At 68.2% G+C, this 90,689-nt stretch carries 103 protein-coding genes and 1 pseudogene; 22 read left to right on the forward strand and 82 right to left on the reverse strand.

Annotated elements, in window-relative coordinates; genetic code table 11:
* From ABN273_RS45795 to ABN273_RS45805, 3 genes and pseudogenes are all read right to left on the reverse strand, one after another.
* Nucleotides 1-185: pseudogene (locus tag ABN273_RS45795) on the reverse strand (urease accessory protein UreF); the annotation flags it as partial.
* 83 nt (nt 186-268) lie between these two features.
* Complete coding sequence (locus tag ABN273_RS45800) at nt 269-2,215, reverse strand: urease subunit alpha (protein ID WP_349455869.1); 1,947 nt, start codon at nt 2,213-2,215, stop codon at nt 269-271.
* Complete coding sequence (locus ABN273_RS45805) at nt 2,208-2,894, reverse strand: urease subunit gamma (RefSeq protein ID WP_349455870.1); 687 nt, start codon at nt 2,892-2,894, stop codon at nt 2,208-2,210. The genes ABN273_RS45800 and ABN273_RS45805 overlap by 8 nt, the downstream gene beginning before the upstream one ends.
* Before the next feature lie 313 nt (nt 2,895-3,207).
* Between ABN273_RS45805 and ABN273_RS45810 the strand changes: the two genes are divergently transcribed.
* Nucleotides 3,208-4,176, forward strand: coding sequence for a tyrosine-type recombinase/integrase (locus ABN273_RS45810; protein ID WP_349455969.1), 969 nt, complete (start codon nt 3,208-3,210; stop codon nt 4,174-4,176).
* A gap of 62 nt (nt 4,177-4,238) precedes the next feature.
* Here ABN273_RS45810 and ABN273_RS45815 read toward each other — a convergent pair whose 3' ends face one another.
* Nucleotides 4,239-4,445: a hypothetical protein gene (locus ABN273_RS45815; RefSeq protein ID WP_349455871.1), complete on the reverse strand. Its 207-nt coding sequence runs from the start codon at nt 4,443-4,445 to the stop codon at nt 4,239-4,241.
* Between the two features lie 277 nt (nt 4,446-4,722).
* On the opposite strand from ABN273_RS45815, the gene ABN273_RS45820 reads away from it, so the two are divergent.
* Nucleotides 4,723-4,860, forward strand: coding sequence for a hypothetical protein (locus ABN273_RS45820; protein WP_349455872.1), 138 nt, complete (start codon nt 4,723-4,725; stop codon nt 4,858-4,860).
* An 87-nt stretch (nt 4,861-4,947) separates the two neighbouring features.
* Here the strand turns inward: ABN273_RS45820 and ABN273_RS45825 are convergent, their stop codons facing one another.
* The 11 genes from ABN273_RS45825 to ABN273_RS45875 all read right to left on the reverse strand — a co-directional run bounded on the left by ABN273_RS45825 (nt 4,948) and on the right by ABN273_RS45875 (nt 14,749).
* Nucleotides 4,948-5,742, reverse strand: coding sequence for an ArsR/SmtB family transcription factor (locus ABN273_RS45825; RefSeq protein WP_349455873.1), 795 nt, complete (start codon nt 5,740-5,742; stop codon nt 4,948-4,950).
* Between the two features lie 379 nt (nt 5,743-6,121).
* On the reverse strand, nt 6,122-6,373 hold the full coding sequence (locus ABN273_RS45830; RefSeq protein ID WP_349455874.1) for a helix-turn-helix domain-containing protein: 252 nt from the start codon (nt 6,371-6,373) through the stop codon (nt 6,122-6,124).
* A gap of 77 nt (nt 6,374-6,450) precedes the next feature.
* Entirely contained in the window at nt 6,451-7,476 is a 1,026-nt protein-coding gene (locus ABN273_RS45835) for a tyrosine-type recombinase/integrase (RefSeq protein WP_349455875.1), read from the reverse strand.
* 81 nt (nt 7,477-7,557) lie between these two features.
* Nucleotides 7,558-9,087, reverse strand: coding sequence for a helix-turn-helix domain-containing protein (locus tag ABN273_RS45840; protein WP_349455876.1), 1,530 nt, complete (start codon nt 9,085-9,087; stop codon nt 7,558-7,560).
* A gap of 16 nt (nt 9,088-9,103) precedes the next feature.
* Nucleotides 9,104-10,819: an enoyl-CoA hydratase-related protein gene (locus tag ABN273_RS45845; RefSeq protein ID WP_349455877.1), complete on the reverse strand. Its 1,716-nt coding sequence runs from the start codon at nt 10,817-10,819 to the stop codon at nt 9,104-9,106.
* Between the two features lie 523 nt (nt 10,820-11,342).
* A complete protein-coding gene (locus ABN273_RS45850; protein WP_349455878.1) occupies nt 11,343-11,597 on the reverse strand; it encodes a hypothetical protein in 255 nt (84 codons plus the stop codon).
* 680 nt (nt 11,598-12,277) lie between these two features.
* Complete coding sequence (locus ABN273_RS45855; RefSeq protein ID WP_349455879.1) at nt 12,278-12,652, reverse strand: nuclear transport factor 2 family protein; 375 nt, start codon at nt 12,650-12,652, stop codon at nt 12,278-12,280.
* Nucleotides 12,653-12,955: 303 nt separating this feature from the next.
* Nucleotides 12,956-13,258, reverse strand: a complete 303-nt coding sequence (locus tag ABN273_RS45860) for a DUF952 domain-containing protein (protein WP_349455880.1) — start codon at nt 13,256-13,258, stop codon at nt 12,956-12,958.
* Entirely contained in the window at nt 13,246-13,800 is a 555-nt protein-coding gene (locus ABN273_RS45865; protein ID WP_349455881.1) for a GNAT family N-acetyltransferase, read from the reverse strand. Before ABN273_RS45865 ends, ABN273_RS45860 begins: the two co-directional genes overlap by 13 nt.
* Before the next feature lie 20 nt (nt 13,801-13,820).
* On the reverse strand, nt 13,821-14,429 hold the full coding sequence (locus tag ABN273_RS45870; RefSeq protein WP_349455882.1) for a TetR/AcrR family transcriptional regulator: 609 nt from the start codon (nt 14,427-14,429) through the stop codon (nt 13,821-13,823).
* Nucleotides 14,426-14,749, reverse strand: a complete 324-nt coding sequence (locus tag ABN273_RS45875; protein ID WP_349455883.1) for a DMT family transporter — start codon at nt 14,747-14,749, stop codon at nt 14,426-14,428. The genes ABN273_RS45870 and ABN273_RS45875 overlap by 4 nt, the downstream gene beginning before the upstream one ends.
* Nucleotides 14,750-14,855: 106 nt before the next feature.
* On the opposite strand from ABN273_RS45875, the gene ABN273_RS45880 reads away from it, so the two are divergent.
* From ABN273_RS45880 to ABN273_RS45890, 3 genes are all read left to right on the forward strand, one after another.
* Complete coding sequence (locus ABN273_RS45880) at nt 14,856-15,833, forward strand: radical SAM protein (RefSeq protein WP_349455884.1); 978 nt, start codon at nt 14,856-14,858, stop codon at nt 15,831-15,833.
* Between the two features lie 106 nt (nt 15,834-15,939).
* Nucleotides 15,940-16,896: an NAD(P)H-binding protein gene (locus ABN273_RS45885; RefSeq protein ID WP_349455885.1), complete on the forward strand. Its 957-nt coding sequence runs from the start codon at nt 15,940-15,942 to the stop codon at nt 16,894-16,896.
* 237 nt (nt 16,897-17,133) lie between these two features.
* Complete coding sequence (locus tag ABN273_RS45890; protein ID WP_349455886.1) at nt 17,134-17,634, forward strand: hypothetical protein; 501 nt, start codon at nt 17,134-17,136, stop codon at nt 17,632-17,634.
* A gap of 196 nt (nt 17,635-17,830) precedes the next feature.
* On the opposite strand, the gene ABN273_RS45895 is transcribed toward ABN273_RS45890, so the two are convergent.
* The gene (locus ABN273_RS45895; RefSeq protein WP_349455887.1) at nt 17,831-18,118 is read right to left on the reverse strand and encodes a response regulator transcription factor; all 288 of its coding nucleotides are present in this window, start codon (nt 18,116-18,118) and stop codon (nt 17,831-17,833) included.
* A 250-nt stretch (nt 18,119-18,368) separates the two neighbouring features.
* On the opposite strand from ABN273_RS45895, the gene ABN273_RS45900 reads away from it, so the two are divergent.
* The gene (locus tag ABN273_RS45900) at nt 18,369-18,917 is read left to right on the forward strand and encodes an FAD/NAD(P)-binding protein (RefSeq protein ID WP_349455888.1); all 549 of its coding nucleotides are present in this window, start codon (nt 18,369-18,371) and stop codon (nt 18,915-18,917) included.
* A 78-nt stretch (nt 18,918-18,995) separates the two neighbouring features.
* On the opposite strand, the gene ABN273_RS45905 is transcribed toward ABN273_RS45900, so the two are convergent.
* Nucleotides 18,996-19,622 carry a PadR family transcriptional regulator gene (locus ABN273_RS45905; RefSeq protein WP_349455889.1) on the reverse strand — a complete coding sequence of 209 codons (627 nt, stop codon included), beginning with the start codon at nt 19,620-19,622 and terminating at the stop codon, nt 18,996-18,998.
* A 313-nt stretch (nt 19,623-19,935) separates the two neighbouring features.
* Nucleotides 19,936-22,200, reverse strand: a complete 2,265-nt coding sequence (locus ABN273_RS45910) for a S9 family peptidase (protein ID WP_349455890.1) — start codon at nt 22,198-22,200, stop codon at nt 19,936-19,938.
* Nucleotides 22,201-22,310: 110 nt separating this feature from the next.
* Between ABN273_RS45910 and ABN273_RS45915 the strand changes: the two genes are divergently transcribed.
* Nucleotides 22,311-22,904: a TetR/AcrR family transcriptional regulator gene (locus ABN273_RS45915; protein WP_349455891.1), complete on the forward strand. Its 594-nt coding sequence runs from the start codon at nt 22,311-22,313 to the stop codon at nt 22,902-22,904.
* 93 nt (nt 22,905-22,997) lie between these two features.
* Nucleotides 22,998-23,231 carry a hypothetical protein gene (locus tag ABN273_RS45920; RefSeq protein ID WP_349455892.1) on the forward strand — a complete coding sequence of 78 codons (234 nt, stop codon included), beginning with the start codon at nt 22,998-23,000 and terminating at the stop codon, nt 23,229-23,231.
* Nucleotides 23,232-23,387: 156 nt separating this feature from the next.
* Here the strand turns inward: ABN273_RS45920 and ABN273_RS45925 are convergent, their stop codons facing one another.
* The 3 genes from ABN273_RS45925 to recD2 form a co-directional block, all read right to left on the reverse strand.
* Nucleotides 23,388-23,888, reverse strand: coding sequence for a GNAT family N-acetyltransferase (locus tag ABN273_RS45925; protein WP_349455893.1), 501 nt, complete (start codon nt 23,886-23,888; stop codon nt 23,388-23,390).
* On the reverse strand, nt 23,885-25,096 hold the full coding sequence (locus ABN273_RS45930; protein WP_502911235.1) for a L,D-transpeptidase: 1,212 nt from the start codon (nt 25,094-25,096) through the stop codon (nt 23,885-23,887). The genes ABN273_RS45925 and ABN273_RS45930 overlap by 4 nt, the downstream gene beginning before the upstream one ends.
* A 123-nt stretch (nt 25,097-25,219) precedes the next feature.
* A complete protein-coding gene (gene recD2, locus ABN273_RS45935; RefSeq protein ID WP_349455895.1) occupies nt 25,220-27,388 on the reverse strand; it encodes an SF1B family DNA helicase RecD2 in 2,169 nt (722 codons plus the stop codon).
* A gap of 131 nt (nt 27,389-27,519) precedes the next feature.
* Between recD2 and ABN273_RS45940 the strand changes: the two genes are divergently transcribed.
* Complete coding sequence (locus ABN273_RS45940) at nt 27,520-27,753, forward strand: hypothetical protein (RefSeq protein WP_349455896.1); 234 nt, start codon at nt 27,520-27,522, stop codon at nt 27,751-27,753.
* 368 nt (nt 27,754-28,121) lie between these two features.
* Here the strand turns inward: ABN273_RS45940 and ABN273_RS45945 are convergent, their stop codons facing one another.
* The 11 genes from ABN273_RS45945 to ABN273_RS45995 form a co-directional block, all read right to left on the reverse strand.
* Nucleotides 28,122-28,550: a peptidase inhibitor family I36 protein gene (locus tag ABN273_RS45945; RefSeq protein ID WP_349455897.1), complete on the reverse strand. Its 429-nt coding sequence runs from the start codon at nt 28,548-28,550 to the stop codon at nt 28,122-28,124.
* A 241-nt stretch (nt 28,551-28,791) separates the two neighbouring features.
* Complete coding sequence (locus ABN273_RS45950) at nt 28,792-29,055, reverse strand: hypothetical protein (RefSeq protein ID WP_349455898.1); 264 nt, start codon at nt 29,053-29,055, stop codon at nt 28,792-28,794.
* A gap of 182 nt (nt 29,056-29,237) precedes the next feature.
* Entirely contained in the window at nt 29,238-29,576 is a 339-nt protein-coding gene (locus ABN273_RS45955) for a hypothetical protein (protein WP_349455899.1), read from the reverse strand.
* The gene (locus ABN273_RS45960; protein ID WP_349455900.1) at nt 29,576-31,486 is read right to left on the reverse strand and encodes a hypothetical protein; all 1,911 of its coding nucleotides are present in this window, start codon (nt 31,484-31,486) and stop codon (nt 29,576-29,578) included. The genes ABN273_RS45955 and ABN273_RS45960 overlap by 1 nt, the downstream gene beginning before the upstream one ends.
* Before the next feature lie 92 nt (nt 31,487-31,578).
* Nucleotides 31,579-32,493: a hypothetical protein gene (locus tag ABN273_RS45965; RefSeq protein WP_349455901.1), complete on the reverse strand. Its 915-nt coding sequence runs from the start codon at nt 32,491-32,493 to the stop codon at nt 31,579-31,581.
* Nucleotides 32,490-32,924, reverse strand: a complete 435-nt coding sequence (locus tag ABN273_RS45970) for a hypothetical protein (RefSeq protein WP_349455902.1) — start codon at nt 32,922-32,924, stop codon at nt 32,490-32,492. The genes ABN273_RS45965 and ABN273_RS45970 overlap by 4 nt, the downstream gene beginning before the upstream one ends.
* A 14-nt stretch (nt 32,925-32,938) precedes the next feature.
* Nucleotides 32,939-33,394, reverse strand: a complete 456-nt coding sequence (locus ABN273_RS45975) for a hypothetical protein (protein WP_349455903.1) — start codon at nt 33,392-33,394, stop codon at nt 32,939-32,941.
* Nucleotides 33,384-33,650, reverse strand: coding sequence for a hypothetical protein (locus ABN273_RS45980; RefSeq protein WP_349455904.1), 267 nt, complete (start codon nt 33,648-33,650; stop codon nt 33,384-33,386). The genes ABN273_RS45975 and ABN273_RS45980 overlap by 11 nt, the downstream gene beginning before the upstream one ends.
* A 158-nt stretch (nt 33,651-33,808) precedes the next feature.
* A complete protein-coding gene (locus tag ABN273_RS45985; protein WP_349455905.1) occupies nt 33,809-34,237 on the reverse strand; it encodes an SsgA family sporulation/cell division regulator in 429 nt (142 codons plus the stop codon).
* 199 nt (nt 34,238-34,436) lie between these two features.
* Nucleotides 34,437-35,876 carry a hypothetical protein gene (locus ABN273_RS45990; protein WP_349455906.1) on the reverse strand — a complete coding sequence of 480 codons (1,440 nt, stop codon included), beginning with the start codon at nt 35,874-35,876 and terminating at the stop codon, nt 34,437-34,439.
* Nucleotides 35,873-36,241, reverse strand: a complete 369-nt coding sequence (locus ABN273_RS45995) for a hypothetical protein (protein ID WP_349455907.1) — start codon at nt 36,239-36,241, stop codon at nt 35,873-35,875. The genes ABN273_RS45990 and ABN273_RS45995 overlap by 4 nt, the downstream gene beginning before the upstream one ends.
* 247 nt (nt 36,242-36,488) lie before the next feature.
* Between ABN273_RS45995 and ABN273_RS46000 the strand changes: the two genes are divergently transcribed.
* A complete protein-coding gene (locus ABN273_RS46000) occupies nt 36,489-37,244 on the forward strand; it encodes a GntR family transcriptional regulator (RefSeq protein WP_349455908.1) in 756 nt (251 codons plus the stop codon).
* 49 nt (nt 37,245-37,293) lie between these two features.
* Here the strand turns inward: ABN273_RS46000 and ABN273_RS46005 are convergent, their stop codons facing one another.
* Entirely contained in the window at nt 37,294-37,770 is a 477-nt protein-coding gene (locus ABN273_RS46005) for a hypothetical protein (RefSeq protein ID WP_349455909.1), read from the reverse strand.
* 17 nt (nt 37,771-37,787) lie between these two features.
* Entirely contained in the window at nt 37,788-39,038 is a 1,251-nt protein-coding gene (locus ABN273_RS46010; RefSeq protein WP_349455910.1) for a helix-turn-helix domain-containing protein, read from the reverse strand.
* A gap of 477 nt (nt 39,039-39,515) precedes the next feature.
* Here ABN273_RS46010 and ABN273_RS46015 point away from each other — a divergent pair, with 477 nt between their 5' ends.
* The 9 genes from ABN273_RS46015 to ligA all read left to right on the forward strand — a co-directional run bounded on the left by ABN273_RS46015 (nt 39,516) and on the right by ligA (nt 47,826).
* Nucleotides 39,516-39,890, forward strand: a complete 375-nt coding sequence (locus ABN273_RS46015) for a hypothetical protein (RefSeq protein WP_349455911.1) — start codon at nt 39,516-39,518, stop codon at nt 39,888-39,890.
* Nucleotides 39,887-40,201 (forward strand): hypothetical protein, encoded by a 315-nt coding sequence (locus tag ABN273_RS46020; protein WP_349455912.1) that lies wholly within the window; start codon nt 39,887-39,889, stop codon nt 40,199-40,201. Before ABN273_RS46015 ends, ABN273_RS46020 begins: the two co-directional genes overlap by 4 nt.
* A gap of 181 nt (nt 40,202-40,382) precedes the next feature.
* Entirely contained in the window at nt 40,383-41,282 is a 900-nt protein-coding gene (locus ABN273_RS46025) for an aminoglycoside phosphotransferase family protein (protein WP_349455913.1), read from the forward strand.
* 222 nt (nt 41,283-41,504) lie between these two features.
* Nucleotides 41,505-41,873: a lantibiotic dehydratase gene (locus ABN273_RS46030; protein ID WP_349455914.1), complete on the forward strand. Its 369-nt coding sequence runs from the start codon at nt 41,505-41,507 to the stop codon at nt 41,871-41,873.
* A complete protein-coding gene (locus ABN273_RS46035; RefSeq protein ID WP_349455915.1) occupies nt 41,864-42,379 on the forward strand; it encodes an HIT family protein in 516 nt (171 codons plus the stop codon). The genes ABN273_RS46030 and ABN273_RS46035 overlap by 10 nt, the downstream gene beginning before the upstream one ends.
* The gene (locus tag ABN273_RS46040; RefSeq protein WP_349455916.1) at nt 42,376-43,203 is read left to right on the forward strand and encodes a phytanoyl-CoA dioxygenase family protein; all 828 of its coding nucleotides are present in this window, start codon (nt 42,376-42,378) and stop codon (nt 43,201-43,203) included. Before ABN273_RS46035 ends, ABN273_RS46040 begins: the two co-directional genes overlap by 4 nt.
* Entirely contained in the window at nt 43,200-44,147 is a 948-nt protein-coding gene (locus tag ABN273_RS46045) for a Rossmann-fold NAD(P)-binding domain-containing protein (protein WP_349455917.1), read from the forward strand. Before ABN273_RS46040 ends, ABN273_RS46045 begins: the two co-directional genes overlap by 4 nt.
* A gap of 148 nt (nt 44,148-44,295) precedes the next feature.
* The gene (locus ABN273_RS46050) at nt 44,296-45,510 is read left to right on the forward strand and encodes a D-arabinono-1,4-lactone oxidase (RefSeq protein WP_349455918.1); all 1,215 of its coding nucleotides are present in this window, start codon (nt 44,296-44,298) and stop codon (nt 45,508-45,510) included.
* 219 nt (nt 45,511-45,729) lie between these two features.
* On the forward strand, nt 45,730-47,826 hold the full coding sequence (ligA, locus tag ABN273_RS46055; RefSeq protein WP_349455919.1) for an NAD-dependent DNA ligase LigA: 2,097 nt from the start codon (nt 45,730-45,732) through the stop codon (nt 47,824-47,826).
* A gap of 120 nt (nt 47,827-47,946) precedes the next feature.
* On the opposite strand, the gene ABN273_RS46060 is transcribed toward ligA, so the two are convergent.
* The 8 genes from ABN273_RS46060 to ABN273_RS46095 all read right to left on the reverse strand — a co-directional run bounded on the left by ABN273_RS46060 (nt 47,947) and on the right by ABN273_RS46095 (nt 56,417).
* Complete coding sequence (locus ABN273_RS46060) at nt 47,947-48,204, reverse strand: hypothetical protein (protein ID WP_349455920.1); 258 nt, start codon at nt 48,202-48,204, stop codon at nt 47,947-47,949.
* Between the two features lie 71 nt (nt 48,205-48,275).
* Nucleotides 48,276-48,506: a hypothetical protein gene (locus ABN273_RS46065; protein WP_349455921.1), complete on the reverse strand. Its 231-nt coding sequence runs from the start codon at nt 48,504-48,506 to the stop codon at nt 48,276-48,278.
* Nucleotides 48,507-48,545: 39 nt separating this feature from the next.
* On the reverse strand, nt 48,546-49,358 hold the full coding sequence (locus ABN273_RS46070; RefSeq protein ID WP_349455922.1) for a peptidoglycan recognition protein family protein: 813 nt from the start codon (nt 49,356-49,358) through the stop codon (nt 48,546-48,548).
* Between the two features lie 33 nt (nt 49,359-49,391).
* Nucleotides 49,392-49,697 carry a hypothetical protein gene (locus ABN273_RS46075; RefSeq protein ID WP_349455923.1) on the reverse strand — a complete coding sequence of 102 codons (306 nt, stop codon included), beginning with the start codon at nt 49,695-49,697 and terminating at the stop codon, nt 49,392-49,394.
* A complete protein-coding gene (locus ABN273_RS46080; RefSeq protein ID WP_349455924.1) occupies nt 49,697-50,341 on the reverse strand; it encodes a hypothetical protein in 645 nt (214 codons plus the stop codon). The genes ABN273_RS46075 and ABN273_RS46080 overlap by 1 nt, the downstream gene beginning before the upstream one ends.
* On the reverse strand, nt 50,338-53,178 hold the full coding sequence (locus ABN273_RS46085; RefSeq protein ID WP_349455925.1) for a fibronectin type III domain-containing protein: 2,841 nt from the start codon (nt 53,176-53,178) through the stop codon (nt 50,338-50,340). The genes ABN273_RS46080 and ABN273_RS46085 overlap by 4 nt, the downstream gene beginning before the upstream one ends.
* Entirely contained in the window at nt 53,175-53,678 is a 504-nt protein-coding gene (locus tag ABN273_RS46090; protein WP_349455926.1) for a hypothetical protein, read from the reverse strand. The genes ABN273_RS46085 and ABN273_RS46090 overlap by 4 nt, the downstream gene beginning before the upstream one ends.
* A 9-nt stretch (nt 53,679-53,687) precedes the next feature.
* Nucleotides 53,688-56,417 (reverse strand): fibronectin type III domain-containing protein, encoded by a 2,730-nt coding sequence (locus ABN273_RS46095; protein WP_349455927.1) that lies wholly within the window; start codon nt 56,415-56,417, stop codon nt 53,688-53,690.
* A 279-nt stretch (nt 56,418-56,696) separates the two neighbouring features.
* On the opposite strand from ABN273_RS46095, the gene ABN273_RS46100 reads away from it, so the two are divergent.
* The gene (locus ABN273_RS46100; protein WP_349455928.1) at nt 56,697-57,014 is read left to right on the forward strand and encodes a DUF6355 family natural product biosynthesis protein; all 318 of its coding nucleotides are present in this window, start codon (nt 56,697-56,699) and stop codon (nt 57,012-57,014) included.
* A gap of 166 nt (nt 57,015-57,180) precedes the next feature.
* On the opposite strand, the gene ABN273_RS46105 is transcribed toward ABN273_RS46100, so the two are convergent.
* From ABN273_RS46105 to ABN273_RS46260, 32 genes are all read right to left on the reverse strand, one after another.
* Entirely contained in the window at nt 57,181-57,957 is a 777-nt protein-coding gene (locus tag ABN273_RS46105) for a hypothetical protein (RefSeq protein ID WP_349455929.1), read from the reverse strand.
* Between the two features lie 95 nt (nt 57,958-58,052).
* Complete coding sequence (locus tag ABN273_RS46110) at nt 58,053-60,251, reverse strand: phage tail protein (protein ID WP_349455930.1); 2,199 nt, start codon at nt 60,249-60,251, stop codon at nt 58,053-58,055.
* A 39-nt stretch (nt 60,252-60,290) separates the two neighbouring features.
* Nucleotides 60,291-62,231, reverse strand: a complete 1,941-nt coding sequence (locus tag ABN273_RS46115) for a phage tail protein (RefSeq protein ID WP_349455931.1) — start codon at nt 62,229-62,231, stop codon at nt 60,291-60,293.
* 314 nt (nt 62,232-62,545) lie between these two features.
* Nucleotides 62,546-63,025 carry a DUF7426 family protein gene (locus ABN273_RS46120; RefSeq protein ID WP_349455932.1) on the reverse strand — a complete coding sequence of 160 codons (480 nt, stop codon included), beginning with the start codon at nt 63,023-63,025 and terminating at the stop codon, nt 62,546-62,548.
* A gap of 1 nt (nt 63,026) precedes the next feature.
* Complete coding sequence (locus tag ABN273_RS46125) at nt 63,027-63,497, reverse strand: phage tail tube protein (protein ID WP_349455933.1); 471 nt, start codon at nt 63,495-63,497, stop codon at nt 63,027-63,029.
* 69 nt (nt 63,498-63,566) lie between these two features.
* The gene (locus ABN273_RS46130; protein ID WP_349455970.1) at nt 63,567-64,019 is read right to left on the reverse strand and encodes a minor capsid protein; all 453 of its coding nucleotides are present in this window, start codon (nt 64,017-64,019) and stop codon (nt 63,567-63,569) included.
* Nucleotides 64,019-64,381 (reverse strand): hypothetical protein, encoded by a 363-nt coding sequence (locus tag ABN273_RS46135; protein WP_349455934.1) that lies wholly within the window; start codon nt 64,379-64,381, stop codon nt 64,019-64,021. Before ABN273_RS46135 ends, ABN273_RS46130 begins: the two co-directional genes overlap by 1 nt.
* A complete protein-coding gene (locus tag ABN273_RS46140; RefSeq protein ID WP_349455935.1) occupies nt 64,378-64,671 on the reverse strand; it encodes a hypothetical protein in 294 nt (97 codons plus the stop codon). The genes ABN273_RS46135 and ABN273_RS46140 overlap by 4 nt, the downstream gene beginning before the upstream one ends.
* Before the next feature lie 17 nt (nt 64,672-64,688).
* Nucleotides 64,689-65,069 carry a hypothetical protein gene (locus ABN273_RS46145; protein ID WP_349455936.1) on the reverse strand — a complete coding sequence of 127 codons (381 nt, stop codon included), beginning with the start codon at nt 65,067-65,069 and terminating at the stop codon, nt 64,689-64,691.
* A gap of 2 nt (nt 65,070-65,071) precedes the next feature.
* Nucleotides 65,072-65,422, reverse strand: a complete 351-nt coding sequence (locus ABN273_RS46150) for a hypothetical protein (RefSeq protein ID WP_349455937.1) — start codon at nt 65,420-65,422, stop codon at nt 65,072-65,074.
* On the reverse strand, nt 65,415-65,708 hold the full coding sequence (locus ABN273_RS46155) for a hypothetical protein (RefSeq protein ID WP_349455938.1): 294 nt from the start codon (nt 65,706-65,708) through the stop codon (nt 65,415-65,417). Before ABN273_RS46155 ends, ABN273_RS46150 begins: the two co-directional genes overlap by 8 nt.
* A gap of 10 nt (nt 65,709-65,718) precedes the next feature.
* The gene (locus ABN273_RS46160) at nt 65,719-66,096 is read right to left on the reverse strand and encodes a hypothetical protein (RefSeq protein WP_349455939.1); all 378 of its coding nucleotides are present in this window, start codon (nt 66,094-66,096) and stop codon (nt 65,719-65,721) included.
* Between the two features lie 86 nt (nt 66,097-66,182).
* Nucleotides 66,183-67,121, reverse strand: coding sequence for a major capsid protein (locus ABN273_RS46165; protein WP_349455940.1), 939 nt, complete (start codon nt 67,119-67,121; stop codon nt 66,183-66,185).
* 6 nt (nt 67,122-67,127) lie between these two features.
* A complete protein-coding gene (locus ABN273_RS46170; protein WP_349455941.1) occupies nt 67,128-67,883 on the reverse strand; it encodes a hypothetical protein in 756 nt (251 codons plus the stop codon).
* Nucleotides 67,884-68,310: 427 nt separating this feature from the next.
* Nucleotides 68,311-70,509 (reverse strand): phage minor capsid protein, encoded by a 2,199-nt coding sequence (locus tag ABN273_RS46175; RefSeq protein WP_349455942.1) that lies wholly within the window; start codon nt 70,507-70,509, stop codon nt 68,311-68,313.
* Complete coding sequence (locus tag ABN273_RS46180; RefSeq protein ID WP_349455943.1) at nt 70,490-72,061, reverse strand: phage portal protein; 1,572 nt, start codon at nt 72,059-72,061, stop codon at nt 70,490-70,492. Before ABN273_RS46180 ends, ABN273_RS46175 begins: the two co-directional genes overlap by 20 nt.
* Nucleotides 72,062-72,089: 28 nt before the next feature.
* Nucleotides 72,090-72,380 carry a hypothetical protein gene (locus tag ABN273_RS46185; protein ID WP_349455944.1) on the reverse strand — a complete coding sequence of 97 codons (291 nt, stop codon included), beginning with the start codon at nt 72,378-72,380 and terminating at the stop codon, nt 72,090-72,092.
* A 12-nt stretch (nt 72,381-72,392) separates the two neighbouring features.
* Nucleotides 72,393-73,100, reverse strand: coding sequence for a hypothetical protein (locus ABN273_RS46190; protein WP_349455945.1), 708 nt, complete (start codon nt 73,098-73,100; stop codon nt 72,393-72,395).
* A 12-nt stretch (nt 73,101-73,112) separates the two neighbouring features.
* On the reverse strand, nt 73,113-74,225 hold the full coding sequence (locus tag ABN273_RS46195; protein WP_349455946.1) for a hypothetical protein: 1,113 nt from the start codon (nt 74,223-74,225) through the stop codon (nt 73,113-73,115).
* A gap of 19 nt (nt 74,226-74,244) precedes the next feature.
* Nucleotides 74,245-74,727 (reverse strand): hypothetical protein, encoded by a 483-nt coding sequence (locus ABN273_RS46200; RefSeq protein WP_349455947.1) that lies wholly within the window; start codon nt 74,725-74,727, stop codon nt 74,245-74,247.
* Nucleotide 74,728: 1 nt separating this feature from the next.
* Complete coding sequence (locus tag ABN273_RS46205; protein ID WP_349455948.1) at nt 74,729-75,202, reverse strand: hypothetical protein; 474 nt, start codon at nt 75,200-75,202, stop codon at nt 74,729-74,731.
* 162 nt (nt 75,203-75,364) lie between these two features.
* On the reverse strand, nt 75,365-76,660 hold the full coding sequence (locus ABN273_RS46210) for a PBSX family phage terminase large subunit (RefSeq protein ID WP_349455949.1): 1,296 nt from the start codon (nt 76,658-76,660) through the stop codon (nt 75,365-75,367).
* A complete protein-coding gene (locus ABN273_RS46215; protein WP_349455950.1) occupies nt 76,657-77,133 on the reverse strand; it encodes a hypothetical protein in 477 nt (158 codons plus the stop codon). The genes ABN273_RS46210 and ABN273_RS46215 overlap by 4 nt, the downstream gene beginning before the upstream one ends.
* Before the next feature lie 45 nt (nt 77,134-77,178).
* Nucleotides 77,179-77,571: a hypothetical protein gene (locus tag ABN273_RS46220; RefSeq protein ID WP_349455951.1), complete on the reverse strand. Its 393-nt coding sequence runs from the start codon at nt 77,569-77,571 to the stop codon at nt 77,179-77,181.
* A gap of 14 nt (nt 77,572-77,585) precedes the next feature.
* A complete protein-coding gene (locus ABN273_RS46225) occupies nt 77,586-78,326 on the reverse strand; it encodes a class I SAM-dependent methyltransferase (protein WP_349455952.1) in 741 nt (246 codons plus the stop codon).
* Nucleotides 78,323-79,735 carry an asparagine synthetase B family protein gene (locus ABN273_RS46230; RefSeq protein WP_349455953.1) on the reverse strand — a complete coding sequence of 471 codons (1,413 nt, stop codon included), beginning with the start codon at nt 79,733-79,735 and terminating at the stop codon, nt 78,323-78,325. Before ABN273_RS46230 ends, ABN273_RS46225 begins: the two co-directional genes overlap by 4 nt.
* Entirely contained in the window at nt 79,735-80,826 is a 1,092-nt protein-coding gene (locus ABN273_RS46235) for a DNA cytosine methyltransferase (protein WP_349455954.1), read from the reverse strand. The genes ABN273_RS46230 and ABN273_RS46235 overlap by 1 nt, the downstream gene beginning before the upstream one ends.
* Nucleotides 80,823-81,458, reverse strand: a complete 636-nt coding sequence (locus tag ABN273_RS46240) for a ParB N-terminal domain-containing protein (protein WP_349455955.1) — start codon at nt 81,456-81,458, stop codon at nt 80,823-80,825. The genes ABN273_RS46235 and ABN273_RS46240 overlap by 4 nt, the downstream gene beginning before the upstream one ends.
* A gap of 414 nt (nt 81,459-81,872) precedes the next feature.
* Nucleotides 81,873-82,592 (reverse strand): pentapeptide repeat-containing protein, encoded by a 720-nt coding sequence (locus ABN273_RS46245; RefSeq protein ID WP_349455956.1) that lies wholly within the window; start codon nt 82,590-82,592, stop codon nt 81,873-81,875.
* Nucleotides 82,579-83,007: a hypothetical protein gene (locus tag ABN273_RS46250; protein ID WP_349455957.1), complete on the reverse strand. Its 429-nt coding sequence runs from the start codon at nt 83,005-83,007 to the stop codon at nt 82,579-82,581. The genes ABN273_RS46245 and ABN273_RS46250 overlap by 14 nt, the downstream gene beginning before the upstream one ends.
* A gap of 78 nt (nt 83,008-83,085) precedes the next feature.
* Entirely contained in the window at nt 83,086-84,120 is a 1,035-nt protein-coding gene (locus ABN273_RS46255) for a tyrosine-type recombinase/integrase (RefSeq protein WP_349455958.1), read from the reverse strand.
* A 220-nt stretch (nt 84,121-84,340) separates the two neighbouring features.
* The gene (locus tag ABN273_RS46260; protein WP_349455959.1) at nt 84,341-84,781 is read right to left on the reverse strand and encodes a hypothetical protein; all 441 of its coding nucleotides are present in this window, start codon (nt 84,779-84,781) and stop codon (nt 84,341-84,343) included.
* Nucleotides 84,782-84,961: 180 nt separating this feature from the next.
* Here ABN273_RS46260 and ABN273_RS46265 point away from each other — a divergent pair, with 180 nt between their 5' ends.
* Nucleotides 84,962-85,396 carry a hypothetical protein gene (locus ABN273_RS46265; RefSeq protein WP_349455960.1) on the forward strand — a complete coding sequence of 145 codons (435 nt, stop codon included), beginning with the start codon at nt 84,962-84,964 and terminating at the stop codon, nt 85,394-85,396.
* Nucleotides 85,397-85,801: 405 nt separating this feature from the next.
* Here ABN273_RS46265 and ABN273_RS46270 read toward each other — a convergent pair whose 3' ends face one another.
* From ABN273_RS46270 to ABN273_RS46280, 3 genes are all read right to left on the reverse strand, one after another.
* Entirely contained in the window at nt 85,802-86,209 is a 408-nt protein-coding gene (locus ABN273_RS46270) for a hypothetical protein (protein ID WP_349455961.1), read from the reverse strand.
* Nucleotides 86,210-86,286: 77 nt separating this feature from the next.
* Entirely contained in the window at nt 86,287-86,916 is a 630-nt protein-coding gene (locus tag ABN273_RS46275; RefSeq protein WP_349455962.1) for a hypothetical protein, read from the reverse strand.
* Nucleotides 86,917-86,919: 3 nt separating this feature from the next.
* The gene (locus ABN273_RS46280) at nt 86,920-87,045 is read right to left on the reverse strand and encodes a hypothetical protein (protein ID WP_349455963.1); all 126 of its coding nucleotides are present in this window, start codon (nt 87,043-87,045) and stop codon (nt 86,920-86,922) included.
* 190 nt (nt 87,046-87,235) lie between these two features.
* Between ABN273_RS46280 and ABN273_RS46285 the strand changes: the two genes are divergently transcribed.
* Entirely contained in the window at nt 87,236-87,604 is a 369-nt protein-coding gene (locus ABN273_RS46285; protein ID WP_349455964.1) for a hypothetical protein, read from the forward strand.
* A 484-nt stretch (nt 87,605-88,088) separates the two neighbouring features.
* Here the strand turns inward: ABN273_RS46285 and ABN273_RS46290 are convergent, their stop codons facing one another.
* From ABN273_RS46290 to ABN273_RS46310, 5 genes are all read right to left on the reverse strand, one after another.
* Entirely contained in the window at nt 88,089-88,403 is a 315-nt protein-coding gene (locus ABN273_RS46290; protein ID WP_349455965.1) for a hypothetical protein, read from the reverse strand.
* Nucleotides 88,404-88,665: 262 nt separating this feature from the next.
* Nucleotides 88,666-89,085 carry a hypothetical protein gene (locus tag ABN273_RS46295; protein ID WP_349455966.1) on the reverse strand — a complete coding sequence of 140 codons (420 nt, stop codon included), beginning with the start codon at nt 89,083-89,085 and terminating at the stop codon, nt 88,666-88,668.
* A gap of 139 nt (nt 89,086-89,224) precedes the next feature.
* The gene (locus ABN273_RS59890; protein ID WP_502911238.1) at nt 89,225-89,677 is read right to left on the reverse strand and encodes a DnaJ domain-containing protein; all 453 of its coding nucleotides are present in this window, start codon (nt 89,675-89,677) and stop codon (nt 89,225-89,227) included.
* A gap of 55 nt (nt 89,678-89,732) precedes the next feature.
* Nucleotides 89,733-89,999: a hypothetical protein gene (locus tag ABN273_RS46305; protein WP_349455967.1), complete on the reverse strand. Its 267-nt coding sequence runs from the start codon at nt 89,997-89,999 to the stop codon at nt 89,733-89,735.
* 58 nt (nt 90,000-90,057) lie between these two features.
* Complete coding sequence (locus ABN273_RS46310) at nt 90,058-90,543, reverse strand: hypothetical protein (RefSeq protein ID WP_349455968.1); 486 nt, start codon at nt 90,541-90,543, stop codon at nt 90,058-90,060.
* Nucleotides 90,544-90,689 lie beyond the last annotated feature (146 nt).

The raw sequence follows: 90,689 nt of genomic DNA on the forward strand, positions 1-90,689 counted from the left end.
GTCGCGGCGGCCAGGCCCGCCGCGACCAGGCCGGCCGTGTGCAGCCGGCCGCGGCAGAACTCCCGCAGGCTCGCCACATCGCGAACGCGTCGCGCGGTGACGGCCGCCTCGGCGCCGCCGGAGTGCGCGTGCCCGCCGGCGGGAAAGCGGCCGTCGGCCAGGACGAGGAGCGCGGCATGGTTCATCGGGCGTGGCTCACCTCTCGTGCGCGGGTCATGCGGGGCGGTCGTTCACGGGGCTCGATCAGTGGGCGATCACCAGGAGGTTGTCAAAAGAGGAAGTACAGTTGCGCCATCGGCAGGTCACTGGCTCCTTCGTCGCGGTCGGCGATCTCCTCGATCTCCCTGCCGAGCTGCTCGACCTCGGTGTCGATCTCGGTGATCTCCTCGGTCGTGGCGATCTCCGTCCTGTTCGCGTTCTCGTCCTCCAGACCGCCGATCACCACCTCAAAGGTGTTGGGATCGACGCGGAGGTCGGGGATGGCGTCGTTCTCGCGCATGTCGGCCTTGAAGACCTTGCGGGTGTCGCGGATGGGCGTGAACGTCTTGCGCACGGTGACCCGGCCGGGCAGGCCGGCCTTGATGGCGGCCGCGGTGACGAAGTTGACGGAGTTGCCGGCCGGGGCCTGGCCGGTTGCGCCCCACATCGGGCGGGGCAGGATCGGCTGCGGGGTGCTGATGGAGCCGTTGGCGTCGCCGACCTGCGCGTAGGCGATCTGGCCGCCCTTGATCACCCGGTGCGGTTTGACGCCGAAGAACTTCGGCTCCCACAGCACCAGGTCCGCGAGCCGGCCCACCTCGACCGAGCCGACCTCGTGATCGATGCCGTGCGCAAGGGCCGGGTTGATGGTGTATTTCGCCACATAGCGGCGGGCGCGATAGTTGTCGTGCCCGTCTTGGCCCGCCTTGTCGCCGTCCAGCGCGCCGCGTCGCTCCTTCATCACGTGCGCGGTCTGCCAGGTCCGGGTGATCATCTCGCCGATGCGGCCCATCGCCTGGGCATCCGATGACATGATCGAGATGGCGCCGATGTCGTGCAGGATGTCCTCGGCGGCCATCGTGGTGGGCCGGATCCGTGACTCGGCGAACGCCAGGTCCTCCGGCACCAGCGGGTTGAGGTGATGGGCGATCATCACCATGTCGATGTGCTCCTTGACCGTGTTGACGGTGAAGGGCCTGGTCGGGTTGGTGGAGGCGGGCAGCACGTTCGGCAGGCTGACCATTTTGAGCATGTCGGGGGCGTGCCCGCCGCCGGCGCCCTCGACATGGAAGACGTGGATCGGGTGGTCGCCGATGGCCGCGATGGTGTCCTCGACGTTGCCGGCCTCGTTCAAGGAGTCGGCGTGCAGGGCGAGTTGCACGCCGGTCGCCTGGCACACCTGCAGGCAGCGGCGCAGCACAGCCGGGGTGGCTCCCCAGTCCTCGTGGACCTTCAGGCCGAGCACGCCGGCCTCCACCTGGTTGTACAGGGACTCGGTGGACATGGTGTTGCCCTTGCCGAGCAGCCCGATGTTGACCGGGAAGCCGTCCAGCGCCTCGAACAGCCGACTGATGTGCCAGGAGCCGGGCGTGACGGTGGTGGCGGTGCTGCCCTCGGCCGGGCCGGTGCCGCCGCCGATCAGCGTGGTCACCCCGGAGGCCAGCGCCTCGGTGATCTGCTCGGGGCAGATGAAGTGCACGTGGGTGTCGACGCCGCCGGCGGTGAGGATCTTGCCGTTGCCGGAGATGACCTCCGTCTCGGGACCGATCACGAAGTCCGTCGCCGTGGCGTGCCCGTCGTGCAGCCGGTCCATGGTCTCGTCGTTGTAGGCCTTGCCGAGCGCGACGATGCGGCCGTCGCGGATGGCGACGTCGGCCTTGACGATTCCCCAGTGATCCAGGATGACCGCGCCAGTGATGACGGTGTCGGGCGGCTGGGGGGCGCCGAACCGCGCCGGGTCGCGCGGCGCGCACGACTGGCCCATCGACTCCCGCACGACCTTGCCGCCGCCGAAGATGACCTCGTTGCCGCTGCGGCCGGGACCGCCGCACCAGTCCTCGGTGATCTCGATCCGCAGGTTGGTGTCGGCCAGCCGGATGCGATCCCCGACGGTGGGCCCGAACCGGTCGGCGTAGTTGACCCGGCTCAGCGGTTGATGCCTGTCGTGGCTGCGCGGCTCGGGCAGCGGCGCCGGCGGCTCGGGTGCGGGCGGCTCAAGGGTCGGTGAGTCAGTCACGGAGCTTTCCTCCGACCTTGCCGTTGAGGCCCTCGACGATGCGTTTGCCTTCGATGGGCACCAGCTCCACCTCCAGCGGGTTGGGGGGTTCGAAACGCACCGAGCTGCCTGCGGGGATGTTCAGCCGCTTGCCGTAGGCGGCCTCGCGGCTGGGCTCGATGGCCAGGCGGGAGTTGACCTCGTAGAAGTGGAAGTGTGAGCCCACCTGGATGGGGCGGTCATCGGTATTGGTAACCGTCACGATCGTGACGTCGCGACCGGCGTTGAAGGCCACCGGGCCGGCGTCGCGCGGATGGTCGATCTTTCCGGGGTGAACCGGCGCCTCCTCCTTGCTCCCCTCCGGAATGGGGAGGATGCCCAGCTTTTGGATGGGGCTGCGAAGGGTGACCATCTTGGTGCCGTCGGGGAAGGTGGCCTCGATCTGGAGGTCGCTGATCATCTCCGCCACGCCGGGCATGACCTCGTTGTACGTGGGCAGCGGCAGGTCGTCCGGCTGATGCTTCAGTTCCATGAGGTCCTTGACGGATCTGCCGTCCCGTGCCCCTTCCAGCACATACGCGGTCAAGATCGCGACCGTCTCCGGGTAGTTGAGCTTTCGCCCTCGTCTTCTCCGCTTGTGGGCCACGTCCGCGGCCACATGGATCATCAGACGTTCCTGCTCATGCAGAGTCAGATGCATTCCGCCACCTCGCCTTCGCTCTGCCCCGGGGAGGTCACCCCTGGGAGACCGGCCATCGGCACGGGATGATCACCTCAGCGGCGCCGCTGGCCGGGCCCGAGCTATCGCGATCATCACCTCTTGCCTACTGAACGTAATTGGATGCACACTGACAGTGATATGGCGTGGTGGTGAGGCCTGCGTCACCCGTGACACAGAATTCGCATTACCTGTCACATACGGTGCAGCGGGCCGCCTCCGCGCAGCTCACCGCTCGCCCAGTCCGGGCCGACTCGGTAACGTTATCTGTCACATCAGCCTTGCGGAGGTGATCATGCCGGTCGTCGCCTTCCCGGGCACACCCGGTCCTGCCGGCGAACGGGCCGACAGGCGGGCCAGTGTCGCTGGCGCGGTCGAGGCGTTTCTCGACTCGCTCGGCGCCGCCACCACCCGCATCGGCTACGCCCGCACCCTGGCCCGGCTGACCGCAACCGCCGGCCCGCATCACCCGGTCGCCGGCCTCGACTGCGACCACTACGCCGCGGTGATGGCCGCCTGGGACAGCGCCGCCCCAGCCACCTGGAACCGGCACCTGTCCGCGCTGATCTCCTTCACCACCTGGGCCCAGCGCCAGGACCTGGTGGCGACCAACCCGGCCCGCCGCCTCCTGCGCCGCAAGGCCACTCACCGTGGCGACCGCGCCATCCCCGCCGCCCGGCTGGAGAAGCTCTTCACCGACGACCGCCACCCGCTGCGCGAACGGCTGCTGTGGCGGCTCCTGTACGAGACGGCCGCCCGGGCCGACGAGATCCTTTCCCTCAACGTCGAGGACCTCGACCCCGAGTTCCGCCGCGCCCGCGTCCGCTCCAAGGGCGGCGCCCTCGACTACGTGCACTGGGCCACCGCCACCGCCCGACTGCTGCCCCGCCTGCTGAACGGCCGCACCGCCGGGCCGGTGTTCCTGGCCGACCGACGCGCCCCCGCCTCCGGCCCCCGCGCCCCCGCGGCCGCCGACATCTGCCCCACCACCGGGCGGGGCCGCCTGTCCTACCCGCGCGCCGAGTACCTGTTCAAGTCCGCCTCGGCCGAGCTCGACCCGCACCGCCAAGGGTGGACACTGCACCAGCTGCGCCACTCAGCATTGACCCACCTGGCCGCGGCCGGCCGCACCGCCCCCGAACTGCAGGCCAAAAGCCGCCACCAGCATCTGTCCAGCCTCGGACGCTACGTGCGCCTGGGCGAGGAGACCTCCGCCCGCATCACCGCCGAGCACGACCCTGCCGCACGCCGCCTACTCCGCTGACCGTCCAACCAGTTCCTGCTCTGGTCCGGTTCTGACGCTCTGGCCAGCGCCTCAACACCCCACTATCCCTTTCTCCGGTACTTGGTCTGCCCCCCGGGGAGGATGGCCTCGCCGACGGCGAGGCGGGTGACGCGGTCGCGGTGGCCTGCGGCGAGGGCATAGCCGACGAGCATGACGTGGGCCGCCAGCTCGTGGACGACGGCGCCCCGCTGCAGCTCAACGACGTCGCCCGCCTCGCCAAGGTGGGAGTGGCCACCGTCTACCGGCACTTCCCGACACCGGAAGCCCTGATGGAGACCATCGCGGCCCCCGGCCTGGAAACACTGGTCGCCCACGCCGAACGGGCGCTGTCCGACGACGACCCCTGGAGGGCCCTGACGGTGTTCCTCGACGCCACCTTGGAGGCGCAGCTGGCCGACCCCTCGATCTCCATCGTGCGCGCCGCGCCGAGCCACGTCCTGCCCCGCACCACGGAGCTCGCCACCACCCTGGATTGCCTCGCCGGCCAGCTCCTCGACCGCACACGCGGCGGGAACCGTGCGCGGCGTGGTCACCTGGGAGGACCTGCGGCCGCTCATGTGCGGGGCCGCCTACGCCGCCACCGTCCACGCCGACGACCAGCAGACCCGCCTCGAGTCCGGCCGCCGGTACCTGGGCGTGCTGCTGCACGGGCTACGCATCTGAGCCGGCTACACCGAGACCCTCACCCGGCTGGCGGCCGTCACCGGCCCGGTGGCACCTCGCTACGTCGTCGAGCCCTGATCGGGGAGGTCACGCATCGTCCGGCAGCGGTTCGCCGGTCTCCAGCAGCGACTTCAGGCTCGCCACCACGTTCGGCCAGCCGTGGCTGACCATCTCGGCCATGCTCGATCCGGGCTCGAAACCGTCGTGCACGACGGTGAGCTTCACGACCTGCGCGGACGTCTCCTCCATCGTGAAGGTGACCTTCGAGCGGGCCTCGCCGGACAGCCGGGCGAGCAGTTCCTCGTCCCAGCCGAAGCGCTTGGCGAGCTCCGGGGTGATGGCGTGCCAGGTGTAGGAGAGCCGACTGTAGGGTTCGGCCTCCAGCACGACCTGCTCCGGGTCGCTGATCAGCACGCCGTGGTTGTCCCAGGTCATAGGCGAGCCGACGGACCAGTCCGTGGTGAACTCCGTGGCCCAGTAGCGGCGGGTGAAGGCGGGCTCGGTCAGCGCCTGCCAGAGCTTCTGCGGGGTGGTGCGGATGTAGGTGGTGTAGACGAAGGTCGGCGCGTCCATCGGGGTCTCCTCCAGGGCGAGTTTCAGGTCCGCCAGGGCTTGGACCCTGGCCCGGTCGTAGCGGCTGATCCACCGGTGGGCGATCTCGTGCACGGGCGCGGCGTTGAGGTAGTGCAGCTTCTCCCGGCCCCGCCGCACGGTGGCGACGAGCCCGGCCTCCTCCAGCACCGCGAGGTGCTTGCTGACGGACTGCCTGGCCATGTCGAGTCCGGCGCACAGCTCGCGCAGCGTCTGCCCGTTGCGGGCGTTGAGCGAGTCGAGCAGCGCGCGCCGGCTCGGATCGGCCAGCGCCTTGAACACCTCGTCCATGCCCGCCCTCGTTTCCAGGTTGCCGCCTGTCGATATGCAGCCTTTCGGCTGCCTTTAACTTAGGCAGCCGAAAGGCTGCCTGTCAAGACGCGCGGCTACGACGGGCGGATACGGGAGCTGATCACCCTCGGCACGGCCTCGCAGGCGCCTACGCGCACACCCAACGACCAATCGGCGCCGGGGGAGCCGGGAGAACAGCACCCCAGATGATCGGCAGGATGCCGGTCATCATGCCGACCGCGGGACGACCAGCTGGTTCTTGGGGATGCGCAGGACGGGTTCTCCAGGCTGCCCACCCGCACGCCGACGATCACGATGCTGTCGTCCAGGCGGACACGCCAGGGGACGGCACCGACACGTCCCCCCGGGGCGGCGCGGGTCAGGTGGGGGCGGGCGTGGAACGGGTGGCCAGGCGGTCGAGCGAGATGCCGAGCACGTCGGCCAGGGCCGCGATGGTGAAGAACGCCGGCGTCGCGATCCGGCCGGTCTCGATCTTGCGGAGGGTCTCGGCGGACATGCCCGCCGCCGCGGCGACCTCGACGATGCTGCGCTCGCCGCGGGCCTGACGCAGCATCAAGCCGAGCTGCTCGCCGCGCAGCCGCTCCTCAGGGGTCAGCGGAGGTCGCACCATGTAAACCACTCTATACCCGCGACACCGGTATAGTTATCGAACCCCTGTCCCGCACGGCCCAGCCACCGAACCGCACATCACCGGCCGCTCTTGCCGCGCAGCAGAGGATGCGTACGCATCGCCACCTCCAGCTCACCCGGCAACTCATCCCGATACCGGCCCAACGTCGACAGATCGCTGTGCCCCAGCACCCGCCGCACCGCATCCATGTCCACCGCGTCCGCCAGCAGATGCGTCGCCGTCGTATGCCGCAACCCATGCGGCGTCACCGAACGCCGCTGATCGGGATCCACCCACCGCTGCACCCGGTCGATCACCGCCTGCACATCCCCCCGCGCCAGCCGCCGCCCCCGCCACGACAACAGCAACGCCTTGTCCGCCACCGCCGGCCGGCCCCGCTCCAGATACTCCTGCAACACCGCCGCCACATCATCCGGCAACGGCACATCCCGCGTCCGCCCGCCCTTGCCGAAGATCCGCCAGTAACGCACCCCGTCGTTGGTGAAGAAATCCTCCACATTGGCCCGCACCAGCTCCGACACCCGCGGCCCCACCGTCGACAGCAGCAGCACGACCACCGCGTCCCGCAACTCCATACGCTGATCACGACGCTTACCCGCCGGGGCAGCCTCCGGCAACTCCCGCGCCGCCCCGATCAACCCCTGCGCCTGCTCCCGCGTCAACGCCCGCCGCTGCGGCCGCAACCCGCCCCGCTCCTTGGCCGTCACCGTCGAGACCGTCATCGGGTTGACCTGCACCCAGCCCGCCAATGCCGCATGCTTGAACAACGCCGAAATCGACCGGCGGAAACGCGCCTGCGACGACGGCGACTGCCCAGACTCACCCCGCTGCCCGCCCGCCGCGCGCCGCCGCCCGTCCGGCCGGCGGGCGAACGCCAGCAACAACGCATCCACATCGTCGCCCGTCAGATCGTCCAGCACCACCCCGGCACCGGCCAGCTCCACCAACGTCGCCACATCCCGCGCATACACCTCCGCGGTCGACGGCGACAACGCCCCCGTCACCGTCCGCGCCCGCACCAGCTCCACATAACGGTCAGCCGCCTCCGCCACCGTCAGCCGCTCGAGCTCCGCAGGCCGCACCGGCCGCCACCATCCCCTCGAAAGTCCCTCACACGAGAAAAGATCCAAGGACGACCGTAGCGGCCGGCACCGACAGGAACGCTAGATGTCGCGGAACGTCTCGATGCGCGCCCCCAACGCGTTCAACCGCTCGGCCAGATCCTCATAGCCGCGGTTGATCACGTACACGTTCCGCAACACCGACGTGCCCTCCGCCGCCATCATCGCCAGCAGCACCACCACCGCCGGCCGCAGCGCCGGCGGGCACATCATCTCCGCGCTGCGCCACCGCGTCGGACCCTCCACCAGCACCCGGTGCGGATCCAGCAGCTTCACCGACGCGCCCAACCGCGTCAGCTCCGTCAAATAGATCGCCCGGTTGTCGTACACCCAGTCGTGGATCAACGTCGAACCCTGCGCCGACGCCGCGATCGCCGCGAAGAACGGCACGTTGTCGATGTTCAGCCCCGGGAACGGCATCGGATGGATCTTGTCGATGGGGGAGACCAGCTTCGACGGCCGCACCGTCAGATCCACCAGCCGCGTACGCCCGTTGGCCGCCGGATACTCCCGGCCCCGATCACAGTCGAGACCCATCTCCTCCAGCACCGCCAGCTCGATCTCCAGGAACTCCACCGGCACCCGGCAGATCGTCAGCTCCGACGACGTCACCACCGCCGCCGCCAGCAAGCTCATCGCCTCCACCGGATCCTCAGAGGGGGAGTAGTCGACGTCCCGCTCGATGTCCGGCAGCCCGTGCACCGTCAGCGTCGTCGTCCCCACCCCCTCCACCCGCACGCCGAGCTGCTCCAGGAAGAAACACAGATCCTGCACCATGTAGTTGGAGGAGGCGTTACGGATCACCGTCACCCCGTCATGCCGGGCCGCCGCCAGCAGCGCGTTCTCCGTCACCGTGTCGCCCCGCTCGGTCAGCACGATCGGCCGCGACGGCGACACCCCCCGATCCACCCGCGCGTGATAGAAGCCGCCGGTCGCGGTGATGTCCAGACCGAAGTGCCGCAGCGCCGACATGTGCGGCTGCACCGTACGCGTACCCAGGTCGCAGCCGCCCGCGTACGGGATCTGGAACTGCTCGGTACGGTGCATCAACGGCCCCAGGAACATGATCACGCTCCTGGTGCGGCGGGCCGCCTCGGTGTCCATCGCCTCCAGCTCCAGCCTGGCCGGAGGCACGATCTCCAGATCGCTGCCCTCGTTGATCCACCGCGCCCGCACCCCGATCGAGGCCAGCACCTCCAGGATCCGGTAGACCTCCTCGATCCGCGCCACCTTCCGCAGGATCGTCCGGCCCGAATTCAGCAACGACGCGCACAGCAACGCCACGCACGCGTTCTTCGACGTCTTGACGTCGATGCTGCCCGACAACCGGCGGCCGCCCACCACCCGCAGATGCATCGGCCCCGCATACCCCAGCGAGACGATCTCACTGTCGAGCGCCTCACCGATCCGGGCGATCATCTCAAGACTGATGTTCTGGTTGCCGCGCTCGATCCGGTTGACCGCGCTCTGAGACGTCGCCAGAGCATCCGCCAGCTGCAGCTGCGTCCAACCACGATGCTGGCGCGCATCCCGGATCAGCCGGCCGATCCGCACAAGGTAATCATCTGCCACAACACGAGACCATATCTCACATATGAGATGCCGCAGCGCCCGTAGCGGCCGACGCGCCGGACAACTCACGATGAGCAGCCAAATGCTCCGGAGTCGCCGAAGCCTTCACCTTGTGCACGAACGCCCGCCGCGCCGCCCGGAACTCGTTACGGTCGTCGAACATGTCACGGCTCATCTCCGCCAGCTCCTCAGCACGGTAAGCATCCAACGGCTTACGCCGCTCATCAACCTCCCGCGCCTGCCGACGGCCCGCCAGCAGCCGATCATAACCCGGATCCACCGCCAGCCGCTCCGCGTACTCCAGCACCCTGCGCTCGAAGTCCAGCCGCGACCCGCCCAGCACCCGATCAGCCAGCCCCACCTCGACCGCATCCGCCGCACCGATCGGCAACGCCTGCTGCGTCAACCTCCGCGCCGTCTCCGCACCCACCCGCCGCGGCAGCACATACGTCCAGTACTCACTGCCGAACAACCCCATCGTCCGGTAATGCGGATTCAGCACCACCGAATCCCGGATGATCACCCGGTCGGCGCCCAACCCCATCATCGCCCCGCCCGCGCCCGCATTCCCGCCGATCGACGTCACCACCAGCTGGCTCGTACACCCCACGATCTCCCGGCACACCGCGTTGATCGCGTTGATGTTCATCCACGACTCCAGCTCCGGATGACGCGACGCCTCGATCACGTTCAGATGAATGCCGTTGGAGAACACCTCCCCACCCCGCACCACCAGCACCCGCGTGTCCTGCGCCACCGCATACCGCAACGCCGACGACAACCGACGGCACTGCTCCGTCGACATCGCCCCGTTGTAGAAGTCGAAACTCACCACCCCCACACCATCACTGCGGTCATAAGTGATCTCGCTGTAACCCGAACGCTCCGGCGCCGAAGCCACCCGATCACCCAGCGCCAGCGCCGACGGAAGCTTGATCGCCCCCTCCTGCTCCAGCCGCACATGCCCCACCCACACCGAACCGTCCCCGGTGTGCACCAGCACCGCACCCTCACGCCGCGCCGCCACCTCACCCGGCCGCCCCGCAAGCTCCGGACCCCGGTACACGTCGAACACCCGCACCGGCACATCACACAACACCGCCCGCCCACCAGGCGACCCGTCCGCGGCCCGCACCCGCCGCAGAATGTCCTCCGTCGGCTCCTCCCAGGCGAACTCCCGATCAGAATGCCGCATCGCCCGCCGCAACCTGCCCCGCACCTCCGGCGAACGGTAATCCAGCGGCACCGGCACGAACGACGCGTCCGCCGCCTTGACCGCCACCTCCGCCACCAGCTCCACCGCCGCATCCGCGACCGGCCCGTTGTACAGCGCCGACTTACGCGGCGCCCCCGCCGGGTCGGCAGGCGGCATCGCGAACGTCCGATACCCCCAGATCGGGCCCGCGTCCATCTCCTCGACCGCCTGCAGCGCCGTCACCCCCCACTCGGGCTCGGCCTCCAAAATCGCCCAATCCAGCGACGACGGCCCCCGGTCCCCGGGCGGCCCCGGATGCACGACCACCGTACGGTGAGCACGCCACAACTGCTCAGGCACCCGCTCCTTCAGGAACGGGCAGATCACCAGATCCGGCTTGGCCAGCTCGGCCGCCTCCACCATCGCCTGCTCCGAGACGGCCAGCTCGACACTCACCTCATGACCGGCGCGGCGCAACTCCAGCCAGCAACGCTGGGTCAGGCCGTTGAACGAGGAGCACAGCAGCAAGATACGCAACGCGGGACTTCTTTCCAGGCAGCAGGGGTTGAGGACAGGGGATCGGGCGGCAGGGGACGTGCTCAGCGGGGGCGGGAGAGGTGTTCCCTTTTGCCTCGCAAATTTACGGCAGTCCCATATGGCCCATACATGCCTTTGATGCTGACACGGATCGTCCACTGCCGGTGACACTTCACCGCAAAAACCCGCCCGGACCAGCCCTAATTGATCCGCTTTGCCCGAAAAATCCATCTGTGGCCGGCGCTGGCCGGGCACCCCGCCCGAACCGAAACCCCGCACCCGGGAACTCCAGCCCGGGGGAGGGGCGGGCCGCCGCCCTCGTCCCACCCGCGCCGCGCCGTGGCGACCTCCCCCGGATCAGCGCGGCGGGGACCGCGGGAGGTGCTTCGCGCGGCCTGGGTGCGGCCGCCCGGCACCCCCGAAAGGGCTCTTTATCCCTTCATGTACCGCTTTGTCGCAAACCAGACAGAATCCAGCTTCTGTCTGGTTTCGCATTTGATGTCGAGCTTGAGTGGGTGAGGGGTCAGAGGCGGTTGACGAAGCGGGCGGCGGCGCGCTGGCTCATGCCGGTCTCGCCGCGTACCAGGAAGACGGCTTCCTGGATCTGGCCGAGGGCTTTGAGCTCGCGGGCCTGATCCACGAGGTCGATGCTGACGCCGGGCCGGTTGCGCGGGCGCTGGGTGAGCCGGGCCGCCACGATGATCAGCCAGATGGCGAGCGTGGTGATGACGGCGGTGAGTGCGACGAGGCCGGGGGTTGAGATGTCGAGGGCGGGCATGCAGGGCGTCTTCCCTGGTGCGGCCGGATCATGCTGGTTGCTTGATAATGAACATTATGTCAAGTTGACTGCTTCGGAAGGGGCTGGGCCGCTCCCCTCGGCTGATGGGATCGGTGGGTCTGGTGTGATTTTCCTCTCCGCGGGGCGGCGGGGTGCAGTGGGGGGCGTCGCGCGCGGTCGGGGTCCGGATGGCGTGGTCAGCGGGGGTTTTCGGACCTGTGGGGTGGTTTGCGGGGGCTCCCCTCGGCGTTGACCGGGGGTTTGACGCTCTGTTGATTCGCTGTCCTTGGCGGGATGCGTTGTTTAGTGTGGGAAATCCTGCTATTCGCGCCGCGAGAGGAGCAGCACGTGGGGAGTCAATCGGTGATATGTCCGGTGTGTCAGGGGGTTCTGCCCGCTTCGGGTAAGGAGGCGTACACGGCGCTGCGAGGGCGTCTGATCGTGAGCAACGGGTATTGCGCGGGTGGGTGCGCCGAGCGGCGTGCTGAGGAGCTGGCGCAGCAGCAGACGCAGCAGATGGTGCATCCGCAGCCGGTTCCGGCGCCTGCGCCGGTGGCTTCGCGTGGTCCGGTGCGGTCGGGGGTGGCGCCGGTCCCGGTGGCGCGCTGATCCCTTTTGCGGGGTGTGTTGCTCGGGGTGTCGCGGCGTGTGGCCGGTTGTGGGGGCCGGTGGGCGTGGGGTTATTGGTGGCCGTCGGTGGTGTGCCAGTAGTCGCGGGTCTGTGTGGCGAGGCCGTCGGGGTCGAAGTGGGCGAAGACGCAGCCTGCGAGGGTGATGGGGCGGCCGTTGTCGTGGGCGTGGACGCGGAATTCGATGGCTGCCTGGTCGCCGTCGACGATGGGGGTGGCGAAGGTGACGTGGGGGTCGCTTTCGCCGGTGAATGACCATCGGATGTAGTCGGCGATGGCGTGTTTGCCCTGGTGTGGTGGGCGGAAGGGCATGCTGGTGTGGACGGCGTCGTCGCGGTAGAGGGCGATGATGGCGTCGGTGTCGTGGTGGGTCCAGCCGTGTTGCCAGGTGTCGGCGAAGCGTTGGGCGGCCGTTCGGGTGTCCATGGCGACCATTGTGCGGGTGGTGGGGCTGGGCCGGTGGGTGTTGTGGCGGGGCCGGTGTACGTGGCCGCCGGGGTTGAGGTGAGCGCAGGGTTGAGGTGAGCGCCGCTCCCCCGGCGGTCTTGCGGCTTTTTGCGGCGTGGTGCGGTGTGAAGGTGTGGCGTGCCGCCGTTGTGTCGCGTGGCCGCGTGTTGCGGGGCGTTCGTGGTGCTGCCCGCGCTCCCCTGGTGTTGCCTTGTCGGGTTTTCCTGCTTTGGGGTGCTCCTGTGGTGAGCGCCGCTCCCCTGCTGTGTGGGTGTGAGTCGTTCAGTGGGTGTAGGGGTGTACGGCGGTGACGGCTGTGAGGGGCAGGGGGCCGTACAGGTGGGGGAAGCCGTTTTCGAGGCGGATGTCGAGTCCGTTGGGGTCGATGTCGAGGATGAGCAGGGGGTCGGTGAGGTGGCTGTAGAAGGCGGTGTGGACGCCGTGTAGCTGGGTGAGGTCGCGGCTGCAGTGGATGAAGCCTTCTTGGTCGAGGGTGCGGCCGAGGGTGGAGATGCGGTACTCCCCCGCTTTCTGTGCGGCTTCCCAGTCGGTGCGGAGGGCGAGGTGGTGGATCATGTGGTCCATTCGGCGCGGAGGATGGCGTAGATGGTTTCGCTGGTCCATTCGCCTTTGACGTACTCGTTGTCGATGAGGGTGGCTTCGCGGCGCATGTGGAGTTTTTCCAGGACGCGGGCGGAGGCGGTGTTGCGGGTGTCGAGGCGGCCGGTGATGCGGTGCAGGCCGAGGCCGTCGAAGCCGAGGCGGAGCATTTCGCGGGCGGCTTCGGGGGCGTAGCCGTGGCCGTGGTGGTCGGGGTGCAGGACGTAGCCGATTTCGCCTTGCTGGTGGTGTTTGCTGGTCCAGATGAGCAGGGCTTGGCCGATGAGCTGGCCGGTGTGGCGCAGGGTGACGGCCAGGTCGATGGCGTCGCCTTCGTCGAGGAGCGCGGTGCGGGTGAGTTTTTTGTCGAGGAAGGTGTGGGTGGTGTCGCGGTCGCGGGGTTCCCAGTAGAGGTAGCGGGTGACGTCGGGGCGGGATTCGTAGGCGTGGAGGGCGTCGAGGTCGTCGGGGGTGAAGGGGCGTAGCAGGAGGCGGTCGGTGGTGATCGGGTAGTCGGGTTTCAGCACGGGGGCAGTGTAGGTAGGGGTCAGGGGGGCGGCAATGCGTTTTCTGCTGTTTTGACGGCGTGGGTGAGCAGGTCGCGGGCTTGGTGGAGGGGGCGTTGTTCGACGACGTGTTCCAGCCAGAGGGCGGTGAGGGTGGTGTAGATGAGGCGGACGCGGGTGTCGGTTTCGGGGAGGTGGAGGGTGTCGGCGACGATGCGGACGCAGCCGTCGGTCCAGCGGCGGGCGATGTGCTGGAGTACGGGGTCGCGGCCGGCGTGGACGTACAGCTCCCAGAGGCCGAGTTGGCGGGCGCGGTCGGCGGTGGCGACCTGGTCGGGCAGGGCGGTGAGGCCGTGGTCGGTGATCCAGGCGCGGGTTGTGGTGAGTTCGGCTTCGACGAGCTGGGCGAAGGCTTCGGCGAGGAGTTGGTCGCGGGAGGCGAAGTAGTAGGTGGTGGCGGAGAGGGGGAGGTTGGCGCGCTGGGCGACGGCGCGGTGGGTGACGGCGGCGAAGCCGCCTTCGGTGAGCAGGTCGACGGCTGCGGCGAGGAGTGTGGCGCGGCGGCGGCGCCCGCGGGCCTGTGCGGGGCTGGCGGCGGGGGTGTGTGCGGGGCGGGGCCGGTCTTTCGGTGTGTCCTGGTGCGGGTTCAATGGCCACCTGCGAGGTTGAGGACGACGACGCCGCCGATGATGAGCAGGATACCGCCGATCTTGAGCGGGGTGAGGGTCTCCCCCATGAAGGCGGCGCCGATGAGGGCGATGGCGGCGGTGCCGGCGCCGGACCAGACGGCGTAGGCGGTGCCCATGTCGAGGTGGAGTTTGAGTGCCTGGGAGAGCAGGGCGAAGGAGGTGATGTAGCCGGCGGCGACGAGGATGGTCCATCCGGTGTGGGTGAAGCCGTTGCTGAGTTTGAGTGCGGTGGTGGCGAGGACTTCTGAGGCGATGGCGAGGGCGAGCAGGAGCCAGGGCATGGGGGGTTCCTCGGTCCGGAAAATTGGTACGGGTGTGCCAATTTTATCGTGGGGGTCCTGGGGAGGCGGTGCTGGTGTGTGGGGAACTGCTTGAAAACGCTGTCGAATGCGTGTTCCATTGGTCGGTGTGGGTTGGGACGCGCTTGCGCTTGTCGAGGACGCCGCCGACGAGCGTCCGCTGATCGAGCGGCGTGCGGTGGTGCGCGGCGGTTTCTACGAGATGCAGGCCCGCACGGTGATCGAGCGGGTGCCGCAGTCCGCGGGCATCGCCCAGCAGTGGGCCCTGTCCCCCTATCGTGGCTGCGCCCATGCCTGCCGCGGTTGCGGCGCCCGGGCGGGGCATCGGCGGCTGGGGCTGGATGCGGGGCGTGATTTCGACACGCGGATCGTGGTCAAGCCGAACGTGGTGGCCCGGTTGCGGGCGGAGCTGGCGCGCTGGGACGGTCAGGAGCTGGCGGTGGGGCTCAGCGGTGACTGTTATCAGGCGGCCGAGGAGACCTATCGGCTGATGCCGGGGGTGATCGGGGCGCTGGCGGAGGCGGCGGTGCCGTTCACTGTTTACACCAAGAGCGCGCTGGTGCTGCGGGATGCGAAGTTGCTGGCGCGGGCGGGTGCGCGGGTGGCGGTGTCGATCGCGTTCGTGGACGAGCGGATCCGGCGGGCGGTGGAGCCGGGTGCGCCGGGTGCTCAGGCGCGGCTGGAGCTGGTGTCGGCGCTGGTGGAGGCGGGGGTGGACTGCCGGGTGCTGATGGCTCCGGTGCTGCCGCTGCTCAGTGACGCGGCCGATCAGCTGGCGGCGACGGTGCGGCGCATCGCGGCGGCGGGTGCGCTGGGGGTGGAGCCGGTGGTGCTGCGGCTGCCGCCGGGGACGCGTTCGTGGTATTCGGAGTGGCTGGCGCAGGCGCATCCGCAGCTGGTGGCGCGGTATGAGGAGCTGTATGACCGCTCGGGGTTGCCGTCGCCGGATTACGAGGGGCGCATCACGGGGCAGATCGCGCAGTTGTGTCAGGTGTACGGGATGCGGTGCGGTGCGCCTGCGGCTGAGCGGCGTGAGCCGCGTGCGGCGCAGCTCGCGCTTGTGTGAGGCACTGACGCGTGGGGCTGGTAGCGTTGACGATCTCAGATCCGCAACCTCCCCTCGGTCGCTGGGGCGGCGCAAGGTCTCCGCTCTCGCGTTGGAGGGTCTTGCCATGGGTGGAATCAAGCGGGTCACGAGTGCGTCGCTGCCCCCTGTGCACTTGCTGACCGCTGTCAGCGCCAGGAAGGACGCGGGCAGCAGCCCTACGGGGATCGTCGGGCGGAGTCTGGCGCGCCAGATGCTGGATGCCGGGGATCGGGTGCGTGTTCTCGCCGAACCCGGCCAAGCGGGCGGCTGGCCTGACGGGGTCGAGATCGTCGAGGGGTCCATCACCCGGCCGCTGGAGCACGCCGGGGTCTTCGCCGGCGTGAACGGCGTCTTTCTTGCCGGAGCCGTGCCGGCGACGGTGGGAGATGCGCTGGTGGCCGCCCAGGATGCCGGGGTGCGGCGAATCGTCGTGCTGTCCTCACACGGGCCGGAGTACGAGGAGGCATTCCCGCCGGAGACGTGGTTCTGGCTGGCCATCGAGCGGGCCGTCGAACGCTCGGGCATGGAGTGGACGCACATCCGCCCGTCAGCGGTGATGGGGGCGATGGTCGAAGGCACCTATCCGGCCACGGGGTCGGACTGGCCGGACACGATCCGGACTGAGCGCATCGTGCGTGAAGCCTTCATGGAGGGCGGCCACTATCCCTGCATCCACGAAGACGACCTGGCCGCCGTCGCGGTGGCGGCGCTGCGTACCGACGGCCATGTCGGCGCCATTGTCGAAGCGGTCGGACTGCCGATCAGCACGAGGTCACGGGTGGCGAGCATCGCCGAAGCCATCGGCCACGACATCACCGCCGTCGAGGTGGCGCCCGGCGACAGCCGTGCGAACTGGCGGCGTGGCGGGTGGCCCGACGGCGGCATCGACGTGACGCTGTACGCCCTGCAGGAGTACGGCGCACGGCTCGCCGAGCTCACTCAGTGGACGCTCGACCAGCGGCCGTCCGTGCGTGAGATCATCGGCCGTCCGCTGCGCGGGTTCGACGACTGGGCGGTCGAGAACGCCCACCTGTTCCGCTGAGCCTTCGCCCGGCCGCGTCGGTTGGAGCCGGTTCGGCCTGGTCGGTGTGGACGCCTGCCGCGCCGCCTGGAACGCCGGTCATTTCGCGCGGGCGGCCGTGAGCAGGTAGAAGGGGAATGGCCGCCGGCGCCTGAGCGATGATCTCCGCGCGGGACGCGCCATTGATTCCTGTCAGCGCCACATAGCGCGGAGGGTCCGTTGCCGAACTTCTCCCGGCCCGCCGCACTCCAACCAGACATGAGGAAATCGCTCGTCGCGGTGCTGGCCGGCACGGCGCTACTGATCACCGGCACGCCCGCGCTCGCCCAGACGACCACTGGCAGGCCCACGTTGGGGCCGTACGGTTACGGCACGATCAAGCTCGGTATGAGCGCGAAGAAGGCCAAGGCGACCGGGAAGATCGTGCTCAAGCGGGCCGCCGGGACGGGGTCGTGCTCCGGGTGGGACTTCACGGCGCACCCCACCGAGAAGAACAGCGTGGGTCTGTACATCTCCAAGAAGGTCGGCGTAGCCGTGATCTTCGCGCCCAAGGGCGTCAAGACGCCCTTGGGCATCGGCATCGGCTCCACGATGAAGCAGGTCAGGAAAGCCTACCCGCGGCTGAAGATGTCGCCGGGCGGCATCCCGTATGTCTCCGTTCCCGGCAATTCCGCGGCCTTCTACTCCTTCTTCCCGGAAACCGGCGGCAAGCTGAGCGGGTTGGCCATCAACATCGACTACCAGGACTGCGTCAGCTGACCGCAGCCGGCGCGGTGGCGAGCGTGCCGGCTTGCCGGGGTCGCAGGTCCAGTCGGCACAGCCCGTCTTGCTGGCCTTGTCACGGTTGAACGTGGGCACGCCGGCACGGGCCACATGCTCGGTTACGGCGGTGGGCCGCGCGCACAACGGCTTGGGTGAGATGAGGTGGGTGCCCGGCGGCCACTGATGGTGGCGTCTACGGCCGGTGGGGTTCGGCGAACAGCTGCGCGACGAGCTCACCGCGGCTGGAGATCCCCGCCTTGCCGAAGACGGCCTTGAGGTGATCGCGAACGGTGTGGGGAGAGATGAACAGGGCCGTGGCGATCTCGGCGGTGGACAGGCCCCGTGCCACGAGCTGAGCGACCTCGAACTCCCGGGGCGTCAGCCCGTATGCCTGAGCGACGATGACCGCCAGGTCGGCGGGGGCGCGGGCTCGATGACGAGCGCTGTCGGACCTGGCCGTCCGCCGGGACCGCTCAGGCATGAGGCGCGGCAGGTCAGCCACTGCTTGTCGAGGGTTAGGATGCGGATCCTGGCGCTGCCTCGATCGTGGCCTTGGGCGATGGCCCGTGCCTGCAGAGTCGTGCCGATCAGCCAGATGGGCAGCCTCAGCCCGAGCGCCGTGGGCATGGATGGCCCGTCCGGCAGCAGCGCGAGATAGCGCCGAGCCTCCTCGTTGATCGACCCTCACGGCCGAGTTGCTGGCGGCGGGGTCGGAGGAGCCCGTACGGCGGTTGCGGCGGCAACTGGCCGCCGTCGACGACCCGCGGATCGGGCGGCGGGTGCTGCAGGAGACGGCCCACACCGTCGGCCCGTACGTCTGGCGGCTGCTGCCCGAGCCCGACCGCGAACGGCTGCGCAGGCACTTCCGGCTGGCCACCAGCGTGGCTTCGCCCATGGTGCCGGTGAACGCCGCAGCCCTGCTGCGGCTGTTCGAGTCTGGGCAGCTCACCATGGTGGCAGGCGTACGCAAGATCGAGGCTGTGGAGGGAGTGTTCCGGGTTCGGGGCGAGGGTGGCGACCTGAACGCCGACGTCGTCGTCAACGCCGTGAACCCGCCGCCCCAGGCGGTGCCCCGCGCGGCCGAGCCGCTGGTCACGTCCCTGCTCGCCGATGGGCTGGCCGCGCTGCATCCGTCGGGAGGGCTGGTCGCCGCCGGCCCGCGCCTGCACGTGGTGGGCGACATGGCCGGCGGCGGTCCGTTCATCACCTCGGGCATCCCCGGAGTCGCCGCGGCGGGCGCCCGTACCGTCCGCGGACTGCTGGCCACACATACCGGCTGATCAGTCGCGGGCGGGGCCGGCCGGCGACGTCCAGCCGTACCTCGCCGTATGGCTGGACGTGCTGCCAGAACAGCGGAGTCAGCCCACGTCGGTCGGCGGGCTTGAGTCGAGGTGGTCGGGCATGGGCACGGCCAGGCGTTCGGGCCGGGGCTTGCGCGCTGGGGGTGCCTGTCCACCAGCGCCGCCCGCTTCGGCGCCGAGGACCTCGTGGAGCCAGGCGCGTTCGGCGCGGCTGGTGGCTCGGGCGATCCGCAGCATGCCGCGCCGGTAAGGGTCGGCGATCTCCTGGGCGCGCAGAGGGCGCTCTCCCTGGTAGAAGAAGCTCGCCGGCTCCTCCAGGAACTCCAGGCGCCGGCGCAGCACGGCGTGCTGGTCGGCGAGGTCGGGGAGCAGGGACAGGAAGGCCAGGATCGTGAAGAAGCGGCCGGCGTCGGTGATCTCGTGGTCCGCGGGCTTGCGCAGGCGCTGGAGCAGCTCGGCGCGTCCGGCGTCGGTCAGGCTCAGGACGTGGCGCTGGACGGCGGCGGATCCTGGTTCGACGCGGCGGTCGAGCAGGCCGCGTTTGAGCATGCGATTGATGGCCGGGTACAGGCTGCCGTCGCTGACCGGCCGGGTGTAGCCGGACAGCTGGGCAACACGGCGGCGCAGCTCGTAGCCGTGTAGCGGGCCATCGGCGAGGAAGCCGAGTATCGCAACTTCGAGCACACCACCACGCTGCCACATCGGATCGAGTTGTGTCGGGGGTCAGAGAGGTTTGGAACAGCATCCGGCGTTAGCGCGGTTCCGCTGGTCAGCGACCCCGTCTCGCTCGCTCGTCCGAACGTGGTCAGCGCCGGATTCCGCTCCATCGCACCGCGGGTGCGCAGAAAGCGCTGCTGGCGTTGGATATGCGGTGGCGGCGAGGATGGTGCAGAGGCCGCCCGGTACGCAGCCAGGCTGGATCGACGCGTGCCGCCCGCTGGCGGCGCGTAGCGAGCGAGGGACACGACCGCGGTGTGGCCGGAGTAGGTGAGCAGGTTCAGCTGAACAGGCTGACAATCAGGTCCATGCTGGGTGCGACCGGTGTGAGGCGGTGCCGCGGCGGTTCGATTCCCATGAGGTTGCGGAGGAGGAAGTCCCACTTACGCCGGTTGACGTGGTGTTCGTAACCGATGAAGAAGTGCTCGGCGCCGGGGACTATGACGAGTTCGACGTCCTTGTCGGCGGCGATGAGCCGTTCGGCCAGCCGCAGCGAGTGGTGGACGTGGACGATGTCGTCCACGCCGCCGTGGATCAGCAGGAGCTTGCCGTCGAGCCGGTCGGCCAGCTCCACGTTCGATGAACGGACCCAGGCGGCCGGGTCCAGGCCGTCGTAGGCCTCGGCGAACTGCAGGTGGAACAGGCGGGTGTCGTGGTTGCCCGACTCGGCGACGCCGACCTTGTACACGTCGGGGAAGGCCAGCATGGCCCGGACGGCGGCGAATCCGCCCCCGGAATGGCCGGTCACTCCTACCCGGTCGAGGTCCATCCAGGAACGGGTGGCGGCCAGTTGCCGGAGGGCGGCGACGTGATCGGCGATGCCGCCCGCGGCGGCCTGGTTGCCGTAGGAGGCGTCATGGAAGGCCTTGTCCCGGCCGGGGGTTCCCCGCCCGTCGACGGCGACCACGACGAAGCCGAGCGCGGCCAGCACCTCGGCCTCCTGGCCGAGGATTCCCGGGTGGAAGGCGGGCGACACGCGGCTGGTTTGCGGGCCGGGGTAGACGTGGTCGATGACCGGGTATCGGCGGCCAGGGTCGAAGTCGTGCGGCCGGTAGATGACCCCGTAGACGTCGGTGACGCCGTCAGCGGCGGTGGCCCGGAACCGTTCCGGAGGGGTCCAGCCGGTCGCGCGTAGCGGGGTGATGTCAGTCCGTTCCAGTTCGACCAGCACCCGGCCGTCCCATCCGCGCACGGTGGTCACCGGAGGCAGCTCGACCGTGGAGGCCGAGTCGATGAAGCAGTCCTTGCCAGGGGCGACGGTGACCAGGTGGTGGAGGCTGTCGTCGGTGATGCGGGCGAAGCCAGTGCCGTCAAGGTTGATCCGGCACACGGAATGGCGGTAGGGGTCATCGGCGACCAGGCCGGAGGCGGCGAAGTAGACCACGCCCGCCACCTCGTCGATGTGCAGGATGCGCTGCACCGCCCAGGCACCCGAGGTGACCTGCCGGATCGGTGTGCCGGTGCGCGCGTCGTACAGGTAGAGGTGGCCCCAGCCGTCGCGCTGGGAATACCACAGCACCTGTGATCCGCCGGACAGGACACCGATGATCGGCGCCGCCCCCGCCTGGTTCGGTTCGACGCGGGTCGGGCCGCTCTCGCTCAGCACCCCGCGCACCTGTCCGGTCGCGGGGTCGAGCCGGTTCAGGTGCAGGGAACGCTGATCGCGGGGCTGGCTCAGGTAGTACACGGCCGAGCCGTCTTCGGCCCACCAGGCCCACCCGGAGGCGATCGGCGACTGCAGCGGCATGGGTTCCGGGGCGGTGCGGGCCTTGACGACGCGGCCGGTCGCCGCCTCGATGACCACGAACTCCCCCTGCGACATGTGGGTATCGCCGGGGTAGGCGTAGCGCTGGGTGATCGGCCGCGGGACGCCGCCGTCGGCCGGTAGCGCCTCCATGATCTGGGTACGGCGGACCGCACGCTGGTCGGTGCGGTGCGTCAGCACGCGCGTCGAGTCGGGTGACCAGGCCAGGGCGGGCGGCAGGTGGCTGCGCAACCCTAGCTTGTTCGGCAGCACCGACGGGGCGAACGGCGTGGCGCCGTACTCGTCATCCTCCCGGCCGTCGCTCGTCAGGGGCCACTCACGGCCGTCGGCCACCGAGCGCGCCCACAGGTCGTGACCGCGAAGGAACGCCACCAGCTTGCCGTCCGGCGAGGGCACTTCGAGGAAACCGGGGCCGTGGGCGGTGGCCGGGGCCGCGGGCGTACAGGTGTAGGTGTCCAGGCGGCAGCTCCAGAAGGCGCCGAAGGCGGAGAATTCGACCGCGTCCTGGCTCAGCGCGATGGCGGAGAACGGCAGCGCGTCCGGGTTCACCTCCTGCCCGGTGGCGGTCGCCAGCGCGACTGCCAGGCGGTCATGGTCGAAGGCGGGCTCGCGGGATCCGGCGGCTGGATCGACGAGAATGAAGCGCTGGCCTTCGCGGGTGTCCACGGTGTACCAGAAGCGGGCGCCGTCCCACTGTGGGTTGATCTTGTCGCCGCGTACCAGTGCCGCTCGGTTGTGCCGGAGTAGGCGCTCGGCCGCTTGGTACCGGGTTGCGTCCATTGTGATCACTCCATGCCATGAGAACCGTCTTAAACGAATCGTTTCGTTTTGCAGGATGGCATCGGATGTTGAGACGTGTCAAAACGAATCGTTTCGTTTAGGGTATGGGCATGACGAGAGCCCCGAACCCAGACCGTCGCCGGGACGCAAGCCGCAAAGCGACCCTAGCCGCGGCCCTTGAGCTGTGCGTAGAGCGGGGATACGCCGGGGTGACCGTCGACGCCATCGCCACCCGCGCAGGCGTCAGCAAGGCCACCATCTACCGGTGGTGGCCCGCCAAAAGCGCGATTGTCCTGGAGGCGGTTGATGAGGCCGCTCCCATCCCAGAGACGTTCCCCGACACCGGCGACCTGGCCGCCGACCTGCACGCCTGGCTCAGCGGCATTCTCGGCGTCTTCCACGACCCACGTCTCGGCCCGGCCTTCACCGGCGTGCTCGCCGAAAGCCAGCTGGATGCGAACCTCGCCCACCAGCTACGCGAACGGCTGATCAACCACCGAGTCGCTCAGCTCGAGGAACGCATGACCAAGGCGCGAAAGAACAGCGAGCTCGCCCCCGACGCAGATCTCGAAGTGGCGCTGGACATCCTGCACTCACCCATCTACCGAAGGCAGGTGCTGCACTACCCGCTGCCCGATGACGCCTACCTGACCAGGCTCATCGCGCTCGTCATGCGGGCCATCGGGCCCACTCGCGCCGACTGACCCACACCAGGCCACAGCTCTGGACGGTCGCTGATCATTCCAAAGCTTCGATCCAGAGCACCAGCTTCTCGACGCTCAACATGCTTCGCAGAAATGAGGGAGAAGTCCCTCGAAGGCCAGGCCTCGGCGCGTGAGCGTGGCTGCCACGGCGGCCGGCCCAAGGTGCTCGACGATGACATGATCGCCTACGCGCGGAGCCTGCGCGCGCGAGGCGTGCCGGTGCCGGAGATCGCGGGCAAGCTGATCATTCCTATCGGCAAGAACAAGGGCCACCACCCCTCGATCGCCAGCGTCTACCGGATCCTGGGCGAGGACGGGTCCGGGTGACGGGACTCGACTGGGGAAGCCGTTGCGGGGCTCGCCGTCATTCTTCGTCGGATGAAGGGCGGGCACATCCGCGAGCGCGCCCTGAAGGTGCAGACGGGCGGTGGCGGCTGCTGCCGTCCCCGCCCTGTTCAGGGCAACCGTTTCAGAGGCTCGGTTTCAGAGGCGGCGGTCCAGGAGCATGCCGGGCCACTCCCCCACGGTGAAGGGCGCGCTGCGGGTGAAGCCGCAGCTTTCGTAGAAGGAGACCAGCCGGCCGTCGTCGCCCGCGTAGCAGTCGACCCGCAGCAGGGCGACGCCGCGCCGGCCGGCTTCGTCGAAGGCCCAGTCCAGCAGGGTGCGGCCGACGCCGTGGCCGGCGTAGCGGCGGTCGGTGACCAGTGCCTGGACGTACAGTTCGGGTTCGGCGGCGGGGGCGACGTAGTCGTGGGCGGCGCCGACGACGATGCAGCCGGCGGGATGGCCGCCGAGTTCGGCGATGCGCATGCCGCCGAGCTCGAGCCAGTCGGTGACCTGGCGGGTGCGCCGTTCGTTGCCGGTGAAGGGGCTGCTGCCCCACTGGCCGGTGCGTCCCTGGGCGGTGAGCCAGGCGACGGCGCTGTCGAACATGCCCAAGACGACGGGGACGTCGCCGTCGCGGCCCTGGCGGATGTGCGTCATGCCTTGCTGTTCTTCAGGGCGCTGCCCTTCTTCCACTGGGCGAACGACATCTGCCAGAAGCCCCAGCCGTTGTTCCACTCCAGCTCGCGGTTGGTGCCGGTGATGTCGACGACGTCGCCGCGCTGGAAGTTGTCGTGGAACCATCTGGCCTGGTCGGGGCGGGAGTTGATGCAGCCGTGGCTGACGTTGCGCACGCCTTGGGCCCAGACGTTGTCCTTGGCGTGGACGTATTCGCCGGAGTTGGAGATGCGGACGGCGTGGTTGATCATGACGTCGTAGTAGCCGGGGTCGCCCTTCTTGCGGCCGGGCGAGATCATGCGGACGGGGTTGCCGCGTTCCATGGTCAGGTGCACGCCGGACGTCGTGGTGTATTCGCGGGTGGTGGCCATTCCCGCACTAATGCGCATCGTTTGTACGCGTTTGCCGTCTTTGTAGACGTACATCATGTGCTTCTTGACGTCGACCTTGCTGATCTGTTTGGCGCCGATCTTGAGCGTGGCCGAGTAGTCCTTGACCCCGTACAGGCCCTTGCCGCCCTTGATGCCGGTGATGCGGGCGTTGAACTTCACCTTCTGGTGGGCGGGCCAGTACTTGGCGGTGCGGTAGATGGCGACGGTGTCGTTGATCCAGCGCCAGGCGCCCGCGACCGGCTTTTCGGCCTCGACCTCCAGGGCCCGCTCGATGGTGGCCTTGCTGGTGACGGGCTGGTTGAAGGTGACGATGATGGGGGCGCCGACGCCGACCGTCTCGCCCTTGGCGTTGGGGGTCACGTCGGCGATCCGCAGCGCGCGTTCGGGCTTGACGGTCGTGAACGTGCTGGTGGCGGTGGTGGCGCCGGCCTTGGCCGAGACGGTGTAGCCGGTGGAGGGCTTCAGCGCCGTCTTGGAGACCCACTTGGTCTTGTCGGTGTTGAAGGCGCCTTCGATCTCCTCGCCGTCGGCCTCGACGGTGACGCTCTCCAGGGCGCCGCCGTCGGAGGTGACGACGACCTTCTTCTCCGGGCTGACCTTGGAAGTGCCCTCCGCGGGGCTGATCTTGACGGTCGGCGCCTGGGGGGTGGCGCTCGTGGTGGCCTCGGGCGCACCGCCTGATCCCCCGTCGGCGGCGGTGCCGCCGCCGCCCGATGAGCACGAAGCCGTCAGCGTGGCCGCCGTGAGCAGCGCGACTGCGGTGGCGGGCTTCCTCCAAGCGGGCGTAACGTTCAACACTGTCCTTTCCCCCCACGGCACCAAACGCACCCCAAAAACCTTAATGCTCCTGCATGTAAGACGAGAAACCATTTGGGGAAGTTCGGTCACATTTCAATTACTTGTGACCGAATAAGGTTCTGGTCAGAGGCGGTGGGTCAGGCCGGTGTGCCGCCGCCCGGCCCCCTTGGTGCGTACGGCCTGCGCCAGAGCGCGGCGCGAGCCGACGATGACGACGAGCTTCTTGGCCCGCGTGATGGCGGTGTAGAGGAGGTTGCGCTGCAGCATCATCCAGGCGCTGGTGGCCAGCGGGACCACCACGGCGGGGTACTCGCTGCCCTGGGAGCGGTGAATGGAGACCGCGTAGGCGTGGGCGAGCTCGTCGAGCTCGTCGAAGGCGTAGTCGACGGCCTCGTCCTCGTCGGTGACGACGGTCAGCTTGTGCTCGTCTGGCCGGATGTCGGTGACGATGCCGACGGTGCCGTTGAACACCCCCGCGGCGCCCTTGTCGTAGTTGTTGCGCAGCTGGGTGACCTTGTCGCCGACGCGGAAGACGCGGCCCCCGTACCGGCGCTCCGGCATGCCCTCACGGGCCGGGGTGAGGGCCTCCTGCAGGGCGATGTTGAGGGCGCCGGCGCCGGCGGCGCCGCGGTGCATGGGCGCCAGGACCTGCACGTCGCGGCGCGGGTCGAGGCGGAAGCGGCGCGGGATGCGGCGGGCGACGACGTCGACGGTCATGGCGGCGATCTCCTCCGGCTCCTCGCACGGGAACAGGAAGAAATCCGTCATGCCCTGCAGGATCGGATGGTGGCCGGTGTTGACGCGGTGGGCGTTGACGACGACGCCGGACTCCTGGGCCTGGCGGAAGATCTGCGTCAGCCGCACGCGCGGGATGTCGTCGGCGGCCAGCAGGTCCTTGAGCACCTCCCCCGCCCCGACCGAGGGAAGCTGGTCGACGTCGCCGACGAACAGCAGGTGCGCGCCCGGGGCGACGGCCTTGACGAGCTTGTTGGCCAGCAGCAGGTCGAGCATGGAGGCCTCGTCGACGACGACGAGGTCGGCCTCCAGGGGGTTGTCGCGGTCGAAGGTGGCCTCGCCGCCGGGCCGCAGCTGCAGCAGCCGGTGGACGGTGGTCGCCTCGTGGCCGGTCAGCTCGGCCAGCCGCTTGGCGGCACGACCGGTGGGAGCGGCCAGGATGACCTTGGCGCGTTTGGCGCGGGCCAGCAGCACGATGGAGCGCACGGTGAAGCTCTTGCCGCAGCCCGGGCCGCCGGTCAGCACGGCGACCTTCTCCGTCAGCGCCAGGCGGACGGCCTGGCGCTGCTCGGCGGCCAGCTCGGCGCCGGTCTGGCCGTGCAGCCAGCTCTCGGCCCGCTCCCAGTCGACGTCGGCGAACGCCTTGAGCCGGTCGTGGCCGCAGCGCAGCAGCGACAGCAGGCCGGAGGCGAGCGAGACCTCGGCGCGGTGGAAGGGCGGCAGGTAGACGGCCGGCACGACGTTCTCACCCGCCGGGATGGGCTCGCGCACGACGCCTTCGCTCGCGACGAGCTCTTCCAGGCAGGCGGCGACCAGGTCGGCCGGCACATCGAGGATCTTGACGGCGTCGGCGACGAGGTTGGGGGCGGGCAGGTAGCAGTGGCCGTCGTCGGCGGCCTGCGACAGGGTGTAGCGCAGGCCCGCCTTGACGCGTTCGGGGCTGTCGTGGGGGATGCCGACCGCCTGGGCGATGGTGTCGGCGGTCTTGAACCCGATCCCCCACACGTCGTCGGCCAGCTGGTACGGCCGGCTCTTCACGACGGAGACCGACGATTCGCCGTACTGCTTGAAGATGCGCACCGCGATCGAGGTGGACACGCCGACACCCTGCAGGAAGATCATCACCTCTTTGATGATCTTCTGTTCCTCCCAGGCGGCGGCGATCATCTTCGTCCGCTTGGGGCCCAGGCCCGGCACCTCGGCCAGCCGCTGCGGCTCCTGCTCGATGACCTCGAGCGTGTCGGTGCCGAAGTGGTCGACGATCCGCTCGGCCATCTTGGGGCCGATGCCCTTGATCAGGCCGGAGCCCAGGTAACGGCGGATGCCCTGCACGGTGGCCGGCAGCACCGTGCTGTAGGACCACACCTCGAACTGCCGGCCGTAACGGGGGTGGGAGCTCCAGCGGCCGTGCAGCCGCAGCGACTCGCCGACCTGCGCGCCCAGCAGCGGGCCGACCACGGTGAGCAGGTCGGAGCCGGAACGCTCGGTGGCCACGCGGGCGATGGTGTAACCGGTCTCCTCGTTGGCGTAGGTGATGCGCTCAAGTACTGCGCTCAAATTAGTAGCGACATTTTCTGCACCCGCGTCCGGGCTCACCTCGGGCCTCCCCACGCCGATGAGACTAGGGCAGATCTACAACACCGCGACACCTTCCGTGAGCCGCTGAGCCAGCGATCTATCATGAACAAGTGACCACTTCTCCCCTGTCCGAACTCAACTCGCCTCATATAGCGCGAGCAAAAGCGCTAGCGTCAGCTGGTCAGCTCCTGGCCCGCGCTCGCGCCGAACGCGACGCTCTCTCCCCCGCCGAGGCGGCCAGGCTCGCCCACCGGCCGGGACGCATGTCCTTGACGGACCTGGAGGCTTCGATCCGCGCCCAGCGCGAGCGGGCACGGACGATCAGGTCTACCTCCGCCGCCTGAAGCGAGTCCTTTTGCTTGCAAGATTACTTATGGCCCGAATCCCTTGATCAGGATTCGGGCCCATCGTCTTTGCCGTACGGGCTACCAGCCGCCCAGGTGCCGCATGCCGCCGACGTTGCGGACACCGCCGCTCACGCTTGCCGCCCAGCCGCCCGTGTCGCCCGCGGCCCAGCCGCCTTGATCACCGTGTCTCGTCATGGCGGCAAGCCTGGCAGATCAGCGCAACCGCGAGCAATAACTGCCAGCGCGCTGCCCGTGGGCGCCTCAGTTAAGAGCCTGCTGGCGAACGGGTATGGTGAGCCTGCGTGTCACGCGGGAGAAAGGAGAGGGCCGCCCAAAAGGCCGGAGCAATCCCGTGGTCTCACGATTCAGGGGCAGCGAGCGACCATCTTGTGGGAGGAGATGTTGTCGTCCATTGTTTCACCATCACCGTCACCGTTGGGGGGAAAGCCCCAGCGAGACAGGTCATCATACGCCTTGCCGGGGGGCAGGCAGCGCCAGGCGCCCGTGTAGTTGAGGCCCCAATAGACGATGACGGCCTTGTTTGTGTTGTTGAATATCTGAGACGCCCTGTTGCGCATGCCGCCGATGGTCCCGATACCGTCGCTTCTGTTGCAGGTGCTCCAATCGGGGTCACTGGTGGACCATCGGCAGTACGGGCCTTTCCCATAGGCATCCCTGGCGGCGTAGAAATACCCGTCGGCGCTCAGGCCGTGCGATGCGGCCGAGATGCCAGCCTGGGCCGTCGAGGCCGTGAGGACGCCGACGAGGCCGGTGGCGGCCAAGACGATGAGCATGGTTCTGATCCTGGGCATGATGATCCCTTCGCGGGTTGCCGTGGGTCTCCTGGTGGACTTCTCTAGTTCACCTGTGCTCGGCTCCGCCTGTCATCGTGTTCAACTCGGGAGGAAAAGACCGAGGTCCTGGACGTTCTTCATGGGGTGTTGATTCATTTGCGATCTACATCTTGCAGGTACAACCTCGCAGGAGTGTCGCCACAGTGACGCGCCTCAGCGCCTATCCAGTGTGAGCAGGGCTTCACATCACCCCCGTGATGTCGCGCCACTCCTTGGCCTGACGGGGGTCGAGGCCCGCCATCGGTGCCGCGACGACCTGTAAGGCCAGCTGGGCAGCCTGGAGCTCCGCGGCCGCGATGTCCGCGCAAGCGGAAGCCTGCGCAGCGAACGCCGCTCTCCAATCCGGTTTGCTGTCCTTATCCGCGGCCTCTACGAGCTTCTTTGCTTCTGCGAGAAAATCCAGAGCAGCTCTGGCATGCTCCGGGCCGGTCATTTTCCTGGACATTCCGCCTCCTTGGGGGGTGTGAGATTACGCGCCAGCAATAGAGCTTGCAGAATTGGACTCATGATGGCAGTCGTGGCCGCACCGGTTGTACCTGCAGCCAGCGCAGCGTCCACGGCTGCACGGGTCGGACAGGCTGGTCAGCCACTCACGCGGCAGGTACGTCGGGTCCTCAGTTTTCGGCATCATCGGCCCCCCGGGCCTGGTTGGACGGCGTGAAGGGGAAACAACACCAGGGCGGTGATGGTCGACGCGACCAGGACCGCGCCGCCCACCTCGCCCCACACGGTCATGGCGAAAACCATCGCGCTGTACAGCGCGAGAGCGCCGCTGACCGGACGGCCGAACAGGATGACCACGGCGACCGTTACGGCGACGACCACTGGGGCCAGCACCTTCGTACCGTGCGTCGGCTGGCACAGCAACGCGGTCGCCAGCACTGCCGCAAGCCACGACAACATCACAGCCGTCACGCGCAGTGCGGAGTCGGACCACCCGGCAGACGGCGCGGGAACGACGCTCATCACTTGACCTCCTCAACGAGCTGGTACGAGTCGCCGGACTTCCGGACCCGGCCTGCCTTCTCCAACGCCCGCAACGCGGCGGGAACCTCGCCGAGCGGCATGTCGCCAAGCCGCCGCCGCGCCGCAACGCAGACCGCGCCCAGCTCCTTCGGGCCGCTGATCAGCGCGTGCTCGACCACGGCCTCCACGTCCCCTGACGACCACTGCGGCTTGGCCACCGGAGATGCCTTCGCCGGCGTCGCGGCGGCCGGGTCGACGCCACGGCGCACCATGTCGCGGTACTCCTCGTAGAAGCTGAGCGTCATCTCGTCGAGCTGTGCTGCCGCGGGGATGGACGCGATGCCGAACAGGTCACGCGAGATCGACGCCCGCCACTTGCCGCCGGGCCGGGCGTCGATGCCCTTGGTGTAGCCGAGGCCGCGGGTCTTCTGGGTCGTGCCCTCCCAGAACTCCGGCAGCTTCGACGGGTCGGCGGCGAGGCCGACCATGTTGTAGTCGACGCTGGAGCCGGTGCGGAACGCTGCGACGCTGCCGCCGGCGGCCAGGTTCGAGCGGAGCGAGTTGGAGATCGGCTTGCCGCCGAAGTTCTCCAGGCCGAGGTTCTGCAGGAACACGTCGATCGCGCCGCCAGGCTTGCGCCACGTCTTCGCGGCCAACGCCAGCAGCTCCGTCGCGTCCGCGCCGTACACGTCGTCCTTGAGCAGCAGGGACAGCTCTTCGACCACGATGTACATCAGCTTGAGGTCGTGCATGTCCGGGTCGCCCGGCACGAAGTACGGCTTGCCGTGCCGCTCCCGGTTCTGGTCATCGACCCACGGGACGTGCGCGACGAAGTCGGCGCGGCGGCCCATGACGTAGTCGAGCGCCAGCAGTTCCTCCCAACACGCCTGAACGCCCTCACGGCTGATCGCTGTGCGGCCGTTGAACTCCGGCTGCGAGCTGCCGTCCTGGTTGTCCAGCAGCACCGCCACAGCGAGCGGGCACTGATGCACCAGCGCAAGCTTCGTGCCGCCGAACGCCGACTTGCCCAGGCCGGTCGACCCGGCGTTGATGCCCATCTGCGCGCCCGCGTCCGGCGTCCAGAACGACCAGTGCGTGGGCTTGAGGTCGAAGAAGAAGCCGACCTGCGCCGTGCCGGTGTTCGGGTCGATCGCCGCGGCGTATTCCTCGATGTAACGGACCTGACGCAGGTTGTCGCCGCTCTCGACCACCGTGACCCGGGCGCCGGAGTAGTCGCCGCCCGGCGCCGGGCTCAGCTCGACCTGGTCTAGGGGGACGCGGCGTGCCGATGCGATGGTGCCCTTGGCCTTGTCCATCTTGTCGAACTCGGTCTTGCCGGGTACGCCGTTGACGACGGCAGTGAAGCCACCCGGGACGGGCTCCGGAGCGGTGAGACGGGTACCGGCGAACGCCTGGTGGTTCGGGACGACGGTCCCGTCCCACCAACCTTCGACGCCGGACACGCTGCTCTTCGGCAGGGCCTTCGGCCGTGCGGCCCGGCAGCCCGCCAAACGGTACAAGTCGTACCAGTAGGGCACCGACGTGGCCAGGCCAACGACCCACAGCACCAGCGCAATCAGGCCGAACGGGCCGACGAACGTGGCGATCAGCAGCCACAGATACCCCGCGCCCTTCCGCCTCATGCGGGGCTTCTCGCCGCGCCGCCTCGCCTTGACCAGGGTCGTCGATGCGGCCAGGACAACGGCCGGCCCGGTGAGCGTCAGGCCGAGGCCGGTCGCGTCGGCCAGGACGGCAGTGGCCTGGATGGTGGCCAGCCACACCACCGGCCGAGCGAACGCCATGCGTCCGCGCTGCCGGTGCTTGATGCGTCGGATGGCCCGGCGCACCTTCCGCGGTTCGGGCTGCTCTGTCTCGGGTTCGGTCTTCTTCTGGGCGGCGATGGTGGCCATGATGGGCGCTCCCTTCCGGGCGTCAGGGGTGATCGCTCTGCTCCGGGTACCCGCCACGACGACGCCGTGGCGGGAACCCGCAACCTCAGCGGTCACGCGGTGGCGACGGCCGCCGCGTCCTTCGCGATCTGCGCTGCGAGGTTCGCGGCCTGGTTCAACAGGTCCTGCAGGACGGCGGCGTTGCCGATCAGGTTCGAGTGCTGGGCGATGGTGTCGCCCATGGAGGCGACGAGGTTGTTGCTGGTGACGCTGAGCTGCATCAGCTGCTGTGCGATCTCCTCGTGCGCCTGCGAGTAGCTGGTGAGGCCGGTTGCTTCCTGGGCTGCCATGGGGGTTCCTTCCGGTTGAGGCGCCTGCTCAGCGCTCGGGTTGTCGGTTGATGCTTGCCTTTGTGCTTGCGTGTTTGTCTCGGTGGGGGCGGCCCGGGTGAAGTGCAGCTCCTGGCCGCACTCGCACTTGGCCACGGACTTGTCCTGGCCCGGCTGGAGCATGACGGAGTGCTTTGCGCCGCACTTCTCGCACTCGGTGGTCGCGATGATGATCGTGTTCGTGATCAGCTTGCCGCCGTTCGCCACGGGCGGCACCACGTACGTCGGATCGTCGTGCACAACGTCCTTGACGACTTCAGCTTCGACCTCGAGAGTCTTGTACGCGTCGCGGCCTCCCCTGGCGGCTTCGACGAGGATGCGCTGCGCCGCGCCGATGGTCTTGGCCGCGCCGTACACCGCGCCGCCCGCCGTCACCACTGTCACGCCCAGCAGCTCCAGCACGGCCGACACGGCGCGGGCGCGCTTGGTGCCGTGTCCCTGCAGCGCCTTCTGCGCCCGGTCGTACGCGTCGCGGGTCGCTTTGTAGCCGTTGCGGAACTCGGCCGCGGCCTGGGCCCGGCCCGACTTCCACGCGCCGGCGGTGACGGCCTTCGCGGCGGTGCGGGCTTTCGGCCGCCTCCACAGGATGACGCCGGAGATGAGTCCGGCGAGCACCAGGGCGAGGATGACCATCATCATTTCGACCCCTCCACCTGCGACTTGAGCGTGTTGGCGTTGGAGGTGAACTGCGCGGAGACGTAGGCCCACGTCGGCCCGCCCGTCATCACGACGACCGTGATTAGCGCGGGCAGGGCGAACAGGCCATACTGCGACGGCCTACCGATGTCCCAGTCGGAGACGCCGATGATCACCCCGACGCTAACCACGACCAGCGCGAGGAACCCGGGGACGCCGATCCACACCGTCAGACCCCAGTCGGCGCCGAGGCGGACCAGCCAAGCGACGACGCTGATGAGGCCCGCCCCGCCAAGGACCATGAAGATGGCGACGAGGAAGTGGATCTTCCTGAACAGCTTGCTGTGGAGCATGACCACGATGGCCGGGCCTGCGAACATGAGGCACACCACGAGGCCGCCGAGGACCAGGCCAACGGTGAGTTCGACTTTCATGAGGGGCCTGCCTTTCAGGCGAGAACGACTGTGACGAGGTACACGACCGCGCCGACGACAATCACGGCGGTCAGCAGCGTCGGATAGCGGATGATCAGGAGGAGGGTCTGCGCGGTGATGTTCGCCAGGACGACCGGCACCCCGTACAGGCCGTAGAGCACCCGCAGGGCGATCGCGTCGCGGACGAACTGCGGCGGGTCGAACCAGTACTGCCGGACCAGCGTCGCGATCGACGCAGGACGCTGCCCGAACAGGCCGTCGCCCACCACGAGCGCGTCGAGCAGCTGCTCTGCGCGGGGCAGCAGCTCGGCCGTGGCCGTCGACCAGAGCGACACCGCGTTCTCGGGCTCGTCCTGCTCGGCCGGGACGGGCGCGGCGGCGGCCGGTGCCGGGAACGGGCCGACGACCACGTTGTCCCGCTCCGGCTGCTCGTCGCCGTCGTCCTTGGGCAGGCTCAGCTCATACGACACGGCTGGTCCCCCCCTTCCGGGCTTCGAGGTACTTCAGGTGCTTGTCGTTCAGGTCGGCGGCGATGCCGCGCATCTGCTTGGCCAGGTGAAGGGCGTCCGCGTGAGCCTTGGCGGGGTCCCGCCTGGCGAGCTGCGTCAGTTCAGCCGCGACCCAGCACGCGGTCCACCAGAAGCGGCGGACGCCGTTCCGCTCGCGGTTGATCCGGTCGGTGTGGTACGCCTTCCGCTCCTCGGGGCCGGTGCGGTCCTTGGCCACTTGCTACTCCCCCTACTTACGCTCTGTGATCTTTGGTAGGCTGCGCCTCGCGCGCGTGCATGCGCGGGCGCGCGCGCTGCGCAACGCGGGCGCGTGTTGGGCCGTCCGCGAAGCTGCCGGTCAGCGCCGGGCGGTCGCGGATCGTCCCTGCCGCCCGGTCACGGAATGTCACCTTCTTGGGCTTCCTCGAACAGCAGCTCGGCTTCGGCGTCCCAGTCGATCCGGAACTCTTCGGCGCCGGACGGCACGAGCTTCTGCGTCTCGGCCAGGAATGAGCGCAGGTTCGCAGTCGGCACGCGGAACGTCAGCGGCTCGTCCGGGTTCCACGTCAAGGTCCACAGAGTCCACATCGGCTCACCGGACGGCTGGACCTTCAGGTCCTCGCAGACGGCCAGCTCGTCCAGGCCCTTGAGGAGGACGTCGCGGGGCACGTCCAGCGTGACAACGCCGCCGGAGACGTACACCTGCACGAACCACGGGTCAGCCGGGTGGAAGTGCAGCCACGCCATGAGGAAGTTGTCGGCGTTGTCTGCCTGCCACATCGGCAGGACGGTGCTGAGCTTGACGAGGTTCGCCGCGGGTTCCATGTCGCATCCTTCGGGTTGGTTGGGGTGTCGTGCGGGGGCTACTTGATCAGTGACACGGCGGCGGCGACAGCTGCGATAGCCGCTCCCTGCACCAGCAGGTAGATCACGATGAACCGGATGACGTTGGGTCCGGTGGGGCGTCGCGGGGGCGTTCGCATGATGTCCTCCATGGGTGAGGGGTGGCGTGTCATCTGCTGTGTCACGCCGCTGCGTCGGGCGTGTCACGGGTCGTGCCATCAGGCATGTCCCCGGTCGTGTCACGGGGTGTGTCACCGGGCTCCGTGTCACCGGGCATCAACCCGGCGTCCTTGATGTACCGGTACGCCGTGCGGGTGCTGACGCCGTACTCCTCGACTGCCTTGTCACGGAGGTCCGTGACCTCGATGCCGGGGTTGGTCTTGGCAACGTCATGCAGCCACTCGATGCGCCGCGCGAGCTCCTCTTTGCTGGGCTGTGCCGGTGTGCCATGACGCGTGCCGTTCTGCTTGCGTGTCACGGTCTTCGGAGACCGTGACACGGGCGGGCGGGGGCGTGTTACAGGGGCCGGTGCCGGGCCGCCGGGCGTGCCACCAGCCCTGTCGCGAGGTGTGCCACCGCCTGTGCCACCAGGCGTGTCACGAGGGGCAGCACCAGGCGTGTCACCGATGCGAGCAACACTGCTTGCGTGAACGGGAGGCAGCAAGGCGTGGCGGTCACTGAAGCCGCGCAGTTGCGCCATGGCGTCCGCCGCGACACGGTCCCGCTCCTCCTTCGCCGCCTGGTCGTCGGCGAGCTGCTGCCAGAACGGGCGCGGCTCGATCTCGGTCAGCTTCGTGGTGTTGTAGAGTGCCGCGATCTGCGCGAGCATCTGCTGCTGCCTGGCCGGATCCTGCACGAGGCCGGTGTACTCAACGGCGCGGTCCATCGCCTTGTCCAGCTTGGCCAGGGCGGCGCGCTGCTTGCGGTCGGAGGAGCTGGCCTCGCGCAGCGCCCGTGCCTTCTTCGCTGCGAGGGCGACCTTGGTGAGGCGGCGGTGCGTGTCGACCTCGGTCGCGGTGCGGTCGGATGTCTCGGCCAGGCCCGCCTTGACGAGCATCCGCTCAGGGGTGAGCCGCCAGTTGATCCGGGTCCGGCCGGTGAGCTTCTGTCGCTCGATCGTCATGCCGCGCTCCCACAGCCACGCGGCGACGAGCGGCGCTGCCAAGCGGAACACCGCCTCGGCGAAGCTGCGCGAGTCCATCGCCGACAGGACCGCGGACAGGCATGTCAGCGCCCACACGGCCAGGCCGTCGATGCCCGCCTTGTGGGTCACCCGCATGTTCCGGCGCGCCCGCACGGCGGACGTCACCATCGCGACCTCGATGAACGCGAACAGCAAGAGCTGCAGTGGGCCGTCGAAGCCGAGCACGTCGCCGGAGAACCGCCACATGCCTTGCGCGGACACGCCGGTCGCGATGGACGCGGCCACGATGGTCATGGCGTCCTCGGTCGGGCGCGTCGACCACCAGTTGCGGGCCGTCCGGAAGAGAGTGCGACCGCCCAGGAACGCCCCCACCAGGCCCGCCAGCGAGACGGCCGCGATGACTGCCGAGCTGCCCGGATTGATGGTGATGTAGCCGAAGACGTCGGCGGCGTAGTCGAACAGCGTGGAGGGGTTCACGCAGCTTCCTCTTCGTCGTCGATGTTGCTGGCAATATCGCTTGCAATAAGGCGTTCGAGGCGCACCCAGGGAGCGAGGCCAGCCCGAATGCCGTGCGGCTCGTGACCGCGCTCCATGAGGAGGCCGCCCTCCTCGACCTGGGCCGTCACCCAGCACTCGTACATGACCGGGCAGCCGCTGCAGCGCTCGGCGGCGGCCTGCTCGTAGAAGCGACGCTGATTCGCGGCGTTGCGGCCAGGCTCGACCTCGGGGAACCAGTGGTCGGGGTCGACGCCGGGCCTGGTGCACAGGCCCTTCTCGGTGATCCGGTCGGCCAGGGAGTGGCGTCGGGGAAGATCCGTCGTGGGCGACTTAGCGCGTGTCATACTTTTCTCACACAGCCTTTCAGTAGGTCGTGTTCTCCTAATCGGGTTGGTTGGGAGCTGAGCGGCCTCCGGTGCGGGATGGGTACCCGCTGCGTTCCGGGGGCCGCCTTTTTATGCGTCAGTACGCCATGTTATCTAGATAACATGGCGTACTGAGAGCATGATGAATCACGACACGATCACTTGTCAAACGAGCTTGTGGCAACATCTCGTGATCGAGGCACAACACCAGCAGGAGGGAGGGCACGTGACGACGAGGCGCGAAGAGATCGCGAACCACCTTCGCGAGCTCATCACCAACGGCACCTACGCGCCCGGCGACGTGCTCCCCAACCAGAACGCCATGAAAGCCACCTACGACACCACGAGCAACACCATCAGCGCCGCCGTGAAGATCCTCCGCGACGAGGGCCTAGTCTGGCGCGTCGCCAACCGCGGCCTCATCGTCCAAGACCTGCGGCCCCTCTACATCGACCTCAGCATGGCCACCCCGCCCAGCAACGGACTCGGCCCCTGGGAAACCGCCTGCCACAACGCCGGACGCACCGGCAGCATGCAGCTCATCTCCGTCGAGCGGGTCCCGACCGAACCCGACGTCGCCCGAGCCCTGCAACTCAGCGTCGGCGCGACCGTCGTCCGCCGCGACCGGCACGCGCTCCTCGACGGCCGGGCCGTCATGCTCGACACGGCGTACTACCCGCTCGCCCTGGTCGACGGCACCCCCGTGGCCGGCAGCGGCAAGGTCGATGGCGGCATCTTGGCCGCGCTCATCGCCGCGGGCGTGCTCGACCCCGCGACCGCCCGGGTCCGCGAACTCATCGGGGCACGTACCGCGACGAAAGACGAAGCCGACACACTGCGGCTCCGGCCCGGCGTGACGGTCCTGACCGCCGAGCGCGTGACCCGAGATGGGGAAGCCCAGCCGGTGGAGCTGCTGCACCGGGTGGCGAACACGCGACGGATCCGGTTCCAGACCGACGACCTGCCGCTGAGGAGCCGATGATCTCGCCCGACCACTTGGGTTGACCGCCGCAGCGCGAATGGACTCAGTGTCAGCGAGACGCTCCTTCAGGCCAGAACACCCGCACCGGTATGCCATGGTCACGGGCCGCCGCCACAACGTCCGCGGTTCCTCCGTACCCTCGCGCTGGCAGGCCGTCCCACACGGCCCACAGCACGTCGGCGTGGTCGAGCATCAGTTCGGAAGCGGTCTGGTGGGACTCGGAGGTGGACTCAACGAAGTCCAGTTCGTGAATGCGCGCGGCCCGCTGATACAGCTCGTCGTAGGCGGGCCAGTGCTCGGCGGGCAGCCCCTCTCGGTATTTCTCGGCGGGCACGAGGACCTCGAGTTGCCCGCCAGCGTCGAGTATCGCGCGGGCACCCATGGTGTCGGCGCCGTCCGCTATGCACGACAGTCCGATGACGGGCTCGTCGAGCTCGGCCAGGGCAAGGCGAAGCATGCCGTCCACCTGTTGCTCGACCGCGGGCGGTAGACCTCGATGGCCGGAGATTGCGATGCGCAGAGTCATGAGCGGGAATGTCACCTCTATCCGATCGTGGCCGCTAGGAGCCGCTGGTCAAACGCTTCCACGCTGGCCAGCATCGGGCCTTGGTAGGAGTTACGGAATCGGCGCGCTGCTTGGATGACGCGCTCGGACCCGTATAGGACGCCTGTGCTGAGCGCTCGGGACGCCAGGGTGAACGCCTCGTCGAACTCGGCCTGCATACGCCGGATGGACGCAATCTCCAGCAGGAGAGTGGCGCGCTGTTTCTCGGCAGGCTGGATGCTGTTTAGCGACGCGGAAAACGCGGCTATCGCCACATCTGGCTGAGCCAGCCGAACCGCGCACAAAGCCCGAAACCCTGCCAGCTTCGCGTCGGTGAACGGAAACACCCACGGCCACGGCGGCGACGATTGCCGGCCCGCTTGTACAGCTCGCTCGGCTGCGGACAAAGCCGCATGGCAGGCGCGCCCGTCGCGGGCTGTGGCGTACGCCAGCGCCTCCAGGCACGAGAGCCAAGCGTGAGGCGTGGCAGGTGGTCGCGGCCCGACGAAAGCCCGAGCGCGCCCGAGGAGGAGCAGCCCCAGCTTGGGGTCCTCATCCACCTCGAACTGCGCCAAGCTGCCCGTCATGTAAGCGGCGAGGAGCGGATGATCGGCTTTGCGTGCGGCGTCGATCGCGGCCCGGTAGAAGGTGCGGGCTGTGCCGGCGTCTGCCATGTCGGCGTGGAGCCAGGCAGCGAACCCGGCAGCTTCGGCGATGACGCCGAGCAGTTCGGCCCGATGGTTGGAAGCAGCCCCCCGGGCAAGGGCGGAGCGTGCCACGCGAAGGTGTGCTACTGCGCCCGGCGCCAGTTCTCGGGCTGGGGTGGTGGCTTCCAGACGCCGCTGCAGGCCGGTCACCGCGGTGAGGGTCGTGGCAGTGGTGTCTGTCGGCTCAGCGTGAGGAACGTGTGCTGATGGGATGACCGCGAGGGCTGCGGCGGCGGCCGCGGTCCTCCCGAACTGTCTGCGGTTCGTGGTGTCACCTTCTCCGGCACCGAGCCGGACTAGGTGGATGGGTACCCCGACTCGGTGGCATATCTCGCGGACTTGGTCCACGGTGAGCGCCCGGCCACGAATGACACGGGACACCCACGATTGGCTGTACTCCAGCACGTCCGCGAGCTGCTCCTGGCTCCATTGACGTTCGGCAAGGATCGCGCGAAGGATCGCCGCCATGTCGCAGGAGACCAGAGCAGCCACCACGGCTGGCTGATCCCAGAAGCTCGGGGGGAGGGGCTTCGGGCTCGCCATGAGGCTAGGTTACGCCGCAATATGCTTCGGCAGCCTCAGTCTTCATCGGCATAACCCCAGTTCTGAAAGGACTGGCGGCTTCACCCCAGGCGCATTGCGGATCACGCTCGGATACGTGACCTTCCCTGACGTCCACCTTGGCCCTCTGCCAGTGGTGGAGTTAGCCAGCACGGTGGCTCACCAACTCCGGGCGCATTTGCGCACGGAGTACCGCATTGAGGCCGACGTGAACCACGGAGACGGCATCGCCCTGGTCTCTGTGTGGATCGACCTCGTTTGTCACACCGATGGGCGCCTGTGCTGGTGGTGGACGGGCCGAATGTCACGGCGAGGCCGTCGTCTTTACACGTACGCCTGCGCTGGCGATGTGGCGGGCTGCGCACGCCGTATCGCCGCGCGGTACGCCGAGCTTCGCGCCAACAGCACCTCTGCCAACTCCTCCCTAATGCGCCTACTCCCGCAGCGATACGAGGCACCATGACGACCAGCAACCACGCCGAGGTAACAACGGCGACCATCCGCTCCGGCCGCATGCCGGGGATTCTGGACTATCCCGCTCCCATCATCGACGTCGGCAAAGGCCGCTCCTGGGCAGCAGGCGTGGAGAAGCACTGTTACGGCTGGTGGACGGTTCTTTGGGAGCCATGGGGCCAGCACCTCACAGCGTTTCTGAAAGGTCCCTGGGGCGAAGGCGGCACCTACCGCAAGGGCCGGACGCCGAGGGATCTGTGGCCGGCTGTGTTGGAGGCCCACGACCAGTGCCGGCGCCTTGCTACCGCTCAAGCTGCGCCCGTGGTGCCGCCCCTGCTGGTGGACAAGCTCCCGGACGATCTGTGGAAGGCGGACGCGTGAGCGAGGTAACGCCCGGCCTGGAGGTCCAACACGAACCAGCGTCTGACGGCTTCACGTGGGAGCCGTACACGTCTGGCAGAGGCGCTGTGCTGCGGGTCAGGGACACGTCATGCTGCGGCGTCTACGATCTGGCGTCCGAGGGCGGCCAGTACCTCATCCTCCGCAAAGACGGCAAAGAAGGCTACGAGGAGACGGCGCGCGGCGTACACGCCAACGCCGTCGCCGCCTACATAGCGCTGGTGCAAAAACACCTTCAAACCCACAAGGGTGCCTCGCTGAGCGACACAGCAGGGGACTCCTCGCCCCAATGACGCGGGAATCTCCGCCTGCCAGGCGCTATCCAGGCGTCTGGAACGGCACCCCGACTCTTCCGGGCCGACGTGGACATGCGCCAGCCACGCCATCAATCGTCTCTCACCCCAGGGACGAGCCACGTTCCTCTCCCTGGGGTGAGAGACATCCACCCAAGCCGCCACTCCCAATGGAGGCACAGTGAACGACCTTCTCGACCTGGAGAAGCTCCCCTCCACCGTCCGTAACGCCATCGTCCAAGGGCACACGGGCCCGATACGCCGGGCACTGCACGTCAGCAGTTCCCGGACCGGGGTGACCCTGAACCTGTATGGCACGCACCAGAACGTGTTCCTCAGAGCCACCCCGCTCCGCAGCCCGGACCTGCCGCTCTACAAGCGGGAACGGTGGGCGACCCTGAACCTGCCCCTGGATGCCCCCGCGCCCCGCCTGCTGTGGAACACCACCGCGGACCGGTGGCTGCTGCTCGCCTTCGAGCTCATCAACGACCACGCCGCCTCCGCGTTCCTCGCTCCCGACTCGGATGACGTGCCGTTCGTCCTGGACGCCGTCCAGCGGCTGGGCAAGACGCTCACCCCGTGCCCGGACGGCGCTCGGCAGGTCACCGAACTCGTCGCCGGCCTGTGGGCGATGGGGCAGCGCATGCTGGACAAGCCGCCCACCCGGTTGCGAGGCCGCGACCTTTTCGAGACAGCGCTCCAGGGGTTCGCTCCTGAGGCGTTGCAAGGGGACACCCTGCTGCACGGCAACCTCGCCCCCTGGCACCTGCGCATCAAGGACCATCTCGTCTACGCGGTGGACTGGTCGCAGGCATGCCAGGGCGCTCCGTGGGTGGACCTTGCTCTCCTGGCGCCCCACTTTGTCGAGGCCGGGCACAGCCCGGAGCAGGCCGACGCCCTGCTGTCGGGCGTGTTCCCATGGGCGGAGGCGCCTCCCGCGCAGGTAGCCGGGCTGGCCGCACTGTGGACGCTGGCGTGCCTGTACCAGGCCGAGTACGGGCACCCGATGCGCCGCCCCGAACAGACCCGCCTCGCTGACGCTGGTCGCAAGTGGCTGGTCTACCGGCTGACCAGGCTCTGATCGGAAGCTGATGATGCTGGCGCGGCAACCCACACCATGGCAGCGATTCTCGCTGCACATGCCGCGCCCATGTGCGGGCGGCACAGTGTCCCCGCCGTCCCGCACCTCTTGGCGCAGGCCGAAGTCCGCCCGCAGCCGCTTCGGCCTGCGCCACTCACCTTCCACATCTCTGCGCGGAAACCCCACGTCAGGGACCCCAACACAGGACAAGGAGAAGAGGACATGAGCACTGCCCACCAGGTTGAGGCAGTCCTGGACGGGCGGTCGTCGCACGCCCGCCGGGCGCGTTGTGCCGCGCTCACACCCGCCCGATACGCCATTAGGTACGAGCGCCGGTCCACGCCGTTCGGCTTCTTCGCTGGCGTCTGTCTGAGCGACTTCGGCGAGACGTCCGCCGTGTATGTCGGGGGGGATCACGAAATCGTCGCCCGAGCCGACCCCCGGGCACTGGACGAGGCGATCAGCGCCCGGGAGGCGGACGCCGCGTTGATGGCGGATGTCGAGGTGTGCGTCAACAACCTGGCGTACGTCCTTGGCCGTGTGCCTGAGCACGTCGTAGTGGAAGGGTGCCCCTTTACGCCATGGAACTGAGCCTCGACCCTCGCTGGCTGTCTCGATACTCGGCGCAAGGCCCGGTCCAGGAGGCTCAGTCTCCCTGTGTCTTCTGCGCCATCATCGAAAGGGAGGTCGAAAGCCACGTCATTGCGGAGACGGCGGACACCCTGTGCTTTTTGGACCACCTGCCGGCAACGTACGGACACACACTGGTCGTCCCTAAGCAGCATTGCCGGGACCTATTCGATATCTCGGACGAGTCCTTTCAGTCGGTCATGGCGACCGCGAAACAGGTGGCGAACGCCCTGCACGTGACCTGTTCGGCATCCGGCGTCAACCTTGTGCACGCCAGCGGTCTGGCCGCCCATCAGACGGTGTTCCACTTCCACATGCATGTCGTGCCGCGCTACGACGGCGATTCGATCGTTGTTTTTCCTCGGCTGGCTGATCCCGCCCGAAAACACGAGGTAGCACAGCGCCTACGCGCAGCGCTCCTTGACCCGTTACCGCCCACTAAACCAGCAGAAAGCAGCGCACCATGACAATTTCACCCGACTCCGCCCACACCCAGTTCACCGAGCAGGGCTTCGTGCTCATCAAGCAGGCCGTACCCGACGCTGTCGTCAAGATATTGGACGATGCCGCCCTGCAGCTCACTGACGACCGGGCCCCGGACCTGACGCACAGCTCGTTCAATACGAACCGCGCCCTGACGCACGTGCGCAACGCCGCGAACATCATCCCTGAGTACCAGCTGCTTTTCGGGTGCCGCGACCTGATGTCAGTCCCCTACCGGATTCTCAACGAGTCGATCCAGGTCCTGGGCAGCGAGATGCTGCGCCGAGCGGTCTACCAGCAGGCCCACGAGCCATGGCACCGCGACTCCGGAGCCTTCCTGGAGCGTCCGTACGATGAGGTGAACGGGCCGCTGCATCTCAAAGCCCAGGTGTTCTTCACCGATACACGGCCGAAGGACAGCGGCAATCTCGTGCTCATCCCCGGCTCCCACCGGTGGTCCGTGGACCACAAGGACGATGACTACTGGGAGTCGGCGAACGACGCTCTCGCTCAGGGCAGCGTCCCGGACGGCGCCCTGATTATTCAGGCGGAGCCCGGCGACGCGGTCATCTTCGGCAACACCATGTGGCATGCCGTCCTGCCCAATCTGACACAGGAGCGGCGCAGCGCGATCGTCCGATTCGGGCAGGCGTGGCTACGTCCGTACGACCACCACTGCGACCCGGCCACCGCAGCCGACCACCTCTCCCCTGAAAACCGGCTGCTGCTGGGCTACTCCTCCAACGAAGTCAACCCGGTGGACTTGTACAAGGAGGCCACCGCAACGCACAGCTGGGATGCGCAATGACCAGCTCAACGAGAATCGTCACGGTGCTCGGCGCGACGCGCAACTTCTTCAAGGTAGGCCACTACACCCTGCGGCGACTTGCCATTGACGCACCGCAGCTGACGTTGCGTCTGGCAATTCCAGAAGCTCACATCGCCGGACGCGCCGTACACGACATCGACGTGCAGCTTCGCGACTGGGAGCCGAGCGATCCCACAACGTTGGCGGAGGCCTTGTCCGGCACCGACACCATGCTAATGGTGCCCCCCATCGACCGCCGCGTCGAAATCGGAGACATGTATCTGCGGGCAGCTCAGAAGGCCGGCGTCAATCAGATCGTGTGCCTGGGCATCCAGTTTGCCCCGGGACAGTGCGCCATGGCCGACGAAGCGGCAACGCTCGAAGGCCTGCTGCAAAAATCCGGGATCGAGTACGACCTCGTCTCACTGCCCATGTTCCTGGAGAACATCCTCTATCAGTGCCAGTCCATCGCCAAGAACGGGTCGTTCTCCTTCCCCGTCGACGCCGACTGTCCGTTTTCGTACATCAGCTGTGACGACGCCGCCGCGCTGTTCTGCCGCAAGATCCTCTCCCCTGGGTCCATCGACCTGACCCGCGGGTTGATGAGCCATCATGCGCAGGCGACCTGCGCCGAGTGGGCTTTGGCCCTCCAAGCGGCGACCGGGCGTCCAATCACGTTCAAGCGCCAGGATGACGAGCACTTCCTGACGAGCCTTGGCAAGTACGGGATGCACCGGCCCGCCGCCGCGCAGGTGCTCGGCCTGTGGAAGCAGATCAGCGCTGAGGGGGACGCTACGCCGACCCGGGTTGCCGAGCAACTCATGGGCCGCCACACCACCAGTCTGGCGGCATGGACGCAGGCCCACGCGTGCTGCTTCGGCCCCGAGTTCAACTCTTGCCCCCACCCGCACCCGCCAATACAGCACATGTTCGGACCCGCGTGAACGCTCTGGGCAACCGAACCGACGCACTCGCCAGAAGCGCAGACCGCTCAGGAGGTGTCGCATGAATCTCACAAACTGGTGCGGCAACGTCACCATCGCCGACCAAGGCCACTGGACGAGAATCACGTCCCTGGAACAGCTGGAGACGATGCTGGCGCACGGGGAAGCCAAGGTGCGCGTCCTTGGGTCGAGATTCACCTATCCCACGCAGCTCCAATGCCCGGACCGCACCCGCGGCATCGTCTTGGACCTCCCTGGCCGCGGAGTGTGTGACCTGCGCGGAGAATACCTGCGCGTCACCGGGGACACCCTGCTCGAAGACGTGTGGCAGATGTTCGACAAGCACGGACTCGAACCCGACGCCTGCCCACCCGTAATCACAGCTCAGACACTAGCTGGCGCCCTCGCCACGGGCACCCACGCACAGGGCCTGTCTGGCGGCACTCTCTCCGACTGCGTGTCAGTCATCGAACTCATGGATGGCAACGGCGTCCTGCACCGACTCACCCCGGCCGACGACGCCTTCGAGTCCGCTATCCTCAACCTCGGGTGCCTCGGTGTGGTCGTCGGCCTAGAACTTCGCGGCCGCCCTGCGGCAAAGCTGTGCTGCAGCCGCGTCACCGTCACCGAAGACAGCCTGCCCGAGCACTACCCGGCCTGGAACCGCGAATCCGCGGCCGCCAAGTGCTGGTGGTTCACCGAACACAAGGTCGCGCACGCCTGGATCACACACGACGGCGCCGACCTGCCCCATGACCTGCACACCGCCCGACCCGCCGACTTGGATGATGTCGTGGCCCGCACCCGTCGTCATCTCATGGCCGACATCGGCGACGGTCAGGGCCATACACCTGCCACCCGAACCCTGGAAAAGTTCCTCGGCGCGGCCGACTCCAAGGGGACGCTCAACGAGATATTCAAGAATGGGATCCCGGCACCCCAGCTGAACATGGAGATCGCCGTCCCCCTGGACGCCTTCCCCGAAGCCTACGTCTGCCTCAAAGACCTCCTGCGCGCCTCGCCCTACAAGCTCCACTACCCCGTCATCCTGCGGACCACCGGGCGGGCGCGCGGCCACCTGAGCCCCACCCGCGCGGTCCCCAGCACCTACTTCGGCTTCGTGTCGTACATGAACGCGGAAGGCCGGATCACCGCCGCCCGCCCGCTGTTCGACGACATACAGCGCCTGTTGTACAGCCTGGGCGGCCGACCGCACTGGGGCAAATACTTCACTCCGGAACTGGTGCGCGACGCTGACACCAGCGGGTTCTCGCAGTTCCGCCGGGCCATAGGCAGATTCGACCCCCGCGGACGATTTAAGAACGACACCTTCTACCGCACGCTAGGACTTCCCACCGAATGACCCCGTACATGGGCGTGAGCCCCGCGTCTAAGGCTCCTATCCGAGCTTTGTATCGCGCGCACGCCGACTCCAAGAGGCGGGATGTGCTGACCGATCGTGGTGCACCAGCGTCCTGTGGTGAGAACATCCGGGCGTTGACATTCTTGGCCCGTTGTCGGGCCTGCCAGCGATCCTCAAAGCCGCACCGTTCTGTCAGTGCCAGTCGTCACAATGAGTAGCATGAACGAGTCCTCCACGGCGTCGGCCGCTGTCCTGGCTGATGAAGATGCCTATCTGCGGGCAGTCGCGCAGGCGCGCACTGCTGCCGAGGCGTACTACGGGTCCGGCGAGTCCACTATGGACGATGACACCTACGACCGGCTGCTGCACGCGATCACGGCCTGGGAGGATGAGCACCCCGACCTGGTCGCGGCGGACTCCCCAACCCAGCAGGTCGCGGCCGGGGTGACCACCGGCGAGATCGAGCACACAGTGCGGATGTTGAGCCTGGGCAATGTCTTCTCGGACCTGGAACTGAGGGCCTGGGCCGCGTCGCTGGAGCGGCGCCTGGGTGGGCGTGCAGTGACCGCCTGGGCGGTGGAGCCCAAGCTCGACGGCGTGGCCCTGGCCGCCCGCTACCGCAACGGCCGACTGGTACAGCTGGTCACCCGGGGTGACGGGACGACTGGTGAAGACGTGTCCCACGCGATCGGGGACATCATTGGCCTTCCCGCGACCCTGACCGAGCCGATCACGGTCGAGGTCCGGGGTGAGGTTCTGATGACGGAGGCCCAGTTCGCCGCAGCCAACGAGTTGCGAGCCGCACACGGGGGGGCGGTGTTCGCCAACCGCCGCAATGCCTCCTCCGGGTCGTTGCGAGCCAAGGACCGCGCTTACCACATTGGGCAGACGTTCCTGGCCTACGCCGCCCTGACCGACCCCGAGCACACCAGTGACCTCACCCTGGAGAATCTGTCCCACACCAAGCTCATCGCGCGCCTGGCCGACCTCGGGCTGGGCACCACGGTCGATACGCCGGTCGCCACCCGCTCCTACACCACGCTGGACCAGGTCCTGGCCCGGGTGCAGGAGATCGGCACCCTGCGCGCAGAGCTGGATTTCGAGCTCGACGGCGCCGTCATCAAGGCCGACGAGCCCGCCGACCAGGTCCAGGCCGGCGCGGGTTCACGCACCCCGCACTGGGCCATTGCGTTCAAGTTCCCCGCCGCCCAGAAGATAACCGTGCTGCGCGCGGTGGAATGGAGCGTGGGCCGCACCGGCATCATCGCCCCACGCGCAGTCCTCGACCCGGTCAACGTCGCAGGCACGACCATCACCTACGCCACTCTGCACAACCCCTCCGACATCACCCGCCGTGGCCTGCTGCTCGGCGACCACGTCATCGTCTACCGCGCCGGCGAAGTCATCCCCCGTGTCGAAGGCGCCGTCACCACCCTGCGCACCGGTGACGAACAGCCCATCTTCTTCCCCCAGGTCTGCCCGCGCTGCGGGGCCGATATCGACCGCACTCAGGAACGCTGGCGCTGCGTCCGGGGCCGCGCCTGCGGCCAGATCGAAGCCATCCGCTATGCGGTCGCCCGCGATGCCCTGGACATCGACGGCCTCGGCGAGAAGATCATCGTGCAGCTGGTCGGCAAGGGCCTGATCGAGGACTTCGCTGACCTGTTCACCCTTACCCGCGACCAACTGCTGACCTTGGACCGCATGGGTGCGAAAAGCGCCGACAACCTCCTGACCGCCATCGACACCGCCAAGAGCAAACCGCTCAACCGGGTCTTCTGCGCCCTCGGCATACTGGGCACCGGACGCTCCATGTCGCTGCGCATCGCCAAGCACTTCGGCTCGATGCAGGCGGTGCGGGACGCCGACGCCGCGGCGCTGGAGCAGGTCGACGGAATCGGCAGCGAGAAGGCTCCGGTCATCGTGGCGGAACTGGCCGAGATCGCCCCCGTGATCGATAAGCTCGTGGCCTCGGGGGTTAACATGACCCAACCCGGCGTCCCCGCTGCTGCCGCTGATGGCGCGCAGGATGGGGAAGAGGAATCCGGGGGAGCAGGAGAAGGGCTGCCGTTGGCCGGGATGACGGTGGTGGTGACCGGGGCGATGAGTGGGCCCCTGGCGGAGTACTCCCGCACCGAGATGAACGAACTGATCGCCCAGGCGGGGGGCCGTGCGTCCTCCAGCGTTTCCCCGCGCACCCACCTGGTCGTCGCAGGCGAGAACGCTGGCAGCAAGTTCGACAAGGCCCGCACTCTCGGCATCAAGACCATCACGCCTGAGGAACTCGCCGAGCGCCTCGCCACCTACCTCACCTGACTTTCCCGGAGCGGCGCGCCTCCTGCGCGCTCGCCTTCACCTGATGCGGGTTCCGCAACGCAAAAGCGCCCCGCTCCTCCGCATGGCGCATGGGAGGAGCGGGGCGCTCGTGTGCGGTTGCTACCGCTGGTCGTTCGGGAGGTCCGGCCGCGGGGTGTGCCGGGCCTTCCAGCCGACTACGGCCGCTAGCGCGGTCGGGAGCAGCGGCAGAGTGATCGCCTCTACCCAGTCGGGCAGGAACGCGATCATCGACGGATCGGCGGCGACCGCCTGTAGGACCGCCATACCAGCGACACCGGACAGGTAGGCGGCCAGGGTCATGGCCTTGACCTTGGTCTCGACCGGGCGGGAGTACGTGGGCTCCGGGTCAGCATGCATGTGCCCCTCCTCAGGGACAGGCCCGCCACCACGGCGGGACGAATCGGTAGACGCCAGCGGTAGAGCTAGCGTTAAGCCAGGGACTTACGAATTGGAAGCGCGGCCCGGACAAAGCAGTCCTTGGCCTCCAGGAGCTTGCGGAGCCCCACCGTCAGCTCCGTCCCGTCTGGCAGCGCGTCGATCATCGACTGGGCCGTATCTGCAGCCGGTTTGGCCACCGCCTGTAGATACGGCGGCAGGTGGTCGTACTCGAAGTAGCGGGCGATGGCAACTGTGGCGGGGTGGCGTCCTGCGACGTTCATGAAATCTCCTCAAGAGATATGACAGCCATATTGCTGTCGTCAGGTAAGCGCGGCCTCCCAGCAGGCGGCGTCCCAGACCAGCGGGTCCGAGCCGGTCGGGATCTTCTTCGCCGCCTTGAACTGCTTGACCTTCTCGATCAGGTCGGTGTCATGCGGGTCGTAGGTCATGTTGTGCAGGTTCGTCGGCTCGTAGCCGCGCGCGAACAGCAGGCCGCGCATGGTCTTCACGTGCCGGTGCTCGTCGCCGACTTTGAGGATGGGCAGGTTCTTCACCAGGGCCTCCGTGGTCTTCGGGGTGGGCTGGACATGCTCGACCGGCGTGGGATCGGCGGACGGCGGACGCGGAGCGCCCTTTTTCACCCAGGCGTACAGCGGGCCGCCAGGGCAGGAGGTGGCGTAGCCGTCCCGATGCCCCTTGATCTCGTTGCCCGCGTTGCCCTTATCGCGCAGGTACTCGATCGCGTCCCGGATGCCATGCAGCAGCAGGTCGTTCGGCTTCGTGAAGCCTGACGAACCGATCAGGGCGAGCACCGCGTAGTGCGCCGTGTTGAGGCCGGGCCCGTTGGCGGCCGGCAGGTGGTACGGGCCGCGGCCAACGAACACCCGCCGATGCGGACAACACACCAACGTGTAGCCCAGATCGATGTACGGCTGTTCGCGCGCCCCCGCCATGTGCTGGGCCTGGATCTCCTTGACCAGCTTGCCGCAAATCTCGTGATCAGCGACGATCTTCGGATCGACGTGCCCGCCCGTGTAATGGACCTTCACGCCCTCTGTGCCGGGGATTCTGGTGTAGGCCGCCGTGGGGGTCTTCGCCCCCCACGAGCGGCGGCTGATGAGCTTGATACTCACGTGTACCGCCCTTCTTGTCGGTCTCCTGGCTGGTCAGCTGCGGGTGAGCTGGATCAGCGCGATCACCGCGCCCGCGAGCGTCACCAGGACGCTGACGATGGCGATGATTTGCCGGGTCCGGTCGGAGAGCTGCGTGGTCGTCACGGCGGTCTTCTCGACCTCGGCCAGTCTGGTTTGGAGCTGTTCGACGTACTTGGCCAGCTCGGCGTGCCGGTCGTCGACCTGCTTGAGCCGCTGGAGGATGAGCGCGGTGGAGCTGTTGGTGCGCTCGAACCCGAGATCGACCGCGCCGCGCAGCTCGGCCAGTGCCAACGCGAGGTTCGGAGTTTCATCCACCATCAGCTCGCCCCGGTCGCGGTGGCGTACTCGCGGCGGGCGGCGGCAACCTCGGCACGCTTACGGGCGAGAGCATGCTTGTCGAACACGGCCGTTGAGCGGATCAGGTCCAGCGGATCCGTTGGTGCCTCTACGATGGCGGCAGCCTCGGCGCCCGCCAGGCCCGCTCGGTTGAGGGCCCTGGTCTTGGCTGCTGCCGAGGATTGCCCGAAGGGCAGAACCCGGACCTTCTGCTTCAGCTCCTCGATCCGTGCCAGCAGTGACCGGCGGGCGTCGTCGATGGTGGGCGCGTTCCACAACGTGACCGGCTCTGACTCGGCCTGTTCAGCGGCGGCTACGGCTGTGGGGGATGCCACGCCCAGTGCGCTGGAGACGGCCAGTTGCCGATCCCGACGTGGGACGGGCAGGAATGGCTGGTGAAGTGCGATGTCGAGCAGCTGGTCAACATCGTCAGGGGGGATGTCGTACTCGGCCGACAGCGACTCCAACAGCTCTGTGGGCATCACCTGGAGGATCTTCACCCCGTCGGGGCGGAGCAGGTCCAGCGCCCAGTAGGTGGTGCCCTCTTCGGCCTGGCACAGCCGCACCTCGGTGATGACCCACTCGGCAACCTGGTCCGCGACGGCAGCCTCGGGCAGAGCGGTCATGTCCGGAAGATCCAAAAGAACACCTCTTTGCCGTAGTTGGTTCGGTTGGTGGCGTCCGGATCGACCTGCCAGTCCACGTCGAAGGAGCTGAAGGTGTTGTTCGACAGGCACCAACGGAAATTCGGTACAGAATCGACGGCGTGCTTCACCCCGGCGACGGGGTTCGGCACGGTCATCAGCGTCGTCGGGTAGTTGATCCGCATGCCGCCGTAGCCGTCCCCGACGGTGAGGCGGCCAGTGAGAATCCCCCAGCGCGGGCCGGCGGAGAGATGGTTCCAGCGGCCAATATGGGTGGTGCGCGGCCCGTACCCGTAATCGGAGAACTCGAAGTAGTTCTCGTCCTCGATGCCCGAGCCGTACCAGCCGACCTTCGTCCCGGAGTCGCGCAGTTCCATGAACCCGCCGTTGGCCTGGGAGGAGCCGCTGTAGCGGTACTTCACCTCGAACAGGGACGCCGACTGCACCAGCGTGAAACGTCGCCCGAAAGAGTCGGCCGACCCGACGATTTCGATGCCCGTGCCGAACGACCCGCCTGCGGTGATGGAGGCTTGGCCGCCGCTGGAGGAGGTGAACCGGATCTCCGGCAGGCTCGCACCAGGCGGGGCGACCTCGATGCGCTGCCCTGAGGAGGCGGTCCGCAGGTAAGCGCCCGTGATGGTGCCACCAGTGATGGTCTTGCCATTGATGGCATCCGCGGCGATCTTCGCCGCCGTGATCGCGTTCGCAGAAATCTTGTCAGCCGTAATCGCGTTCGCAGCGACCTTGTCCGCCTCGATCGCGTTCGCGGCGACATGGCTCGCCTGGATCGCGCCTGCGGCAACCTTGTCCGCCGTGATCGCGTTCGCAGCGATCTTGTCTGCCTCGATCGCCAGCGCTCGGATCAGGCGACCTGTGATCGAGTCGGCGGTGATCTTCGCGTCGCCGGGGATTGTCCCGTCGATGATGTGCTCGGCACCGTCGATCACCTGGCCGATCAGGTCCGCGTCCACCAGCGGCGCAGTGGCGATCACCTTGGGCGAAGTGGCCGCTGACTCGTTCCCGCTGCGGTCGACCGCGGTCAACCACACCGCGCGTGGCTTGCCATACGGCTGATCCGGGATCACCACGACACCAGCCGCCGTCAGATACCCGACCTCGGCCGCGCCCGGCGCGAGCGGGTCCTGCATCCACACGCGGACCCGCTCGAAGTCGATGGGCATCACCACGCCGCCAGCACCCAGGCCGTCCCACGCAACGTGAATCACGCCGAGTCGGGTCGTCAGTGTCGGCGCGGACGGCACCGGAGGAGGCCACGGGTCGTTCGGCACGAGTACGGCGACCGGGGCGCTGAACACGCCCTTCGTGCCGTCGTTGCCGACGGCGCGCACCTTGAACGCATACTCCGAGTCCACGTTTAGCGGGGACACACTCGCCGACACGTCGCCGGACGCGGTCTGCGCCACCAGATACCACAGCCCGCTCCCGGCGTTGGGGCGGGCGTATACCTCGTAGCCGTCGACGTCGAGCGCGACCCCGTTGACGTCCGCCGTTACCGGACCCCATGTCACCACGGCGATGCCCTGCGCGTACCCGGTCGTGTCCAGATATGCGTCCGGTTCCACAATCAGGCCCGGCGGCGGAGCCGGGACACGGCCACTGGAGTCCGGGGCCGGCGTCGTGCCGGAGCCGCCCGACGACACGCCGCCCGCGAGGATGCCAGCGCTTTTGCGGGCAAGTTTGATGTCGTCTTCCAGGAACCGATCGTTGAGCACGAGGTTCCCGGACAGCTTGCCGTCGCCAGCCCGGGACAGCGTGACCTGCCTGATCCGCAGCGGCTCCATTCGCCCGCCGTCGCCCGGCGCGAGCACCTTGTCCCCCGGCGCGTAGTTGGCCCACGGCAGCCACCGCGCCTCGTCGAACACCACCGCTCGGGTGATCTGCACCCGCTCCCCCGACGCGCGGCTCAGAGCGGCCTGTCCAAGCGCGGCGGCCGTCCCCGCGTCGCTCACCCCGCCCTGCTGCTGGTAGGTCTCCCAGCGGCCCCACGGCGACGCGGAGGGATCGTTGGCGATCTCGTGCGTGAACCCGTTCTCGCCAGCGATAAGGATTGCAGTAGATAGATCCTCCAGGGTCGCGTCATCTGGGGCCTGGTCGACGTCGCGGCCGAGCCGCAGGTCGACCAGCGCCGGGCCGGCCGACCGGTCACACGCCATCACGGTGCCTTCGTTGAACACCTCCAGGGCGCGGCCGCGCATCCGCCAGTCGATCACTCCCTGATCACTCAAGTTGAGCAGCAGCGTCAGCAAGTCCACACCCGGATCCAGCGCGATGGTCAGCTTGGTTGCCCACGCCTGGTGGTTGCTGTCGGTGCTGGAGCTAAACTCGGCGGTCATGCCTTCCAGGGCGCCCCGAGCCTTCGCCTCATCGATGAGGGTCCGCAGCACCGCGCCCACCGGGACGGCGTTGAACTGCCGCTTCCCGTCGACCATCCCGGCGGTCGGGTACAGCACCGCCTTCTTGAAGGCCCACGCGTAGCCGGGGCAGGTGTAGCTCCGCTTCCCGGCCTGGTCGGTCACGTCGGAACCGCGCTTGATCCGCAGGAACCGGCCGCCCGGCGGCTCGACCCAGTCCCCACCCGCCAGATACTCCAGCGCGATCTCGCACGGCTGCGCGAGCAGGTCGGCGCCAGGCGCGTGCGACGAGTAGTCCAGCCGCAACGACGACACATCGTTCAGCGGGGCCGCGGCCTCGAACGACAGTGGAAACGGCAGCAGCCCCAGCTTCTTGTCCTCGTTGGGCACATACGCCACCAGCCGCAGCCCGTATCCGGGCAGATCAGCGGGCAGGATCACACTCACCGGCCGCCTCCATTCTCCGACTCGGCCTCGTGGGCGAGCCGGTATCGGTCCATCTCCATGCGGATCGTGGCGCTCCTGACGGGGTCGATCCGGGTCTGATCTCGGATGACCTGCAGCGGGTCCGCGGCGGCCTTGGCCGCGTCGCCAGCGGGGGCCGTCGCCGTGGTGACGACGCCGTACTTCGCCTTGCACGTGGCCAGCTGCTCCGTCACCTGCGCGCGGGCCGTCTCGACGTCGACCAGCGCCGGGGCTGGCATGTCCAGTTCCCCGGCCGCGTGCGCGGGCGCGAGCAGCGGCGCGTGCAGGATCACATCCAGGGCCTCATCGACGGTGGACAGGCCGTACTCGGCGGCCCGGACCTCGACGGCTTCCTTCGGCACGTAGCTGACGAACGCCGTGCTCGGGTCGCCGCCGACCGGCTCGTACGTGATCAGCCATGCGTCCTCGCCGGGATTACTCACCTCGCGGACCTCAGTGATCCGCCACTGCTCAACGGCCATCGCTCCCCCTCACATCCGCCAGGCCCACATGTTGAGCTGCACCGTGAATTGCGTTGGCGTGGCCAGGCTGCTTTCGCTGCTACGGAGCGAGAAGCTGGTGGTCGTCGGGTTCCGCATGTGGAAGGCCAGCCGGTCCGGGATGGGGTTGTCCGCCGTGAACACCACGCGCGGCACCGTCACCATCGTGAACGTCCAGTTCACCGCGTACGACGAGCCGCCCGACAGCGACACCGACCGCATGAGCAGCCCGGCTTCGCCGCCTGTGAACGACCACTTCCCGGCGAACTGGGTCGACGCGGCGGAGAACTTGAAGCGGTTCAGATTCGCGCTGGCGTCGTTGTAGCCGACCTCGAGCTCGTTCGGCTTGAGGAACATGTAACCACCGCCAGCGAGCCCGCTGGTCGGGTTGACGATGTGGACCCGGTAGTCGGTGGCCGCGTGGACCACCTGGCACTGCGCGGTGCCCGTCCCGTCGACGCCCGACGTGGTGACGATGGTCGCCTCACCGGCATACATCGACCCATCCACGTACAGCCGCGCGGGGTTTGTCCCAGTGCCCGGCAGGAACCGGATCTCCGGCTGCGTCGCCCCAGACGGGTTGATCACCAGCCGGTTGCCCGTCAGCCCCGTCGCGAGCTGTCCGACGATGCTGACGGTGCCCGTCGACGAGATCGAAACCGTCTGCGCGCCGCCTGCGTTGAACGCGGCCAGCCCTGCCGCATTGAGCTCCACCCTCGCCGCGTTCGGGTCCCCGGCGACAATCCGCGTGACAAGGGCCAGGACCGCTGCCAGTTTGTCGGCCGTGACCTGGTTGGCCCCGATGTGCCCAGCCTGTATCGCCCCCGCCGCGATCTTGTCGGCGGTGACCGCGTTGGCCGCGATGGCACCCGCCGTGATCGACTCGTTGGCGGCGTCCCCTTCCACGAGCGGCACCGCGGCGATGACCGCGCTCCCGGACGGGGCCGACTCGTTCCCAGCGTGATCCACGGCGGTCAGCCAGAACTCCCGCAGCTCGCCGTACGGCTGGCCGGTGATCACGATCGACCCGGCCGCCTGCAGGTAGCCGACTTCGGCTGCGCCGGGGTTGAGCGGGTCTTGCATCCACACCCGCGTCCGGTGGAAGTCGGCCGGCATCGGTGCCGAGCCGATGCCGAGCCCGTCCCATCCGACGTGGATCACGCCCAGCCGGGCGGACACGACAGGAGCGGTCGGCACCGGCGGCGGAGTGTCGTCGACCTCGATGAGCACGGCGTACTCGTCGGAGAATCGGCCTTTGACGCCCTGCGATGTGGCCCGGACCTTGAAGGCGTACTCCTTGCCCACGATCAGCGGGCTGTAGGTCGCCTTGGTGGTGCCCGGCTCCGTGGTTGCGACGAGGAACCACGGAGCGCCGACGATGTTGTCCCGCATGAACAGCTCATACGAGTCGATGTCGATTGCCTCGCCGTTCACGTCCGCAGTCACCGGCCCCCACGTGGCGGTGACTTGGCCCTGCGCGTGACCGGTCGCGTCCACGTAGGTGATCGGGTTCACGATCAGGCCCGCAGGTTTCGCGGCGGTGCGGCCACGTGGTGACGGTGGCGCGGGCTGCGCGCCGGACCCGCCGGACGCGGTGGAGCCGCCGACGATGCCGGCCGTGCGGCGGGCGAGCCTGATCGACTGCTCAAGGAAACGGTCATTGAGCACGACGTTTCCGCCCACCGTGCCGTTGGCGTCCTTGGTGAGGGTGATCTGCCGGACCCGCAGGGGGGCCAGGGTGCCGCCGCTCGCGGGCGCGATGATTTTGTCTCCGGGCTGGTAATCCCGCCAGGGCAGCCATCGCGCCCCGTGCGGCGTGATCTCCCGGGTGTGCTGCACCCGCTCGCGGGCGGCGCGCAGCAGTGACGACTCGGCGAGAAGGAATGCGGTCCCTTCGTCGCTCACTCCGCCCTGGCCGATGTAGTTCTCCCACCGGCCCCACGGCAGGGCCACGCCAGAGCTGTACGACTTGCGGAAACCGTCGTCGCCGACGACGAGCACGGCGGACGCGGCGTCTTCCAACGTGCCTGTGTCGGGGGCGTCGATCACGTCACGGCCTAGCCGTAGGTCCACGCGTGGCGAGGCCGTCCGGTCGCGGGCCAGCACGCTGTCGGCGTTGTAGACGTGGAGCGTGCGGCCTTCCATGCGGAAGTCGATGACGGACTGCTCAGCGAGGTTGATCAGCGTCGTGAGCGCGTCCAGTCCCGGCTGGTAGTAGATGGTCAGGATCTTCGCCCACGGCTGGTTGTTGCTGTCCTTCTCCGTGTCGAACGTCCAGTCGAGCTTCGGCAGCGCGCCGCGTGCCTGCGCCTCGGCGAGGAACGTCTGCAGGATTGTCCCCGGCGTCGCGCTGAGGAACGCCCTCTTGCCGTCGACCAGCGGCGCGGGCCCTGGGAAGAGCACGACCTTGCGGAGCTGCCAGCCATAGCCGGGCAGCTCGAACGTCTCGACTCCGGCCTTGTCGGTGGCGGCCGTTCCGCGCTTGATCCGCAGGAACCGCGAGTCCGGGGGTTCGGCCCAGATCTGCCCGTCTTCTGACCATTCGATGGCCACCTCGCAGGGCGAGGCGAGCAGATCAGCGCCGATGGCATGACGGCTGTACCGCAGCGTCATCGCGGGCATGTCGTTCAGCGGGTGCCCCGTCTGGAACGCGAGCGGGTGCGGCAGCAGGCCCAGCTTGTCGCCGTTGGGGGCATAGGCGATGAGACGTACGTCGAACACTGGTCCCCCCTCCGACGGTGCCATAGGCATGCGTCGCTCGATAAGACCAATGAGCCGTCTCTGGGACAGTACTTTTCCAAGGCGCAAATCCACCGGCCATGCTGGGCCTCGGTCAACAGGCTCCTCGCGGCCCCCTGGAGTTGTGGTCAGACAGAGAAGCTTTCCGCTCGGCGGAGCGTCTAATTACCGGCAAATGTCCGCCTACTGCCCTGTTTCTCGCGTCCACCATCTCGATACTTGTTAAGTACCTGTACAAGCTGGGCATCTCAGGAGGAAATCATGAGCTTCACAACGCCCGCCTTAGCGAAGTCGGCGATCGTAGCCTTAGCGGCCGCCACCGTCGCGTTAGCCGGGACTCCGGCCTCAGCCTCGACGACCGCCGATCCAGAAACAACCGCCCAGTTCCGCTGCGGCTACTACAGAGACGCGAACGGAAACTGGTACGGGCACTGCGATGCGCCCCCGCGGACCGACGTCATCATCAGAGTGGAGTCGTATACCGGCGATTACGACATGTGCGTCAAGCCGGGTCTGACGAAGCTCGACGCCTTCGCCCATTATGCCTATTACGTCGGCAGACTGTGCTCGGCCGGGTGACGCAAGCCCTCGCGGCTGCTGGGCGGCTCGCCCGGCAGCCGCGACACCGGGAAGGGAGAAGCCGGCTGCATCGGGGCGGATTTTGATTGCGGCGATACCCGGCCCGAGAGATCTGGGATAACGCTCGCAATCTCGCCTTTTGCGCAGACTCTTACGAGCAGAGGTCCTATAGGTAGGAGCGGCGAGCCCGAATCTTGAGAGCTGACTCGCCCGACGTGCCCGACGCCGTGGCGTCGACCAGGACGGCCCGCGAGTGCGGGTCACCCAGCGCCATGGCCGAGATCAGGTGGAGCCAGCGGAACGCCGAACCGGGGCCGGTCGCGTTGATGGTGCCGGTCACGTCCGTGCCGCCGGTCAGGGACCACGTGTCCGTCGTGACGATCGCCGCCCTCAGCCCTCCACAATCGACCAGCAGATGCTGGCCGGCCTGCACCGTGCCCGCGTATGACACTGTCCCGCCGGTCGCCACGTCGCGCAGGGACGGCTGGACGGCTGGGCCTGTGACCCGCAGCACGGAGTCGACGATCGGGCCAGTGCTGCCCGCCAGCGGAGTGACGATCTGGCCCGCGCCCGGCAGTGTCCCCGTCCACGTCGAGTCGACCTCGTCCCGCCAGTACACCCCGGGCACCTTCACCACGGCGGTCAGCCGTGCCATCGCCGCGCCCGCGAAGTACTCCGGTTCCGAGGTCGCCTCCACGGTCACTCCGGCCACGCGGATGATCGACCCTGTCGCCCACTTGAGCATCATGAGCCGGTGCCGCGTGCCGAGCAACGCGCCCAACGCTTCGAGGTTCGTTTCCATCTGCTCGGCCCCGCCGTCCGCGCCGGACGGCGCGTACGGGTAGACGGTGAACGCGAGCCCGAACGTCGTCGCCTCATGGTCCAGACCCAGAACCGGCAGGTCACCCGACCGGCCCGGGACGGACAGGTTGACAGTCCGCACCCCCGGCAACGGCCGCCTTTTAGTGCCCTTCTTCAGCCGCCAACACCCCGCTGGATGGTCAAGGGGAACACCGTCCAGGATGTACGTCGCGGACATCACACCACCCCCATAGCGCTGGCCATCTGCAGGCCGCGGTTGATCGTCTGCGATGACGGCTCAGCCTGCGGGTTGATCGAGGTCAAGTTGATGACCACTCCCCCGCTGCGGCCAGGCCCGCCAACCGCGGCCGCGCCCGGGTTGACCGACGCGGACAGGTCAGGGGCGAACGCCGCGGTGAGCTGTCCGGCGATGCTGCGGGCCGTGCGCAGCACCTCACCGGCCGACGCCTGCATGCCCTGCGCCATGCCGAGCATCGTGAACCCGCCGATCTGCGCGAACACCTTCGATGGGCTAGAGATGCCGAGCGCCTGCCGCACCCAGTCCGGCATGATGCTGGAGAAGAAGCCGTAGATGGCGTTCTTCAGCCAGTCGTACATGCTGACGATGCCGGACCACACGCCGGTCATGACGGCCTGGCCGATGCCGCTCATCACCGCGCCGATGTCTCCGACCGCGCGCACGATCTGGCCCGGCAGGTCAGCGAAGAAGCTGACCAGCGTGCCGCCGATCCACCGGCCGATCCCGGTCACCAGGTCCGGGATGATCGAGTGGCCGATCAGGACGTCGTACAGCCAGCCGAACAGCTGTACGACGCTCTGTACCATCGTTGCCACGACGGTCGAGATGAACTGGAACGCCGGACCCAGCAGTGTCGTCAAGCCCTGCGCGAGCAGCGCGACCAGGCCGACGACCTGCGGCAGCACCGCGCTCGACAACTGCACCAGCGACGGCAGAAGCGGCAGCACAGCCTGGAAGATCTGGATGAAGCCCGTCGCGAGCTGCATCAACACTGGAGCCAGCGCCGCTGCGAGCTCTACCGCTTGCGGCAGGGTTGACGTGCTGAGCTGCACCATCAGCGGCAGAATCGGCGCCACAGCGCGCAGCAGCGTGGAGAACGTCTGGACGAGCTGCAGCAGCGTGGGCGTCAGGTCGAGCAGCGCTTGCATGAGCTGCACGCCGAACAGCACCACGGCCTGCGACAGCAGCGGCAGAATCGGCGTGATCGCCCCGACAACCACGCCAAGGGCCTGCACCAGGACGCCGCCGAGGATTGCCGCGACCTGCCCGACCAGCGGCAGAAGAGGAGCCAGCGCGGGGAGAAGCGCCGACGCGAGCTGCGCCACCAGATCCGCCAGCGGGCCAACCAGCGGCACCACGGCAAGCAAGAGCTGACCGAACGCCGTCGCGATCTGGCCGACGACCGGCTGAAGCCGTACCAGCACCGGCACCAGCGCGCCGGAGATGACCGCAACGGCCTGCACGATCACCGGCATCAACGCCGTGGCGAACACCGCGACGAGCTGCAGCAGCGGCGGCAGAAGCGGCGCCACGGCGGCGACCAGCTGGCCGACGCTCACCAGCAGCAGGGAGACGGCCGGTGTGACCTGCACGACCGCGGACAGCAGCGCCCCGGCAAGAACCTGCACGATCAGTTGCAGGGCGCCCAGGACCGGGCCCAGGAGTTGCGCCCCGACCTGCACCAGCCCGGCGATGAACGGTCCGAGGATCTGCAGAATCGCGCCGACGCCGACGACGAACTGGGCGAGCAGGCCGGAGTTCGCCGCGAGCACCGCTGTGATCGGAGCGAGGAACTGTGCGACCTGGTTGGCGAAGACGCCCATGGCCCCGGCCAGCTGCGACAGCATGGGGACGATGGCCGCGATGATCTGCCGCACCGCCGGGAGGATCGGCACCAGCACCTGCACCAGCGCCGTGGTGAGCTGGGCGATCAGCGGTGAGATCTGCTGGAACATGGCCGCCAGCTGTGGGGCGATCACCTGCGTGAAGATCGTTTGCAGGTTGCCGGCCAGCTGCTTCAGCGGCTCCTCGAACGTGGCCGCTGCGGCCTTCAGCTGCGCCGTGACGGTGCTCGCCATGCTGGCGAACGCCCCTTGGACGCCGTCAGCGGTCGCAGCTGCAGCGATGCCGATCGCGGCGATCCCGCCGACCAGGCCGACGAAGGAAGCGGCGACGCCCACAGCGACCGCGGACGCGGCCACCCCGAGCGACGCGAGTGCCGCGCTGGCCAGCGACGCAGTGAGAGAGATCGCGGCGCCAGTTTTCGCTACCTGGGCTGCCCCTTTGTCGAACCGGCCCGCCATGGTGCGCAGCGCGACGACTGCCCGGCCCAGGCCGGGGGTGAGGTTGTCCCTCAGCGAGATCGTGGCGAACAAGTCGCCGACGTTGAGCGCCACGATCTCACCTCCCGGGAGCGTTCGTTGGCGATGGGGAGGTCAGGAGAGAAGGCCGACCGCTGCGGCGTACTGCAAGCCGCGGTTCATCGACTTGCTGGTCGGTTCGGCCTGCGGATAGTGGTTGTTGATCACCATGTGGATCTGGCGGCCGTCACCGCCGCCGCCGGAGTTCGCCGGCGCGTCGGTGGGCGCCGGGGGCAGCGAGGCGATCTGGGAGGCGGAGATCAGCTGCTGGGGGTGTGCCGAGCGGACCAGAGTGCTGGACATCCTGGTGGCCATGCTCTGCAGGTGCTTCTGCTTGCTCGCCATGCCGTTGATCAAGCCCTGAACGTTCTGGGCGCCGATCTCCGCGAACACCTTCGATGGGCTGGAGATGCCGAAGATGCCCTTCACCAGGTCGACCGCGCCCTTGGCGAGGTTCTTGATCGTGTTGACGAAGGCGTTCCACGCGTTGATGAAGCCGTCCTTGATGCCGTTGACCAGGTCCCGGCCAAGGGTCATCAACTTCTCGAAGGAGCTCTTGATCGTGGTTGCGAAGGTGAGAACGCCTTGCTTGATCGTCTCGAACGCGCCCTTGAAATCGCCGGTCAACAGCTTGGCCAGGGCGGTCACAACGCTGATCACCAACGGGAGGATCGACGTGCTGAGCTGGATCAAGGGCGGCAGGAACGGCGTCACGGCCCCGACCACCTTGGCGAAGATCGTCGCCAGCAGCGTCAGGATGGGCGACAGGGCGTTGATCAGCTGAACCAGCGGCGGTAGCAGCGCCTGAGCCAGCTGGGCAACCACCGGTAGGAGCGGCGTGATGGCGGGCAGGATCGCTGAGAAGGCGGAAAGCAGTGCGCCACCCAGGGCCGCTGCGACCTGCCCGACCAGCGGAATGATCGGTGTAATCGCAGGTAGAAGCTGCGAAGCCAGCGTGCCGACCAGCTCCGCGATGGGCGGCAGCAGCGGCAGCACAGCCGTGATCAGCTGCCCGAAGGCTGTCGCGATCTGCCCGATCACAGGGGTCAGCTGGACGAGCACCGGCTGCAACGCCGCTGTGATCGTTTGAGCGACTTGCGTCAGCACTGGCATGAAGGCCGAAGCCAGGGTGCCCGCGAGTTGCAGAATCGGCGGCAGCAGCGGAATCAGAGCGGCCACGATCCCGGCGAAGCCCGTGAGCAGCTGGGCGATCAGCGGCCCGAGCTGCACCAGGACAGGAGCAAGCTGCGCGGCCAGAGTGGACGCGATCAGTTGAAGCCCGGCCATCAGCGGCCCGCCAACGGATCCGGCGAGCTGCACGAAGGCGGCCAGCAGTGGACCGAGCGCTTGCAGGACACCACCGATCCCCGTGACCAGGGTCGCCAGCAGCCCGGAGTTCTGCGACAGGGCGGCCGACACCGGCGCGAGGAATCCGGCCAGCTGCGACCCGAACTGGCCGAGGCTCCCGGCAAGCTGGGACAGCAGCGGAGCGGCCGCGCCCACGATCCCCTGGATGGCGGGCAGCAGCGGCGTGAGCATCTGCCCCAGACCGGCCGTGAACTGGCCGATCAGCGGGGCGATCTGCCCGAACATGCTGGTCAGTGCCGGGGCGATCTGCGACCCGAACATGCCCTTGAGCTGGCCAGCAGCCGCGATCAGCGGCCCCTGGAACACGCTCGCGACGTCGGCGAGCTGCCCCTTGACCGAGGCGCCCAGGTCGGCGAAGGCCGCCTTCACGGCTGGCGCGGCGGCGGCCGCGGTGATGCCGATCTTGGCGATGGCGAGCGTCGCGCCTGCGAACACCGCCGCAAGGCCGCCGCCCACCGCGACGCCGGCCGCGCCCACCCCGGCCAGCAGCGCACTGCTTTTCGCGCCAGCTGAGGCGAGGGATTGCCCCGACTTGACGACGGAGTTCGACATGCGCGTGGCCGCCATGCCAGCGGCGATCAGGGCGGCCTCGATGCCGGAGGCGTGAACCTTGATCCCCGCTTCGGCCTTGGCCAGCGGGCCCGACATCTTGTCGCGCAGGGACAGGGTCGCGTACAGGTCACCGATCGACAGAGCCACGGTTCACCTCCCCTGGGGTCTGTCCGATGCGAGCAGTAGTGCTTGCATCGGTGTCGCTGGTCAGTCGTGAGCGCGGCCACGCGTACGGCTGGCCGTCTTGTCAGGAGGAGGGGCGAGCTGGCGAGCGAGCCGGGAATCAGCCGTCAGCAGACCGAGAATCCGGGTGCGGAGCCACCGCCAGGTGCGGCCCGTCAGCAGGCCGGGCTCGTCGAGGTCGATCCCGTAGTGGCTGTGAAGATCAGCCTCGATGAGGTCCCAGTGGCTCAGGACGTCTTGCCACGTGAGCGCTGGGCCTGCCGGGGCCGGTTCGTACCACTCGTAGAGCCCCGTGACCGGGTCGTACTCGCCGCCGCCTCGGAGGCGGCCCGGTTCGGGGCCAGGGCTTCCGGGTTGCCACCGGCGTCCCAGTACTTCATCGCGGCGTCGACGTCGACCGCGATCCACAGGAACGCGGTGACGCCGCAGTGCTTGATCCGCGGCCAGGTGACCTTGTCGGCGAGCAGCTGGTCATAGACCGGGCCGAGGCATCGCCTGTAGAGGTCGGTCTCCTGGTCGTCGTCCAGTTCGGCCAGGTCCGTCAGGTCGGTTTCCTGGCCGTTCGCGGCGGCGACACCGGCCTGCATGAGCCTCTGGCACAGCAGGCCGGTTTCCGCGTCCGGCGCTGGGACGGTGTACTCCGTGCCGCCGACCGGCAGCGTGAGCGTGTCGTCGAAGAACTCGTCGAGGGCCTTGAGCTTCGCCACGTTACGCCGCCACCGGGTTCTCGATCTCCAGCGGCTTGCCCTGGCCCAGCAGCTCGACCTCGAACGGCTCCAGGTCCGTCGTCTCGCCGCCGGCGCCCTTGTAGTCGACCGCAGCGCGACCCTCATACGCGTCGGGGCTGCCATCGCGCCTGTACCAGCGGCAATGCACGTTCGCGCCAGGGCCAACGACGTGACCGGCCTTGCGCAGGAACTCCTGCCCCGGGTCAGGGACAAACGCCACGGCGTCGGCGTCCCGCTTACGGTTGCCGTTGAGGGTCAGGGTCCAACCGCGCTGGGTGACGACCTGGGAAGCCCAGCCGTCGCCGTCGAAGTCGCTGTCGTCCTCCGTCTCCGTGTCGATCTCCTCGGCGAACTCCGTCAGACCCCGGACGGGCGTCCAGGTCGGCGTGGCGGTGGTGCCGGTGTTGATCTCGACGGTCCAGTCCTTAGCGAGCAGGCTGCGCAGCGTCATCTCATCTCCTTGTGAGCGCATGCCGAAGCCGCCAGCGCAATTGCTAGCGGCAGATGAAAAAGGGGAGGGTCAGTCCCGGTAGGTGGAAGGCCGGACGCATAGCAGCTCGTAGCTGTCGGCCCGCTCCACCCGGCCCGAGCCGTCCCGCGTGTGCGGGGCGATGATGCGCCGTTGAGCCAGCAGCACGAACACGCCGGTGGAAAGTCGGCGGTTACTCAGGCCGTGCACCGCGTTGAACACGGCGTCGGCCAGGTCGTCGGCCACGCGCGGGTCAGGGCCGCCCCGCATCCGGAACTGCACCAACACCGAGGAGTCGGTCTGCTCGACGTCGTCGCCGGCCTGGCCGAGGCCGTACGTCGCGAGGGAAATGGCCAGGTCCGGCGAGGTCGGCAGGCCGCCGAGCGTGATGGCGGTCTGGTTGGCGGTGTAGATGCCGTCCGGGTTCCAGTCCCCCGCGCCAGCGTCCTCCAGCAGCTGGCCGAGACCCGCGAGCAGCAGCCGTGTCCACCCCTGCGGCGGCATCACTTGAACAGCTCCTTGAGCTGCTGGGCGATCATCGCCTTCACGGCGGCGGCTTCCTCTTCGAGCGCCGTCTCCAGGTACTTCGCTTCACGGCCGGGTGCGTGCTTCCAGTCGAGGTTTTCGTGCTGAGCCACCGCGTACGGCTGGCTGTAGCTGATGGAGGCCCGCATGTCGTTGTGGTCGACCGCCGTGTCACCTGAGTTCTGCAGGTGACCCTCCTGCAGCGGCACCCGCATGTTCGACACTTGCAGGACGTGCAGCGCTGCGTCCTTGAGCACCCGGGCGGCCACCGTCTTGGTCTCCTCGTTGAAGGCCGCCGGGTTGAGGTGCATGTTCAGCTTGACGTCGATGCCGTCTTTCACTTCAGCGCCACCTCCACGTGATCGGGTGTGGGCAGGCCGCCTCCGTCGCGGACGAGAGACGTGATGGCTGTGGTCGACCGGCCGTTGACTGTGACCCGGCTGCCGGGCGGGCACACGACGCCGGGCTTGAAGTACACCGTCGTGTCGGACACGATCTCCAAGCCGTTGGCGTCGCGGACGAGCTGCCGCTTGTCGTCGGCCAGGCACGACTCCGTCACCGGGGGGCCGTACACCGGCCCGTACGCGCCTTCTCCGACCAGCGGCTCAACGATCGCCGTGTGTCGGAACATGAAGTCCGGGATGGCGGTCACCAGGTCATCACCGCAATCAGGAATCCGGCCTGCAGCAGGATCGACACGGCATCCTGTGCATATCGGGGCGCCTCGCCGGTCGCGGTGTCCACCCGCGCGAGGCGGACGGACCCCATCGACACGTCCTTGAAAGCGGACGCGGTGCCGAACTCGTCGCCCACCGCCAACGTCCACGCAGCCTGCGCGCAGGTCGCCCGGGTGATGGCGTCCCTGAGCACCGGGTCCAGGGCGATGCCCTGCTTGTCGGTCTCGTAGATCGCGTTGGACAGGAGTTCGTCGACCCGCTCCGACGCCCGCGCGAGCCGCCGGTTGATGTCGGCCGGGCCCGACTGCCCGGTGTAGTCGGTGTAGTCCTGCGCCGTGGCGTAGGTCGGCATGGCTACCCCGCAGGCAGTTCGAGGACCTGGACCGTCACCCCGGCCGGGTCCGAGTAGTCCAGGTAAACCTTGCCGTCCACCTGGTTGTAGATCGCGGGCAGCGCCGGGATCAGCACGTCGCCCGTGTTCGCGGGGATGGTGTACGGCACGTCGGGGAGCGGCTGCCCCTCAACCTCGCCGGGGATCTGCACCGTGACCGTCCGAGGGGCGGCGTTGGTGTTCTTCACGCGGATCATGCGCCTGCCGTTGTTGACGAACGCGTGCCCGTCCGCAGCCGCAGGCGTGGGCAGCGCAGCCGCCAGGTTGTGACCGCCGCGGTTGATCTTCGTGACTGGCAGGTCGGTTCTAGGCATCGTCGTCCTCCTCCTGGCCGAACTCCTTCACCAGAGAGGCTTTGCTGAGGGCGCGAGCGTCCTTCTCGGCCATGCCCCTGGAGATCGCGTACTCAATCCATGCGGCCCTGTTGTCGGTGTCGAGCGGGCGCGACGGCCGGGCCGTGGCGACGGTATCCGGCGCAGCCTCCGTCACCGGCTCGTCCGGGGCGTCGATCAGCAGCCAGTTCGGCAAAGCCTCCAGCCGGGCCGACCGCTGCGGCGTCTCATAGATGCCGCCGTTGTTGCTATTGCGATACACGTACACGCGCGCCGCCCTACGGGTTCACTCGGAAGTCGACCTGCACGATCACCTCGGCCGGGCTACCGGCCGGAGCGGCGGTGACCACCGACAGGGTGTCGCCAGCGGCGAACGTGGCGTTCTGCAGATGCGTCCAGCCCGTCCACGAGTCGGTGTCGGTGGCCAGGTTCTCCGCGAGCAGGTTGCCGCCGTTGCGCTGCGCGTTCACGGTGCCGCCCGTCCCGCCTGCCCGGTAGGCGCGCACGGCGATGGCCGTGCACGCGACCGGGAACCTGGTCACCATGTAGGTGCCGGCCTTGCCCGCGGGGACGCGGTACTCCTTGGTGAAGGTGCGGACGGCGGACAGGTCGACGTCGCCTGCCTTGCCGTCCACGCTGTTGACCTTGTGGCCCATCGCTGCCCCCTCCTGAGGCTGGGAGATGGAAGGCCCGCCCGTGGTGCGGGCGGGCCCGAGAGAAGTTGCAATCTAAAGTGCTTGCGTTAGACGACGTCGGCATCCTTGATCAGGACGGCGCGGTTCTCGTCGAGGGTCTTGGTTCCGTACAGGCAGTCGATCGACACCACGTCTTGCTTCTTGTCGATGTCGTAATCCATGACCACCCTCAAGCCGAAACCCTTATAGCTTGCGACAGCGGCGTTGGCGGCGCCCTGCGGGAGCACGAGAGGGCGGGTCACGAGAGCGAACGCCGTCCGGTGGAAAGCCACGCCGACCTCGGACTTGCTGTTGCCGGTGGTCTGCGCGGGGACCTTGATGTTCTGGGTCTGGTAAGGGTCGTAGCCGAAGATCCTTCTGCCAAGGGACGCCTCACGCAGACCGTCCGTGTCTCCCCTGGCGTCGGCCCTGTTGAACAGGTCGTCGCCGAGCCACAGCGCCTCAGTCTCCGGGCCGCACACCAGGTAACGGTCAGCGCTGGGCACGTTGCGCTGGTTCAACACCCTGCGCGCGTCGATCGCTACGCGCGGGTTGCCGTACGCGTAGACGTTCTTGCCGACCGGGTTCGCCGGGTGCTGCACGTTCGCGACGCCGACCTCCTGCAGGACGTCGTCACGCAGCGCCAAGATGTCCCTGTCGATCTTCTGCGCGATGGCTTCCATCGCAGGGCCGAGGAGCTGCACGCCGAAGTCCTCGATCTTCAACGTGAGCTCTTCCGTGGTGACGGCGAAGCTGACGTCCGCGAAGTGGTTCAGGCGGACCGGGATGCTGGTTTCCTGCGCGTTCTGGATCTGGATACCGTTCGCGCGGACGTACTCGTTGGCCTGGAAAACCGCCGGCTTGCGGACGTTCACGGTGTCGCCGATGCGCGCCGCGAACTCTTCCTCATAGTCACGGTGGACGAGCTGCGCCATCACCGTCGTTTCATAGAGGGTGGCCAGCGCAGCGCGGGCGATCACGGACGGGGTCAGAAACGTGTTAGCCATGTGGGCCTACTCCTTGGGGTTGGACTTCTGGCGGCGCCGTTGCGCACGGAAGTCGTCGGTGGTCATCTGTTCGGGATCGCTGGATCGGCCACCGGGCCCACCGGTGAACTCCCCTCCGCTCCTTGCGGGCGGCCCGCTCAGCGAGGCCGCCTTGAACTTCGGGTTGTCCTCGACTGCCTGCTGAATCCGCTCGCCCAGAGCGGTGCCGAAGTCGTCGGCGTTCGGGTCGAGGTCCTTGATGCTGCGCAGGAAGCTCCGGCTGTCGAGCAGCGCGTCGCCGTCCGCGCCCTGCTTAAGCGCGGTGCGGTGCACGCCCAGCTCGACGAGCGCCCGGCGGTGCAGCTCCCGTTCGCTATCGCGCTCCTTCGCCGTGCTGTCCCGCTCGCTGGTGAGGCGGTCGATCATCTCCTTCGGATCGACCGGCTTCTCCTCCTCGGCGACGAGACCGAGGGCCTTACCGATCTGCTGGGCCAGCTCAGCCTTCGCCGCCGCCGCGACCTCTTCAGGGGACGGCCCGTCCTGCTGCTCGGTCTCCTTCTCCTGGAGCTGCTGGCGGTACTTCACTGCGTCGTTGCGTGCCCGCCGCAGTTCGGCCTGCGCCCACGCGGGAAGGTCGTTGATCTTTCTCGCGTCCGGCTTGGCCTTGTCCTCCTCGACGGCCGGGGCCTGCTCCGGGGCGGTGTCGTTCACCGCTTCCGACGCAGGGGTGTCCTGGCCGGCCTGATCGGCGGTGGAGGCGACCTCGATCTGCTCGTCTGCCATGAGCTGACTCCTTGCGAATCGGTGATGTGCCGCCCGACCTGCGGGCTGTCGCACGCCGCCCGGCCTGCGGGCGGGCATGAAAAAGGCGCACCTGATGGGGTGCGCCCTGGAAGAGACGGGCCCGCGCCGGGCGGGCCTGCCAATGTGATCTAGTGGACGATGTTCGGGTTATCGCCTGGGTCGACTGAAGGCACAGGCGGCGGATCACCCGAGACTACGGGGGCGGGCACCAGCGCCAACGCACACAGGAAGACAGCGATGGGATCCGTGTCTCCCTTGGGCTGATACCACGGCCCGGTCGGCGTGAGCGGCTGAGGGTTCCGAACGAGGTCCTGCATAACGCCCGCGGTTTCCCTGTCCGCGGTCCAGGTCTCGCCATCGTGGTCAACCCACCGGTCGGGCACGATCCGTGACTCAACACGCCAGCTCATAGCACCGCCAAGATCCCGAAGGTGAACGCCTGCAGCTCATCCGTGTGATCAAACCGGATATTGCTACGGCCGTACAAATCCTGCAGGCCGACCTGGAACACCTCGCTGTACCCGCTGGCCGGATCGGGATGACCCTCAGGTACGTACGCCTTGCCTGCGTAGGCGTTCGCCCACTGGTCTTCGTAGGTGTACTCCCTGCCGGGCGAGTAGTACTTGTAGATGTCGTGCATGTCGCGCTGCCGCTCAAGCACGCCAGCACGATTCGTGGCACGCCGACGCACGAACGTGTATTCCAGTTCTCGAAGCCCTGAAATGTACCTCTCCATGCGGTGACCCATCTCGTGCACAGTGGTTTCGCGGCTCTGGTCCGCGAAAGCGCCGTCGTATCGACGCGGCTTGGTCGGCAAAGCCATCACGTCGTCGATGTAGTCGAAGTACGCCCGTTCGGAGCCGACCACCCGGAGCGGTGCCGGGGCATCTCGATCTACCCGGTCGTGCCAGTCGGCAGGGAAGTGCTGCGCCGCCTCGGCGAGTAGCTTGTCCCAGTCGTCGGGCGCTTTGTAGACCCGAGACGACGAGATGACGCTGCTTGGCCGGGCCTTTTCCGCGTTGATCTTTCCACCCATCGGACGCAGATCCGCCAGCAGATCTTGGATTATCTGCTTTTCCCGTCGCGCCACGGCCTGATGCTCCTGCGTGCGCTGATACCCGGTCGCTTTCTGCTCGCGCTCCCGGAGACGCCGCAGTTGAGGGTCCCGGTCGAAGGCATCACGCACGTCATCGAGTAACGCGCGACCGGCCGCCAGGACCGTATCAAGGTGCTCCTCGTACTTCCTTGACGGGCGGCGCTGCCCGCTGGGGTCCGTGATGTAGCCCTGGTTGCCGCGGCCCTTGCGATCAGCAATCCACGCCGCATGGTTCGACGGCAGCGCGGCCTTGGCGTCGTCGATCGCTGTGCGCGCCCGATGGGACACCACCGGACGAGGCGGGTCCTCGGCCTGCCTCGCCCTGGCCGGCTGCGGATCTCGCGAGGGAGTCCTGTCCGGCTTTGGAGGTCTCAGGGACGGATGAAGGTCCGGCGGCGTCGTCTCATCGGGGCGGACCCGCTCACGAGACCTCTGCCGCAGCAGCCCCGTCTTGTCCAGGTGCTCCTTCATCTGCGCTTGGTACGCCTTGGCGTGCTGCTCCGCGACCTTCTTCTCCGGGCTGCCCGCCGGGGCCGCCGCCGCGCGCCGCTTCCACCCTCGGATCTGCCGTTCGAGGTACCGCTGTTGCTGCGTGTCCTCGTACGTCCCCTTTGCTTCCACTTTCGGCGGCGGCTTCGTCATCCCCGGCAGGTACACGCCGAATGTGTGCTTGCAGTTCGGATGTTGCAGGCCCGCCGCCCGCGCCTGGGCGACGGTGCCCGCGACGTGCACGGTCATGGGCTCGCCGGTCAGGACGTTCTTCTCCTGCCGGTCGCCGGCCGCGCCCGACTGGGTGAGCACCTTGCCTTCCCACGGGTCGCACAGCGGGCACGTGTACGGCGCCCGCGACACCATTACCAGGTCACGGCCGTTCTCCCGCAGCGTCGCCAGGTGCCCCTCGTTCGCCGCCCGCGCCATCGCCGTTCGGGCTGCCATCTCCGCGTAGCTGGAGATGGACCAGTTGCGGTTCTTGCCGTCGAAGAATGTGATGCCCTTGGCGGCGAACTTCTGCAGCGCCCGGGTCGTCGCCTGCTCGCGCGTCATCGCGCCGGTCAACGCCAGCGGCGTCGTCTCTGCGATCACCTGCCGGTAGATGTCGTTGACCTGCCGCAACGCCCCCGTGGTGAGGGGAGGCAGCAGCTCCAGCGCATCCTTCAGCAGCTCGGCGAGGCCCTTGCCGGGGCTGATGCCCTGGTCCTCACCCAGCTGCTCCAGTTCCTCGCTGGCCCGCACGAAGCCGTCCTGCCACGCCTTCGTGACACCGTCCTCGATTGCCTGCGCTGCGAGCGCTTCCAAGTCCTTGAGGATCTTCTCGGCCTGCAAGCCAAGCGCCTGGATCTCGGCGAGCCGGGCGCTCGCCTGCTGCGGCGCGTCCCTGCCCTTGGCCAGCGCCTTGGCGATGACCTCGAACAGGTGCTCCTCAGCCTCGGCATACCTGTAGGAGATCGCGGCGGCGAGCGCGATACGCTGGCCCACCTCCTCCATCAGGTCAGCCATCGAGGTCGTCATCCTGGCCAGGGAGGATCTGGTCATTGAACGTCTCGGGGTCCCGGACGTTCAGGCCCATCTCGTCCCGTAGCCGCTTCATCTCCGCGCTCACCTGGTCGTCGTCCCAGTCCGGGTGCACCATGCGGATCCGGGTGTCGATGGACGCGGCCTGCGCCCTGTTCAGCAGCTCAACGGTGCGGGCCACGGCCTCGGTCTCCAGGAACACGCCATCAGGCCACTCGATCTGAGGGCGCTCGGCCGTGACCTTCGACTTGTAGATGTAGTGGTCCACGTGCAGCAGGCAGTCGCCCAGCCAGGCCAGGGCGGGCGTCCAGTAGCCGACCTTCCGGCCCCGAGTGGTGAGGGACTGCCGCTCACGGGAGTGAATCTCCGTCGCGGTCGCCTCCACGCCTTCCCCGGCCTCGCCGAAGGATTGCACCGAGTATCCGGCGCCGCGAAGGATCTGCGCGACCAGGCTTTTCGCGGTCTGCTGGTGCTCGGCCACGCGGATATCGAACTGGCTGACGGTGATCATGTTGCCGCCGCCGTTCGCCGGCGGCAGCATCCCGAGCCCGCTGTAAATCTCCCGGTCCGGGTCCCAGTACGAGCCCTTGCCGCGGCCGGTGTTCTGCAGGTACACCTCGGGCACGATGATCCGCGCCTTGCCGAGCCGCAGGTCCCGCATCCAGGACGTCCAGGTCTCGTCCAAAGCGTCCATCAGCGGCTCAACCCCGGCGTAGTCGGAGCGGCCCAGCGCCGTCCCGCGCAGCGTCCGGTGCGGGCGCATGTTCGGCACGTAGTAAACGAGCAAGCCCTTTTGATAGCCGGAATCGAACCCCCCGTCCGCGTCGACCATCTGCGCGAACCCGGCGGTCGCGGGGTGCTCCTCCAGCGGCACCGGGTGGCCCAGCCGTGCATCGTCGCCCTGATAGAGCCCGTGGTAGACACGGCCCCGCTCGTGCCGTTCCAGGTGCCGCCAGACCACCTTCTGGTCCTCACCCACGACCCGCCAGAACGTCACCGCCGACAGCCTGCCCGAGTGGAACTCCGGCACCGCAGTGTCGGCCGGGACCGAGTCGACCACCGGATAGTCAGCCATCTCGGTGTCCCAACCCACGCGCAGGTAGACGCCGCCGTAGGCGCTGTCCAGTTCGCCGGCCTCCAGCAGCCCGGCGTAGACGCTGCCTTCGTTCACGATCTGGTCGAGCCGCTTCTGCGTCTTCTTCCCCGCCGCGCGCAGCGTCGGCGGCTCCGAGAACAGCAGATCCGCGCTCTTGGCCGCGATGTCCGCCGCCAGCGGGACGTGCAGCTTCGTCGACCTCGACTGTCCGGCCGGGATCGCGCTGCCCCAGAACCAGCGGGCGACGCGGCCGACAGCGCCGCCAGCGAACTGCAGCGGCCTGTCCCAGCCCTTCAGGTCGAGGCCCAAGCCAGGCGTGACCGCCCCGTTGCCGTACACCTCGGCGAGCCGATCAGGATCACCGCTGTACCAGGCCCCATGCTGCCGGTACAGGCGCATCTCAGCACGCATGTGCGGGGGCGGCCACTCCTGGTCTTCGGTTGGGAGCGGCATCACACCACCTCTCGTTTACGGTCGTTCATCAGGTGATGGGGATTGATCCGCAGGGGATCACGGGCCGTTCGACGGCACCGGTCACGCGGACCCACATCAGGTACGTGCCGTCCGGCAGCACCACCGACGAGCCAGGACCGATGAGAATGCGCACCCGCGCGCCCTCCGCGGTGGCGTTGGCCCACTCGGCAGTGCGCCAGTCAGTCTCGATCGGCTCGGCACCAAGGTTCGTAAAGGCGACCTCCACCACCTCCGACCCGGAGGCGCCCTTGATGACGGAGTAGACGTACGGGCGGCTGAGAGACGAGATCGGTTCCACGGCGGAGCCCTCCTACCACGTTGTCGGGGGATCGGCAGACCACGAGGTGTGCGGCGAAGAGGCGTACCACTCCACGACAGGCGGCGACGCTGCCCATACGGTGAAGGGAGCGCTGGCCCGCAACGGCGGCGTCTGCCGCAGCGCCACCCGAGCGGTGTCCGTTTCGATGGCTGGGCTGAGCACCTGCCGCTTCATCGCCGACACCGCGAATGCGACGTCGGCAGTGCTGGCACGTGACAGTTGCGCGGCCCGCGCGAAGGTGACCGGCCGCGACTGGCCGATGTCCTGCGCCAGCGCGAGCGAGCGGATCTTTACGGCACGAAACGGCTGCGCCTGGCCGAGTTCGGTGACACGGGACACCTGCGCCTGGTCGCGCAGCACGGCTGCGGTATCGCTCTCGGTGGCCAAGCCCACAAGGCGGACCTTGCTTCCGGCGAGCTGCAGTGCCGTGTCTGAGGCGCTGGCGCGTAGCAGCACACCGTGCTTGACGGACTGCAGCGGACGCACGTGCTCGGTGTCGATCGCCAGCGCAACCTTCTTGATCTTGACGGCCGTCAGTGGCCGGGCCGTGCCGCTCTCCCCTGCCCGGACGGCTGATGCGGCGCGCACTTTGCCGAAAGGCCGCGCCTCGTCCGTCTCGAACAGGATGGGCAGGCTTGTGCCGGGTCGGGTGCGCACCTGGACGGGCCGGTTCGGATAGCCGCGCCCTGCTCTGGCCATGGGCGTCCTCGCCTACCGGGTCGCGGCTCGATGCCGCGCCCCTGTCGGGATGGAGGTTCGGGAACGCATGGCGGCGCCGAAATTGATCGGGCCGAGCTTGGCCGAACCGAGAGCGACGCCGTCCATGTGCCAGTGGTCACCTGCCGCGCCGTGGAACAGGTGGAACTCCGCATCGGTGGGCTTTCCGCCAGGCCAGGTCCTGGTGGCGGAGATCGCGGTGGCGGTGTGCGTCGTCGAGTCCGGCGTGTGGTACGTCCACACCTCGACGGTGCCGGTTCCTGCGCTGTTGATCGTGTAGCGGAGCTCGACTCGTATCCACGTGTTGATCGGCAGCGCCGTCGCGATGGTGGCCACCTCCGCGTCGGCGTTTCCGGCGTAGATCCGGAGAATTCCGTCGCTGAACAGCCAGGCTTTTGAGATCACGCCGCCGGCCGGGCCGAGCAGCGCGAAGAGGCCCGCTGTCGAGGTCCACGGGCCGACCTGCCGCAGATAGAAGCGGGTGCACAGGACGTCGCCGGGCTGGGTGACGTACTGCCAGTCGATGTGTGTGTCGGCCCCAGGATTGGGGTTGCGGGCAGATAGGCCGCTGCTGGCGAAGAACTGCGCGCTGCTGTATTCGGGCGTCCCCACCACGTTGTTGAACGGGTCACCGCCTGCAGTCGAGTTCTCCGTTGTGATCGTCGTGCCTGCGGGTCCGACGTCGAACGTGTTGCTCCACACGGCGGGGGTGTCGTTGAAGATCAGCTGATCGATGAACGCGGCATCCTCGCCGTCGCTCTGCTCGCTGTCCTTGCTGTAACGGAAGGTCACCTGTGTTACGCCCGCCATCGACAGGCGGCCGGAATACATCCAGGGCACGTCGCCAGACATGCGCAGCACCGTGGTGTCGCCGAAGTCGACGTCGAAGGTGTCGTAGCCCTCCTCGCTGCTCATGCGATACCAGAACTCGACCGTCGCCGCCCCGGCCGGCACCTGCACGACGACCTCGGATACCTGGTCGTCCGTGATGACGGCGCTGCGGTAGCAGGAGCCGCCCTGGAGTGGCTGGTCGTTCGTGCGTATCCAGTCGCCTGTGATGGACACGGCGAAGCTGTCGTCTTCAAAGTCCTCGAGGATGACGGCCACGCCCCGTGCCTCCGATCGTTCAGGCCCGCTCGACCCAGAAGGTCGCCGCGATGGTGACCGCCGCCGGATACCGGGCGCGCAGCACGAACCCCGTGCCGGGCCCGCAGTCGGGGCTGTCGCCCAGCGGCAGGTCGTAGATCACAAGACCGCCATTCGGGGTCAGTGGATAGGAGTCGATAGGGGCCAAGACGGTGGGCTCGTTCCCCGCCGTCCACGCCGCCCCGGCCAAGAACCCTGGCGGAATCACCCGCCCGTACAACTGCTGCGGCGTCACCGCAGTGGATGCGGCGCCCCCGCCGGGCGCGTTGGTGGCGAACGTGGCGTTGCACAGCTCGATGTCGCCGGGCACTCCGGAGGCGTTGACGCCGTACAGGCCGACCCTGATCTTCTTCAATTCCAACCCGAACGAGGTCGGAGCCAGAACGCCCAGGACACTGCGGGCCGTAGATGCCGTCAACGACACCCCCGCTGGCGTGATCACGGAGTAGCCAGTCTTCGCCATGTCACACCGCCCGGTAGAAGCCGCTGGCGTCGATCTGGACGACGACGGTGGTCCCGTCCGGCGTGAGCGAGAAGTCGTGCGCCGTCAGCGGGATGACCGCAGTGTCCGGCGACCCGGTCGCCGGGCGGTAACAGAGGATGATCTTGGCCCACGGGCCGCCCGCCGCCTGCACGGAAGTGAAGGTCTGGTCCGGGATGTCGAGCGGCATCGCGTCGTTCGCCAAATCGGGGAGCACGTCGTTGAGGTCGGAGCTGGCCAGCACCTTGCGGGCGTAGCCGGCGTTCGTCGCCTCATCGGTGGTGCCAGCCAGAACAGCGTCCAGGGTGGTCTTGTCGCGCAGGACGGCATCCGACTCAATGCCCGTGGCGGCCAGCGCCACCATGAGCAGGCTGCTGGTGGCAGGGTCGCCGACGCGGACGCGGTGATACAACTCGGCAACGCGGCCCTTGGCCGCGTTGAAAACGAAGTCGGCCACTAGGCCCTCCCTCAGATCTGGTTGATCAGGTCCAGCAGTGCGTCCCGGCCTCCGTGCCGCCCCTCAACGACAGGGAAGGCCGGGACGCGCCGGGGCTCGACGCGCACCCGTGGGTGCGTCGAGCGGCCCACGCTGAGGCTGTGGGCGTCGTTAGCGCGAGCGTTAGTGCTTGCGCCAGTAGTCGGGTACGCGCTCCATCAGCGGCATCCAGGCCGCCTGGGTGGTGTGCAGGATGTACCGTCCGGCGTCGATGGAGTGGTCGTCGACCTTCACCGGGGCGTCGTCGCCTTTCTCGGCTTTCCGGTCATCCCAGGAGTAGGAGCCGACCTCACCGAGCCAGCCGTGGCAGGAGCGATGCACCCTCAACTGATCGGCGGCGATCAAGTTGCTGACGGTGCGGATCCCGTCCAAGACTGCGTTGTCGCCGAGCTGCGGCAACAGTCCGTCGTGGTGGAGCTGGGTGACGAACGAGGCCGCGGACGGGTCGACGATGATCCAGTCAGGCCGCAGCCCCATCGTGCCGGGCCCGTACGTGTCCGGCACGCCGTCCAACCATTCGCTGATCTTCGCCGAATACTCCGCGTCGGTCAGCTGCCGGCGTTCGAGGCGGGAGTCCCATCGCCACTCGCTGGCCAGGTAGACGCGCCGCTGCCCGTCCGCGTCCGGGACGGACACCCCGGCGAGCAGGGCAGAGAAAGGATTGACCGTGCCGTAGTCGATGCCGACGCCCAGCCACCGTTCCATGAGCGGCAGCTCGTCCACGATGTGCCGGTCCGGGTCCCACATGTCGAAGATCGCGCCTTCGGCCATGCACCACTCACCCAGCACGTACCTGCGGTACCACAACCCGGTGTACTCGGCCTTCAAATTGGCCACGTACACCGGATCGAGCGACGGATTGTCGTCCAAGGTGAAGTGCCACCAGCGCAGATCCAACTCGTGGGACCTGAGCAGGAACCGTTTGCGCAGCCAATGGTTGGGCGCGTCCGGATTCGTAGTCGCGAAGATCATCGCACCCGGCACCGAGCAGCGGGCCAACAGCTGATCCCAGAACGCCTCAGGAATCAGCGTCGCCTCATCCACGTACGCACCCGCGCAGGTGAGACCCCTCAGCCGGGACTCCGAGCGGACGTCGTTCGCACTGATGATCTCAACGCGGCGGCCGAGGATGTTGGCGGTGACCGCGCCGCGCGTGTAGAAGATCCGCCGCGCCACCGGACCCGTCAACGACGGGTCCATCAGCGGCTCGAACACGTTTCGCGCAATCGTGTCGCTCGTCTTGCCCACGACCACCAGGTGGCCACCGCGCGGCGCCTGCGCCACGTAGATCAAGAACCGCAGCAGGGAAGCGATGGTCTTGCCCGATCGCACGCTGCCCGTCCATAGGTTGATCCGCGCCGTGGACTCCGCGATGCTGCGCTCCTGCATCGGCGACAGCGTGACAACCGCCAAGCTCACGGGCTGTCCTCGCCAGCCTCGATGGCGTCGACGACCTCGACCGTCACCTCGTCCTGGCCGTGCCGGGACTGAAGGTTCGCGAACAGGCTGCCCAGCAGGCTGGCGATGTCGCTGTTCTCCGACCCGTTCCGGTTGATCAGGTCCAGGCCCAGCAGCGAGCACCGGCGGGCGATCAGCTTCTCGACCTGGTCGACGGCCTTGACATCGCCGGATAGCGCCTTGGCCCAGAGACTCGCCATGAGCCGGTCCAGCCGGTCGATCTCCATCTGCAGGAGGTGCTCGCTGGCCAGGTGTTCGGCCTTGGCGGCCTTCTGCATCGAGCGGGTGATGTCCTTGGTGACGGCCGCGGACGAGGAGTAGCCAAGGTTCTCAGCGATGATCGTGGGGCTGATGCCCGCGATCCGCATCTGCACCGCCTTGGCGCGGCGCTCGGCGACGACGGTGGCCGACGCTCGCTTCTTACTGGAAACCATGAGGGGACCCCCGTCCGAGGAGTGGAAACGATCAGTGAGCGCGGGTCAGGTGTCGCTGTCGCGCCAGACGTGAAGGACGAGCTGGCCGCCCTTCACTACCGGCCCGAGCCGCATGTCAGGGCCGACCAGGTGTTCGGCGTCGTCGTCCACGAGCACCCCGGCATCCGTCATCGCGCCGTCGACCGCAGCCTTGGCCGAGGGGTACCAGTTGCCCGGGTCGCGCCTGCGCCTGTCGGTTGGCCGGAGCTCGCCGACGACGTACACCCGCTCAAGCCGGGGCATGCCGATCGCCCTGGAGGCTCTGTGACCGGCGCGGCGCAGCAGCTTCGTGAGCCGGGCCTTGGCCATCGGGTGGAGCCGCTGATTGCTGTTCAGCAGCTCCATGCCGGGCGGCAGCTCGATCGTCCAGTCCGGGGGCGGGTGCTCGTCGAACCACATCGGACACCCCCTCGTTACTGGGCTGAGGCGAACGCCCCGATCACCGCCCACGAATGCCACCGGAACAGGACCTCGGGCGCGTGCCACCCGGCGTCGGCCATGGCCTGCATCGTCGTCTGCTGCGGGTACGGCCGGAGCACGCCGCGCAGCGCGCGGGCCTTCGCCCGGATCGCCGCGTCCGAGATGCCGCGCGCCCCCTTGTAGTCGTGCGCGACGTCGGTGCCGATCTCCGCCCACCGCGAGTCGATCGCGCGGATCTTCTCCGCGACGATCAGGGCGCCGGTCTCCGCCGAGCACACCCGCGCGAGCCGCAGCGCCGTCACGCGCTCCTCACGCGGCAGAAACTGCAGCGTGAACAGGCACAACGTCAGGTCAGCGTCCACGTGCACCAGCGGCCCCTCCTGGATGCGGGTCGCGCTCAGGATGACGTCGTGCTCACCGCCGACCTGCTTCAGCTCGATCGCGGCCTGGTCGAGCATCGCGGGCTGCTCGTCGTACAGCGCGAACCGGATGCCCCGGCCCGGGTGCCGCTGCAGGATGCGCCGCGCCGACGCGCCCGTCGACGCGCCGAGGTCCGCGACCAGGCCGCCGGCCGGGACGAGCCAGTCGGTCGTCTCGGCCACGAGGTCCTGGATGACGTCGTAGTGCGGCACGCTGGCGCGTACGTGGTCGTCGAACACCTCGACCACGTCGGGCGTGAACTGCCACGCCCCGGTGCCGAACCGCTCGGCGATGTCGGTGTCGTCGTTGCTCATGCTCTGCTCCTGACGAGGCGCTGATACTCGGCCCGGTAGAAGCGGGCCGGGTTCGGCAGCACGCTCGTGATCGCCGTCTTCAGCCCCAAGCCGTCCTGGAACGCGACCTTTGGCCGCCGCACCACGGAGTCGGGCAGCAGCCCGGCGTAAGCCCGCTGAAGCACGGCCTTCGGGTGGGCCTTGCCGTCCGCGACCGCGTGCTGCTGCAGGGACAGCGCCAGGTCGACCACGTCCGGGTCACAGAACGGGAGACGGCCCTCGACGCCGTACGCCATGAATGTCTTGTTCACGCGGGGGAAGTTCTTCCGCGCCTGCGCGGCCATCAGGTCACGCCGGTAGATGTGCCAGTCGGTCGTCTTCAGGGCGTGGTAGGCGAACCCGTACGACGCCCACAGCTCGTCGGACCCCTCGCCGGAGTAGGTGACCTTGAAGCCGTCCGCGCGGATCCGCTCGGCGAGCTGCAGGCACGCCCAACCGATCTCGACCTGCGCCTTGTGCGGCATCTCGATCACGGACACCACGCGGGCCAGGTCGTCGGCGGTCGGCGCCGGGATGTCGACCTCGACCAGCTCGATCCCGAGATGCTGGGCAACCTCGCGCGCGCACCGCAGGTCCCGCGATCTGGGGTCCATGCGGGCGGTGTAGGCGACCAGGCCGGGCACGTGCTGGGCGAGCTCGTACGTGATGGCGGCCGAGTCGATCCCGCCGGACAGCAGCGCGCACACTGGCACGTCAGCGACGAGCCGCCGCTGCACGGCCTGCCCGAGCGTGGCCTTCAACCGGGTCGACGCCTGCGCCAGCGTGTAGCCCGCCGGCGTGCACCGCTGAGTGTGGAACCGCTGCCAGGAGGCACGGCCCCCGTGGATCGTCCCCCACTGGCCAGCGGGGACGTCCGCGATCAGGTGCGAAGCCATGGGGCGGCCCACCGCGGCGAACGCGCGTAGCTCCGATGCGGCCATGACGGGCTGCGCCAGGTGCAGGTGTAGCGGGCTCTCACCGTGCCGGTCGCGGGCGACGTGGAGCACGCCGGGGCGCCGCTCGTCGGCCCAGGCCACGGCGAACATGCCGTTGACAAGCGGCAGCGCCCGGTCGGGGCCGAGCGCTGCGAGCGCGGCGGCCAGGACCTCCGTGTCGCCTGTCGTTGTCCACACCCGGCCCGGGTCGCGCTCCTCCACTGCCTGGCGCAGCTCAGCGGCGTTGTAAATTTCGCCGTTGTACGCGATCGTGACCGGCCCGTCCCGGAACGGCTGATCCGACCGGGAGTCGAGGTCCTGCACCGCGAGCCGGGTGTGTCCGAGGTGCACGCCGGCCACGGTTGCCGTCCTGGCCGCGTCCGGGCCGCGGTGCGTGAGTGCAGCCACGGCCGGGGCGATGTTCAGCTTGCCGAGACCGGCGACGACACCGCACATCAGATCCTCCCCGCGTCACGCAGCGGCACGAGCACCTCGTCGCGGACGGTCGCGGCGATCCGCGCCATCATCACCGGCGGGACGGCCCGGCCGATGCGTTCCCACCGCCGGTAGTAGTTGCCGGTGAGCTCGAAGTCGTCCGGGAAGCCGCCCACCCTGCGCAGCTCGGCCAGGGTCGGGTAGCGCGGGTGGTCGGGGTGGGTGATGGCGGAGGTGCCTGCCGTGCCTGCCCTGGCCACGATGGTCGGGCAGGGCTGATCCCAGCTCAGCCGCTTGAGGCTCGTGCGTAGGTTGTGCCCCTGGCCTGGGCGAAGCTCTCGCCAATGCTTCTCGATGGCGTAGCCGCGCAGGGTGAGCGGCTGCCCGGTCTCTGGGTCCGTCTCCAGGTCGTCGAACGCGCCGGGCAGGTCGCCGATCGCGTCGCGCACCGTGTACCGGTACGGCAGCGGCTTCGGGTGGACGGGCTCCATGCCGAGGTCGTCGCGGACGCCGACGAAGATGAGCCGCTGGCGGCGCTGCGGCACGGCGAGCCACTGCGCGTCGAGCAGCTTCGCCCGCACCCGGTAGCCCGGCTTGCGCAGCGCGGCCAGGATCTCCTTGAAGTAGCCCTTTGCGGTGCCCTGCACCAGTCCGGCGACGTTCTCCGCGACGAACGTGCGCGGCTGCAGGTCGCCCAGGAGCCGGGTGAACTCGAAGAACAGGTCGTCGACACGCTGCCGGGTGTCGCTGTACGTCTTGACGACGCCCCAGCCCGCTTCGCGTTTGCCGCTGGTGGAGAACGCGGCGCACGGTGGGGAGCCGTCCATGAGGTCGATCTCTCCCGGCTTGAGGTTGATCCGGTCGAGGATGTCCTTCGCGGTGACCTCGCGGATGTCGCGGGTGTCCAGGTGGGTGTGCGCGCTGGCGTTGGCCCGGTACGTGTCGGCGGCCGCGGGGATGAACTCTGACGCCCACAGCATGCGAAGCCCAGCCATGCGGTAGCCGAGCGACGAGCCGCCGCACCCGGAGAACGTCGAGATCGCGTTGAAGCCGTTCGACGGCACCGCCCGAACTTCTGCCATCGACGGCACCCGGTACGGCGGCTTGATCATCGGGGCTTGCCGCTCCATTCGTACGCGCAGCGCGGGCACTGGTAGTCCGTGCTGATGTCGTCGTCGAACGACTGGAACTCCTCCGGCGATGGGCCATCCGCGACGTCGTCGACCCCGCCGTCGACGCCGTACCGCTCGTCGTCACTCACCCCCGCCGCGACGTGCGCGTCCACCGCGAGAGCTTCCTCGAGGTCGGCCAGCTCGTCTGAGGAGTAGCCCGTGGCCGCAAGCAGAGCCGCGTCCGCCTGCTGAATGTCCAGCAGGGACTGAGCCAGCACGTCCTGGTACCAGCCACCCTTCTCACCAGTCCGGTTGTGAGCGATCAGGTACGCCTCAGCGTCCGCGTCGGACCGGGACGACCAGCCGCGGACGATCGGCGCGAGCCATGTGCCGTCCTTGGCCATCTGCACGCCTTCCGGAGGGCTCGCCCCTTCGGCAGCCATCTTCGTCAGGACCTCTTTGCGGCCGTGGCCGACGACGAGCCGGCCGGTGCGTTCGTCGATTTCCCCGGCGACGACGCAGCCGAACGTCTCGATCGAGGCGCGGATCCCGGCCAGGTCGTGGTCCTTGGCGTTCCTTGTCGCGGACGGGATGTCCGGGAGGGGCATGTACTCGATGTAGCGCTGCGTCACGTGTCGGTCCTCGGTTCGATCATCACCCGGCCCCGGCTCGTTTTCCGCGCCTCCCCCGTGCGGCGCAGGGCCGCGCCGGGGCCCGGTGGTCATGGGGAAGGCCCCGTCCCATCTTGGGGATCGGGGCCTTCCGGCTTGTGCGCGTCTCAGAGCGCTTCAGACAAGATCAGCTCTGGGGGGATCGGGAGCATGCGGAGAGTCGTGAACGTCCGACACGCGTGGACTCAGAGACGCGCACGTGCATACATGCAAGCACTTTAGCATGCGTATTCTACTCTGGCGCGCAGCATATGCACTGTTGTCAAGTCACCGCAACCCGGACACGCCGGAACCGCATCACATCCCGATGCCCGCCGTGGCGTTGTCCGCCCACTGGTCAACGATCCGCAGGTACTCGTGCAGCGCAGCTCGGCGTCAGACGGGCACCGGGGTGTCCTCCGAAACGCCCTCGACCCGCACCCGCCACCGCCCATCCGGTAGGCGATCCGACGCTACCCGCATCCGCTCCGCCCAGTCCGACGTGGGCCAGAGTGTCCCCTCGCTCCACACCACCTGGGTCAGGTTCGCATGGCTCAGGGTCACGACAGTCAGGTTCGCGTCGGTCAGGTTCGCGCCGGTCAACTTCGCGTCGGTCAGGTCCGCGCCGATCAGGCGTACGCCGGTCAGGTTCGCGCGGGTCAGGTTCGCGCCGGTCAGGTTCGCGCGGGTCAGGTTCGCGCCGCTCAGGCTCGCGTCAGACAGGTTCGCGCGGGTCAGGTACGCCCAGGCCAGGTCCGCGTCAGACAGGTTTGCGCCGCTCAGGGTTACGCCGATCAGGTTCGCGCCGCTCAGGGTTACGCCGATCAACTTCGCGCCGCTCAGGTGTACGCCGGCCAGGTTCTTGCCAGTCAGATTCGCGCCGGCCAGGTCCGCGCCGGCCAGGTCCGCGCCGGCCAGGTCCGCGCCGGCCAGGTCCGCGCCGGCCAGGTCCGCGCCGGCCAGGGCTGTGACCCAGGAGTTCCCGAACGCCGGAGTGGTGCGCGTCCAGACTTCCCCCCAGCGACCGATGCGGTCATCCCTGGACCGACGGAAGGCGGGCGAGCTGCGGGCGAAGGCGGCGACGACCCGGCCCGCCAAGGAGTCAGCGCGCAGCATCTCGCCCCTCCCCCATGCCAGTGATCTCCACATCATCTGACGGGCGCTCCCGGCGGGGAAGCGACTCTTGTGAGAGGGTCGGACCGTCGGCACCAGTCGCCGGATCGGGCAGGGGCAAGCCCGCCTCGACGGGGATCTGCTGGCTGAGCTTTTCCAGGATGAGCGGCGCGGCCGTGCCCAGGGCAAACGCAATCAGCGGCGTCACGCAGTCCACCGAGGCGCCCGCAGCGCCCGCCACCCCCGCGCTCAGCGCCGCCCGGACCAGCACCGAGACAAGATAGGGGCCGCCGCCCGGGCCGTACGGATAACGCCACGGCCAGCCACGTCCCACTCGCCGTACGGCCTTGAAGAAGTCCAGCGCCTCGATGGCCAGCCCCCCGCCCAGCCCCCACAGCGCAAGCACCCACACGCTCATGCACTGACCGTAGACCGACCGTGCCAAGCCGCTCACGGTTTCGGAACAACTCGCATCACTTGGCGGTGGTCAAGCCCCTCACATCCCGATGCCCGCCGTGGCGTTGTCCGCCCACTGGTCAACGATCCGCAGGTACTCGTGCAGCGCAGCCGAGTTCGGCGCCCATCCGCCCTGCTCGGCGATCGTCTTGTAGTCGTGCTTCGCTTCACGCGCCGCCGTGGCGAGGCCGGCCCGCATGCTGTGCCCGGTGATGCCCTCCAGGCCCACCGCCTCGGCCGCGGCCGTGATGGCGATCCCGATGCCCTGCCCGGAGATCTTGCCGAGCATCTGGCCGTGCTGGTTGATGCGCACGAACGCCGGCCCGTCCGGGTCAAGGTCCGCAGCCGCCGCCCACGCCAGCCAGGCGCGCTGCGCGCACGTCCACTCGTTCTCACCCTTCTTGATCGCGGGTGATCGGGCGCCGGTCTTGCCGTATCGGCTATGCACCAGCAGGCCCTTCTCCGTCACGACCACGTCGCGCGCGAGGAGGTTCGCCAGCTCTGACCGGCGCGCCGCCATGCCGAACCCCACCGTGAGGATCGCCCGGTCCCGCAATCCCTTCAGCGTGTCCGGCAACGCCTTCGACATCATGCGGAGCTGCATCACAGTCAACGCGGGAGCCTTACCGCGGCCGCGCTGCTCCCCCGCCTCGGCCAGCATGCGGGCGAGCGCGTCGATCGCCTTCTTCGCCTTCTTCGGCCCGTCCGGGTGCACGGCGACCCCGCGTTCGCGCAGGGATACCGCCGCGCCGTACAGGTTCCGCTGGATCGTCGACGGCGCCTTGCCCTCCTTGCCCAGCCAGATCACGAACCCGAGGAACGCGCCCGGCGTGCCGGCCTCCAGCGGGATGCCCACTGCGGCGACGTACCGTTCCCACACCCGCCAGTCGCTCGCGTACGAGCGCAGCGTGTTGTCCGAGCGGGGCTCGAACTCCTCCGCCGCCTGGTCGAGCTCGGCGAGCCGGGCCCACAACGCGGCGTCCTCAGCGGACACCAGTTCGCCGCCGCTGTGGAGCTCCAGCTCGCCGGCCGCTGCTCCGCTCTCCGAGGCGGGCCCTAAGGTATCGGGAGTCAAGTTGCGAGCCCTTTCGCTTGCATGTTTATGGGTTGGTTGACGCCCAGCGTGGGTGCATCGGGCGGCGTTCGAGCGCCGCGATCATGGCTTGATCAAGCGCTCTTGAAGATCAATTATAACTCACGATAAGTGACATTATCGTGAGTTATGGGACTTGATCACGAAGTTACGGAGAGGTCTTTTCGACCCACCGGCAAGAGCCCGCGCCTTCGCGAACGCGTCACTTCTCCTCTGGATGGCGCCCGTAGAAGTACGCCGGTCCAACCCAACTACGTTGGTTCGAGGCAAGCACCGCCGCCTCTCGGAACGCCTCTTCCGCGGGCGACCGCACCACCGGCTTCTCTCCGGACCGATCCACCACGACATCAGGGCTCGTGCCCGTCCCCAAGTTCGCCAAGTGCCAGCCGAGTTGAGCGGCGCTTCGCACCAGCTCATCCACCTCGGCAGCGTCCAACGGCTCCGCCTTGGCCAGCCCCTGTTCCACGTCCTCCCGGGCCTGCTCCACCTCGGCGAGCTCTACCGCGATCCCCGCAGCCTCGACACGCTTCGTCCGCCCCAACGCCGCAGCCAATGGACGGCGCAACACCCACACCGCCACCACCACAGCCACAGGCCAGACGAGAGAGCCCACCAGAGACGCCACAAGCTGGAAACCCGACATGACAGAAAATCGCAGGCCAGCAACAGGTCGTTACCGGCCGGCGTGAACCACGCAGCCACTCCTCGGCGTCCCTCAACCGCCGCCTCCATCCGATCGGCGTCCAACGACCACAACGAACTTGCGACCGGATCCCCCGACAAACTAGTCATGCAGCCGCCGCCCCTACGATCGAATAGCGCTATGGACTTCGAAGTGACCTCACCCCCCCTGCTAATCGCAAGTCTCGTAGTCGCACTTTTCTCCGTAAGCGCATTGGTCATCCAAGGGCGGGCCGAGAGGCGACGCCTTGCCGCGGCCGGAGAAGATCCCGCCGATGGGCTTCGTCAACGCGCCGACCAGGCCACCGTCGCACTCGGCGAAGCAGTCGCACTCATGAACGAGCTGCAGAGGGAGGTCGGCACCCGGAAAGCCCAGCTCCTCGAAGCTGTCGCAGAGGCCGACAAAGTCGCCAAGTTCCTCGACGTCAACGAGGAGGCGCGCGACTTCCTCCGCGGAGTCACAACGCAGAACACGAAAAGCGCCATCCGCGCCCAACAGCGCGAACAGTGGAAGTTCGTCCTCATCGGCGCAGGGATCTCCATCCCCATCGGCATCATCATCAACCTGCTGTTCTGACGCCCGGCAACCGCGGCCCAGGCCGGCCCCGACGACCACGCATCACCCGCTCAACCTCCAACAACTCCCGCAGCTCCACCAAACCCCCCGCCTCCCCCCGCCGACGCGCACGAGGAAGGCCCGACACCCCATCCACCACCAGACACCGCAACCGGCCAGCCGACACCCACCGACCAACCGTCGACCGATCCACACCAGCACGAACCGCAGCCACCTCGAAAGACACCCACACACCAACAAACATGCACCACACACCAGACAGACCAAGACCAGCGACCAGCACGAAACACCGACGTCGACCGCACCCAGCCCCCACCGGCCCCCAGGGGGTGGGGGGCGCGCGTGTCCTGGCAGCGCGAAAGCCCCGCACGCTGGGCTGCGTGCGGGGCTCAGAGACGCGTAGCGCTACAGGTTGCGGGTCAACTGCTCGCGCAGCTTCTCCAGCTCACGACGGATTGTCGCGTCGCTCTCAGCGATGATGGCGCGCAGTCGCTTGACCTCGCGACGCGCGATCATGGCGTACGGAGAGTTGGGTTCCGCGTGGCTGATCTGGCGTGCCCTGCTGACGTCTTCCAACGCCAGAGCGGCGCTGAACGCGTCGGCGAGAGGCGCGGCGATCGGCTCATGCCAGAAGACCAGCGCGTTCTCCATCGCGAACCGGTGCATCACGTCGAACGTCACGGCGACGCGCTTGGGGTTCGCGGTCGTGGCGACCAGGCAAGCCACCTCGATGTTCAGGTTCGCCGCCAGCAGGATGTACAGCTCGGCAGCCTCGGTGATGAGTTCATCGGTGGGGGTCGTGTTGCGGAACATGGTGAGCCTTTCCGGCTTGGGTTGGTTGGGAGGGAAACCGGGGCGCGCGGGTACGCGCCCCGGTGTTGTTGCTAGCTCTACTGCTGGCCCTGCTGGGACTCGAAGACCGCCAGCATGGCTTCCTGTGCGGTCACGTCCACCCCGTTCTTACGGGCGACCTCTATGGCTGCCTTGAGGTCCGCGATGGTCTTCTCCAGAAGCTCACCGGCGGCCTTCTTCTCCGCTTCCTTGCGGGCCTGCTCACGCTGGGCGGCAATCCGCTCCATCGCGTCGGGCATGACTGCCTTGATCCACTTAGTCAGGTCCGAGACGCTGACACCGGCAGGCTGGGCCAACGGGTGGTCCAGGTCGATCTCCAGCATGACCACGCCATGAAAGCGACGTGAGGTGAAGCGCTTCGCCTGCTTAGCCGTCCCCTGCGTGTAGACGTACGCGGACGGGTAGTCCTCGACGTCGGGGACGGGGATCAGGTCTTCACCGACGGTCGCGTCGCCCGCCAGAAGTCCGTCAGCGTGTAGGCTGACCAGGGTCGCGATGCTCGGACGCATCCCCCCGACGAAGGACCAGAAGCTGGCCGTTCCGCGAGCGCTGCCCCCCTTGGGAGTCTCGGCGCGGGTAAGCCACGCGTAGACGGGCAGGAGCATCAAAGCCTGACCCTCGGTGAGCTGGATCTCCGGAGCGTTGGTGCTGGTCGTGTTCTCAGACATGGGTCAGTCCTTTTCGGGTTGGTTGGTCTCGCGCTTGCGGTTCTGCTTGCGTGAACGACGGTAGAGCCACACCGCTGTGCCAGCAGCGCCCACGGCGACGACACCGAGGGCACTGAGGGCGATGCCCATGGGTCCGTCCATGGCCGCCGGGGCAGCGGTCAGGGTGACGGTGGGCACCGAGGGTGCGGGGACGCATGCGACGTTGGGTACCGGTGGGGTTGCGCATGCGATGACCGGCGCCGCCGCCCCGCCCATCGTGGGCACGGGCGGCACGAGGCTGCTTCCTGGCTGCACTGGCAGCGTGGGGAGCGGGGCCGTTGTGACGAACACCGTGGACGGCGAGGGTGTGACTGTGGTCACGATTGGCGCGGGCGTGACGGTCCGGACCGAAGTGGACGGTTCGGGTGTCACGGTCTTGACCGACACTGACGGTTCCGGGGTGACCGTCCGCACCGACGCCGCCGGGGTGGCGGTGACGGTGGCTCCCGGGGCTGTCACCGTGGTTGTCACGGTTGTGGTCGCGGTCACGGTTTCCGGCGGTTCCGGCGTCACCGTTGGCGGCCCCTCTGGCGAGAGGGTGAACCCCCATGCCAGGGATGGCGTGAGTAGGGATGCGCACGTGATGGCGGCGGCGACTGCTCCCACCGCTCCCCCGTGCGCTCTCGTTAACTTCATGACTCCATCTTAGGGATCATTCTGTTTTCGTGACAACCATTTGCCGGTGCCGAATCTCAGAAGTTTCCGCAGGTCCGACGTTGTGGCCTGGCCAACCGCCCTTTTCTCTCTTGTCTTGCCCTCGGCCCTGTTGCCCTTTTCTCTTGTGTGGCGCTAGATGGCCCGTAGAGCGTCTTTGGCCATGCTCCCCGTCTCTCACGACTCAACCACAAGTGCTAGCGCTTCAGCTTGCGTCTGAGCGCGTTCTAGGAGGGTCCTGGTCGCGTTCTCGCGTGGTCGTCTCGTCGTGGCTGGAAACCATCATCGACGAGGAGGGGAGCCGGGGGCAGGTTCGGAGCTGCAGGTCTCGCAGCGGTCTCGTCCTTCGGTGTGGGTCCAGCCTTGTGCGGCCGCGGCTGCGCGTGCGGTGTCGAGGTTGGTGGCGGTGGTGGCGAGGCCGGCGGGGCAGGTGCTGGTGTCACACCAGACGACGCTCTGGCCGCTGGGGTGGGAGGTGATCACGTGTCACTGCCGTGGCGTCGGTCGATGATGCGCGTTGCGTGGGCGCGGTGGGCGGCGTACTGCTCGGGGGTGAGTTTGGGCTGCTGGGATCGGATGGTGAGGACGGCGTCGCGGACGCGCAGCCGGTCGCTGGGATCGTCTCTTGCGGCGAGGAACGCCTCGAGGACGAGGCGGGGACTCCAGGGGCAGCTGACGAGTTCGCGGAGGACTTGGTCGAGGTTCCAGTCTTCGCGCATCTCGGTGAGGAGTGCGGCGAGGGGGCCGTAGGCGTGGCGGAGGGTGGGCTTGTCGTCGTGTCGGGTGCGGGTCATGGGAGGTCCTTCCTGCTGGCGTGAGTGCTTGCGTGAGCGCTGGGTGTTCTGGGCGCGGATCTTGGTCTCTTCCTCCTTAGCCACGTACGGGGGGATCCATAGAAGGACATAGTGAAGGGAAAGCTAGTAGGGATAGGGGCCCCCGCCAGAGCGTGACCTAACTCCGGGTTTGGTTACGGTCTGGACGTGACCTACGGGTCACACTGGGACCGTAACCTAACTCCCCCCGATTCCATGATCATTTAAGGGTTATCCACAGGCTTCACGACCGAGTTTGGCCACGGTCTGAGCGTGACCTATCTTTCGGCGACGGAGGCAGCTCGACCGACGCCGGCAACGGCGGCAGGTGGTAGTCGACCGCGTGCCCCCGCCGCGCGAACACCGGCCGCCCGAGGGAGTCCGTGTCGATCTGCACCCGAACCTCGATCCCCCGAGCCGCGAGCCGCTGCAACGCCTCGCTGAGCCCGCGTTTCCCGAGACCGGTCCGGATCTGCAACGTTTCCGTCAACGTGATCTTGGTGCCGTCGTCTCTGCGGTCCCCGCCGTGCCACAGCATGCGGCGCGACGTCTTGTTCGACCGCTCCGCAACGATCATCAGCACCAACCGGTCCGAAGCTGGCATCCCCTGCGCGGCAGGCGTCCCCAGCCACGCAGCCACCTCCCCGACCAGGCTTTCGGCCACCACTCCCCCTGTCGCGCATCATCGTCCTTGAGGGAAGGGCGGTCATATCAGGTCACACCGGTCGTCGTCGGTCTCAACACCGTAGCGCGCGCCTCGAGGGCGGCTCTCCTCATCTGCCACGTGATCTCCTCCAAATCGGTCATCGACCCGGGCGCGGAGCCCTGCCAGTCAGGTCGTACGTCTTCCGCTTGCTCGGGTCCGACAGGGTGTCGTACGCCTGCGTCACCCGCTTGAACTCCTCGGCCGCGTCGGCGCTGGGGTTGACGTCCGGGTGCAGCTGCCTGGCCAGCCGCCGGTACGCCCTCTTGATGTCGTCATGGCCCGCGTCCCGGTCGACGCCGAGCACCGTGTAAAACGTCTCGCCCGCCGCCGGCCTTGGCTTCGGTGGGCGCGGCGGCGGCAGCCTTCTTCGCGCTGGTTTGCACGTCGCGACGTGCGGCATCATCAGCCGCTCCCACGGCGCCAGCGGATGCTCCTTGGTGACGCGACGCGACCGGAGGATCCCGGTCACGTCGCGCCACACCGCGGTGTTGCCGTCCGGGTCCGGGGCGAGGTTGACGGGGAATGGCGCGCCAGCCTCGGTCTTCGTCATCCGGACCATCTGGCCGCACGACGGCTTGACGCCAAACCCCTTGCAGCGGCGGATGTCAGCCTTGGAGAACACGGCGCTCCCCCGACTCGGTCACCTCGGCCAAGGCCTCAAGAGGGCAGGTCAGCTCACCTGACGCGTAGCAGTGCGGGCACAGCAGGTCCCCGTCGGCTGCGCGCTGGACGTGGAACTGACACACGGAGATGTGGCCCACGTGCTCGTGGACGCACCCCATGAGCAGCACGATCACGGCCGCCCGGGTGCAACGCTCGTCCAGCGACATGTCGACGATGACGCACGTCTGGTCGAGGGAGTCGCCGTTCACTGGAGCGTCTCCAGGTCGTCGAGCACCGAGTCCAGCAGGTTCTCGATCCAGCCCATCTTCACGGCGTCTCGCCTCCGATCCGGGCGAGCAGCCGCTCGACGGCGGTCAGGTCCTCGGCGGTGAAGAAGCCATCGGCGGGGCAGCGCGCGAGCTGTATAACCCTGCGCAGGTCGGCGGCCGACACCGAGACCAGGGTGTCGGCGGCGCCAGGCGCTTTCTCGACCACGGTGATGTTCTCGATGATCAGCAGCACGACGGGCTTGGCCTCGGCCTGCTCCAAGACGGGCCGGTCGTTCTCGTCGTAGACGATCGCGCCGTCCTCGTCTTTCTTCAGCTCCATGTGGCGGTAATCATCGCGGGAGCAGCGGCCGGTGGGTTGCACCTTGACCCTGGTGACGCGCTCCAGGCCCTGGTGCTTGGGGTTGTCCGGGTTGAACCGGGTCCATCGGTACGTGTTCGGGTCGGAGACGACCTCGTAGATGTCGAGGACTTCCCCCTCCTGGACCTCGATGGCCCCGCCGGACCCGCGCGGGTAGACGATCAACGTGCCAACCGTGTACGGATTGTTGAACGACTTTGAAGATGCCGATGTAGTGGGCGGAGTACGGCATCCTGTCTGCCGACAAGATCGGATGCATGCTCCGGGGAGCCGGGGAGTTCGTCGGCGGCGGCACCTTGCCGACGGAGGGC

The sequence above is a fragment of the Nonomuraea sp. B19D2 genome (assembly GCF_040137845.1).
Classification (GTDB): Bacteria; Actinomycetota; Actinomycetes; order Streptosporangiales; family Streptosporangiaceae; genus Nonomuraea.

Coding starts and splice junctions, on each gene's coding strand:
- ABN273_RS46080 (WP_349455924.1), bottom strand. CDS start 50,341: ATGACCGCTCTGCCCGAGGCTGCCGTCGCGGACCAGGTTGCCGAGTGG.
- ABN273_RS45950 (WP_349455898.1), bottom strand. CDS start 29,055: ATGTCCAGGAAAATGACCGGCCCGGAGCATGCCAGAGCTGCTCTGGAT.
- ABN273_RS46160 (WP_349455939.1), bottom strand. CDS start 66,096: ATGGGCCACAAGGTCAACAGCGTGGACGGCAAGGCAGGCGACGTCGAC.
- ABN273_RS45955 (WP_349455899.1), bottom strand. CDS start 29,576: ATGAGCGTCGTTCCCGCGCCGTCTGCCGGGTGGTCCGACTCCGCACTG.
- ABN273_RS45875 (WP_349455883.1), bottom strand. CDS start 14,749: ATGCCCTGGCTCCTGCTCGCCCTCGCCATCGCCTCAGAAGTCCTCGCC.
- ABN273_RS45830 (WP_349455874.1), bottom strand. CDS start 6,373: ATGGTGCGACCTCCGCTGACCCCTGAGGAGCGGCTGCGCGGCGAGCAG.
- ABN273_RS46265 (WP_349455960.1), top strand. CDS start 84,962: ATGGACTTCGAAGTGACCTCACCCCCCCTGCTAATCGCAAGTCTCGTA.
- ABN273_RS46100 (WP_349455928.1), top strand. CDS start 56,697: ATGAGCTTCACAACGCCCGCCTTAGCGAAGTCGGCGATCGTAGCCTTA.
- ABN273_RS46290 (WP_349455965.1), bottom strand. CDS start 88,403: ATGACCCGCACCCGACACGACGACAAGCCCACCCTCCGCCACGCCTAC.
- ABN273_RS46090 (WP_349455926.1), bottom strand. CDS start 53,678: ATGGCCGTTGAGCAGTGGCGGATCACTGAGGTCCGCGAGGTGAGTAAT.
- ABN273_RS46260 (WP_349455959.1), bottom strand. CDS start 84,781: ATGTCGGGTTTCCAGCTTGTGGCGTCTCTGGTGGGCTCTCTCGTCTGG.
- ABN273_RS46235 (WP_349455954.1), bottom strand. CDS start 80,826: ATGATCAAGCCGCCGTACCGGGTGCCGTCGATGGCAGAAGTTCGGGCG.
- ABN273_RS59890 (WP_502911238.1), bottom strand. CDS start 89,677: ATGACGAAGACCGAGGCTGGCGCGCCATTCCCCGTCAACCTCGCCCCG.
- ABN273_RS45995 (WP_349455907.1), bottom strand. CDS start 36,241: ATGACACGCGCTAAGTCGCCCACGACGGATCTTCCCCGACGCCACTCC.
- ABN273_RS45910 (WP_349455890.1), bottom strand. CDS start 22,200: ATGGACGCAACCCGGTACCAAGCGGCCGAGCGCCTACTCCGGCACAAC.
- ABN273_RS46190 (WP_349455945.1), bottom strand. CDS start 73,100: ATGGCCAGAGCAGGGCGCGGCTATCCGAACCGGCCCGTCCAGGTGCGC.
- ABN273_RS46230 (WP_349455953.1), bottom strand. CDS start 79,735: ATGTGCGGTGTCGTCGCCGGTCTCGGCAAGCTGAACATCGCCCCGGCC.
- ABN273_RS45970 (WP_349455902.1), bottom strand. CDS start 32,924: ATGAAAGTCGAACTCACCGTTGGCCTGGTCCTCGGCGGCCTCGTGGTG.
- ABN273_RS46150 (WP_349455937.1), bottom strand. CDS start 65,422: ATGCCTAGAACCGACCTGCCAGTCACGAAGATCAACCGCGGCGGTCAC.
- ABN273_RS46045 (WP_349455917.1), top strand. CDS start 43,200: ATGACCAGCTCAACGAGAATCGTCACGGTGCTCGGCGCGACGCGCAAC.
- ABN273_RS45885 (WP_349455885.1), top strand. CDS start 15,940: ATGGGTGGAATCAAGCGGGTCACGAGTGCGTCGCTGCCCCCTGTGCAC.
- ABN273_RS46005 (WP_349455909.1), bottom strand. CDS start 37,770: ATGACTCTGCGCATCGCAATCTCCGGCCATCGAGGTCTACCGCCCGCG.
- ABN273_RS45850 (WP_349455878.1), bottom strand. CDS start 11,597: ATGCCCGCCCTCGACATCTCAACCCCCGGCCTCGTCGCACTCACCGCC.
- ABN273_RS46010 (WP_349455910.1), bottom strand. CDS start 39,038: ATGGCGAGCCCGAAGCCCCTCCCCCCGAGCTTCTGGGATCAGCCAGCC.
- ABN273_RS46220 (WP_349455951.1), bottom strand. CDS start 77,571: ATGTGGTTCGACGAGCACCCGCCCCCGGACTGGACGATCGAGCTGCCG.
- ABN273_RS46180 (WP_349455943.1), bottom strand. CDS start 72,061: ATGCCGCTCCCAACCGAAGACCAGGAGTGGCCGCCCCCGCACATGCGT.
- ABN273_RS45925 (WP_349455893.1), bottom strand. CDS start 23,888: ATGACGCACATCCGCCAGGGCCGCGACGGCGACGTCCCCGTCGTCTTG.
- ABN273_RS45810 (WP_349455969.1), top strand. CDS start 3,208: ATGCCGGTCGTCGCCTTCCCGGGCACACCCGGTCCTGCCGGCGAACGG.
- ABN273_RS45895 (WP_349455887.1), bottom strand. CDS start 18,118: ATGCCTGAGCGGTCCCGGCGGACGGCCAGGTCCGACAGCGCTCGTCAT.
- ABN273_RS45860 (WP_349455880.1), bottom strand. CDS start 13,258: ATGGACCACATGATCCACCACCTCGCCCTCCGCACCGACTGGGAAGCC.
- ABN273_RS46035 (WP_349455915.1), top strand. CDS start 41,864: ATGGAACTGAGCCTCGACCCTCGCTGGCTGTCTCGATACTCGGCGCAA.
- ABN273_RS46145 (WP_349455936.1), bottom strand. CDS start 65,069: ATGCCGACCTACGCCACGGCGCAGGACTACACCGACTACACCGGGCAG.
- ABN273_RS46175 (WP_349455942.1), bottom strand. CDS start 70,509: ATGACGACCTCGATGGCTGACCTGATGGAGGAGGTGGGCCAGCGTATC.
- ABN273_RS46075 (WP_349455923.1), bottom strand. CDS start 49,697: ATGGTGGATGAAACTCCGAACCTCGCGTTGGCACTGGCCGAGCTGCGC.
- ABN273_RS46050 (WP_349455918.1), top strand. CDS start 44,296: ATGCTGGCGCACGGGGAAGCCAAGGTGCGCGTCCTTGGGTCGAGATTC.
- ABN273_RS46030 (WP_349455914.1), top strand. CDS start 41,505: ATGAGCACTGCCCACCAGGTTGAGGCAGTCCTGGACGGGCGGTCGTCG.
- ABN273_RS45880 (WP_349455884.1), top strand. CDS start 14,856: ATGCGTGTTCCATTGGTCGGTGTGGGTTGGGACGCGCTTGCGCTTGTC.
- ABN273_RS46270 (WP_349455961.1), bottom strand. CDS start 86,209: ATGTTCCGCAACACGACCCCCACCGATGAACTCATCACCGAGGCTGCC.
- ABN273_RS45890 (WP_349455886.1), top strand. CDS start 17,134: ATGAGGAAATCGCTCGTCGCGGTGCTGGCCGGCACGGCGCTACTGATC.
- ABN273_RS45945 (WP_349455897.1), bottom strand. CDS start 28,550: ATGCTCATCGTCTTGGCCGCCACCGGCCTCGTCGGCGTCCTCACGGCC.
- ABN273_RS46165 (WP_349455940.1), bottom strand. CDS start 67,121: ATGGCTAACACGTTTCTGACCCCGTCCGTGATCGCCCGCGCTGCGCTG.
- ligA (WP_349455919.1), top strand. CDS start 45,730: ATGAACGAGTCCTCCACGGCGTCGGCCGCTGTCCTGGCTGATGAAGAT.
- ABN273_RS46130 (WP_349455970.1), bottom strand. CDS start 64,019: ATGCCGCCGCAGGGGTGGACACGGCTGCTGCTCGCGGGTCTCGGCCAG.
- ABN273_RS46275 (WP_349455962.1), bottom strand. CDS start 86,916: ATGTCTGAGAACACGACCAGCACCAACGCTCCGGAGATCCAGCTCACC.
- ABN273_RS45920 (WP_349455892.1), top strand. CDS start 22,998: ATGAGGGAGAAGTCCCTCGAAGGCCAGGCCTCGGCGCGTGAGCGTGGC.
- ABN273_RS46245 (WP_349455956.1), bottom strand. CDS start 82,592: ATGCTGCGCGCTGACTCCTTGGCGGGCCGGGTCGTCGCCGCCTTCGCC.
- ABN273_RS46250 (WP_349455957.1), bottom strand. CDS start 83,007: ATGAGCGTGTGGGTGCTTGCGCTGTGGGGGCTGGGCGGGGGGCTGGCC.
- ABN273_RS46040 (WP_349455916.1), top strand. CDS start 42,376: ATGACAATTTCACCCGACTCCGCCCACACCCAGTTCACCGAGCAGGGC.
- ABN273_RS46115 (WP_349455931.1), bottom strand. CDS start 62,231: ATGTCGGGCCCGCTGGCCAAGGCCGAAGCGGGGATCAAGGTTCACGCC.
- ABN273_RS46140 (WP_349455935.1), bottom strand. CDS start 64,671: ATGTTCCGACACACGGCGATCGTTGAGCCGCTGGTCGGAGAAGGCGCG.
- ABN273_RS45805 (WP_349455870.1), bottom strand. CDS start 2,894: ATGCATCTGACTCTGCATGAGCAGGAACGTCTGATGATCCATGTGGCC.
- ABN273_RS45965 (WP_349455901.1), bottom strand. CDS start 32,493: ATGATGATGGTCATCCTCGCCCTGGTGCTCGCCGGACTCATCTCCGGC.
- ABN273_RS45985 (WP_349455905.1), bottom strand. CDS start 34,237: ATGGAACCCGCGGCGAACCTCGTCAAGCTCAGCACCGTCCTGCCGATG.
- ABN273_RS45825 (WP_349455873.1), bottom strand. CDS start 5,742: ATGGACGAGGTGTTCAAGGCGCTGGCCGATCCGAGCCGGCGCGCGCTG.
- ABN273_RS45855 (WP_349455879.1), bottom strand. CDS start 12,652: ATGGACACCCGAACGGCCGCCCAACGCTTCGCCGACACCTGGCAACAC.
- ABN273_RS45960 (WP_349455900.1), bottom strand. CDS start 31,486: ATGGCCACCATCGCCGCCCAGAAGAAGACCGAACCCGAGACAGAGCAG.
- ABN273_RS46125 (WP_349455933.1), bottom strand. CDS start 63,497: ATGACGCTGCGCAGCCTGCTCGCTAAGGACTGGACCGTCGAGATCAAC.
- ABN273_RS46280 (WP_349455963.1), bottom strand. CDS start 87,045: ATGGGCATCGCCCTCAGTGCCCTCGGTGTCGTCGCCGTGGGCGCTGCT.
- ABN273_RS46060 (WP_349455920.1), bottom strand. CDS start 48,204: ATGCATGCTGACCCGGAGCCCACGTACTCCCGCCCGGTCGAGACCAAG.
- ABN273_RS46065 (WP_349455921.1), bottom strand. CDS start 48,506: ATGAACGTCGCAGGACGCCACCCCGCCACAGTTGCCATCGCCCGCTAC.
- ABN273_RS46015 (WP_349455911.1), top strand. CDS start 39,516: ATGACGACCAGCAACCACGCCGAGGTAACAACGGCGACCATCCGCTCC.
- ABN273_RS46170 (WP_349455941.1), bottom strand. CDS start 67,883: ATGGCAGACGAGCAGATCGAGGTCGCCTCCACCGCCGATCAGGCCGGC.
- ABN273_RS45915 (WP_349455891.1), top strand. CDS start 22,311: ATGACGAGAGCCCCGAACCCAGACCGTCGCCGGGACGCAAGCCGCAAA.
- ABN273_RS46215 (WP_349455950.1), bottom strand. CDS start 77,133: ATGGTTTCCAGTAAGAAGCGAGCGTCGGCCACCGTCGTCGCCGAGCGC.
- ABN273_RS46225 (WP_349455952.1), bottom strand. CDS start 78,326: ATGAGCAACGACGACACCGACATCGCCGAGCGGTTCGGCACCGGGGCG.
- ABN273_RS46200 (WP_349455947.1), bottom strand. CDS start 74,727: ATGGCGAAGACTGGCTACTCCGTGATCACGCCAGCGGGGGTGTCGTTG.